Consider the following 115,343-nt stretch of genomic DNA (forward strand, 5'->3'; position numbering starts at 1 on the left):
TGAACGTGGCGACGGGCCTCAACAAAGCGCCGATTCAACCCCTCATGGACCTGCTGCCTGACACGCCGGTCATCGACCGCACGACGGTGAATGCGTGGGAAGATGTGGAATTCAAGCAAGCCGTCCTCGCCACGGGCCGCAAGAAGCTGATCATGACCGCGCTGTGGACCGAGGTCTGCCTTGCCTTCCCCGCACTCGACGCACTGCGCGAAGGGTTCGACGTCTACGTCGTGGCCGACGCGATCGGCGGCACCTCCGTGGCGGCGCATGAGCTCGGGCTGCGCCGCGTCGAGCAGGCCGGCGGCAAGCTCATCAGCAAAACTCAGCTGTGGTGCGAGCTCCAGCGCGACTGGTCCCGCAAGGATACGGTCCCGGGCTTCATGGACGTGTTCGAGAGTTGGGACGGGTTCAACCCCGAAAAGAACGCCCACGTCTAAGAGTTCTACCGCTCCCGCGCCCTTCCGAGGGCGCGGGCGCGACGCCTTGGTCTCTCTTCCCGCCGGTCGGCGAGAAGAGAGGTGGGCGCGCATGCAGGCCGTCATCAGGACCTTCACCTGCAGGATGTCGCCATGGACGACGATCGGATTGCGGCAATATTCTTCACACGGGTGTTCCCATCTCCACGTGGTTGGGGGCCGAACCCAACGGCGCGACCGTGAAATGCGCCGAACATGTTTTCACAAAATCCGGGACGGTCGGTTCTACGAGCAGAACTTCCTGCTCGACGGAGCGGCGATACACAGGCAGCTCGTGGTGAACTTGGCGCTGTACAGTCGGTCGCCCGGGCCGACCGGCCAGCGTCGAACCTGAGTTATGGCTGAGCGCCTTGAGCGCCAGTCGGCAAGGGAGAATCGACGCTTCAGACGATGTTGAGGAGTGGCTCGGGCGCCGCGATCTAGCCCTGCGATGATAGTCGCTTGGCTGGAGTTGCAATGGTTTTCGTGACGTCGGAAAGGCCGGTCACCCGCCCGGTTGTCAGCTATAGGGGGCCGGTCGGACTCGATCCTGGAGGATCGCGCCTAGGCCGAGCGAACGCGCCGTCGGTCCTAGTTGCCGCCTTCGCGGCCGCCGGCTTCCCGCAGCAGGTCGCCAATCCCTCGCCCGTTCAGGCGACAGGCGGCGACGACGCGATCGTAGACGACGACCCGGCCGCTTCTGCCCCTGACCGCGACGCAGGTTAGCCTGCGCCCCCGCACCAGACTGGCCAGACGATCCCGGGCGCCGCGACCGGCCGGGCTGTTGAGTTCCGGGGCGTCAAAGTCCGACAGCCGCACCTCGATCCAGGTCGCCGGGTCCGCCGTGGAGCCAAGGCACAGGCCGTCGCCGTCCCCGACATAGCGGACCACCCCGGAGAAGGTTTCGCCGGCCCGGTCAGGCAGGCGGCCCTCGCACGGGTCGGCGCGGGCAGCGGCGGGGGTGAGGAGGAGGCCGGCGACAACGAGGAGCCATTTCATGGGCACAGGGTGAAGCGTGTCCGCCGCTTCGCCAAGACGCCGTCGATCGAAAGGGAAAGCGAGGGCGGCGGCGGGCGCTCCGATCAGGGAGCGCAGACCAGGAGGTCGCCATGAGATCGCTTCCCGACCGCGCGCCGGCATATCCGGCCCTTGCGGCTACACCCTCCTTCGCCGCCGAGCCGTCAACTCTCTCAAGTCTGGACGACCTGGCCCTGCTCGGCCTGCTGCTTGGGCGATGCCTGTCGGCGCCTATGGTCGGCGCCACCGCTGAGGCCCTCGTCGATCGGTTCGGGTCGCTCGGCGATATCGCCGCCGCCGAGGTCGCCGAACTCGGCCGGCTGCCCGGGATGGGTCCGGCGGCCATTCTGGATCTCAAGCTGTTGCGCGAACTGAGCGTGCGGCTGTCGCGGACCACGGCGTGCGCCCGCCCGGTCCTGTCATCCTGGAACGCGCTCACAGCCTATGCCCGGACGACCCTGGCCCATCTGCCCCGGGAACAGTTCCGAACCCTCTTTCTCGACCGCCGCAATCACCTCTTGCGCGACGAACTGGTCGCCGACGGCACGGTGGACCACGCGCCCGTCTATCCGCGGGAAATCATCCGGCGGGCGCTCGAACTGTCCGCCTCGTCCCTGATCCTGGTGCACAACCACCCTTCCGGCGATCCGACCCCGTCCCAGGCGGACATCGTCGTCACCCGCCAGATCATCGACGCTGCGAAACTGTTCGGCATCCAGGTCCACGACCATCTGGTCCTGGGGCGTCAGGGGACGGCGAGCTTCAAGCAACTCGGCCTGATCTGAGGCCGTCATGACCCTTCACCCCATCGTCGCCGCCCTGGGCGGCGACCTCTACCAGAGCGGGCTGCGCGCCAATGTGCCCGCGCCGGGCCACAGCCAGGCCGATCGATCGGTCTCGCTCCTCCTTTCCCAGGGTCGGGTCATCATCCACGGGTTCGGCGCGGCGGACTGGAGGGCCATCCGCGACCACCTGCGTAGTTCGGGTTTCATCGACGATACCGGGCGTCTCACGGGGGCGGGGCGCGCCCCGGTGTCGGCCCCGGCGCCGGACCGCCGGCGGCGCATCGAGACCGCCTCTCGTCTGTGGCATGACGCTCGACCGTTAAGCCCCTCCGATCCCGCGTCCCTCTACCTGCGACGCCGCGCCGTCCACGGCGGCGATGGGGCGCTCGACCTGCGCTTCCATCCCGCCGTCCCCGTCTCCATCTACCGGCCCGGCGGGCGTACGCGACCGGCCCTCGTCGCGCGAATCGTCGCGGCGGACGGGGGCCTGACGGCCGTCGAGGTGACCTATCTCGAGCCGAACGGCCTGGGCGTCGTCGGCCTCGCCGTGCCGCGCAAGACGGTGGGGGTCGTGCCGCCTAGCGCGGCGGTTCGCCTGTCGCCGGCGGCCGAGGAGATGCTGGTCGGCGAAGGGGTGGTCACCACCCTGTCCGCCATCGACCGCTTCCGCCTTCCCGGCTGGGCCCTGATGTCGGCGAACAATCTCGCGGCCTGGACCCCGCCCCCGGACGTCCGTCGCGTGCTGGTCGCCGCAGACCGGGGCATGGTCGGCGAGGACGCCGCCGCCCGCCTTAGCCATCGCCTCAGGACGCTGGGAATCCAGGTTCGGGTCTGGTGCCCCAACCCGCCGTTTGAGGACTGGAACGCGATCGCCCGCGGCGTCGCGAAAGGAGGAGCGAGGGCGCTCGGGGGCGCCGGAGCGGCGGGGATGGGCCCCGTCGCCCTGCGGAGATGATCCCATGACCGACCTCGCTCCCGTTATCACCCCTGTCGTTGTCGTCGAGCGCGACCGACGCACAGTCCGTCTCGGCGATCTGGGCATCGCCCGGGAAAACCTTCGTCACGACGAGCCGCCTGACGACGACATCCCCACGCTCGCCGCGACGATGCGGGCCGCCGGCCAGCTTCAGCCCCTGACCGTCCGCCCGGGTCGCGGCAGGAAGGAAGAGCCGTGGATGGCGCTCGACGGGCGCCGGCGCCGGCTCGCGCTCGGCCTCCTCCTCGAGGCCGGCGAGATCGGCGACGACCATCCCGTCGATGTCTTCGTCGAGACCGACCCGGCCCGTCAGGCCGCGGCGGTGCTTCTCACCAACACTGCGGTTCCCGTCCATGTCGCCGACATCATCGCGGCGATCGGCCGGATGCTGAAGTCGAAGCTGACGGTCGCGGTGATCGCCAGGGCGTTGGGCTATGCCGAGATCGAGATCAAGCGTCTGGCGGCGCTCGCCGGCCTGCCGTCCGCAGCGCTCGTCGCCCTGAAGAGCGGCCGCATGAGCCTGAAGCAGGCGCGGCTGCTGGCGCGGTTGCCGGACAAGGCCGAGCAGGAGGAACTCGCCGAGGCGGCCTTGGACGGTCACGGCTTCCAGGACTGGCGCGTTCTCGAGCGGCTCGACGACGCTCGCGTCACCGCCCGCGACCGCCGTTGCGCCCTCGTCCATCCGACCACCTACGGCGAGGCCGGGGGCCGCACCGAGACCGATCTCTTCGGCGAACTCGTCCCCGTCCTGCTCGACCCTGACATCCTGACCGATCTCTGGCTGAGGCGCGCCCGTGGCATCGCAGCCGTGTTCGAGGCGGAAGGCGTCGCCGTCCACGTCACCGCTGGCCCGGAGCCGGACCTGCCCGAGGACCTGGAGGCGCTCGGCTATGTCTATGGCGGATCCCTCCCGGCCGAGGAGATGGCGCGATATCGCGCCCAGCGCGAGGTCTTCAACGATCGTGTCGAGGCTGCGCGCCTGGCCTTGGCCGACCCGGCCCGACCGGACATCGCCGATCTCGCCATCATGGACATGATCCGCGCGCGGATCGCCTCCGACCAGACCGGCTGCGGCGGCCGCGTCGTGACGACGATGGTGATGTGGCCGGCGGCGGACACGGGCGTGGAGGTGCGCTGCTACACGCCGGAGGAGCCCGAGACCGACGACGATGAGAGAGGCGGGGGCGATCCGGTCCCGCGTGCGGCCGCCCCGCCGGCCTACATCTCGCCCGAGGTCGAGGCGCCCGAACCTGAGACCGAAGGGGTCAACCACGCCCTCCATGCGGCGCGCACCGACGTCGCCACGCGAGGCCTGATCCGGGCCCTGGCCGATGATCCGTCCGCCGCCCTGACGGCGCTGATCTCGCGCCTGTTCACGGTGATCGTCCTGCGCAGCCGCGTGGCCCGGTCGGAGTCGGCCCTGGCGATCGTGGCCACGGGGTTCAACCCTTCGGCCGGGAGGGTCATCGAGGCCCTCGACGGCGACGTCCGCCAGCGCCTCGACGATCGTCGCGCCGACTGGCAGGCCTCGGGCGAGACCGTGATCGCCTGGATCCATGGGCTGCCGCATGGCGAAAAGATGGGACTGCTGGCCGAACTCACCGCCGTCAGCCTCGACGTCCGGGAGGAGAAGACTTTCCAGATCCGCCGGGCAGCCCGGGCCGAGGCGGCGGAACTCGCCGCGCTGTGCGATGCGGACATCAGCCTGCACTGGACGCCCGATGCGCCCTTCCTGCAGTCCCATTCCAAGGGCTTCCTGCTGGGCATGCTCGAGACCATGGGCTCCGAGGACGAGCGCGCCCGGACCCTGAAGAAGACGGAACTGGTCGATTGGGTGGTCGAACAGGCGGCCACGCGGACCTGGGCCCCCGCGAGCCTGTCCTGGCGGTCCTCCGTCGATGATGGAGGCGCGGTCGCGGAGGATAGTCAGGGGGCGGAGGACGGTCCTTCCGATGCGCTGAACGACGAGGCCGATGACGATGACGATGGCGTCGGCGCCTTCGCCGTCACCGCCGCTGGCGAAGCCGCGCTCGACCCCGCCGCAGCCTAAACCTTCGCACACGACGAACGCGCCGCCTCGACCTCGGTCGGGGCGGCGTTGTCGTGCGGACCCGGAAAGGCGGGGGAAGGGCGGGGCGAGGCGAGCCTGGAGGACCGTGAGGGAGGCGCCCTCCGCTCCAGGTGATCCGGATGCCCGCCATGCCTGCCGCCTCGACCACCCCGTCCCTGTTCGCCACGCCTTCGCGGTCCGACCGATCGGCCAATGTCCTCGCCGCGGCGCGGGCGCTCGCCATCGCCCTTGCGCGGTCCCGGCCGCTCGACCGGCGTCTCGTCGCCGATGTCATGACCACCGCATTCGGCGCGTCGGACGCGGACGGGGCCTGGACCTGGCGCGACGCCTACGACGCCATCGAGGCCGGGACCGTGATGCAGATCCGGCGCCTGGCCCCCCAGGTCGCGAGGCTGGAAGACGCACCGGCCGAGATCGCCGCCCTCCTTGCCGGCGTATCCGCACTGGGCCTCACCCACAGCCGTCGCAGCGAGGAACAGGTCGCGCTGGACCAGTTCTCGACCCCGCCGCCGCTCGCGGCCATGGCGGTCCTGGCCGCCCAGGTGCGGCCCGGCGACCGTGTGCTGGAGCCCTCGGCGGGCACAGGGCTGCTCGCGGTGTTGGCCGAGGTCTGCGGAGGCGCACTGACCTTGAACGAGAGGGCGCCGGGCCGCGCCGGCCTCCTCGACGGCCTGTTCCCCCAGGCCGCGCGGACGCGGCATGATGGTCGCCACCTCGCCGACGTGCTGCCCGAGGCCGGCCGGTTCGACGTGGTTCTCGTCAACCCACCCTTCTCCGACCTGGAGGCTCACCTCGTCACCGGTCTCAAGGCTCTGGCGGACGGGGGGAGGATGGCGGCCATCGTGCCCCTGACGGCCCTGGCGGACACGGTGATGCGCCGCGCGCTCGAGGCGCATGGCGCCGTCGTCGGGGCGATCGCCTTTCCGGGCCGCGCCTTCGCCAAACATGGCACATCCGTCGAAACCGGATTGTTGGTCGTTGATCGCACGCCGGTGCGGACCTGGGATGGGCTCTTGCACCAGCCGGACGACTGGGACGCGATGACGGGCCTGATCCGCGGCCTGTCTCCGCGCGCCTCAGCCAGGCCGCGCGTCCGGATCGAGCTCGCCGCGACCTCCCTCCTCACGCCCAGGGACCGTGGCCTGGCTCTGCCCTCCGGCCGGCTTGGCTTCCTCGCGGGCGCGGCGCCGCTCGCCTATGCGGTCAAGGCGTGGAGCGGGGAGGGCCGCGACGTCGGCCTCTACCAGGCCCACGCCCTGGCGCGGATCGACCTGCCGGACCCGAGGCCGCATCCGTCCCCTCTGGTGGAGTCCGGGCCAATGGCCTCGGTCGCGCCCCCGGCGCCGACCTATCGTCCGGTCTTGCCGCCGGCGATGCGGGTCGAGGCTCGCCTCTCGGACGCCCAGACAGAGAGCGTCATCTACGCCGGCGAGGCCCACGGCGGGCATCTGCCTGGGCGATTCCGCCCGGCCGAGGCGCCGCACGAGGTCGTGCTCGTCCGGGACGATGCGGAGGACGCGATCCGGTTTCGCCGCGGCTTCTTCCTCGGCGACGGAACGGGCTGCGGCAAGGGCCGCCAGATCGCGGCCGTCATCGCCGACAACATGGGCCAGGGCCGCATGCGGGCCGTCTGGCTGTCGCGGAACGACGCCCTTCTGGAGGACGCTCGCCGCGACTGGGGCGCGATCGGCGGCGGGGCCCATGACATCGTGCCGCTTTCGAGCTGGAAACAGGGCGACGGGATCCGGCTGGATCGCGGGATCCTGTTCACGACCTATGCGACCCTTCGCCAGCCCGCGCGGGCCGCGCGCCCGTCGCGTCTGGACCAGATCGTCGCCTGGCTAGGGGAGGACTTTGACGGCGTCATCGCGTTCGACGAGGCGCACGCCATGGCCAACGCCGCCGGGGGTGGCAAGGGCGCGCGTGGGGCGAAGAAGGCTTCGCTGCAGGGCATGGCGGGTCTCGCCCTGCAGAACCGTCTGCCGAACGCCCGGATCCTCTACGTCTCGGCGACCGGGGCCACCACGGCCGAGAACCTCGCCTATGCGGGGCGTCTCGGCCTGTGGGGCGGGCCGGAGGCGCCGTTCATGACCCGCGCCGACTTCCTCGACGCCATGGACCGAGGCGGTGTCGCGGCGATGGAATTGGTGGCGCGCGAGCTCAAGGCGCTCGGCCTCTATGTGGCGCGATCGCTTTCGTTCGAGGGCGTCGAATACGAGCCGCTCGCCCATCCGCTGACGCCCGACGACATCGCCATCTGGGACGCCTGGGCCGACGCGTTCCAAGTCATCCACGCCAACCTGGCCGAGGCGCTGAAGGCCACCGGTTTGAATGACCCGGAGGGCAAGCCCAGGAGCGGACAGGCGGCCTCCGCCGTCCATTCCGCCTTCGAGGGCGCCAAGTTGCGCTTCTTCGGCCATCTCCTCGCCGGGCTGAAGGCCCCCAGCCTGATCGCCTCCATCCGTGACGACCTCGCTGCCAACCGCTCGGCCGTGGTCCAGATCGTCTCGACCAATGAGGCGGTGATGGAACGCCGGCTCTCCTCCATCCCGCCCGAAGAGTGGAACAATCTGTCGATCGACCTGACCCCCCGCGAATACGTCCTCGACTATCTGCGCGAGGCCTTCCCGATCCATCTGATGGAAGCGATTGAGGACGACAGGGGCGGGGTCACCATGGTCCCGGTCATGGTCGACGGACGACCGGCCGTCAGCCGGGAAGCCGTCGAACGCCGACAGGTCCTTATCACGCGTATGGCCTGCCTGCCCGCGGTGCCCGGCGTGCTCGACGCCCTCCTGGAAGCCTTCGGCACGGACGCCGTCGCCGAGATCACCGGCCGCTCGCGCCGGGTGGTGGTGCGGGACGGCCGACGCGTGGTGGAACGGCGCGGCGCCTCCGCCGCCCGCGCCGAGACGGACGCCTTCATGTCCGGACGCAAGCGGGTGCTGATCTTCTCGGACGCGGGCGGGACGGGCCGCAGCTACCATGCCGACCTGTCGGCGGAGAACCGCCAGCGTCGCGTCCACTACCTGGTCGAGCCCGGCTGGCGGGCGGACGCCGCCATCCAGGGGCTGGGCCGCAGCCACCGGACCCACCAGGCCTCGGCGCCCCTGTTTCGGCCCGTGACCACCGACATCCAGGGCGAAAAGCGTTTCACCTCCACGATCGCCCGGCGCCTCGATTCCCTGGGCGCGTTGACGCGCGGAGAGCGCCGGACCGCCGGGGCTGGTCTTTTCCGGGCCGAGGACAACCTCGAAAGCCCCTGGGCGCGCCGCGCCCTGCTGGTCTTCTACGGAGCTCTGGCCTTCGGCGAGCTGTCGTCCATGACGCTGGAGACCTTTATGGCCAAGACGAGCCTGAAGCTCCTGGACGAGGACGGCGGCCTCAAACCTTCCGACGACCTGCCTCCCATCCACACCTTCCTGAACCGGCTGCTGGCCCTGCGCATCGCCGATCAAAACGCCCTCTTCGACGATTTCGACCGCATCCTCTCCGGCATCCTGGAGCGAGCGGCCGCCTCGGGGGACCTGGATCGCGGCCTGGAGGACATCGAGGCCGAGGAGCTGGAAGTCGTCGATCAGGAGAGGATCCGCACCGATGTCGCCACCGGCGCCGAGACGGCCCTGGTCACCTTCGCACTGAAGGTGCGGCGCGAGATCCTCAACGCCGACGACGCCCTGAACCTGGCGGGTGACATCGCTCACCGGCTGGTGGTCAACGAGAGGTCGGGCCGGGCGGCGATAGCCGAGCTCGGCCTGACGACGGCCACGGACGACGATCGCCTGGTCACGGCAGTGCGGCTCATTCGTCCCGACGACCGCCAGACCCTGGCCGAGAAGGCCTTCGAGGAGTCGTCCTGGAAGCCTGCGATCGTCGAGGACTGGCGGCGGGCGTGGGACGAGGAGGTCGCCGGTACGGACCCGTGGCGTCGGCGCGAGCTGACCCTGGCGACCGGCCTGCTTCTGCCAATCTGGGGCCGGCTGCCAGCCAGGGGCTGTTCCGTTCGTCGCGTCCGCGCGCCCGATGGGCGGCGCTGGCTCGGCCGTGTCCTCAACGCCGTCCAGGCCCGCGCTCTGAAGGCCGCTCTCGGCCTGACGGACGTGAGCGAAGCCTGGGCCGACGGCTCGACGACCGGGGCAGCAGTGCTCGACCGAGGCGTCCAGCTCTCGCTGGAAGGCGGCCTCTGGCTAAAGCGGGCTCGCGTCATGGACCGCTGGCGCCTGGAGATCGTCGGGGCGCGCGCCGATCGCGACGCCCTGGTCTCGTTGGGCTGCTTCGTCGAAATCATCGCCTTCACGCCGCGAGTGTTCGTGCCCGTAGATCGGCCGCGGGTGGTCGAGGCGGTGCTCCGGCGTCACCCCGTGCAGACCATGCTCGACGGCGCCGCAGCCTGAGCGCCGGCCTGAGCTAGCCTTCGGCGTCTCGCAGGGGCTGTCGGCGACGCACGGTCTTCATCAGGTCTTCGTTCAACTTGGGCGGATCCCAGGCGCGGCCGCCCGGGATCGTGGCCAGGGCTTCGGGGAAACGCATGTAGGTGAAGACCCTGTCGACGATCTCGATCATCAGGGCCTTCATTTCCGGATCGGAAATCCGGCTGAGCTCGGCCCATGGAATCTCGCCGTCCGGCGTGATGACCACGACGTCGCTGAAGTCGCCCGTGCGCGAGACCGGAAACCGTCCGGCGTGGAGCGTCTCGAGTTCGGTGTTCCGGACGCAGATCTCCACGATCGCCTTGGACATCCGCGCCAGGTCGCGCGCGTCCTTGGCCGACAAAGGCTCCCGATCCATGCCGTCCCTCCTGGGTCGATCCCAAAGCGTCAGTCTAGCACGGGGGGGCTTGGCACGGGCATCACCTGACAGAGCAGACCGTCCGGGCGGAGGCCCGAACCGGAAAGTAACGGAGGAAGGGAGGCCATGGGTGAAGCGGGATGAGGGAGATCGGCTCCCCGGCGCTTCGGATCGACAGGAGACTGACATGCAATCCATGATGTTCACCGGGCGTCTCGCAGCGGATCCCCAGATCAGCGACGACTTCGGCAAGGCCGTGTTCCGGCTGCTCGAGAAGCGTGGCGTCGACGCAGCCGGCAAGGACCGGCTGGTCGGGGTCAACTGCGTCAGCTGGTCCAAGGGTCTGAACGAGAAGGTCATCGCTCGCGGACTGGCCCAGGGCTGCGAGGCCGTGGTCATCGGCGCCTTCATCGACACCACCTACACGGCCCGGGACGGCAAGGAGCGGGCGGCCAAGGAGTTGGTGATCAACCGGCTGACCGTCCTCGACTGGGCCGAAGGCCGCGACGCCTCGGTCGGCTCGCCCGACCGCGCCGCCGCCTGATCCTTTCAACCCCCTACATTCAACAGGAGACTGACCATGCAGACCCTCGTCATCGAAGGCTATCTGGCCGCCGACCCCTCCATCCTCTCCGCCCAGGGCTCGGGCAAGAAGCGCGCGAGCTTCCGCGTGCTGGAGACCACCCGCTTCCGGCGCGGCGACGGCACGCCGGGCGAACGCACCACCGGCTTCAACTGCGTCTGCTTCAACGAAGCGACCGCCGAACGCTACATCGAGCAGTACGCCAGGAAGGGCAGCCGGGTCGTGATCCAGGGCCATGTCGAGAACGACACCTGGACCGGCAAGGACGGGGTCGAACACTACGACCTTCGCCTGATCGTCGGCGACATTCGCCTCAAGAATCGGCGGGAGCGCGACGGCGAGGACGACGCGGCGGAAAGCCGCCAGGTCCAGGAACCGGCCGGCGGCTACGATTTGAACGACGACATCCCGTTCTGATCGGAGCGGCTCCCTCCCTGAACGGCCCGGCGCGCAAGCGTCGGGCCGTTCTTCGTCTGCCGGAGAAAAAGGAAGGGTGGGAGGGGCGAGCCGATCGGGCTCGTCGCATCGGGAGTCCCCCCAATGACCGCCTCCGCCTGGACCCAGGACCGTATCGAACGCTTGAAGATCCTTTGGAGAGAAGGAAAGACCGCCGAGTACATTGCTCACGAGCTTGCGCACGGCATCAGTCGAAGCGCCGTGCTGGGCAAGGTCTATCGCATGGGCCTGTCGGCCGGACGCGCCGCCGCGCCGCCGACGATGAAACCGCAGCCCGCCCGGGCTTTGACCTCCCGCGCTCCGACCCTGCCGGCCCCTTCGCCACAGGAGGGCCCGGCCGATGATTGTCCGGAGCCCCCGGAGACCGGCCGGGCGTCCCTCCTGACCGTCCGCCGCCACGACTGTCGCTGGCCTCTGGGAGATCCGGGCTCTCGCAGCTTCAGTCTCTGCGGACGGCCCGCCGTCCGCGGGGCCTATTGCGCGCCGCACGCCCAGATCGCGTATCGGCCTGCGCTTGAGACGACCCGCAGCCTTGAGCGGCTGGCGGGTCTGGTCTGACTGCCGTCCTGGCCATGTGGCCGCTGCAATCCACGTCTACACAAGCCCGAACGGCGGCCTCGACGAGGTCGCCGTTTGTCATTTGTCCGGCCGACCCCATCAAGCCGCCCGCTTTTCGGCCCCGGCCGCACAAGGTACATCATGGCGTCCCCCTCCGCTGAACTGAAGGTCGCCCGCCAGATCCTGGGCTGGGATGCGCTGACGATGGCGCGCGCACTACGTCTGGTCGGCACGCCGGAGAAGCTGGAGGCGCGCATCCAGGACATGGAGGCCGGAAAGCGCGACATCAGCGGGCCGGTCAAGGTCGCGATCGAGGCCTTCCTCAGCGGCTGGCGGCCGGCCGGATGGGTAGAGCCCGTTTAGGACAAGCAGACCGGCGGACGGTCTGCGGCGCTAGGCTGACGGACATGCCGATGTCGTAGGCATCGAGGAAGCTGATTGCGTTCCGGTCGACCGGGCAGCGTCGTCGGCTCGCCGACGTCGACGGGCAGGAAGATCGATGTCCATTCGTCCGCATCGGCGCGACGGCGCCGAGTTGTGTCGTCGTCGCGAAGAGCGACGACGACTTGCCCCCACACAACGCCCTCCGATCTTGTCACAGCACCCCGGAAGTCAACGGCTTCGCCTTATTCCCTCCACGGAGGGCAAGCGGCCCTCCGCTCCGGTGACTGTCGGGGACCCCGCTGTGGCCAAGACCGGGGTCGTTGCGCATGGGGCGCACGGCATTCTCAAGGAATGTTCCAATGACCTTCTACAACCATCCCTTCATCGCCTCCGCTGCCCAGAAGTCCGACTCCGCCTTCGACGACCTGACCGCGTCCCTGGGTGAGGATCGTCCGCACCCGACGGAGGATGCCCTGGTCCAGCTCGGGCGAGCGCTCATGACCGAGCTGGTGGACGTGATTTCTGACACCGCGCTGGAAGACTATCAGACCATTCTGGGGGAGGCGTTGATCGGAGCCTTCCATTCGGCGGCCGGACGGATCGAACGCGATGCGGATCGGGCGCGCGACACGATGAGAACGCTCGACCGACACTTCGACGGATCGGAGGCGGCCGACACCGAGCTTCAGGAAGCGACGGCGAAGGCCAAGGCGGGCGATGCCGCGACGCAGGCCTGCGAACTGATCCGGGACGCGGCCTCCGAAACCTGGACAGTCGCGACCGGCGAGGTCTGGACGGCCTGGCGGGGTTCGCGCCGCGGCACCCATCTGACGGCGGCGCAGCTCGAGGCCAAACAGGCGATCCGGGCGATCCGCAACCGGAAGTCCGGAGAGGCCGATCCAGGCGGTCCGGTGATCGCCTTCCGGGGCGCGCCGACGGCCGACACGGCGGAGGATGCGGGGCGGATCTTCGACGCTCTCAACTGGGCGAAGCAGGAGTGGCCCGACATGGCCCTGGCGACGACTGGGGCGAAGGGGTCCGAGAAATTGGCGATCAGATGGGCCCAGCAGAAGGGGGTGAAACTCATCCTGGCTCGGGCGGATTTCGATGCGCACGGCAAGGCGGCTCCCTTCCGGGCGAACGAAGAGCTGATCGCGCTCGAGCCGGAAGTTTGCCTGACCCTGGTCCATTCGGTGGCGGGGATGCGGGAGGATCAGCGGCCGTTCGGACCGGCGCTCAACCTCGGGCAGAAGGCGATGGAGAACGGGCTGCGACACGTCTCCATCAAGGCGCGTGCAGCCTGACAGATCCGGACTGAGATCAACGACCCGCTCGGCTTCGGCCGGGCGGATTTTTGTTTGTCATCCGGTGGCGTCCGACTTCCGGAGCGGTCTCGACGAGAACATCCCGGCGCAGGAGCGAACCAAGCGGTTTCTATTGATCGGGCATGTCGAGAGATGATCGGAATGTATGACAATCTGCAAAAGAGGTCGGAGGGCAAGATAAAAGGGTGTTTTTGGCGCTGCGCTTTTCTTCTATTCTGACCGTGACTTAGTCGATACGCGCGGACCTCTTGGCGAGTTGCGTTGAGTTGCCGCCGGGGAACTCGGGGATATCTGAGGAGCGGTCTAAATGCTGATCCGCGACGCCATTGGAGAGAGGATGGCCGCCGCCTCCCGCGAGGATCCGGAAGGCGTCCGCGTCAGCCTTCCAATCCGGCTAAAGAAGGACCGGCCCTGCGTTCGCAAGGGCATGATGCAACGGCTGGCGAGTTCCAGGGCGTTCGCGCTCGGCGACCGATCCGGCGTCCTGAAGGCGGCGCAGAACCGGTCGGGCCGGGCCTTCCGTCTCGACGTTCGCCAGAAGGTCATCGTCAAGGCGCTGGTCTCGCGTCATGTCGGCCGAGGCGCCGATCGGGCTGCCGCCCTGGGCAAGCATGTCGCCTACCTCGGCCGGTCCGGCGCCGGTGTCGAAGGCGAGCGTCCGGAGTTCTTCGATCGCGAGGTCGACGGGATCCGGCCGGCCGCGGAGACCGACGGCTGGAGCGATGACCGTCACCATTTCCGGTTCATCATCTCGCCCGAGCATGGCGAGCGGCTCGACATGAAATCCTATGTCCGCGAGGTCATGGCGCGCGTCTCTGCGGACCTGGGAGAGGCCAATCTGAAATGGGTCGCGACCTGCCACTACGACACCGATCAACCGCATGGGCATGTCCTGGTTCGGGGGCGGCGGGAGGACGGCCGGGACCTCGTCATCCCTCGCGACTACATCGGCTACGGCTTCAGGGCGCGGGCGCAGGAGGTCGCCCAGGAGCGCCTCGGAGACCTGTCGCGGGTGGAGGCCGAGCGACGGATCTGGAAGGAGACTGAGGCGAACCGGTTCACCGGCTTCGATCGGCGCCTGATCGCCGAGGCGGACGGCAGCCGGATGGTGGACGACGGCGTCGGCGCGACGGACGCCTGGGCGGCGCTAACCCGGGGAAGGCTGAAGCATCTGGAACGCCTCGGCCTGGCGACGCCCGTGGGGCGTCGGTACCGTCTCGACGACGACATGGAGGCGAAGCTGCGGACGCTCCAGGCGCGCAGGGACATCATCCGCACCCTAAATCAGCGACGACTTGAGGGCGCGAAGGAGGTTCGGCCTTTGGGTCAGGACGGGGTCAGGGGCGTGGTGGTGAAGACGGGGTTTCACGATGAGGCGGGGGCGGCCCCATGGGCGATCGTGAGGGACGGTGACGGTGTGGAGCACTACGCCCGGCTGCGGTCAGGTAGCGCGGCTTTGCAGGTCGGCAAGCCAGCCACGCTTCAACTCGTTTCGCACGGGCTGGCCCAGGTGATCACCGGACGCGGCGCGGATCTCTCCAGATAGGGTTGTGTGACTTGTCCGGAAGCTAGACTGTCGGCGCCCGGATGGCTGTTGCGCATGTCCAAGCCGAGAGGGCAAAGGCGGCGGTGCGTGTTTTCAAGCATGTTCCTCAACGCCCGGCGCCAGAGACCTCTGGGGAGGGCCAGGCGCTGGCCGGTCGTCGCCTGTCATGCCGAAGCGACGGGCTGTGTCGCGGACCATTCGTCGATGGCCCGGAGGATGCTCAAGGCGCCTCGACCTGCGGCAAAGACCAAGTCTCCCCCGCCGAGATTCGCTCGTATGAAATCCGTCGCCGCGTGCGTCGCCGACGCCGCGACGACGACGAAAAGGTCTGCGTTCTCGGCAAGCGACTTCAGCGCCTTCGTCCCGACGTGCTCGCTGCTGACCCGCACATCCGCGCCCGGGGCGTGCAGGTGCAGTCGCTGGACTGCCTGTGCGGCGGCTGACTCGGTCAGGGTGTAGATCGCGATCAGCTTGCCCGAGAGGCGGGACGCGAGTTCCTGATCGGCCTGGGAGGACGTTGCGGTTTCGAACGTCTCGGGCGAGGTGTTCTCCGCCCAGCCCAAGGCCGAGCCGAGATGTCCCAGGCCTGCGCGCTGAAGGGCCGTCAGTTGCGAGGCGACGGGCGTGAGGCGGCCGATCGCCTCGTGCCAGAACTGCTCCCGCGCTGACTGGTCCGGGGCGTCGGCGACGATCGTCTCGTCGATGATCTCGAGCAGCCAAGAGGCAGCACGAACGCCGGCGCCTTCGCCCACCAACGACAGGCAATCGGCCAGCAAGCGTCTGTAGGCTTCGGCCGACGGCGCGAGAGAGAGCAACGCGCGGAAAAGAACGGCCGCTGAATCCATCAGCGGCGCGATCCGCCCGGCCAGCACGAGGCGCTCGAGCGCGCGTTCGTAAATCGCTTGAGCTGCGGGCCGCGCGAAATCGGGGTCGCGAACGAGCCAGGCGACGAGGTAGGGCAAGCCGTCCACGAAGCGCTCGAAGGCCAAGCCGTCCAGCGGCAGGTCCTCGATCCCATCGGCCAGTCGCGCGGTGAAGACAGGGTCGTCGAATCCCGCACGCCACTCTCGCGCGCCCTGCCTGGCGATGGCCCCGGCCGCTGTGAAGTTCGGATCTTCCAACCGTTCAAGCCATTCGCTCCACCCGGTGGGGGGAAGAACGTCGCCGTACTCCGCCTCGATATCCTCGAAGGCCAATCGGACGGCATCGTTGCGGAATAGCTGCGCGCGCTCGCTGTCGCTCAGCTGGTTGACCAACGCCGCTGCCTGCTCAAACGCTGACAGTCCGCCGTTGATGTCGGCGATCTCGATCGCCTCCGCAGCTTCGACCGGCGCCGGGAGGGCCGGCGGGATCGGTTCGTCCGGCGCTTCGCGGGCGAGAGCGACGACGGCGCTCATGAGGTCTGCCAGATCGTGGCCGGAAGCTACAGCGGCCTCGGCCAGCGATTTTGCGCGGGGCGAGCCGGAGAGAGCCTCCAGCGCGTAGAGCCGCCATCCGCCCTGGTCGAGTGTCGCAGGCGCCGGCAGCCGGATGAGATCCTGGGCCCTGTGCCGAACGGCCGATCGATAGGCGTCCAGGGTCAGATCGCCGGCAGAGGATGCGGTGCGGTAAAGAGCCTCGAGCAGCGCTGCTGTGACGGCGGGTGGGCGTCGGGTAAGCAGCAGGCTGTCGAAGTAAGGGGCCGATGCGATTTTCGTCCAGTCCCGCGCCGTCGCGAGGATCTCGATCTCGAGGAAGCGAAGATTGAGCGCATCCAAACGGTGTTCGCGACGGCACTGGTCGAGGATTTCCAGCGCAGCATCGATCGCCAGATTGTTCAGGTGATCGCGAACCAGAGCGAGCATCCGCCCCGTGGAGTCCGGGGCCGCTTCGCCGTGGGCTGGAGCCCTTGCCAGGGTGGCGCGAAGCCGGGCCAGGGCGCGAAGAGCGGAAGGCGCCGTTCCCGGATGAGGCACGAGACGGGCCACGGCCGCCGGGTTGTGGGCGGCGAGATGGGCTTCGTGAGGCAGCGCCCGGTTGAGCAGGCGCGGGGCTCCCGAAAAGTCCGTCAGCGTCGGACCCGCGAAGGCCAGCAATAGGGGGCGCAGTTGGCGCCATTGCCGATGGTTCGAGGCCACGGCGTAGAAGACCGGCACGCGATCAGCTCCTCGGTCCCAGACGAGCAGGGCGCCAGGGAAGGCGTCGTCCAGGGCCGTGGATTCGAGGACCAGATGATCCGGCGCCAGGTTGGGACGGCCGGTCGCATCCCGAAATGCGTCAAGTGAGGCCTGCGAGGCTTCGAGCGTTTCAGCCAGCAACGACGTCGCTCCATTTTTCCTCGAGCTGCAGGCGTCTCTCCGCGACCGAAGCCGGATCGGTCCTCAGCAGAATGTGCTCGTCGTTCACGGTGATGCCGTTCCACGTGAGGTTCATCGAGCCCGACAGGACGTAGTCGGTCGACAAAAGGCCCTTCTCATGGAAGTCCGGAGCCACCTTGATCCGAACCGAGTTCCCGAGGTCGAGCTTTTGCATTTTCTCGATGAAGCTGACGTTGTGAGGATGATCTCTGATCAGGATAACGATCTCGCAACCGCGTTCCGCGAGCGTGGCCAGGATCGTGGACAACCGGATCATCGAGACGGGCCAATCCGGACAAAGGGCCGCGAACTGCCGAGCCTCGTTGTCCAGGATTTCGATGTCCGTGATCCACCCGAACCCGATCCAGAGCCGCTTGCTCGGCTTGATCAGTTCGACTGCGAACAGCGACTGCAAAAGGTCTCGGATGGCACGGGTCTGGCCGGGTCCAGTCAGGTCGCGCGAGGTCATACCTGCTCCTGAATGACGAGGGTGACGATCAGTGTATCGCCCTGGCGTTCCGTGCGCTCGAGCTTCGGGAAGAACTGCAGATAACCGATGTCGACAGGTGTGATGAGAAGTTCGACCAGCGCCGTGCGGAGTTGGTCAGCGCCGGCGATCGGCATGGAAACCTCGACGGCTCCGTCCTCGGCGAGAACGCGGGCGGCCGTGGCCTGCCAGTTCGGTTGATCGAGGGGCACCCGTTGTCCGGTCCGGTCGAGAAGGGCGCGGGCCATTCTGGGATCGGTGCTGCGGCGCTGGGTGAACCGATTGTAGGACTGCAAGGCCTGCTGAGAGATCTGGACGCCTCGGGGCCACAGGAGATTGCTGAGGATCTGCGCTGCGTCGGCGGGTTGCAGTTGTCCCGCCACTCCGGTCGCCGCGGCGACCCGAGTGCGCAGGTCTTCGGACAGGGCGAAGACGAACGAGATCTCCCGAACGCTGATCGCGACGCCAGTCGCGCGCTCTAGATCAATCCAGCGCACCAACAGGTCGGCGAGCAGCGGGTCGAGTTCCGGCCGCGCTCCTGGCGTGAGCAGTCGTGCGTTCAGAGACACGCTCAGCGCATGACCGACGGTCAGCCCCCTGTCGTCCAGAAGGCTGTAGAGGATCCTCCGCTGCGCCTCACGGGGTGCATAGGTCGTCTCCGACCTGAGACCTTGCGTCGCCGCAGCTACTTCGGGATCGTCCCGCAGAAGCCCGACGAAGGTCTCCAGGCCGCTCGCCGCGAGTTCGAGGTCGGTCGGCGCCAGCGCCGCTTCGAGCGCCCGTGAAAGAGCTCTCGGCTCCTGGACGATCCGATCCACGATCGCTTGCAGGACGCCGGCGCCCCCAAGGGTCGTCTCGGTCACCCAGAGACGCGCCGCGTCCCCGATCTCGACATCGACGACAAGCGCATCGGTCGAGACGTGGCGCGGCGCCAGGCTGGCGCAGGCCTGAAGGAGAGCTTCCCCCATGGTGCTGACGAAGGTGTCGCGGATCCATCGGCCGAACAGGGTCGGGTCAGGCGCATCGAACTCCTGCGCCAGATCCCTCAGGCGAGCCAGAACCTCCGGACGGCGAAGGACGTCGGTCAGGGTCTGCGCCTGGGCGCTCGCATGCCCTCCATCCGCGGCTGTCGCCATGGCGGCCTCGTCATCTCCGGCGCTGGCTGGATCGTCCGCGACCCCAGGCGTCTGGAAGATCGCATCGACCGTTCTCGAGAGATGCTGCGCCGCGTCGTGCCCGCCCAACAGAGCGGCGGCAGCGCCGGCGAGGCTCTCCCCTGTCGCAGCAGCGCGGGCGATGGCGGCTCCGATGACGATCTGCTGCAGCCAGTCCCTCTGAAAGGCGTCGATATCATCCGGAAGCAGATCGTCCGCAAGGAGACGGTGCCGGAAGTAAGCCAGCCTGCATCCCGACAGGACGCTTTCGGGCAGATGGCGCCAACGCGTCTCGATCAGGCCGAAATTGAGGTCAAGCGCGAGCGCGTCCACATCGATCTCAAAGCCCACAGCCGCCGGATTTCCCTCGTCGTCCGTGAAGCGGTAGCGGATGCGGCGATCGCTGCCGACGCGACGGAGGAGCGCCTCGCCCGAAGGCGCATAGCGCCGCACGGCGACGTGACTTCGGAACCTGTGCAGGTAGGCCGACACCCCGGTGATCTGGTCCCGCCACGGATTGCGATATCCGAGATCGATCGCGACCGGCTCGCCGAACGGGATGAACTCGCTCGCCCAGTTAAGCCTTGCATTCGATGTCGGACCCGCCACGTGTCGCGGCGCGTGGTGCAGCGGAATGCTCCACGGCCGGTAGACCCGAACGCTCGCGCCTGGCGGACCGAACAGTCCGACTTCCTCGGAAGCGCCAGTGAACTGGCCGATCGGCACATCCTGCTCGGGCAGGTCGGGATCCAGGGGGGACCAATGGTGTAGGTGGCCGTGTTCTGTGGCGAAGCGACGGGTGACCCGTCCTGGGGCGAGTTCCGTCAGGGCCTGAGCGATGAGCATGTTGCTCTGCTTGGCCGCGTCTCGCCGGGTCGCGGCGGGAATGTCCACGATCACTTCCGGAAGGTTCAGATCGCTGAAGAGGGTCCGGGCGACGAAATCGGGCAGCGGATGATAGTCCGACTGGATGTCGAGAAGGCTCGGCGGGACAGGGTGAGCCTTCGCCCAATCTCGATGAAGCCGTCGGAGAAGCGTTGGCGCGGCCTCGAGAAGGATTGACCGGGGAGGAGACCAGAGCAGGCTCCGCAGAGCGGCCTCGTCGATCTGCAGCGCGCCTTTGAGGTAGGCGCCGAGATCGGCCAGGGTCGCGGCGTGGCCTTCGACCACCTTAAGCAGCAGGGTCTTGGCGGCCTCGCGCAGAGGCGTCGTCTTCGAGCCTGAGGGGCGGCTCAGCACGTCCCAGGACCAGCCCCACGGCGCCCGGCTTCGATCCGCGATCCAGTCGAACAGGGCGTAGGTCGCCTGCATCCGAAGCACGTAGTCGTTTTCGACGGGGAGGCGTTGCGGCGGCAGGGCGGGATCGAAGAGATGCTCGTAGGCTTCGAAAGCCACGCGATCCCGTCCGTAATCGCTCAGCACGGTCACCGTGAGGGGCCGCATCCCGCGGCGGCGTCCGGCACGTCCTTTCCTCTGCAGGAAGGAGGCTGCGTCCTTCGGAGCCTTGTGCTGAAGGACGGCGCCGACACGGTCGTCATTGTAGCCGACCTCAAGGGCGGCGGTGGCGATGATCACGTCCGCATCGGCCTGTACGCCGCTGTCGGCTGAGGTTGTGCGTCCGATGACGAGCGGCGCGGTAACGCCCCGACCGATCGCATCCGCCGCCGCCCAGACCTGGCCGTCCCGATCTCGGCGCCGGCGTGTCGTGAAGTCCGCGGTCGGTGCACGCAGGGCCGCCAGGGGGAGGTCGCCCGGGCGAGGGCGCCCGAAGGGGTCGAGGCTTTCCGCATCGCGGAAACTGTCGAAGAGCCGATTGATGACGTCGAGGTTGTCGGTGAACGCGAACAGGCGACTGCCGAAGGCCCCGCCCGAGCGACCGCCTTCGAGCGGGTCCAGCATCCGGGCGAGCAGCATTAGGCTCTGGATGGAGGTCGACAGAAGTGATGTCTGGGACGCCGGATCGCCTCGCAGAAGGATCTGATACTCGCCGCCCTCCTGGACCAAGTCGCCGGGCGTGATCTCGTCGACCGCTCCCGGCGGCAATCCTACGAGATCGGCGAAGAACCGCGGGGCCTCTCGAAGCGTGGCGGAAAGTCCCGCGTACACGATCGGCGCGTTCAAGGCATGCTTCCAGCGCCTCAGGGTGAGGGCCGCCTGAGCGCCGGCCACCCCGGTATAGGTGTGAACCTCATCCAGCAGGGCGAAGAACGGTCGCTGCTGGAAGGGGCGGCCCACGCCGAACAGGCGGCGAGCCTTCAGGTCGGAGAGCCGCTGGTTGAGCATCTCCGTGGTCGTGAACAGGACGTCGGGCGCGGCGTCCATCAGCCGATTGCGTGTCAGGACGATCTGGGTTTCGGGTATCGACGCATGGCAGGAGACCGAAGCGCAGACCAACCTCTCGCGCTTCTCCGTGATGTCCTCGCCGCGCCAGATCAACCTGTCGCCACAGGCAGGGCAGGGCAGCCAGGGGCAGACGTACGCATCGCCCAGCTTGCGCCATTTCGCATCGGCGACGTCCTTCATCGTCGCCTGGCGAGGGGTCGAGGCGAAGAAGGCGCCGATGGAGACCGGACGGCTTTGGGCCAGAGCCCCGTCAGCCTTGCGCAGCAGGCGGAACGCCTCCGAGAACTGGTCTTTCAGAAGCTCGGTACGAGGATAGACGGCGAGGACCTTGACCCAGAACTCTCCCGGGCGAACCGCCTCTGCGACGCGCGTCATGGCCGGAAGGTAGAAGGCCAGGGTCTTCCCGGAGCCTGTGCCGGCCGTCACGATGACGCCCGCGTCGCCGCGAGCCTTGAGCAACCGCTCGGTGGCCGCTTCCTGGAAATCAGCGAGATCCATGTCGGTCGGACCCGTGAACGCGCTCCAGATCGCCCGTCTCTGGAGAGAGGCCGCCGGGTCGATCCGCGTCAGGACGTCCGACGCGGTCCGGTCGCGTCGAGGATAGCGCCGCTGCCTATAGTCGACGCGAAAGTCCGACACGAGACGGGGCGCCGTCGTCCAGGCCCGCCCATCGAACTGCTGCCGGAGGCGGCTGAGCAGGCGAACCGTCTCCGCGAAGCGGGACCGATACGCGATCTCGTCACCCACGCCTCGCACTTCCAGGATCAGGCGTCGATCAAGGAGGTCCTCGATCGCATCGTCGCCGACAGGGCCGCCACCGAGGATCTCGGCGGCCAGGGCCGTCGCCTCGTCTTCTGTCAGGTTTCCGTCGACGAAACCCCACCGCAGGGCTTCCATTTCGAGGCGCTCGATCGCGTCGAGAAGGTCGAGAGAGCTCACTACGACGCCGACCTTTGTGGAACGATCCGGAATCCCGCAAGGAGGTTTCTCGCAACCAGCCAGTCCCTGACGTCCACGGTGAAGTCGTCCAGGCCGGCGCCGCCTTGTGCGACCTTGCGCAAGAAGGCGAGCACAGTGGGTGGGACATCTCCGCCTTCAATGGCGCCGATCGCTTCGGATCGGGCCTTCACGGCAGCGTTGAGGGCGTCGAGCCTTTCCTTGACGGCGCCGGCCTCAGGGATCGTGTCACGGATGCCGATCAAGATCGCATCGAGTTGGCGAATGCGGGCGACTGCTCCGGCGTAGGCGGAAAGGTTTTCGAGGGCGCTCAGAACCTGGTCGAGGGCCGCGATGTCCGCCTTGGCGACGACCATCGCGCGCCAAGCCTCGGAAGAGGTCTTTCCTGACTCTGCGATGGCCGACTTCAACGCGCCGGTGAACGCGTGACGGATGGCGGGGTCTGCGTCGGACAGACTGTCGCGGTCGTCGCGGAACTTCGCCAGCAAGGTTTGGGCCTGTTGTCGGGCCTGGGGCAGGGGGCTTGGGGCCCGGACCTCCACGCCCTCCGCCAGCAGGGCGCGACGGACGTCTTCGGCCTTGGTCAGATCGGTCGCGAGCGGGCCGAACTGGACTGCGCGGGAGCGAAAGACCGATGCCTTGCCGCTCGCCTTCTTGAGTTCGCGATGCCGGTCGAGCGCGGTGCGCAACTGCTGTGCCTGGTCAAGCAGCATCGGACGCCTCCCACTCCAGAAGGGCGTCCGAAATGGTCTCGAGCGCACCTTCGATCGTCTGGATGTCGCGCAGGACGCCCTCATCCTCGGCATTGATGCGGTTGGCCTGTTCCGCGAGGTAGCCTTGCCCCTGGTTCAGGAACGCGGTCGCAGCGGTTATCAGATCACGCCCGCCGACGAGGGCTCCCGACCGTGCTCTGGCGTATGTCGGCAAGCTCGCGACCGGGTCCTCCACCGTCCGCAAGGAGCGGGCTGATTGGACGGCATCGTCGTAAAGGACGGTCTGGAACGTGTTCAAGGCTTCGTCCAATTTCGCCGTCGTCCGTCCGGCCAACCCCTCGTCGGCGAACGCATCGCGGGTTTGCCTGAGAGACGTGATGATGGCCGCCCGCTTTGCGTCGACTCCGAACGCCGCCTCCATTTCGTCGAGCCACTGGAGCCGCGCAGCACGTTCCTCGTCGCAGGCAGCCTCGAGGGCGTCCTTGGCCTTCTGATAGGCAACCGAGATCCTCGGGAACTGATCCGCCTTCGTTTGCGCCGGGGGTGTCTGCTTCAGGCGCCAGCCATCGCTTCTAAGACGACGGAGCGTCGATGCGATGCGCGTCGGACTGATCAGCGTGCCGACCTCGCCGCCCTTGCTTCCGGAGTTCAGCGCACGGACGACACCGCGGAGATCGCTATGACGGTGATTGATCCCGTCGTTCAGTTGGCTGAGGGGCTGGGTCATCGCCGAAGCGTCGCCTGGCTTTTCGGCGAGTATCGCGCTGACGTCAGACACCGTATCCGCCTCGGCTTTCACGCGGCCGCTCAATACGGCCTGGACGGCCAGCAGCTCGATGGCTGCTGTCACGAGATCCCAACCCGGTTGCGGGGCCGTGAACGCCCTTAGTTGCCCTTCGACGTCAGCCTTCCAACTCGAGAGAATTTCCAGGTAAGCGGCGAGCGCCTCGGAACCCCCAACGAAGTCCCAGCTGCCGTGTTGCTTCGCACGGACAAGGCCGGAAAGCCCCACCACCGTGCGGTCCAGTTCTGAGGCATCTGCACCAGCATGCGGGATACGCAGGGTGAGGGGCAGCGCAAGTTCGGTCGTGCCTTGACGGTCGAACACGATCGAGCGTCTACGGAACATTCGGTCGGCCTCGTTTCCGCAGAACCGCGACTTCTCCAATCCCAGGTCATCCCAATCGATCGCGTCGGCAACGGCCTCGAAAATCATCGGGCGCAGCGTGTCGGGCGCCTTGTCCAGAAACTCGCCCCTGGCCCAGGCCTCCAGTTCGACCTCCTCTCTCGTGAGCTTGCGGCCGCTCGCGGGCGGCGCAAGGACCGGCTTCGCCGCGATGTCGTCGGTCTCGTCTCCTGGGGCGTCCGCCACATCGCCCAGGGTGGGAATGCCGAACGCCTCTCGCAGGTCCTGTGGCAGGTTCAACGGACGACCGGAGCCATCCCATAGTTCGAGGAAGGCGCCGACACGTCCTTCCTCCGCTCCAGCACGACGCCTGAGCTCGCTCCGGGCCGCCGCGTCGAAGGCTCTGAAGCCGCCCAGGCGTTCGAGCAGGGCCGGAGGCGGGAACTCGCCTGCCGGCAGACTCGGACCGTAGTCGTCAAGCACCGGCGTGAGAACGCCGGTTTGGAGCGTTCGCGGATTGAACGCCTCCACGAGTTGATCGTCGGCCCGCTGCGCCATGTTCCAAAGCGCTTTGGGCGTGAAGGGGAAGAGCCCGTGTCCCGCGGGCGTATGTCCGAACGTCTGGTGGCACCCCGTCTTTAACGGACACTCCTCGCAGGCATTCGGAAGTCGCGCGCCGACGCCCTGCGCTTCCCACGCCTGAAGTCCGTTCGGTCCCAGCCTCACCGCATTAAGGTAGGGGCCTGCGAACGCCGCGAGCCCCGCTTGGTCCAGCAGATCGACGTCAGCGCGAGCCGTCGAACGGTCCATGTTCACGAAATGGGTGATGCGCGTGTAGACGGTGTCGACAACCTGCTCGAAAAAGCCTGTCGTGACGGCGATCGCCCATCTCAGCTTGCAGAGGCTGCTGTCTTGTCCCTGGTCGATCATGGCCTGAAGCAGCGCCCGATCGAGGCCTTGGACCCGCGCGAAATCCTCGATCAGCAGGACGAGTTCGCGTCCGTCCTCCTTGAGGTGTCGTCGCAATGTGACCATCAGTTCGACGAGGCGGTCGCCGGAGAAACTCAATGTTCGACTGATCGCAAGCTCGAGGCAGCGGTTGAGCATGTCCACGGCCATTTCGGGCGCGCCTGGGATCGAATAGAGATACTGCAGCGCCGTCTGCGCCAAGGCTGCGGCGTCCTTGAAGTCAATCGGATCGATCGGCAGGTCGGCGAGGGTGAACATGCGCCGCTGCTCCGCCGGCCTGTAGGCGGACGGGGCGGCGAAGACGTGATCGACCAGATCGGCGATGAGGTTGCCGTCGGCGTAGAAATGCTTCTGCCGGAAATGGACGTCCTGGAAGAGGTAAGGCACGTTCTTGATCAGTTCGGCCTCCAGATCTCGGTCGAGACTGTGCTCGGACGGCTCGAGTTCGCCGATGGCGTATGCGATCTCGTTGAGGAGCCGTTCCTTCTGTCCTTGCCGGGTCGCGACCGCTTCGCCCGTACGCGACAGCGCGTCCCGGAACGACTCCTGTCGGTCTACGGGAAGCTCGCCGATCAACATTTCCAGGATGGCGCGCAAGCTGGTGCCAGCCTTGGGCACGACGACGACGAGGCGGTCGGATGTCGTCGGGATGTTGAGCTTCAGCCAGTGGATCAGGTGCGACTTTCCCGAACCTGACCGGCCGTAGACCACCAAGCGGGAATAGGGCGCCTCTGGGCGAAGAAACTCCGCGAGCAATCCATCCTGGCTTATCGGTCTGAAGTGGTTCGGTTGCAGTTCATGAAAGTTCGTGCCGATGAAGCCGCTCACCCGCAGTTCGCGGGCAGAGTGGACGGCCCGGAAAACCACAGACGGGATCGCCTCGGCTTCGGTATTGATGATCTGAAGGACCTCTCTTGGGGTCCAGCAAAGCGGCATCGTCATGCCTGGCCTCCCACAAGACCAATATGGCTGACGCGGCGCGTCGGGTCGGCTCCGAGGTCAAGGGTCACGGCCTCGGCGTCCGACGGATTGCGCAGCCGGATCAGTCCCTCACGCTCGAGGCGCAGAAGCGCGAAACTCGTCGACTTGGAAAGTCGCTGGGGCTCGCGCTCGAACCCCGGCTTGGCTTCAGACTCGATGACACGACGTACGCGCCCCTGCTCGAATACGACGACCGCGGATGCGAGGTTCGCCAGGAAGGCGCCAATCGGCAGGTCCGGCGCCCCACCCATCGCGGAGGTCAGGTGGCGGCGCACAGCATCGGTGGGATCCGGAACGACCGCCCGGTTGGCCAGAACCTGCCCGTATCCGAGATAGCGGATCCAATAGGTGAACGTGTTCCAGCGATCGCCACTGGTCAGGTCGAAGGGCGCGCCGGAGTCCGAATGGAGTTGCTGCTCGAGTTTCGGCTTGTAGTTTGTGGCGAAGGGCAAGGGGTGTCGGGGCGATTGCATCAGAAACCAGGCCATGGCCTTTGCGAAGGCTTCTTCGTCTTCCAGACCATCGTCTGTCGATAACAGCGCGGCTTCGATTTGACTGAAGACGGCGGCCTCAGTGTTGGAGGACTTGCCGGCGGTCTTGAGATTGGCCTGCAGCCTCCCTTCCGCTTCGACGACGAGGCCAAGATCCTTGGCGGTCAAGAGCGTGGTTCTGAAGACAGAAGTGGGGTCCTTCACCTCGCGCCTGAGGGACTGCGGAGAGCACAGTCCCAACAGACGCTCCTCAGTCTCGCCAGATGGCCGTTCCGCGAGCACGGACACGAGAAGGCGGACGCGAGTGGGCATGGCTTCAAGGCGGCTGATCACACTCATACGGTCAGCCTTGAATAGAAGGTGTTAAAGTCATACTGCCTACCCGCATAGGTGGCGCTTAGGTAGACGCCCGGCCTGTCCGGGTCGAGCGTGTCGCGCGGCATGAAAATGACCCGCTCGAGGCCGAGGGCGCGGGGTTCCAGGATCGTCCGATCCAGCGTTTCACCCGAGCCGAGGATCAGCACTTCAGGGCCGCGAGGTAGACGCCGGCGCGTGTGCCGATCCACCCGACTGACGAAGAGAACGCGATCGACTCCGACGGTCGTCACGGCGTCGTCAATGGTCGCGCTTGTCGCCACCAGCCCGAAGCTCTGAACGCCGCAGTCGTGAAGGGCTTCGAAGCACCCTCGCAAACGTCTCCGGAAACCGCGATCTGCGGCAAGCGGGTCGTACCAGACCACGGCTCTGCGGTTGTGATCCAAAAGCCCCGAAAGCGTCTCTGACAGCAGGGAGGATGTGGGCCAGGGATTGAGAGGCTCGAGGCGGGGCTGGGACGGCGCCCGAGCATTTGGTTGCGGACGACATTTGGCGCAGCGGGCGCAGGCTTGTGCTTCGGGGCCGCAGTCGTAAAGATTCAGCAGGGCGGGTGACGGGCAGTCCTGCTGGCGTACGAAATCCTTCATCCGCTGCAAGTCGCCCGCACCCGCCCTGTGGAGTGAAAGCCGGACGGGTTCCACGCGGTCACGCCAAGTCTCTTCCCGGCTGTGTTCGAAATCCAGGATCCTGACGCGCTCGTGCGGGCCGACCCGATTGCCGTCCCAGACCGGCGGGCCGAGCAGTTCGACCAGGCCGGCCCGCGCCATCAAGGCCAGCACGCGGGCATTCCAGTCACTGTTGCGCTCACCCTGCATGTCGATGTCGTCGGCCTCCTGGCTCGGTGCGACGTCGAGCGGCAACAGATAGGTGTCAGGCGCGTCGAGGCCAAGGCGGCGATCGAACATGGACGTCCAGCGCTGCAGGCCCCGCTTCACGCTGATGACGATGACGTCGCTGAGCTTCTGGGCGACGCTCTCGTCTCCGAGGGCAGGCAACATCAGCGCCAGGGCAGCGCGTCCATCCCGGCCGGCGCGCCCGACCTCTTGGTAGTATCGGTCCAGCGTTTCGGGAATGCAGGCGTGCAGGACTGTTCTGACGTGCTGATAGTCGATGCCGACGCCGAAGGCGGAGGTGCCGACGACGAGGTCCAGGTCTCCGGCGCGCCACCTTTTGAGCACCTGTTCCCGCGCCGTGGCGGCCGTGCCGCCGTGGACCATGGCGATGTTCGAGAACCCTTCGGCCTTGAGCCGCACTCGCCAGGCTTCGGCATCCGCGACCCGGGTGACGTAAAGGATCGCCGGGCGTGGCGCATGCCTCAGCGCCTCGACCACCCGGTCGTCTCGAAGGCTCGCCGGCGTTGGTGGCACGACCCGATAGTCCAGTTCGCTGCGCAGTCTCAGCGCGCTCAGAACCTCGAACGGGCCAGGGCCGGAGAAGAGAGCTTCAAGCGTTTGTAGCGAGGGTGGCGTCAGCGTGGCGGACAGGAGGAGCGTACGCATCGCTCGGTGAGACGGTGCACGCGCGATCCAGTCCCGCCGGACGCCCGACAGCGACTGGAACTCCGTGCGGAACCCCGTGCCCCACGCATCGACCAGGTGCGCCTCGTCGATCACCAGGGCGCTCAGATCGCCTCGGTCGGCGACCTCGCCGAGACAGGCCCTGAGAGGACCGCAGATGGCCTCTGGAGAGGCGACGCACAGTGTCTGACGACCGTCGCGGATCAACTGAATCAACTGGGCGTTGCTCGTGTCGTCGCCTCCGCGGTACGCAATCGGCCCGGAGAAGCCCTTCTCGATCGCTGCGTTCTCGTGGTCGATGGCCAGCGCGACCGTGGGCGTCACGACGACGACGAGACCGCGAATGCCGTCGGAGAAGCCAAGGCGGGCGGCGAGTTGGAAGATGAGGCTTTTGCCTTCGCCGGTCGCCAGGCTCACGGTCAGGCTGGCGCCAGGTGGCGTGGTCAAGGCGGCTCTGACCGCCGCCCGCTGTCCGACGCTCTGGTACGCGGAGTGACCGACCTGACCGAGGAAGGGATCCCCCTCGGCGACTGAGCCGAAGTCGGTCCGCTTCCAGGCTTCCGACGAGGCGTAAGCCTCTAGCCCGTCATCGGTATCGTCGGCAGTCCAATCCGGACGCCAGGCGCGCGCGGACAGGAGCTGGCCGCCGCTGAGCGGCGAGGCTTCGAGGCCGACCCGACCGAGGTCGAAACCGTCAAGGGGGGAACCCGACGGCATGAGCAGCCGCGCCGAGCCGCTTTGTCGTTGGCTGGCCTCGCGCACGAGCACCTGGCGAAGAAGCACGGCGAGTTCGAGTTGCGAGCGATCGGCACCCAGACGCCAGGCCTGCCGCAGACGGTCGATGGCCGGGCTCGCGGCGCTCCACGGTTCCTCGGAAGGCTTGGCGATGTGCGCTTGCAGGGCCTGGAAGGCCTCATGGTCGGTCAATCGCGTCACAGCGACTCCGGCGTCGAACCAGAGAGTGCGATAAAACCAACAGAATCAATGCGAAGTCGCGGTGCTTCGACAGCCCGCTGAAGGGTTCGTGAGAGCGTGGCGTCTTCGCCGGCCTCAAGACGCTCGCGGCGCTGCTGATCCTGGCGTGCCTGAACAATGGCGAGGGACACTCGGCTCGTGAAACCCGGGTCGGACCGGAGCTTGTCCTCCGCAAGCCCTCTTACGAATTGCAACCGGTCTCTGAGCAGCGACATCGGCGCGATGCGTTCGAACAGATCAGGTCGACTCGTCAGATTGATGTCCCGGGCGCCGGCGGCGTCTGGGGATTTCGAGTAGGGCCGCGCCAGGATCGTCTCGTGGGCATCAGATGCGACGGCACCGTCGACGTCGATGTGGAACCGGTGCGACCAGGGCGGAAGGAAGCCTTGAGCCCTGCGGGAGACGCCAAATCGATCCACGCTGCCGAAGACCTCCGTGTCGGCGTCAAGCGCAGGCTCGACGACGAAGCAAAAGCGGAATCCCGCCCATGCGACGCCCGAGCGAGACAACGAGGGATCGATGCGCCAGGTCGCGAACGCCGATCCGCGATCGTCCCACCGGAGGTGCCTCTCCATAGCGTCCAGCATCTGGGACCCGGGGCGAAGCAGACCGACCGTCTGCCGCATGGCGATCCGACGACGCCAAGTCATGGCCGTCTGAGAGGTGAGGCCGAACTCGTTCTCCCAGGGCTCTCGAGGCACGAGGGTGCTCGGCGTCCAGCAGTAGCGAAGCTGATCCGCGGTCTTGCCGACCTGACGGAACTGCAGAGCGGAGAGAAGCCAGTGCTCGGTTCGCGCCTGCAGATCGGCCTCGTCGCCTTCTGCATCCTCGATGGACTGCGACATTGCCTCGGCGCCATCCGCGAGAGCGAACGCGTCGAGCGCGTACTGTTCGTCAGCCTCGGAGCGGGCGGCGGCGATCTGCTCGCGAACCCAGGGAATACGCTCGCGAAGACCTTCAGCGCCGCGCTCCAGGAAGGCCTGAGCGAGGTCCCCTTCAAGGCGATCCAGAGCGAACTGGATGTCGCTCGTCGAATGCTCGAACAGGCCGAAACCATCGGCGAGGACATCCAGCCACGCAGCCCAGGGACTGGCGTCGTCGTCCGTCGCCAAGACCACCCTCTGCTGGATCGCGCCCTTGGTCCGCCCGAAGCGGTCGAGGCGGCCGATCCGTTGCTCCATGCGCGTGACCGAGAACGGCAGGTCGAGGTGCACGATGCCGTCAGCGAAATTGAGGTTCAGTCCTTCTTCTCCCGACCGGTCGCAAATCAGGATCTCGGCGTCAGGGCTTTCCCGGAACGCGGTGACCCGGTCCTTGGCGTCGGAGGGCTGGGTGTCGCGCGTGAGGAGGAGGGCGGACGTCTGGTGCGGGCCGAACAAGGTGTGCACCTCGACCGCACGCTCCTGTTCGGTGGCGAATGCGACGATCTTGGGCGTCTTCTGGCCGGCGGCCTTGAGTTGCCTGACGGCGGACTGAAGCACTTCGATCGCAACGACGCTGAGGGGCCGTGCGCCGGGGTCGCTGTCGAGCGTGTGGGCAAAACGGACGGCGGTCGCCTCGGAGGGAATGCGACGTCCCGACGACAGGCCATCGAGAACTGTGATCAACTCTCGTCCTGCGGCCTGTCTCTGGATCACTTCGGACAGGTCGGATTTGAGCTCGTCGCGCCAGTCCTCGATCGCGTGGAGGATATCAGGCCACCGTTGGTCCTCATCGACCTCGACGCGAAGATGCCTGCGAACAGTTCCGTCTACAGCGCCGCGATCGTGGAAATAGATGGCGGCGTCACGTCGTCTCGCGCGGATCAGGCGATGGTGAACCCGATATGTATCGGCGAGGTGCTGACGCAAGCCGCCGATGGCGTCCCGAAACTGGTCCTCATGCTCCGAGATTTGGCGAACCGTGTCGATCACCGCATCGTCGGGCAGACGGTCCGCCAACTGCTGAACGGTTCTCCTGAGCAAGAAAACGGGCGCGCCTTCGTCGAGCGACATCAGCAGCCGACCGAGTTCCCGGCTGAGACCCAGCCGATCGCGGAGTTTGGACCCGTCCGTCGGCGCGTAGGCTCTGGGATCGAGAATGTGCAGGAGCGACAGCAAATGACGCGCGTCACCGAGCGCCGGTGTCGCCGAGAGCAGCAAGAGGCGGGGGGCGCTGTGCGCAAGGCCTACGAACTCTGCAAGGCGGTTCGGATCCTCGACCAGGTGGTGAGCCTCGTCGACGATCAGGAGATCCGGCTTCGCCATCGGCAAGGCTTCGCCGTGCGCAAAGATCCTGACCTGCGGCGAACCGAGGCCGAAGCGAAGAGAGAGTTCGTCCGACCACTGCTCCACCAGAGCGGAGGGCGCTAGCACCCAGACATTGCGGTTTGGGTCGTCGATCAGACACTGCCTTGCGACGGCGCCTGCCTCGATGGTTTTGCCCATGCCGACCTCGTCGGCGAGGAGGTAGCGTTGCACCGGGTCGGTCAGGATCCGTCGGACCGCCGAAACCTGGTGGGGAACGATCTCGATGCTGGCGGAGAGCAGGCCGGTAAGCCCTTGAGCGGCCGCCTTGAGTGAGACGCCGGTTTCGACGGCGCCCCAACGACGGTCATGCAGGAACTGGCTCTCGCCGCCGCCACTGGTCAGGACCTCGCAGGGATCTCCAAAAGCCTCGAACACCCGGACCCTGAGCCGGTCCTCGGTCAGTTCTGCGACACGGCCGTTGGGGAACCTGACCGTATAGGTGACCCAGGGCGCCGTGGCGTAATCGTAGGCCTTTACGCGACCCACGCGCCATCCCGCTTCGGTTTCGACATAGACCCTCGTTTCCGGACCCAGGGCGACGCGATCCAATCCGGAGATCGAGCCGGTCTCGACCCTTACGTCAGCAATCGAATGAAAGACTGCAAGATCGCATCGCGCGCCGTCCGTCGAGACGACGGTCGCTGCTCCGCGCCGCCCAGGTAGGGCGACGAGCATTCCGACTTTAATCCGCGAATCGACCAATGATACTTCCACCCCGAGCGCAGTTTTCGTCGCACAAGCCGGAGAGGAAAAGGGAAATCGGACGGGTAGCCTAGATTGTGAGGGAAAGCCTCATCAGGGTCTGTGCTGGGCTGACCACCGCTCGAAGCCGGTGCGGCGCAGGTCGCAGGCGGGGCACTCGCCGCAGCCTCGGCCCCAGGCGTTCATCGTCTCGGCTTCGCCCTTGTAGCAGGTGAGGGTTTCGGCGCGGATCAACTCGACGAGTTCAGCGCCGCCGAGCGCGTCGGCTAGCGCCCAGGTCTGCGCCTTGTCGATCCACATCAGCGGCGTCTCGAGCACGTGCCGGGATTCCATGCCGAGGTTGATGGCGACCTGCAGCGCCTTGATCGTGTCGTCCCGGCAGTCCGGATATCCAGAGTAGTCGGTTTCGCAAACCCCCGTCACGACATGCTTCAGACCACGCCGGTAGGCGATGGCGGCGGCGAAAGTGAGGAACAACAGATTGCGGCCGGGCACGAAGGTGTTCGGCAGGCCCGAGGCTGAAGTGAAGATCTCCACGTCCTGGGTCAGGGCGGTGTCGCTGATCTCGCCCAGGACGCTGAGACTAAGGATCCGGTCCTCGCCGAGTTTTCTACCCCAGTCCTTGAAGGTCCGGATGCGATCGAGGACGACCGACCGCGCGTCGAGCTCGACGCGATGTCGCTGGCCGTAGTCGAAACCGATAGTCTCGACGCGTTCGAACCGGTCGAGCGCCCACGCCAGGCAGGTGGCCGAGTCCTGTCCGCCCGAGAAAAGCACCAGGGCGCCGCTCATGCCGCTTCGCCGAAGTAGGTGACCTGATCTTCGGTGGAGTCCCGCAGCACTGTCACGCTGAAGAGGGTCGGGATGTCGTCCTCGAGCTTGCGCCAGATGTAGGCGCACAGGTTCTCCATCGTCCCGGGGCCGAGATCATTGATCTCGTCGAGGAAGCGATGGTCGAGGGCGTCGCGCGCCTGGCCCAGCTTCATGGCCAGTAGGGAGGTGTCGATGATCATGCCGCTCACCGGATCCGGCCTGCCGCGCAGCGTCACCTGGGCGCGGTAGGAATGACCATGAATGCGCCGGCTGCCCTCGGTCTCGACGACACGTTCGAGGGTGTGGGCGCAGTCGAAGCGGAATTGTTTGGTCAGTTCATACATGGCGTCAGCTAGACAAGATCATGAGTCGAGGGTTTTGAGCAGATCAGGTTGAGCGTCAGCAGCCTGTGCCGCAGCGACTTTGCGTGCCCGGATATCGCGCCGCACGATGCTCTCCACATGTTTGGTGAGCAGGGCTACGTCGCTGGAGGTGACGTTGACCGCCTTCCAATGCCGAGCGTCGCCGTTGCCGAAATCCCAGGAGCCCGAGGTCCAGGCTGTGCGGCCTTCGAGTGCGGCGAGGCCCTTGGCGAATTCGCTCCAGGTGCGGGCGTTGTCGAGCGTAGCCAGCGTCTCCATCACAAACCCCATGGCCTGGATACCAGCCCCGTGGACCAGACGCGACGAGGCGGGCTTATGGCCCCACCAGTCCTGCGGGAAGACACTCTGGACGGCCTTGAAGAACTCGCTGATCAGATCGAAGCATTTTCTGGGGCCGTTCGGCTCCGTCACCATCAGCCGCATGATCCCGTCGCTGAGGGAGTTCATCAGAACCTTCTGGATGGCGGTGTCCTTGATCACGCCGGATGGATTGGTGTGCTGGTAGATCTGCCCTTTGAGCGAAGAGGCGTTGCTGTAGTTGAGACGAGCGGTGAGATCGGCCGCCAAGGCGCGGCTCTGCATCCGGTCGGGGAGCCCATCGACCTCGGGCAGCAGTTCATAGATGAGCGACTTGGGCAGCGGCCGGGTATTGTTGACCAGGACGAACTGACGCCGCAGTTCAGCCTCGTCCCGGCAAATCATCAGGGACACAAACATCTGGAAGTCCTGGCGCGAGGACAGGCTGAGAGCGGTCAGTCGTTGCTGGCCATCGACGACCAGGCCGCGCGGTCCGTTCGAAAGATCGATCGTGACCCGGCAGATTCCGTCGCCGACCTCCTCCACCGCGACGCCCTCGATGAAGGCGACCACGATAGCGTTGGGCAGGATGGCTGCGGGAGTCTCAAGATAGTCGCGGATCTCGCGGATGTGGCCGGCGATCTGGGGGCGTTGGAAGCCGCTGAGCGCGCCGGCGTCGTCGCGCCCGACCCGGTCGATCTCGGCGAACCTCTGAACCTGTTCTGCCGTAGCGGCGAACGTGAGGACGTCATGGTCCGCACTCTGCCGGGCGCGTGCGGCGAGAAAGCTCAGTGTCATCATGGGGCCTTGTCTTTCGGCGGGGTGAGGGCGTCGACCACGGTCTTGAAGGCCCCCAGATTATGGATGCCGCGTCGTTTGTTGCGGTTGCTCGCGCGGAAGATCATCACCTCGATGCCGACGTCGCGGCAGATTCGGCAATCGCACCTGCGCCAGGGCTTGTCGGCTAGGGTTGTGCGATAGCGACCTCGCAGCTTCTCCATCGTCGGGCTGGTGCGGACGTGTTCGTACGCTTGGCCCGTCGCGAGGACGGCGTTGTATTCCAGGATAGTTTCAAGCACCCCTTCGAGATCAAGATCGTCGTGGTCGTAGGCGCGCAGGGCCGCCAGTGCGCTCGTCTCCATCTGCGTCAGCCGTTCCGCCTTGAAGTCCCCCTGACGCACATGGCGCTGAAGGCGCGGGTTTTCGATCGCCTGGGGGACGCGGATCGCCGTGTAGTAGGTCAGGCTAGGACCGTCCCCGAGCCAGTAGTTCTGCTTGTCGTCCTTGAAGGCGCGCAACAGGGGCGAGGTGGTGTCGATGCTGGTTACGTTGAAGGGCGCGAACTCGTGGATCTCGTTGGCCTTGGCGAAACCCAGGATGTGAAGGCGGGTCGAGGGCGGGACGGCATCCCGGATCGCTACGAGGCAGCGCTTGATCTGTTCAGCCTTGAGCGGAACCATGCCGCCGATGGCTAGGTAGTCGTAGCCCATAGCTACGAGGCGGCGAGCGGCCTCGGCCATGCTGCCGGGAGACCATCCTTGGATCACGCCCAGGGGCGTAAATCGTTTGAACGCCCGAGCCTCTTTGTGAAAGACAGCGGCGTTCTCAAGGGTGATCTCGAACCGGCGATGCGCTTCGGCGCTGCCGCCCTCCATGCCGGCGACCGTTTCGTCGAAGTCGAAGATAATATGGTCGACCGAGCAGCCGTGAGTGAAGCCGCAGTCGTCGTAGAACTCCATAGTGTCGGCCGGGGTATAAGGCGGCACGTCTTCAGCGACATAGGTGAAGGCGCCGCAGTCGCCGAACAGCGCCAGGTCGGCGAAGGCCGGAGTGTTCAATCGAAGGAATTCGCGCGCGCCCACGCGGCGGAACCGCATCGCCTGGGCCTCCGTGTACTTTCCCTTTACCGGACCGTCGCCGACGATTCCGCGTGACACCAACATGCCGTGATAAGGCGCATAGCCCATGATCTCGTGCGGATAGGCGTCGTCCCAATAGGGCTTGCGGCCCGGAGCGTTTCGGTCGTTGAGGAAATCGTATCCTGGATCCACGAAGTCGAGGCTGTCAGCGAATATGAACTTCATCGCGCCGGCCTCGAAAGCTCTCGGTCGAGTTTCAGCAGATGCTCGGTCAATCCTTTGATGTGCTTGCTGGTGGCCTGGATGTCGCCCCAGCCCCAACCGAGGCCATCCCACTGCCCTTCAGTCCAGGCGCAGCGGGGAGCGATGCGGGCTAAAGCCTCCGCGACCGCCGTGTCCGGGTCCGCACTGGCGTCGGCGCGAGTCCAGATCGGATCCATCAAGGCGCCCATCGCCTGGATGCCCGCCGTATGCATCAGCCGGCTATCCTCGGAGGACTTGCCCCATGCGTCCGGGAAGGCGTCGCGGACAGCTCCCCAATAGGTGCAAAGGGCTTGAAATGCAGCGTCCATGCCGCCCTGAGGATCATAGGCGCCGAGGGCGCCGGCGGGACGAAGGTTCGCCGCGATCGCCTTGGTTAGACCTGAGTCTGTGATAACGCCGACCGGACCCTCGCTCTGGGATTCCCGTTTGATCATCCCCTTCAGCGGTGAACCTGGCGTATCGGCGAGAGCGGCGCAGAGCGCGCTGGGCAGCTGTCGCGCCTTCAGGGATTTGGGTAGCACCATCGCCATAGATGGCAGCAATTCGTCGATCAGGCGCGGCGACAGCGGCTTGGCCTTGTTGACGAGAATGAACTGGGCGCGCTGGGTCTCGGTGTCGTCCGACAAGAAAGCTACAATAGGGACAGGCAGGTCCGCCTGTTTCGCGCGCGCCAAGGCCAGCGAACGCTGCTGACCATCGACAATCCAAGCCGCGCGCTGACCTTCCGGTCGGATGGGGATGTGCAACTCGCCACTGCGCACGGCCTCGTCCTCACCCGCCGGTCCGCGGGCGGATTTGAAGCGAACTTGCGGAGACAGGGCGAGGATGATCGCGTTGGGGAAGAGTACTGGGCCCTGACTTAGGAACTCGGCGATCTCAGAAACGTGCGCGCGGATTTCCTTCCGTTGGAAACCCTCGAGCTGGCCTTCACCGCGACGTAAACGCGTGATGTCGGCGATCTGCGCGACTTGATCGCCGGGGAGGAAGAAAGCGAAGACATCGACGTCGACGCCCTGGCGTGTCCGCAGCGCCCGGACCGTAATCTTGGGGCCCTTCATTGGTCACCTCCCTTGCGCTCTGCGGCGACGGTCGTGAACAGTGTCCGAAATCGACCTTGCTCACAGGCGATGCCGAGGTCATCGCGCAGGTGGCGCAACATCGCGCCGGAGCGTCCCTGAACGGCATCCCAATGGGCGCGAATAGCGGACTGAACGTCGGCATCAGATGCGCGCTTTCGGACTGGGACCTGGCGAGCGCTAAATCCGTCAAGGGCGTGACGGACGGCGGCGCGATCCTCATCAAGTGAACCCCTCTTCCGCAGGACCACCGCAAAATGGCGCAGCGCGCGTTGGGCAAAGTCGCTCTGGGTCCCGGCGAGGCCGTCCGCAGCCGCGTCCAACCGGTCGTCATAGGGCATCCACGCTTGGCGAAGCCCCTCAGGGAGAGCGGCGGGCTCCTCCTTGGTGAACAGTCTCAAGCGGGCCTGCCGCTCGACAGGCCACTGACCCCAGTCATTCGCGAGCAGAGCGAGATAGGAAGATGAAAGGGCCGCGAGAATGGGTCCGGTTTCCGTCTCCAACGCATCACAGTGAAATGGAGACAGGGCCGTCAGGGCTGTCCACCAGTCCGCAGCGCCGCGGGTTGTCTTCCTAAGGATGTCGTCTGGGTCACGGCGCGCAGTCGTCAGGCTGTAGGAGGGTACAGCCGTCTCGCCATCGACTAGGCCAAGGCCGGCCGACACGACGGCGAGCGAAGCCCCAAGGTCGAGGGCGGTTCGGCGGGCCTCAAAGAATGCGCGGCCGGCATAGAGTGCTGACGCTGACATCGAAGGCGTTGTAGCCTTTAGACGGGCGACCCAAGCCTCGGCCACGGCATTGGGTGCCCCGTTTTCCAGATCGCGAGCGTGGAGCGCCGGATCGGCCGGAACGCGCTTTCGCTTGCTGCAGTTTGAGATAATCAGGGTCACAGTTTCCGCACCGATTGAAGCGCGACTCTATGCAGTTTCTGCAGGCAAATCACGATTTCGATGTGCAGTTTCTCACTTGATTTGCCGAGGCGCCAGCGACAAGCGCCGTTCGGAGCGCTTGGACATGCGCGAGCTTGACCATGAGAACGGTCTCTACCTCATGAGTTTGGGGGCTCGTTGCCACAAGTGGCACTTGATCCCGTGATCCCGAAGTCAGTCAGTCGAACAACTGCCCCGGGGCAATGTCCAACGCTATGGCGATCGCGAGCAGCGTCTCGAGGCTAGGATTCTCCTCACCGCGCTCGACACCAGCGAGGAAGCGCAGTGAAAGGTCGGCTTCGCCAGCCAGCACTTGTTGCGACCAGCCCTTACCGCTTCTGGCGCTCAAGATATTTCTGCCGACGCGTAGCTTCCAATCCATGCCGCATGGGTCGTCGGTGAAGCGGCTTTGGAAAAGGTGCTATACAGCTAGCAATATGTTGCTCATGCTTGTTTTTATGATTTGACCTTCGAGGCGGCTCTAAAGTGTCTACTAATCCGCGCCTTACTCGTACCCCCTCCAACATCGCGGCGGGCCTTCACGACAGGCTGCCTAACCGAGGTCGCGGTCATCTAGACCGCCTCTACCGTCTCTATTCGCCATGGCTGACGGCGCGCATCCGGCGGCGCTTCGGCTGGGATGCCGAAGACGTCGTGCAGGAAGCTTGGCTCTGGATCATTCCGATGAGCGACACGACCGACATCCGCCATCCGAAGGCGTTGCTGCTCAAAGTCGCCTCCAATATCGCGATCACCCGGGCGCGGCTGACGAGGCGTCGGACGGAGCTGCTTATCGAAGCGACGCCAGGGTTTGCGCACTCGCATGCGGCGGATCAGGCGCACGTTCTTATGATGCAGGAGGTGGTGCTGAGCTTGCCACAACCGTTGCGAGATGTATTTGTGCTGTCCAGGGTCGGGGGTCTGTCGAACAGCCAGATCGCCGAACAACTCGGGCTCAGCCCAAAGACCGTCGAGTGGCGCATGACCAAGGCTTTGGCGATGTGCGCCGCGCAGCTCAGGCGCTAGAGGTGGGACGCATCATGGCCGGCCCGAAACAGCGGGTTACGAACGCCGAGACCGAGGCCGCGGCATGGCATTCGCGCCTGGGCGAACGCAGCGTATCGACCCAAACGATCAAGGACTTCTTCTCTTGGCGTGAGTTGCCGGAAAATGCGGACGCATATCGTCGGTGCGAGCAGGCTTGGGGAGAAAGTCGCAAGCTTGCCACCCAACCCGCCATGCAGGATGCCCTGAACGATGTGCTCTCGCGCGGTTCGCGGCCGCCGGCGACCCGGCGCAGACGCCTGGTGGCGGGTGGTCTGATCGGCATTACCGCCGCCGCCGCCCTGGCTTTCTGCGGTTGGTCCTGGCTTCACACCCGGACAATGTTCTCGACGTCTGTTGGCGAACAGCGCCTCGTTCAGCTCTCCGACGGGTCTTCTGTTCGTCTCGACACAGCATCCCGGATCAGAGTTCGGTTCGACGGAGACCAGCGCCTTATTGATCTCGAATCTGGACAGGCCTTGTTCGATGTTTCGCACGACGGCGAACGGCCCTTCATCGTGCAGGCGGGTTCCGCCCGTGTGACGGCGGTGGGAACGGTCTTCGACGTGCGGCGGGATGGAGAGGATGCCCGGGTCACCCTCGTCTCAGGAATCGTCGAAGTCGCGGGCGGACGGACCACTCAGCGCATCGAGCCCGGCCAGCAAGCCCGTGTCACACCTACACGCTCACAGGCTCGCCACGTGGACACGCAGGCCGAAATCAGCTGGACGGACGGCCGGATCGTGTTCCGGGACACGCCGCTGAGCGTCGCAGTGGCCGAAGTGAACCGGTACTTGACGGCAAAGGTGGAACTGGACGCTGCTGCCCGGCAGGATGAACGGGTCAACGGCGTGTTCAAAACCGGCGACCGGGACGCGTTCGTCTCCACGGCGTCCGAAGTCTTCGGTCTTCGGGCGTCGGCAGGCCCCGACGGCTCGATCCGATTGTCGGAACGCGGAAAATAAATCGGATCGGCCTCCGGGGCCGCAGTGGGGCTGAGTCGCCTCTTCCCCGACGCAACGTGGCGTCGAGGGGAAGTTTGAAATGAATCGCGTGCATCGTCTGTCCGCCATGGCGCTTGTCGCCGGTGCGGTTTCCATCAGTGTCGCCGCCAGCGCTCAGGATGCGCGGGAATTCGCCATTCCGCCCGGATCGCTGGGCGACGCCCTGAACCTCTTCGCCGCCCAGTCCGATCAGCAAATCATGTTCTCGGGCGATCTGGTCGCCGGTCTGCGAACCGATGGATTGCGGGGCCGCCATATTCCCAGTGACGCGCTGGGACACCTGCTTCGCGGATCAGGCCTGATGTGGTCCGAGACCCGGCCAGGCGTCATCTATCTGCGACGTGGCTCGCCTCGCGCGCAGGCGGCCGGGGAGGCGGTCACGGCGCTGGAGGACGTGATCGTCACAGGCACCCTGTTGCGAACGTCTGGACAACTCGCCTCTCCACTGGTCACGCTCAGCCGTGATGATCTCGATCGCCGGGCTGCGGGCACCGTGGCGGAGGCCCTCATCGCCCTGCCGCAGAACTACGCCGGCGCGTCGACACCGATCAGCCAGGCCGCCCTGTCCGACACCGGCGGGTCGAACAATGTCTTTGCGACAGGCGTCAACCTGCGCGGCCTGGGACCGGCGTCGACCCTCGTTCTGGTCAACGGCAGGCGGCTGGCCGGGACGGGATCCCGCGCGGAGTTCGCCGACATCTCCGCCCTGCCGTCTGCTGCCGTGGAGCGGGTGGATGTTCTGCTCGACGGGGCATCGGCCCTGTATGGCGCGGACGCTGTCGCCGGCGTTGTAAACGTCATCATGCGCCGCAGCTTCGATGGCCATGAAAGCCGGGTGCGGGCCTCCGCGGCGAAGGGCGGCGCCGAGGACGTGCAGGCCTCCCACATTGTCGGCGGCGGATGGTCGTCGGGTGCAGCCTATCTGTCCTACGAATACCAGAGCGCCAAGGCCTTCAGCACCTCCGACCGTCCCTACACGGCGAACGGCGACCTGCGTCCGTTCGGTGGAACGGATCACCGGGGCTTTTACAGCGCGCCGGGCAACATCGTCGCGTTCAATCCTGCGACCTCAAGCTATGGCGTGCAGTACGCGATCCGCCCCAACGCCAGCGGCTCGGTTCAGGGGCCAGCCGACTTCGTGGCCGGGGAGACAAACCGCCAGTCGGGCATGCTCGGCGTGGATCTGCTCCCCGAACTGCAGCGGCACAGCGCCTATGGTCGGGTCAGCCAGTCGCTCGGCGACCGGGTCGAGCTCACCGCGGATGTTCGCTACAGCCTTCGCACGACCGACCTCGCGACGGCGCCGTCCGCCGGCATTTTCACCGTCACGCGCGCCAATCCCTGGTTCGTTTCACCAACCGGCGCGGCGTCTCACACCGTCGCCTATTCTTTCGTTCGGGATATCGGGCCGGCGCGGAGCCATACGGAATCGGAAAGCCTTGGCGCGACCCTCGGCGTGCGGGTCGATCTGTCGGCGGACTGGTCGGCGGAGGCCTACCTCGCCGAAGCGACGGAAAAGGCCGACTTCGGCAACAGCAACCGCGTGAACAGCCGCTATCTGGCGGAGGCCCTGGGCGCCATCCCGGACGATCCCGCCACGCCGTACCGGGCCGCCGTGGATGGGTACTTCAATCTGTTCAGCCAAGGTGGCGCGAACAGTCGCGCCGTACTCGACTTCATCGCCAGCGGCTACGGCGAAGTGCATAACCGGAGCCGTTCGCGGTCGGCCAATATCCTGGTTCAGGGGCCTCTGACGCGGTTGCCCGGCGGCGATCTTTCGGTCGCGATCGGCGCTCAACTCAGGGATGAGAGGTTCGACACCCGCGGGCTGACCTTCCTGTCGGGAGCCGCGCCGCTGCCCTTCTCAAGCCCGAGGGCGGAGCGATCAATCTCGGCGGCGTTCGTCGAGGCCCGGATTCCGATCGTGGGCCCGGACAATGCCCGGCCAGGGATCCGTCGACTCGACCTGTCGGTAGCGGGCCGGATCGAGGACTACGACGATTTCGGAACAACCACGAACCCCAAGATCGGCCTGGTCTGGTCGCCGCTTGAGGCCATCGTCGTGCGGTCCTCCTGGGGCACCTCGTTTCGCGCCGGCGCCCTGGCCCAGTTGTTCGACGCGCCGGGCGTCTCCCCGACCTTTCTCGACCGCGCTGATGGCTCCGAAGCCCTGATCCTGATGGTCTATGGAGGCAACGCCGACCTGAAACCCGAGACTTCGGAGACCTTCACCGCCGGGATCGATTTCAGGCCGCGAGATGGAACATCGCTAAGCCTCAACTACTTCGACACCCGCTTTGAAGACCGGATTGCGCAACCTGTGAACGCCAACTTCCGCGGGGCCCTCGTCGATCCGACCCTGAGACCGTTCGTAACCTTTGTCGATCCGGCCAACCGGCCCGCCGACCGCGCCCTGATCGAGGCCTATGCCGGGGTTCCGGGATACTCCACGCTGTTTCCTGTCGAGGCCTACGGCGCCCTGGTCGACACGCGCTGGGTGAATACCGGCTCCGTCAGGATCCGCGGCCTGGATGTCACGGCCCGCTCCGGCTGGTCGGTGGGTGATGGCCGAGTAATGGCGGAGACCAACCTCTCCTGGATCCTGGACTACGAGAACCAGACCACGCCAACCGCTATCGTCGAAGAGGTGGCGGGCCTGATCGGATATCCGGCGGAGCTACGCGCTCGAACCGGTCTGACCTGGTCTCGCGGCGGCGTTCAGGCGGGGGCATACTGGAACCATGTCGCCGGACAGAAGGATCGGCTCGGCGCGCAGATCGACGCCTGGGATACGGTTGACGCCCGTCTGGCCTGGTCGCCCGGCCGCGATGGCGACGGCCTCCAGATCGAACTGGCCGTGCAGAATCTCACCGACGAAGACCCGCCCTTCTATGACGCCTCGACAGGCCTCGGCTTTGATCCCGGCCAGGCCAATCCGTTGGGCCGGGTGGTCTCGCTTCAGCTCACGCGTCGCTGGTGAGCCGGTTCGATGTGGACATGCATAAGACGCTTCACCGCAGGGCTCGTGGCGGCGGGCTGGATCGCGATGGCCGCCGCCGCCGGGGCCGAGGACACGGCCCGGCGGTTGACCGTGGACGACCTTCTCGGCCTTGAGGCCTTCGGTCACGCCGACATCTCACCCGACGGCCGATATGCGATCTACGAAAGGCGGGCAGGCTACGACACCCTGGCGGAGGTCCGTCTGGGTGGACGCTCGACCCGAACCCTCATGGACCTTTGGCTGGCGGATTCCCAGCAGCCGTCCGCGCCGCCCCGGCGTCTTCTCAACGGCGCCGGTCTGGGGCTGCAGCACGTGGCCTGGTCTCCGGCCGGCGACCGCCTGCTGATCACGCGTCTTCGCGGCCAGAGCTTCGAATATGGAATCGTCACCCTGTCTGACGGCTCCGTCACGTGGACGGGGCTGACGCCGGATCTCCCGCTCAATGGCGCTGCAGCGGCCTGGGCGTCCGATACGGTCGTCGTTCTTGTCGTTCGGCCCGACGGCAGTCTGCCGCTTCTGCTGGGCTACGACCAGACCGCAACGACAAGGCGCAGCGAAGCGTGGGAGCGGACGGCGCTCGGTGTTGAGCCGTCTCGCACGGTGATCGAGGCCCACGACGGCGTCCTGTCGACGGAAACGCCTGAGCCGATCCAGCGGCTCGTCCGCCTCGACGTCATGACAGGCGCGCTTCGGACACTGGCCGACGGTCGTATCGGCGACTTCGCCCTGTCGCCCGACGGCGCCAAGGCGGCGCTGATCCGAAGGGCAGAGCAGATTCCGCTGGCCCGGCCAGAACTGCTTCATATGGAGGACGACCGTCGACACAGACTGTCGCTCATCGATCTCGATACTGGAACGGAAACCCGGCCGACCGGCGACATGGATGTCGCTTTCCATCTCCTGCGGTGGTCGCCCGATTCCCGCAGCGTTCTGATCTGGGCGCGTCATGACGCCAATCGCTGGAGAGAGGGGCGTCTGGGTCAGGTCTCGGCCGCCGGCGCCGTCTGGTTCGAAACGCGCGGCCTCGATGTCGGCACGTCCGCCGAAGTCGTGTTGAACGGCGTCAAGGCGGACTGGATCGGCGCGGCTCCGGTTCTCTACGCCAAGGGCGCCGGGACCGAGCGCCGGGACTGGCATCTGCTGTCCGCGAACGAACCGCCCCAGGTTCTGACGCACGACATGGCCACGGCGCCTACGCGGATTGCAGCGGCGGGTCCAGACCGCCTCTATGTCTTCGCCGACGGCGGCTACTGGGCCCTGACGGCGGAGGGGATGCGCCGGTTGACGGAGGAGACGTCCACAGTCCGGGAAGCCGTCGTCTTCAACCCCGACCTCGGTCGCCGTTTGAAGGGGAATGAGGCGCCGCGCCGCGACTGGTCTTCGGCCCTCGGCGCCCGTGGGGAAAGCCTCGTCCTCACCGAGGTCGGCGCTGCGCGTTTCCAGGGTCTGGGCGGCAAGGAGGAGAGGGTGGTCGCCGTGTCGGCGCAGGGCGTTCTCACCCTCCGTCCCGAGGGTTTGTCGGAAACCCTGGTGCGGCGCAGCTCCGCTCCGCCGCAAGACCTCGACCGGGTCAACGAAACTCTTGAAGACATCGTCCTGACCGAAGCCGTGCCGATCCGGCATCCGGATGTGAACGGGAGCGAGACCACCAGCTGGCTGTTCCTGCCCCCGGGGCCCGCTCGGGACATTCGGGGCGTGATCGTCAAGGTCTATCCGGGCTGGGCCGACAACCAGGCTCGGGTCGATCCGCTCGCAATGACCTACGGCACCCGCCCGGAAGTCTTCGTCTCGGCGGGATATGCGATCCTCAGTCCCTCGATGCCGGGAGACGCCCTGGTCCAGGACCGGGGTGAGGCCTATGTCCGCAGCGCCGACCTGGCCGTTGACGCCGCTCACGCCGCCTATCCTGAGGCGCCCTTCGACCGCATGGTCCTCTGGGGCCACAGCTTCGGCGGTTACGCCACCCTGGAGATCGCCACGCGCTCGGATCGATACCGGTCCTATATCGCCTCCGCCCCCTTCAGCGACATGGCGGGAATGTGGGGCGAGTTCGACGGCCAGGGTCGTATCCAGCCGGAAAACGGCATCTTCTTTCGGTTCAATCAGGGTTGGACGGAGGTGGGGCAGGGGGCTTTGTCCACGCCGCCCTGGCGCGACCCCGAACTCTATGCGGCCTCCAGTCCATTCGGGCGGGCCGACCGCATCACGCGGCCTGTCCTCTTCCTCACGGCCGACATGGATTTCACCCCGATGAGCCAATCGGAGCGGATGTTCAGCGCCATCCTAAGGAACGGTGGCGACGCCCGGATGGTGACCTACTGGGGGGAGAAGCACCTGATCTGGAGCCCCGCCAACATTCGGGACTACTACGCTCAGATCTTCGACTGGCTCGATCGCAGCCTGTCCGAGCCGAGCCGGCTCACGCGGCGCGCCCCAGGCGATCCTCCCACAGACGTGTCCATCCCTCGAATGCCGCCAGCGCCAGGATGAACGCATGCCGCCCCCGCCAGATGAGGGCTTCGGGCGTGAGCTCGACCTCGGTGGCGGCTCGATCGATGAGGCCCAACGCCGCCAGCCGGCCGTCGATGAGCCAGGGCCTCAGGATGTCGAGGTTGTCGACGATCAGCCGGCCATAGAGGCGGGTCATCTCCCCCTTGGACCGCCGGTCGGCGATGACGGCTGGCAGCCGATCCCTGAAGGCGAGCCGCGCCAATCCCCGGTCGCGCCCTCGGGCCGTCAGCAAGGCGGTGGGAAGGCCGAGACAGGCCTCGACAACCGGCTGGGCGCATAGAGGATGGCGGACGTCGACGGTCTGGGACAGGACAGAAGGGCCATGATGGGAAACGCTGTCGGCCACCCCGGCGACATGAAAAGCCTTGGCGGGGCCAAAGTCCCCCAGGTCCCGGAGCCAGGGATGGGGAGCGAAGGGTCGACGAAGGGGAGAGAGGATCGGATGGGCCTGTTGCAGCGGTTCGTGTCCCGCGTTCTGGTGACCCAGCGCGGCCCGGATCATCGTCCAGATCGAAATTTCGTTGGCGGCGGCCAGTTCGGCCAGGTCCGGATGCTCGAGCGCGCGCCAGCCGCGAGCTTTCCAGAGATCGATGAAGACGTCAGTGGTGGCGGCCTGAAACAGAATGCTGTCGCCGCCCTTGCCGGTCATCAGAGCCCGGGCGCCCGCATCGATCACATGCCCTGACCAGGCGATATCCTGCCGATAATCGAGCCCGTTCAACCCCGGCCGGAAATCGCCGGAGATGGCCGCCAGCCAATCCGGATCCATCCGGCCCGCCACATGGGGCACGGACAGGGGGGTGAAGCCGAGCCTGCCGCCAAGTGCGGCGACGAAGACGCGTTCATCCGACTCCGCGTTAGCGCCATAGGCGTTGATCCAGAGGCGGGCCGGGTCAGGCCTTTGCCGAACAAGGCTGGAGGCGATGATGCTGGAGTCGAGCCCTCCAGACACCTCCGCGGCAAGCGGCCCGGGAAGGCTCGCCAGGCCGGCCACGGCCTCGTCGATCGCGGACCGGACCTCCTCCATCGCGGTATCCCGATCCGGCGCGGCGGCGAGACTTCGCCGGGCAATGTCCGCAGGCGTCCATAGGGGGTGGGCCGGCTCGTCTGGCGGAAGAGCCTGCAGGGTTCCGGGTTCGAGGGCCGTGGGACCGTCGATCAGAAGCTGACCGGTCGGAGCGACGACGGCGTGCAGGGCCTCAGCCAGACGATCAATGTTGATACGCCAGGCGGGACGAAGGACGTCGATCAGCCAGCGGGGGGCGGCGGAGGTTACGATCGTCAGTCCGTCCTGTGACCAGACCACGCATTCCAAGGCGCCCGACGGGTCGCGAAGAAGACTGGAGATCTGACCGCGGGCGCCGAAGAGGACCCCGACATATCGGCCCCAGAACCTCGCCATCAACTTGCGTTCATAGTCCCACGGATCATCGGGGGCCGTCCGGGGCAGCGCGGGCGAGCGCCGATCAAAGACATCGCCGATCAGGGTCCAGGCGCCGACGCGAACGGGCGTGGCGGGAACCGATCCCTTGACCGCGAGCCAGGCGGTCGGATTGAGCCTTCTGACAGTCAGGCCATGGACGGCTGCGGTCTGGACCAGTTGGTCCGAGCGAGCCTCGGCCGTCGGGTCGTCAGGCGCGCGACAGACGAGGACATAGTCGCCCACCGTCAGGCTCGCAGTATCGGCGTGTAGCGTCTCACCCGGGCGAGCCGGTCGCCGACCACGAGGTCGCCGATCTGCAGCCAGCAGTGGGCGCTGAAGGGCCAGGTCCTGACGCCGAAGATCCAGTCAGAGGCGACGCCGCGCGATGCCAGGTAGCAGCGCAGCTGGAAAGACCTCTGCAGGCATTCTCCCTCGAACGGAATCCAGGGCCGTACGCGACGGGCGGCCCCAGCCAAGTGGGCCAGCCGGACTTCGTCCTGGTCGATCGCGCGGCCCCGCAGGGCCCTATGAAACTCGGCCAGCACGGACAACGGCTTGCCGCGGAACAGGGCGGTGGCGACGATCCAGGCAAGGGCGGCGCGGGCGATCTCCAGGCGGGGCGGTTCGGGCGCCGGGGTGAGTTCGCGCATCGGAGGGATAGGGGGTCGGCGTCCCGCACCCAGGGGGGCGTCGCCGGCGAGCCCCGCGTCGCGAAGCCCCTCGGCGACCAGATCGCTGACCGGGAGGATACTGCCGTCCGGCTTAAGCTTAAGGAGCGCCGCGGCGCCCAACAGGCAGTCGTAACGGTCGCCCGCGACGTCGAGGATGACCACATCCTCGTCCACCACGGCCAGAAAGATGTCGGGATGACACCAGAGGTCAACAGTCATGGCGCTTCAAGGTCCGGGGATTGATCGGCGGCGCATGGGCGATTGAAGCGGCAAGCGGACGACCGCCTAGACGTCGGTCGTCCGCCCCGCGCTCAGCCCTCGGTCGGACGGATGCCGTTCTTGACGCCGGCTTCCTCGAACAGGGCTCCCATGCCGTCACGGGTCAGGGCCTTGGCGCTGCCGAAGCTGACGAGGCGGAGTGTGATCGTCTTCATTTCAGTCTCCCTTGGTTGATCGCCACGGATGTGGCCTGCTCAGGGAGCGCGCGACCGGCGCAGAAGCAAAGCTATATCCGGCGTATATCTGGATCAGCGTCCGGGCTTGGGCCGCCTGGAGGAGAGGTCATGCTTGCCTTCCTCGAGGAAGGTCGCCGCCTCTTGCGCACGCTGGTCACAGATCTCGGTCAGCTTGTCGAAAAAGTCGCCGAACGCCTCAATGAAGGCGCGGGCGTCGAGATCGTGAATACGATCTCCCATCTTCAGGTCGTAGGCCTGAAGCAGGATGGTGAAGGTGGTCATGAACTGGTTGTCCGCCGTGCGCACGGCGAACTCCGGGGACCCGATCGCGATCGCATGGAGCAGGCCATAGAAGTCGCTTCGCGTGACTTCGCTGAAGCGGTGCAGGTAGTCGAGATTCAGCCGACCGTGTCCGGCTTCGAAATGCTCATAGGTGCGCAGTCTCATGTGAAGTCCGTCCGCGACCTCCTGGGCTGACATATTCCGTGCCTTGCGGACCCGTTTGAGGGCGGCCGAGCGAAGGGCACCGTCATCCTGGGGGCTTAGCGAAACACGACTCATCAACCACACGCCCTTCCGCATCGATCGGTAGGGGATCGTGCGTCGAGAATGGCTCGCGATCAACGCCCGCGTGTGGAGAGCAGCGCCGGGCTTCGTCTCACCCGCCAATTATTTGCGGGTCGGTCCGCAATTTCTTGTGGGTGAGCCGACTTTAACTTGCGGATCGCGTGTTCCGGCTTCGCAACCCATTGGCGAGGCCGCATGACCTGTTGATAAGAGAAACTCTCCTTGTTCGGAGCAGTAATGGCGCGTCCCCGAGACCCATTCAGCCTGGCGCTCGAAAGCCTTCGGGATCGCGCGATGCAGGGCGTCTACCTGCCCGGCAGGTCGGTGGTCATCATCGAGGAAGCTCGCCGGCTGGGTCTGTCGACCACGCCGGTACGCGAGGCGCTCGCCTGGCTGTGTGGCGAGGGGTTGATGGAGCGGGCGCCGCGGGTGGGTTATGTCGCCCCGCGCGTCGATACGTCGCTGCTGCGGGATCGCTTCTGGGTCCGGTGCCGATGTCTTGAGACGAGCCTGGAGCTGACCGTCGGCCTGACCACAGCCTCCGTCCCCGCTTCGGACGTCTCCGGGGAAGTCGCGGTTCGAGACCTCTTCGATCGGCTCGTTCGCGCCACCGGAAACCGCGCGCTGATCGAGGCCTTCCGTCTCGTCGACGCCCAACTCCGAATGCTTGCCGAAACCGAGGCGCGCGTGTTCGGCGACGTCGCGGAGGAAGCGAACGAGTTGCTGCGCATCGAGACGGTGGGATCACAGACCCAGTTGCTGGCGGCGATCGTCGCCTATCATCGGCGACGGATCGACAGCGCCGCGGTCCTCGTTCTGGAGGTCGAACGCCGACGACAGCCCCCGGCGGCCGGGTAGATGCGGACGCGCCTCATCTTCCTCGCACTCGGCCTGCTGCTCGGGTGCCAGGGCGCGACCCAGGCCTTTGCCTGGCTCTATGATGACGCGCCTGCCCTCGGCGGCGCGCTACGCCTCGGCCCGGACGTCTCACTCTACCCGCCATGGTCGATCCTCGCCTGGAGGCTCCGGTTCGCCACTGAGGCGCAACAGGCCTTCACCTCCTGCTCGCCCCTGATCCTGCTCGGCGCCGTCGGCGGCCTTGGTCTTGGCGCGATGGCCGACGGCGGCTCCGCGATCCGCCGCGTGAGGGGCTGGGGCGGCCTGGACGACGCCAGGAAGGCCGGGTTGACGGCGACCGGCGGATGCGTCCTCGGCCTCCTGGGACGGCGATTGCTTGCTACGACCGACCTGCGGCCGAGCCTGGTCACCGGCGGCACGCGATCCGGCAAGGGACGCGGGCACGTGATGCCGACCCTTCTTTCGTGGAACGCGAGCGTGCTCGTCCATGACCCGAAGCGGGAGCTGTGGCGGCTGAGCGCGGGGTGGCGGTCGCGCTTCAGCCACGCCCTCTACTTCGATCCGCGCGATCCGGCCTCGGCCTGCTGGAATCCGCTCGCCGAAATCCTGCCGGGCCCGGGGGAACTGGCCCACGTCCAGCGCCTCGTCGCCATTCTCTCCGACCCCGGCGGCGCGCGTGACGACGAGGCGATCTGGGACAAGGCGGCTTCGGAGATCCTGGAAGCCGTGATCCTGCACGTCCTCTACACGGCGGAGGACGCCGACAAGACACTGCTGACCGTGCGCGGCATGCTCGCCGACCTCGACGACGCGGCCGACGTCATGGCGCGGGCCCTGCATCGGCCGGGGCAGGACGGAGAGCCCGAGACGCACCCGTTCATCGCCACTGCCGTCAAAGGCTATGCGGCGATGCACGATCGCTTCCGCACCTCCGTTCAGGGCACGGCGCGCTCCTACCTCAAGTGGCTGGCCGGGGAGGACATCGAGCGCTGCCTCTCGCGGTCCGACTTCGCCATGGGCGACCTGATGTGCGCGCCGGTTCCCCTGTCCCTCTACGTCCAGGTCGCGCCGGCCGATGCGGCGGCGCTGCGTCCGCTCGTCCGCCTGTTCTTCTATGCTGCGGCCCAGTCCCTGACGGTGCGGGAGGGCGAGGCCTCCGACGGTCGAAACAAACAGCACAATCTTCTGATGCTGATGGACGAGTTTCCCCTGCTCGGGCGCGTCACCTTCTTCGAGAAGTCCTTGCGGCTGCTGAGCGGTTACGGGGTCAAGGTCATGTTTGTCGCCCAGTCGCTGAACGACATCGTGGAGACCTATGGGTCAAACAACACCATCCTCGACAACTGCGCGGTCTACACCGCCTTCTCGGCCCTCGATCCCCTGACGCAGGACAAGGTCTCCAAGCTCACGGGGTCGGTTCTCGAGACACGGACGAGCCGAAGTTCCCCGGCCGGGCTGGGCGCAGGAAGGAGCTCGGTTTCGCGATCCCAGATCGAACGACCGCTGCTGGAGCCCGGCGAAGTCCGGTCCCTGCCGGACGACGACCAGCTGATCTTCGCCGCCGGCACTCGGCCCCTGAGGACACGAAAGCTCCTTTATGACCGGCGCGAGCCGTTCCGGACCCGGGCCCGTGACGCCGCACCCGACCAGGGCGAGCGGTTGGACGCGCCGCCGGCCTCCCCGCATCCCTGGTTGGGTCGCCGTGGCCTCGGCGAGGATCCGAAGGGCAGCCTGCCTCTGTTCAAGGAGGTGGCGGCGGCCATGGACGACCGGAAGGTCGCCGCGCGCGTGGCCGACATCTACGGGCGGGTGGCGCAGGAAATGGCCGCGCAGGACGCGGCGCTCGATCACCTGAAAGGACTGGGCGATGGCTAGACGAGACGCGGCGACCTGCAGGGTCCAGGTCTATCTCAACGACCCCAAGATTCTGGCGGGCCTCAACCGGGAGGCGCGCAGTGGCAGGATGCCGCTCAGCCAGGCGGCCGGCCGCGCCATCGCCCGGGGCCTGCAGAAGAGCCCCCAGGCCGATCCGGAGGACCGGTTGCTCCACCTTGAACGCTCCCTGCGCGACCATATGAAATCCACCGCCCGGGACATGCAGATCGTCCAGGAACTCCTGATCGAGGTCGCGAGGGCCTTCTTCCTGCGGCTTCCGGATGCCGTGGTCGACCAGGACCCCACGGTCCAGGCCGCCGTCGACCGCCGCATCGAGCGCCTGCTCGACGCGACGGCGGCACGGATCGTCGCTGGTCGCACGGACCGCCAGCCGGACTTTGCGTCCGACGATCGGTCGTTCGGCCAGGCCAACTGATGGCCAGCCATCCGATCATCGCCAGCCGCAAGCTGGAGGCGCTCCGGCATGCGCTCGGCGAGACCATCCTGGCAGCCCTGGTCGAGCCCGAGGTGGTCGAGATCCTCGCCAATCCCGATGGCCGGCTTGTCCTGGACCGGAGCGGCGAGGGGCGGCGGGACACAGGCGAGACCCTTTCAGCCGAGGCGCGGGAGCGGGTGGTCCGCCTGATCGCGGACTATGTCGGGGAGACCGTCACCCGCGACGATCCGAGACTGTCGGGCGTGCTCCCGGGCTCTGGCGAGCGGTTCCATGGCCTGCTCCCGCCGGTGACCCCGGCCCCCGCCTTCTCGATCCGCAAGCGCCCGGCCGTGATCTGGACCCTGGACGACTATGTGGTCGGGGGAATGATGACGCAGGGCCAGGCTCACGTGCTTCGGACGGCCGCCGCCGATCGGCTCAACATCCTCATCTCGGGAGGGACAGGCTCGGGCAAGACGACCCTGGCCAATGCCGTGCTCGCCGAGCCGGCCTTCGCCGGTGACCGTGTCTTTATGGTGGAGGATACGCCCGAGCTGCAATGCTCGGCCTGGGACGTCGTCTCTGTCCTCACCCGGCGGCAACCGGTCATGATCGGCGTCGTGGATTTGGTCCGCGACGCCCTGCGCATGCGACCCGACCGGATCGTGGTCGGCGAGATGCGAGATGGCGCTGCGGCGCTCGAGACCCTGAAGAGCTGGAACACCGGACATCCCGGCGGCCTGTCGACCATCCATGCGAACTCTGCCGACGATGTGCTTCGCCGTGTCGAGGACCTGATCACGGAGGTATCGACCCGGACGCCGCGCCGCGCCATCGCACAGGCGGTCGATCGCATCGTCCATATCCGCCGGACGGCGACCGGGCGGAAGGTCGAGGCCGTACTCGGCGTCGAGCCGTCGGGCGAGGACGCCTATGCGATCAGCCTTCTGGCCTGAGTCCTCCATCGATCTACATTAGTTGACAATCCTTCCGTCACCTACAATCTTGTCCGCAGTCCTAGGACAGCGGACAAATGCAATGAGCGGTATCAAGAGCCAGGACATCGTCGTCCTCCTGAAACTGGTGAGCCTCGAGCAGGAGCGCCTCCGGCTGCGCGACACAGGCGTCGAGCACAGGGAGGGGCCTCACACGGTGCGCGACCTGGAGATGCAGCTCGGCATCAGCAAGTCCGAGGTGAACAGCTCGATACGGCGAAGCCTTGCCTCCGGCCTCGCTCTCCGTGACCGCGTGGACAGACGCCCACGGGCCAATGCGCGCAGCCTGCTGGACTTCATCAGCCATGGTTTGAAGTTCGTCTTCCCGGCCACGCCGGGCGCCATGACGCGGGGCATGGCCACGGCCTTCGCTGCACCGATGCTGCAGGGCCTTCTGGTGAGCGCCGGCGAGTATATCTACGTCTGGCCGTCGCCCGACGGCGAGGTGGTGGGACAGGGCGTGAAGCCGCTGTTCAAGAGCGTCCCGGTCGCCGCTCGCCAGGACGACAGGCTCTACGAGTACCTGGCTCTCGTCGATGCGGTTCGCCTCGGCGGTCGCCGTGAATCCGACCTCGCCGGCGAGCGCCTGGCCGCGGCGATCCTCGCGCCATGAGCGTCCGGGGGCAGCTTCTCGCCATGCTTGAGCAGGTGGCCGAGGCCCTTGGCGAGGACCTGCGGGCGCGGATGGTCTTCGTCGGGGGATGCACCACGGCCTTCTTCGTCACCGACATCGCGACCCTGGAAGGGGTCCGGGCGACCGACGATGTCGACCTGGTCGTGGACCTCGCCGGCTATGGGGAGTGGGCGCGGCTGCAGGACGAGCTCATGGATCGAGGGTTCCGCGTCTCCGCCGAGGACGACGTGATCTGCCGCATGCGCCTGGGTGCGCTCAAGGTCGACGTCATGCCCGACGACCCGGAGATCCTGGGCTTCAGCAACCGATGGTACAGGCTCGGTATGGAGACGGCCGTCGAGCAGCCGTTGACCGACCGGCTCATGATCCGCCTGTTCACGCCGCCCCTCTTCCTCGCGACCAAGCTCGAGGCCTGGCTCGGCCGCGGCGCCGGGGACATGGTGATGAGCCGGGATCTGGAAGACGTCCTGCTGGTCGTCGACGGCCGCCCGGCCCTCGTCGATGAGGTGCGGGCCGCGGAGGCGCAGGTCCGCGTCTTCATCGCCGAACAGATCGCGGCGCTCATGCAGGGCAGGGATTTCAACCACCTCCTGGAAGACAATATCCGTGGCCCGGAGGGACGGACCGACATCGTCTACCGCCGCCTCGCCGACCTGGCTGCAAGCGGCGGCGGCCATGGGGTTTGACGTCGCCTGGCGGACCCGGACCGGACGACGCACCGCGGACAACCGCGACTGCGCCGGCCTGGGCGTGCGCGGCGACGAAGCGCTCTGCATTGTCCTGGACGGATCGACCCGGGGGCCCGACAGCGGCGCCCTGGCCCGCGACATCGCCCGGGGCCTGATCGACTGGTTTGTCGAACTCGAGAGCGCCGTCACCGCTGGAGCGTTGAAGGCAAAGCTCCGCGACCTGCACCAGGCGCTTGCTTCGCGCCGGCCGCGCGCCTCGGCGAGCTACGCGCTCGTTCACCTGAATGGCTCCGGCGACGGGCTGGCGCTGCATGCGGGCGACTGTCTGCTGGGACGGGTCCGCGCAGGGCGCGCCGAATGGCTCTTGCGCCCCGACACCCTCGCCAACGCCTTCGTCGACCTCGATATCGCGGCGATCGCGGCCGATCCGGCCCGGCATCGTCTGACGCGCAGCTTCAGACCCAGGGAGTTCATGCCGCCCTCCGCCCTCCCGCTTGAGGACGAGCGGGACCTGATCCTGGCGACCGACGGCTTCTGGGCCGATCTTCCCAATCCCGAACAGACCCGCTTCCTGGCGGGAGAGGACATTCCCCCTGGAGACCAGGCCGACGACCGGAGCGTCCTGCGCCTCCGCATACGCCCGGGCGACGGCGGTCTGACCCGGCTTGCGGAGGGGGGCAACGAGGGCTTTCACGTCCGCGTAGCGACGTCTTCGCGCTCCGCCTGACCGATAACGGCGCCGCCCGGCCCGACCGGCCAATCCGCCTCTCCGCCAATGAATATGGCGCCCGCGTTTTCTTCCAGAGAAACGGGTGAGCGCTACGCAAAACCGCGCGCGGACCGCACGGGGCCAAAGCCCCGCCACGACTGGACATGATTGGAAGTCGTCGCAAGTCGACCGGGGAGTTTCCGAGACTTCGCGAATAAGTCGCCACAAGTCGTCAGATGAGTTGTAGGGACTCGAATGTAAGTCAAAATACAGTCGCTCAAAATAATCGATCCACAGAGTTGACAGCCTGTGGATATATTTGCTTGCAATGTGTTGAGGCGCGGTGAGACGCGCTGAAAACAAAGGAAGCAGACATGCGACGGATACTGGGGCGCCGGCTTCTCGGCGCGATGACAACGTGCGGCCTGTTGTTGGCCGGACCCGCCCTGGCCGGGGGATCCGGGATGCCGTGGGAGGGGCCGCTGCAGCAGGTGGTCGAGTCGATCACCGGACCGGTGGTTCAGGCCGCGGCCGTCGTGGCGGTGGTCGTCTTCGGCGCCGGCATCGCCATGAGCGAGAACGGATCCTCGATGCGCAGGGGCCTCGGCATCATGTTCGGTCTGTCGATCGCCTTCGCCGCCTCGACCTTCTTCCTCGACTTCTTCGGCTTCGCCGGCGGGGCGGAGATCGGGTGATGGCCGGCTTCGCTCACGACGGCCGTCCGGACGGCTGGGATCTTCCGGTCGCCCAGGCCCTGGCTGAACCCGTGCTGATGGCCGGGATGCCGAGGGACTATGCGATCGCCATGGGCACGATCGCCATGGTTCTCGGCCTGGCGCTGCGTATCTGGTGGCTGGGCCTGCTGTGGTGGGCGGCGGCCCACGCCATTGGCCTGTGGGCCGCCAAGGCGGATCGCCGCTTCTTCGATGTCCTGCGCCGGCACCTGGCCATGCCGGGCCATCTGGACGCGTGAGGCCGGAATGCGTTTTCTCGACGAGCATCGCAGACGACCGGCGGCCCTCGCCGATCACCTGCCCTGGGCGGCCCTGGTCGCCCCCGGCGTCATCCTGAACAAGGACGGCTCCTTCACCACCGGCTTCCGCTTTCGGGGGCCTGACCTCGAGTCCTCGACGGAGGACGAACTGATGGCGGTCCGGGCCCGGCTGAACAACGCGCTGAAGCGGCTCGGCACCGGCTGGTGCCTCCACATGGAAGCCCGTCGGCGCGAGGCGGCGCCCTATCCGGAAAGCGCCTTCGACCTCGACGTCGCCTGGCTCCTGGACGAGGAGCGCCGCAGCCGCTTTGAGGCCGGCGACCTGGCCTTCGAGACCGACTTCCGACTGGCCCTGACCTGGTTGCCGCCGGCCGACGAGACGCGTCGGATCGAACGCTGGCTGTTCGACGGTCTGGCCCGCAGCGGCGCCGACTGGAGCCAGGCCCTCGCCCTGTTCGCCCGTGAGGCGGAGACCACGCTCGACCTTCTGTCCGATGCCTTGCCCGAGATCGCAGTCCTGGACGACGCGTCCCTGCTGACTTGGCTACACGACTGCGTCTCCACGCGCCCCTTCCAGATCGCCGTCCCCGAGCAGCCGATGTTCCTGGACGCCTGGCTGGCGGACACCGATCTCTCCGGCGGCATCGCGCCGAAGCTCGGGACGCGCTGGCTCAAGGTCGTCTCCGTGCGCGGCCTGCCCTCCGTCACCCGGCCGGGGCTGCTCGATGCCTTGGGCGCCTTGCCGTTCCCCTACCGCTGGACCGCGCGCTGGATCGGCCTCGACAAGCCGGAAGCCGAGCGCGAGATCGTTAAGCTGAGGAAGCGCTGGTTCGCCAAGCGCAAGGGCGTCGGCGTCCTGCTTCGCGAAGCCATCACCAAGGAGGAGGTCCCGCTCCTCGACACCGACGCCGCCTCCAAGACCGAGGAATGCGACGGGGCCCTGGCGGCCCTCGGGGCCGAGGCCTGCGCCTTCGGCTATCTGACCATGACCGTGACGGTGCTGGATGCCACGGAGGAGGGGGCTGCCGCCAAGGCCCGCGCCATCGAAGCGGCGCTCAACGCACAGGGGCTCGTCGCCCGCATCGAGGATCTCAACGCGGTCGAGGCCTGGCTCGGCTCCCTCCCGGGCGAGCCCTATGCCGATGTCCGCCGGCCGATGGTCTCGACCCTGAACTTGGCCGATCTGCTGCCGGTCTCCGCAGTCTGGGCGGGCCCGGCCCTGGACGCCCACCTGGACGGTCCGCCCCTGGCGACGGCGCGAACGACGGGGTCGACGCCGTTTCGTCTCGTGCTGCACGTCGGGGACGTCGGGCACGCCATGGTCGTCGGACCGACGGGCTCGGGCAAGAGCGCCCTCCTGTCCTTTCTGGCCCTGCAGTGGTTCCGCTACCCGGACGCCCGCGTCGTCTTCTTCGACAAGGGCCGCTCGGCCCGCGCCGCCACCCTGGCGGCGGGCGGGCGGTGGCGCGCCCTCGAACCCGGGGCGAAGTTTTCGCTCCAGCCCCTGGCCCGGATCGACGAGGAGACCGAGCGGGCCTGGGCCTCGGAATGGATCGCCGAGACCGTCCGCCTGGCCGGTCTGGAGCCCGTACCCCGGATTCGCGAGGAGATCTGGGCGGCGCTGGGCGCGCTCGCCGATGCGCCCGTCAGCCAGCGCACCCTCACCCTGTTCTGCGCCCTGGTCCAGGACCGCGCCGTGGCGGCGGCCCTGGAGCCCCTGACGCTCAAGGGGCCTCACGGCGCCCTGCTGGACGGGGAGGGCGAAGCCCCCGCGCCCGGACGGTTCGACACCTTCGAGTTGGAGAGCCTGATGGCGACGCCGTCCGCGGTGGCTCCGGTCCTCTCGGCCCTCTTTCACCATCTGGAGAGGAGCTTCGACGGGCGGCCGACCCTGCTGATCCTCGACGAGGCCTGGCTCTTCCTCGGCGAGACCGCCTTCGCCGCCAAGATTCGTGAGTGGCTCAAGACTTTGCGCAAGAAACGGGTGGCGGTGATCTTCGCGACCCAGAGCCTGGACGATGTCGCGGCCTCGCCGATCGCCTCCACCCTCATCGAGAGCTGTCCGACCCAGGTCTTCCTGCCCAACCCGCGCGCGCTCGAGCCGTCATCCGCCCGGCTCTACGAGGGGTTCGGGCTCAACCGGCGGCAGCTGGAGCTGATCGCCTTCGCCACCCCCAAGAGGGCCTACTACTGGCGCCAGCCTCGCGGCCGCCGGCTATTTGATCTTCGTCTGACCGGCGTCGCCCTGGCCCTTTGCGGCTCCGGCGCGCCGGAAGACCAGACCCTCATCGACGACATCCTCGCGCGCTCCGGAGAGGCCGGATTCGCGCGCCAGTTCCTCACAGCCAAGGGAGTCCATCATGTCGACGCCGTCCTCGACGCCTTCGCCCCGCCGCTCGCGGCCGAGTAGTTCTCTTCGCGTCCTCGCCTCCGGGCTGGTCGCGGCCAGTTTCCTGGGCGCCGCGCCGGCCCCGGCCCCGGCCCAGCAGGTGGTGTTCGATCCCCGCAATCACATCGAGAACGCGCTGCAGGCGGCGCGTCAGCTGGAGAGCCTGGCCAATGAGGCCCGGACCCTGGCGGCATCCCCCTACAGCCACCTGACCCGGAACAGCCAGAGCCTGCGCGACATGGCGGAATTGGCCCGGACCGCCCGAGGGCTCGCGACCTCAGTCGAAGGCCTGGAACAGCAGTTCGCGGAGCTCTACCCGGACGACCTGTTCGGCGCCGACCTGGCCCGCCTGGTGGCGCAGGGCGAAGCGCGCACAGCCGCTGCCCGGCGAACGGCCGAGGATGTGGCTCGCACCGCGGCCGAACTCGAACGGCTCGGTCAGGGGCGCAACGGCCGGCTCACAGGCGCCCTGTCGGCGAGCGAGGCCGCCGTTGGGCAGACGGCGGCGATCCAGTCGTCGAACCAGATGCTGGCCGTCCTGGCCGAGGACCTCGCCGCGCTCCGGACCGTCATGCTGGCCCAATCCCGCTTGCTGGCCGAGACGACCGCCCGGGAGGCCGCCGACCGGGCCGCCGGAGACGAGGCCCGTCGCCGCCGCTGGTCCGCGCCGGTGACCACGCCGACCGCCCCGGTCTTCGATCCGCTGTCGCACGCACGGGACTGAGGAGCCCTCGAATGTCGGTCGGAACGGAAACCCCAAACGAGCTGATGGTGGTGTTCTCCAACACCATCTCGGCCGGGTTCGACGCCCTGCAGGGTTCGGTCAACGGCGTCTTCGGCCTGCTGATCGCCCTGGTCGTGGCCCTGACGGGCATCCAGTGGGCGATGTCGCCCAACCGGGAGGTGCTGGCGTCTGGGTTCGGCAAGGTCCTTCTGATCGGCGCCTTCGCCTGGCTGATCAACGACTGGCAGCGACTGTCGGAGACGATCTACGCCGGCTTCATCGAGCTCGGCCTCACCGCGGGCGGCGGCTCGCTCAGCCGTGCTGACTTCCTCAACCCCGGAGCCATCCTCGCACAGGGCTGGGAGATCGTGAAAGCGCTCGGCGAGACGCCCGCGCCCGTCGACAATCCGCTCGACGTCGTCGGCAACATGACCGACGCCCTGATCCTGGGCCTGGCCATGATCGGCATCATGCTGGCCTTCGCCGTGCTGGCCCTGCAGATCGTCGTCACCCTGCTGGAGTTCAAGATCGTCACCCTGGGCGGCTTCGTGCTCCTGCCCTTCGGCATCTGGAACAAGTCCGCCTTCCTGGCCGAACGGCCCCTCGGCTACGTCGTCTCCTCGGGTCTGAAGGTCCTGGCCCTGGCCATCGTGGTCTCGGGCGCGCGGACGATCTTCGATCAGCTACAGCCTTCGGCCAACCCCGACATCTACGAGGCCCTGAGCATCCTCGTGGCCGCCATCCTCCTGGCCATGCTGGCGCTGTTCATCCCCAACCTCGCCTCGGCCCTCGTGACCGGCGGCCCCGCGCTTGGAGCCGGCGCTGCCCTGGCCGGGACCCTGGCGGTCAGCGGCGCAGGCGCCCTGGCGGCCGGGGCCGTGGCCGGCGCCGGAGCCGCAGTCTCCGGCGGGGCGGCGCGGATGGCTGGGCCTGCGCGGGCGGCGGCGGGGGCGGGTTCCGGTCGGTCGCCGACGTCGCCGTCGGGACCCTGGTCGCCAGGTTCGGGCCCATCCGGTTCCGGGCCTTCCGGATCGGGGTCGCCGCGTCCGTCTAACGACAATCCCGCCCCCTCGGGCCCGCGCTCCGGCGGGCGAGGCCCTGGCGTCGCCGAGCCGGCGCGAGCCTGGGAGGGCGAGGTCGCATCGGCCGAGCCAGACCCTGCTGTCACCCAGGCTTCCATGTCGGGGGCGGGCGGGTCGGCCGCTGGACCCGATGGCGCGTCGTCCGGCCGGCCCTCGGCGACGATCGGACGCGAGGCCGAGGCCGCGCGCCGCGCCTTCCATCGCGCCGCGTCCGGATCCGCCCAGGCCGCACCGCGTCCGCCGGGGCGGGCTGCCGCTCTGCAGGCTTTCTTCGTCGCCAATGCCGGACGGGGCTTGCTCCCCGCCGGCGAGACCAGCGGCGTCCTGTCTCCCAACCTCCGGACAGAGGACCAGTGACCATGCATCCCTTCTTCCGCCCTCGACGCGTCCAGCCGTCCGCCCCCGAAGCGACGCCCTACCAGCGCGCGGGCCAGGTCTGGGACGACCGCATGGGTCTGTCGCTCGCCCATGCCCGCAACTGGCGGCGGATCGCGCTGGCCAACCTTGTCCTCGCCGGCTTTCTCGGCGCGGGCTGGTGGGTCCAGGCCGACCGGGCCGTGGTCAAGCCGTTCGTGGTGGAGGTCTCCGACTGGGGCGAGACCCAGAGGATCACGGCCATCGGCGGCCGCTACGATCCGACCGAGGCCCAGATCGGCCATGCCCTCGCGCGCTGGATTCGCGACGTCCGCTCCAAGTCCATCGATCCGATCGTGATCCGGCAGAACTGGCTGGCAGCCTACGATTTGCTGACGCCCCGGGCGGCGAGTTTCCTCAACGCCTGGGCCCAGTCGCATGACCCGTTCGCCGATGTCGGGCGCGAGGCGGTCAACGTCGAGATCCTCAATGTCGTGCGCCGCACCGAGCGGACCTACGACCTGCAATGGCGCGAGACCCGGTTCGTCAACGGCCAGCAGGCCGGGGTCGAGCGATGGCGCGCTCTGATCACGACCGGGCGCCAGGCGCCGCGGACCGAGGCTGAACTGATGAAAAACCCCCTTGGCATCAAAATCGAGGACATCTCATGGACCCCCGACGCCTCCTGATCCTGACCATCGCCGGGCTCGGCCTGACCGGCTGCGCCGTGCTTCGCGACCCGGCCCCGGCCCTCGGTCCCGCCATCGTCCTGTCGCCGTATCCCGTACCTCCGGCGGAGGCGCCCCACTCTCTGGAGACTGCGGCTTCCGCTGTGAGCGAGGGAGCTTTCGAGGAGACGCGCGCCGTGGATGGGGCGGAAGCCGAGCCGGCGAACAGCGGTCCTGTTCCTTATGAGACGGTCGCCGCGATCTCCTCCTCAGCGCCTGCTGCGCGTGCGGAAACCGCAACGCCGGCCGCTTCCGGACGACGCGCCATCGCGGCCGCCAACGTGGAGGCTCGGACGGCGTCGCAGTCCGACGCCTTTGTCGGCGGGGTGCAGGTGTTCGGCTGGTCCCCGGGTCGGGTCTATGAGGTCTGGACCGCGCCCCTGCGCGTCACCACCCTGACGCTCGGCGCCGGGGAGACCCTGGTCTCGAAAGCGGCGGGAGACACCGTTCGCTGGCAGATCGGCGAGACCACCTCGGGCGAGGGCGCAGGCCGGCGCATCCATGTTCTGCTCAAGCCGCTGCAACGCGGGCTGGAGACCAACCTGGTCCTCACCACCAACCGGCGTGTCTACCTGCTGGACCTGCGAAGCGGCGCGGCGGACGGGTTCAATGCGGCGATCGCCTGGGACGTCGGGGCGATGGACGAACCGGCGTCGCCCTTGGTCGAGGATGGTGTGGACCTACGCGTTCCCGACCCGGTCGCGACCCCGGAGGGCCCGCTCGACGCCCGCTACCGGATCGAGCCCCAGGGACGGCGAGCGCGGTGGACGCCGGTCTCGGTGTTCAACGACGGTCTGCGCACCTTCATCGCCTTTGATCCCGATCTGCACATCGATGAGGCGCCGGCCCTGTTCGTGATCGCGCCGGACGGCGAGGCGCAGATGGTCAACTACCGCCAGGCCGGGGGCCTCTTCATTGTCGACCGCGTGTTCGACCGCGCCGAGCTGAGACTTGGCGACCGGCGGCCCCAGGTCGTGCGCATCCGCCGTCTTCAGGGAGCCGCCCGATGACCCTTCCTCCTGACCCTCGCCCTGAGTCCGACACGGCCGAGGCCGATCAACCGGCCGCCAAGACGCCGCCGCCGGGCCTGTCGATGCGGGCGCCGCGTCCGCCAGCGACCCGCCTGCGAAAGTCCGTCGTCCAGGCGATCATGATCGGCGGGGCTGTGCTGGTCTCCGGCTCGCTGGCCTGGGCTTTCGTGATCCAGCCCGAACTGCGCGACAGCGCCCGCGCGCGGGCGGCGGAGGCCCGGGAGGACGAGGCGCGCGGCGTGGTGCGGCCGGCCGAGGCCGTGACCGAACAGCCGGCGACCTATGATCGTCTGCCCGAGCCGCGCACCGCCGCCGAGCCGGAGGCGGAACCGGGAGCGGTTGCGTCGTCCCGGACCGAGCCTGTGCGATCCTATGGCGGCGGGTCTGCGCCACGATCCGCGCCGCGAGACCAGGGGCCGGGACCGCAGGAACTGGCGGCGCGATCGGGGCTGTTCTTTGAAACGGCGCAAGGCTCGGCGACGCCGGGGGAGCGAGCGCCGGCTGGCGGGTCCCCCCGGGCCGGTGGCGCCGACGCCGCCGGCATCGGCGCCACCTACAACGGCCATGTGCTGACCGCGCCCCTCTCGCCCTACGAGTTGAAGGCGGGCGCCATCATCCCCGCCGTGCTTCTGACCGGCGTGGACACCTCGCGGGCGGGACCCGTCGTGGCGACGGTGTCCCAAAACGTCTTCGACTCGGTGAGCGGCCGCCACCTGGTTCTGCCCCAGGGAACGCGGCTGATCGGCCGGCATGAGGGTGAGAGCGCCTATGGCGACCGCCGCGCCTTCCTGGCCTGGGACCGATTGATCCTGCCCAACGGCAAGAGCCTGGTCCTGACGGAGGAGCCCGGGGTGGACGCCCAGGGCGCCGTCGGCGTGCGGGGATCGGTCGATCGTCGGCTGTTGCCGCTTTTTGTCGGGACCCTGTTCGCCGGCGCCATCACGACCCTTGGCCAGATTGCGCGGGACGGCGATGACCGCAGCTCCGGCGGCCTGCTCGGCGACGCCGGCGACGCGGCCGCCATCGAGGGGTCGCAGGTCGGCGGGCGATTGGTCGATCGCGAGCTCCAGGTCCGACCCTCGATCCGGCTCCGGCCCGGCGCCTCCGTTCGGGTGATGATCACCCGGGACCTGATCCTGGAGCCCTACCAGCCATGACTTCGCCCCTGGACAATGGAAATCGCTGGGCGGCCCTTGGAGTCACCGTCTTCGTTCTTGGCTGCGTCGCCGCGGTCGCAGACCGGACCCCGGCCCTGGCGCTCGTCAACGAAAGCCCGAGCCTGCCCAAGGGGCTCTATCTCCGTGAGATCGGCGCCGCACCCGGTCGCGGCGCCACCGTCGCCCTGCCGCAGCCGCCGGAGGCCCAGCGCTATCTCGGCGCCCTCGGGATGCCGGTCGACGTCCTGCTGATCAAGCGGGTGGCGGCGGTCGGGGGGGACCTCGTCTGCCGGGGCGAGGCCGGGGTGACGGCCGCCGGTCGGACCGCGCCAGTCCTGGAGCGCGACGGCCGTGGCGAGCCGCTGCCGCAGTGGCGAGGGTGCCGGCGGCTCGGCCCGGGCGAGCTGTTCGTCCTGGGAGACACGCCGGGCAGTTTCGACAGCCGGTATTTTGGACCCGTTGCCCTTGGCGATGTCGACGGGGTGTTCCGGGAGACCCTGACATGGTGAAGATCTGTTTGGTGGCGGCGACGGCTTTGCTCTGGCCTGCGGCGTCCCAGGCCCAGTCGATCGACTGGCGTGAGGCGGGCGGCGACCTGTTCGGACGGCCGGCGGCGGTCGAAACGGTCGAGGTCGCCGACGCCGCGGGCTTCGCGGCTCGGCTTCCGCCCCTGTCTCAGCCGTTCATGGAGGCGATCGACCGGGCGGCGGATCGGCACGGGTTCGACCCCAAGCTCCTCCACGCGCTGGTGATCACGGAGTCTGCCTATCGCGCCGACGCATGCTCGTCCGCGGGCGCCTGCGGCCTGACCCAGTTGATGCCAGGGACCGCAGCCGAATTGGGGGTAAACGATCGATTCGACGTGGAGCAGAACCTCTCCGGCGGAGCCGACTATCTGGCCCGTCAGCTGATGCGCTTCGGGGACGTCCGCCTGGCGCTCGCGGCGTACAATTCCGGGCCCGGTCGCGTCGCCCGGCTCGGCCGCATCCCCGAGATCGCCGCGACCCGCGCCTATGTCGTCAGCGTTGTAGAATGCTACCTGGCGCTCTCCGCCGGACGCGGGGCTCGGAACTCCCGGGAGTGTCGGCCGCCGGAGGGCGGGCTGTGATCGCCGGGATGCAAGCCGGGCACACGGAACCGGAGGCCGGCGATCACGACCTGCTGACACGCAAGGAAGCCTCAGCCTTCCTCGTCCAGTTCGGCATTCGCATGAAGCCCGAGACGCTCGCCCGATTGTGGTCGACGGGGGGCAATGGTCCGCCCTGCCGGCACGTTCGGCACAAGCCCTACTATCCGAGGGGCGTGCTCAGGACCTGGGCCCTGGCCCAGGTCAGCGACCTGCGCGCATCAGCCCCGCCCGCAGCACGGGGGCGTCGCCATGGCTGATCCGCAATCACAGCCGGTGTCTGATCGCAGCATGCTGACGGTGGCGGACTTGCTGGTGGATCCGGCGGTCAGCTTCGCCCTGAAGGAGGTGCTGCGCGCCTGGGAGATGCGCGACCCGGTCGACGCGGCGCTGGACGCCCGGATCCTCGCCGATCTTCTCGAGCGCCGGGCGGACGAGGCTGTGTCATGGGCGTCGTGACCGACGGGCGTCCGGGCGGCGCTGACGATCGCCTGCTCGCATGGCCGGCTGTTCACGCCGTGACTGGCCTCAGCCGCACCACCGCCTGGCGAATGCAGAAGGCGGGGGATTTTCCACTGCCGGTCCTGGTGTCGCGGGGCCGGGTGGGATGGTGGGAGAGCGAATTGGCCGCATGGAAGCTGGCGCGGGCCCCGCGTCGTCCGGCCGAGCCCCGGCTGTTCGAGGCTTCAGCCGACCCGGAACGGCAAGGCGGCAGCCGCCCCGTCGCCCCCGCGAGTAAGGCTCCTGCGACGACGACCCCTGCCGGTGAGCCGGTGCAGGAGAGCGCGGCATCCGTCGGACGCCGGGGCTCCAAGACCTCGCCTGGCCAGATCGCCTTCGACTTCGGAAGCTAGGAAATCGGCTCTTTGGACGGAAGGCGTCGGAAGCGCACGCGATCTGCGCCGACGATCAGAAAGGCGTCGAAGCCGGCGTCGCCCCAGGCCCTGCGCTGGACGTGGGTCGTATCCGGGTCGGTAACGTTGGCCCACCACTGGGGCCGCGCCGCGCTCTTGGGCAGCATATAGCCGATCTTGCGCTCCATCTCGGCGAAGGTGAGTTCGAACTCGTCGAGTTTCTGTTTGCGTAGGTAGTCGCGGAGAGGATCGTATTTGGCCATCCCTGACAGTCTATCCGGCGGGCGCTGGCCTTGAAAGGCGCGGTTGTGCTCGACGCCGCCGGACTGGCGACGCGTCTGCGATCGGCGTCCTGCTCGGCTTCGTGGCGCCGCCGGTCCCGTCGTCGCCCCAGTTGCGGACGGCAGCGACCGCCGATTTTTCGGACCGCGATCCGCCCAGGTCCTGCGCCGACGGCCACGCCGCGGCGGCTAGAACCGGGACGGAAGGCGGCGCAGACCCCATGTGCGATCCTTTCGCGGGAGCGTTCCAGGAGCGGACCGCAGACGGGCCTGCGAAACGAGGACGCGGACTAGGGCGCCGGCTTCACTGTCGTCAACCTTGGCGCTCGAGTCGCGCCTGGACGCTCCGCTCGGCGACATCGCCGGGCAGGACATAGCCGTTGAACAGGGCGAGCAGCGGAGCGACGAGCTTGGCCGCGAACGGGGCGACGGCATTCGACGCCGTCTCCAGAGGAAGCGTCGTGAAGCTCTCCACCGCGTCGTCACGTGCGCGGTTCTCACCGAAGATCATAGGCGATCCGGTGAAGGATATGAGGTTCCGGCCCTGCACTCCGGTCCACCGGCACCGTACACCCAAGGTTGTCGTGCTGGGGTCCCACCCGAGGGCCGTCATATAGATCAGAGCGGCGGCCAGGCTTTCTCCCACGCCTTGGATCGTCAGGCGCGGCTCCATGGTTGCCTGGGTCTTCGCCTTGCGCTGTCGAGCGCTCGCGTCCGTGTCGAGCAGACGGTTCTGGTAGAAGACGCCAGCTGGCTCGAATCGCATGAAGTCAAGAATGTCGAACCAGCTGTCCACGATGACACGGCATTCCAGGCCGCCGTCCTCGAAGACCGGACGCTGATCGAGGGTGCCATCGTACCACAAGGCCATGCCGCCGAAGTTCGGGTCGCTGCCTGCGAGTGCGCGTCTGTCGGTCTGATCGGCCGGTCTGGCCGTCTGGGGAGGATCGGCGACGACCGCGATCTCGAACCGACCCCAGTCAAGTCCGGCGGCAGGGACCGGCTCCTGCGCCATAGCCTTTTCGTAGCGCTTCCGGCCGCGGGCCATGGCCTTGACGGTGATTTCAGCCAGGTCGTCTGCCCGGGGCGCGGACGGAAGTAGCGCCGTCAGGGCTCCCAGGTCCGAGGAGGCGAGATGCCGCCTGATGAAGCCCGCGATGTCGGCTTCGCGGTTGTCGAAGCAGATTTGCATCAGGACCGGCCAGTCCGCAGCGCAGGCCGGGGCGGTGCTGACGACGCCGCTGCCGTGAAGGGTGCGGACGTAGACGGTGTCCTTGGGAGCAGTGCCAATGGCTTTCTTTAGAACGGCGGGCGTTCTGACCCCGGTCGGAATGATAAGGACTGGGTGGTCGATCTCGCCGTTGCGGACGAACCGGACCTCGACCGGAATGGCGGGGGTGAGATGTCGGGAAACAAGGCCCTGGATCACGTCGTCGTTGAACAGGCTGCGCGGATCACTGGGCGGGCTGTCAGCCGGCTGGCGGGTCTTGTCGTCAATCCCGATCACTAGGTAGCCGCCGCCGTGATTGTAGAGGGCGGCGACGGCGCAGATGATTTTCTGCTTTCCTGCCTCAGCCGTCGGGTCGATCCAGCGCTTAAGTTCCAGCGACAGCGATTCCGTCGGTTCCGCTATCAGCCGGGACAGGTCATCGATTCGCGTCGGGGTCATCTCGACAATCCTGAGCGGAGTGTGGTGGCAGTCCGACCATCACGCGAGGTCGTTCGGCTGGTCTCCAATCGCCGGGTCAATCGCGTCGCCTTCTTCGATTCCGGCACCGGCGCGAACCCGGATCCGGTCCGCCACGAATGCATAGGCGTCGGTGAAGCTCACGCCGTCGTGCCGCAACTGAACCGGCCCGAGCGCGATCTGAGCGCGGATCGCGTCTCTGAGCGCCGGTGTGACGACGAACTGGGTCGGCTCAATCCAGCCGAAAATTTCCGGCACGACTACAGAGTCGCCCCGAAGCTCTATCGTCTCATTGCGCTTCACGCCGATGAAGCAGTCATGCTTGTAGGGGAGGCCCTCGGCGAGACTATCGAAACTGAGGATTTTAAAGTCATCTCGCTCCTCCGCCGCGATGATGGCCCGGCGAAGGTCGTTGTCGCCATATTCTCCGCGCCGGCCGTGGACGAGAACAAACTTCGGACGGACCGGATTTCGTCGCATGACGAGGGGCAGATGGAGGGGAGCGACGGTTGTCGCCATGAAGGCGGCCACGTTTTCCGGCGATGATAACCAGGCGCGCCAGCGGTTGATCTGCTGCAGTCCGGCCTGGAAATCCGGATGCAGGGCGTTGGAGTTGTCGCGGAAGAACCGGCTTCCCGGCTTTTCGATTTCGACGAAGACGATGTTCCAGTCGTCCGAACTCTTCGACATGTAGAAGAAATCGCACGCGTACTCGGCTCGAACCGGAGTTTGCGCAGCACAGTTCCGAAATGGAGCCCGTGGTTCTGAATGAACTCTCGGGGGATCAATCGGGTGTGGCGCTCCAGAAAGGCTTGATAGACCTGCTCGCGTTCTTGAGCGTCGAGGAGCGCGAGATACTCCTCCTTCAGCCCCGGTTGTGGAACACTGGTTTGGCTATCGGTCATGACGGCGGCATAGCGGCTGTGTCTCGTCGCCGCCATAGGCAAGGTTGCGACCGGTCCTTCAGGCTTGGGCGTCCCGCTCAAGGGCGGCCGCCAGTGCCGCCTCGTAGTCCCCGATCTCGTAGCGGTCGAAGCTGTCTTCCTGGTCGAACAGGTCTGCGAGCCGCATCCTGTAGAACCTGTCCCCGCGCCCATGGTCCCCACGGAGAAGGGCCGCAATGAACCATGACCGGAAGGATTGCGCCTCGCCCGCTTCTTCGGGAAGCGCGCGCAGGGTGCGGAGTGCAACGCGGTGCAGCAGGCCGGCAACCTCCGGGTCTATTCGGGTCGAGGTGACAACGAGCTGCAACACTTCGACCAGCGCAAGGGCGGCAGTGGGGGGAATCTCGCCGGGCTCGAACTTCGTCGGGAGGCTGCGCGTCCGGGAGTCGGCAGGGAGGTGATCGAAGAGGGCCACCCATCCCGAAAGGAAGTTGACGATTTCATAGAGGAGTCGCGCACCGCGGGTCGGAAACTCCCTATCTCGATCCACGTCGTCAGAGTCGTAACCGGCCTCTAGACTACGGGCGAAAAGCGGGAGGTAGAGGAGCCACATGTGGTAGCCCACGTCCTGACGCGCCGCCGAGGTCACCATCAGGTCGAAGAAGAATAGCCCCATCCACGTCGGATCCTGCATCTTCTCGCCGTCGAAGTCAGAGCCGGGTTCGTTCAGCCAGGCAGGATAGTCGGGGCGTTCGTCTCCCTTCAGCAGGCGGTTCACATAGTCCCCCACGGGCTTCCAGACCGAAAGCCGTTCCGCCACGCGCGCGTCCGAGAAGAAGAAATACAGGAGCCGGTTTCTCGCCTCCAGCCGGTAGCCAATCAGACCGTCCGAGGCGTCGTTGGTGGAGAGTTCGTGGTAGAGAGCGCTAGACGGGTCGGCGATCATCCGCGTCAGGACCCGCGAGGTGAACTCGGTGTCGCCGAACACCGGCTCCACGACCAGACAGGCGGCGAAGTGCGGACGCCGCTCAACGACATGGTCGAGCACCCGGGGCGACGTCAGCAGGAGTCGCATCAGATCCTCGGCGGACTGTTCTGCGCGCCGGTCGGCGGGAACGAGGGCCGCCAGGGCCCGGACGGGCGTCGCGGCCCACCGGGGCCAGGTCTCGCCCAGGAACCGGCGTCGACCGTGCCGACCTGGCCGACGTACGAAGGCCTCGAACGACCCCGGCCTGGGCGGACCGAACTGCTCAAGCCAGCGGCGAAGACGCTGACGGCGGGTCGCGCGGCGGCTCGCTCGGGCGACAAGCGCGATGTTGGGCTCGAGCAGCTTGAAGGCGTCGCCGTACTGCTCGTCGTCGATCAAGGCTGTGGCGAGGCGGACGAAGGCCGGCAGCGTCCCAAGCGAAGGCCGGGTCCTCTGATGGATGATCACGGACGCGACGAGCCAGGCGAACGCCAGGAGGAAGGCGAACTTTCGGGCCGGCCCCGGGTCATCGCCGCCCAGAACCAAGGGGCCGCACAGGCCTTCGAGGCCGGGTAGGCAGGCTGGCGGGCGCCAGTCGAACAGCTCGAAGCCGAGGATCAGGCCGCAGGCCGGAAGAGCGAGCAAGACCTGGGCGCGCCACGACAGGGTCGCCCGCATGCGCTGCACCGGAGAAAGTACGGCGTAGACGGCCGCGAGCAGCGCAAGGACGGTAAGGAAACCGTCGAGCGTCACGAGGCTGCGCCCTCTGCGGCGCGGCGGCGGCCTCGGAAGCTTTCGCTCTGCTGAAGCGAGGCGGCGCGCCGGTCTCCCGCATCGACGAGAACATCGAGGATTCGCAACAGCTTGTCCTGGGTCTCAGGCGCAGGCGCTTCGTCCCTGTCGATGATGAACTGGATCAGGGAGCCGATACGAGGGTGCAGACCGGCCGCACTCAACGGGTTGCGCGGGGACTCGCGAGCGAACGCCTCGGTCAACTGGTCGGCGAACAGATCGATCGGGTAGGTGGTGCGGGCCGCTTCGACGAACCGCAGCCAGATTGCGACGAAGCCGGGAAGCTCAGCCAGGCCGTCGAACAAAGTCGTCGATACTGGCAGGACCATGGGCAGGTCGCGCCAGTCGCCATTGGCGAACCTGCGGCTGGCTGGCGCGTCAGTGACCCCGATGCACAGCAGATCCTGGATCAGGAGGTGGGCCTCGTCCGGCAGATCCCCGCGTCGGGTCTTCGTCAAACCGGCCAGCCGCGTCGCGACCGCGGACATGATCTCGATGGCGCGGGGGTCTAGGGTCTTGGCGTCGCAGACCCGGTTCCCTACGACGACGCTGACGAACGGCATCATCAACGCGCAGAAGGGCGCGTCGTTGAGGGCCGCCGCCGGCGCGACGATGTCGCCGACCGGGTCGATGTCGGGATCGCCGGCCGCGACGCGGGCCATCCAGTTCATGACGTCGAATCGCCACCGGTGCAGTCGCGAGGCATCCCGATCGCCGCGGGACAGGGTCCGTAGCTTCGCGACCGTCCAGGCGAGCAGATTCAGGGCCACGGGGCGAAGGATCGCCGCGCCCTCCGGCGTCCGGCCCAGGATCAACAGCGGCGGCAGGTGCGCCGACAGGAAGCCGGTGTCGAGCATCGTCTCCGAGGTAAGGGCTTCCTCGCCCTCGTCTCCCCAATCTTCATCTTCGGCGTCCTCAGACGCCAGCGGGATCGGAAGAACGGGGAGGGTCGGCTCCGCGTCCTCGAAGGCTACGGCGAACGCGTGCACGGTCGCGGCCTGGAGCGCCTGCTGACGGACGGCTCGCGCACCGTCGCGGTCGCCCCAATAGCGACGAGAAAGATCGGAGCGGATGGAGAGGGAGAGCGCCAGGCAGAGGGCGGCTTTGGCGAGCGCGGGATGGTGGTCGCCAAGGGCGTAAATCTCGCCGGCAGCGCTCGCCGATGCCTCGATCAGGGGATGGGTGACCAGGCCCAGCAAGTCGCGCAGGGCAGCCGGTTGATCCAGGTCCCTGCGGATCATCCCCGCCAGCGCGGCGGGCACATAGTTCAGCGGATGGAAAGAGAGGGTCGTCTCGGGAACTGTCATGCCGTCGTTTGGAAGCGGCGTGGCCGCCGCCCGGAACGTCACATCGGCGGCCCAGGCAAGAACCTCCGCCGCCTCGAAAGCGTCATCGGCCAGGACGGCGGCGGCGACGCCGGCCACCCCCGCGCGGCGGATCTCCTCCAGCGAGCCCGTTTCCCAACGGACCTCGAACAGGTCAGGGGCGTCCAGGGCGCGCGCCTCAGAGATGGCCTCGTCCAGCGTCATGTCCGGGCCGGCGGGGCGGACGCCCATGCGATCGGCCGCCCAGGTCTCAAGCCGCATCCACCGGAACATGGATCCCCGGGCCGCCTCCTGCTCAATGACGGTCTCGTCTTCGATGGGCGGCGGCTCGAACGCAATCTCGATCCCGTCCTCCGCCTCGCGCATCCTGTAGTGTGCGGGATCGCCCATCCTCGCCCAGATTTCCGCAGTGCGACGGCGATCGTCCATGAGGGCGTCGTCCTGGCGTTCCTCTTCCAGATCGAGTCCACCCTCCGCCGAGAAGGTGCTTGCGGCGGCGAGGAAGGGCCGGCGCAGGGTGTCATCGGACGACAGGGCGAACAGGATCGCGATCTGCCGGATGTCGGTCTTGCGGCAGGGTCGCTGGTTTGCCCGCTGGAGGGCTATCGCGGCTGGCGTCCCCGGCCGGGAACCCAGGATGTTGAACGAGCTGTCATGGTCGATCTTCACGAGCCGCCGCACATCCCAGTTCCAGAGCCGCTGGCTGCTGATCAGGGGCAGGGTCGTGGCCGAGGCCCGGTTCGTCGTGACCGCCAGCGCAGCCGCGATTCCGAGGAAGGCGTTATGGCGCGTCCCCTTAAGGACGTCGGACAGGATCTCGTCGACGTCGCGCCCGCCTTCCTGCTCCCGGAACGCCCAGTCCTCGAGGGCCATCAGCGCGGCCTCGAGCATCGGCGGCGCGAAGGCAGCCCGGAAGGCGACGTATTCTCGCTCGCCGCCCCAGAAGGTCTCCAAGCCCCAGGGGAACGCGAGAACGAGGGGGACGGGCGTGCCCCCGTCCTCGGGATCCAGGTCATGCAGTTCGAGCCAGGACGAAACGGCGTGATCGGCGATCGACTTGACCAGGCGGAGCGCCTCGCCCGGGGCATGTCTGAAGAGAGCATTGAAGGGCTCGGTCTGGGGCGAGGGCGGGTAGAACAGGTCTGCCCGCCGATCGAGCGACAGCTTGTCCCAGTCGTGGTGATCGACCATCCCGCCGAGGAACGAGGGCATCAGCAGGCTCCTCTCGCGCGAACCCGCCGGATGCTTCAAGGCTTCGTCCCGGCGCTGGCGGTCGCTTTCCAGCTCCAGTCGCAGTTTCTCCTTGGGCAGGGTCTCCAGCATTTCCGCGAGGAAGGCGTCGACGAGCAGGGCTGGCGCGGCCTTTGCCACCCAGGCGGCCGATTCCATGACGGACCGCCAGACATGGCGGCCGCCCCGGCGCGAGCCATCCAGCGCTCGGAGATAGCGGATCGTGGGATCGGGATAAGCCAGCGCGGCCCTGAAGATCTGGGTCCGGAGCCGATCGGCGAACTGGTCCTGCGCGTTGTGATCCATGCCGCCGAACCGTCCCGGCAAGGTGCGCGGCTCTGTCGGATTCTGGTGGGCCTCCAGCGCAAGGAGCCAATGCTCCTCAAGCGCCACAAGGCCTTCGGTGGTCGTGTTTGGAATCCTGGTAAGGGCTGACTGCCAGATCTCCGCGAGGGTAAGGACGGTTGGCCAGAGGGACACCGGAACCTGGCCCTGTTGCGCCAGCAGCCAGTCGAGCAACCGTCTCCACGCCCGATAGTCTGCGGGCTCGGCCATCATGTCGGCCAGGCGGATCCGGTCGGTCGAGGACAGGGCGTCGTAGGGCGGCAGTCCGTCGAGCCCCTTGCCGGGGCGGGTCCTCACCGCCTGGAACCACGTCAGCAGTTGTCGCAATCGGCTGGAATCGCCCAGAACGAAAAATGCTGCGGTGAAGGTCGAGGCTCTCTCCTCGAAGCGCGGCGATGACAGCGGCGCCATCATCCATGAGCGGCGCCATTGCGATCGGCTATGCGCGGCTTCCAGCCGATCGAGCTGGGCGGCCCAAGCCCGGTCGGCGTCGAAGCGGAGCTGCGAGAGCAGTTCGACCGGTCGTCCGAGCGCGGGTGGCTCGCCCGCCTCGACGACCGCCTGGAGCCAGTCGGCGCCCGCGCTGACGAGGCGATGGGTGAACGCCCATTCGAAGAAGATGTCGTGCCGGAAGGAGACGGTGTGGCCTGGCTCGGCATCCTTGAGAATATCGTCCGCCTTCAGGCTTTCGATGGCGTCATGGTCAAGCCCCCGGACCGGGGCGTCGCGACCGAGATTCGCGGCGCTGGCCGAGGCCAGGGCCAGCAGGACCTCCTGGCGGCGCGCGCGGACGGCGCCCTCCGCATCATAGCCGCCTCCACGCCACCAGGCAGACAGCAGTTCGGCTTCGCTGGACGGGATCGGGTCTCCGCCGTCCCCGATGGCAGTGGCCAGCACGTCCAGGAAGAAGGGCCGTCGCGAAATCTCCTGCACGGCGGGGGCGCCGAAGAGGAGCGGGGCAAGGCCCGGCCTGACCTCCGACAGATCGGTCGCTTCCTGATCGGTCAGGGGCGTCACCTCGACGCGGCTTGTTGCCAGAGCCCCGAGGGCGGTCGCCCATCGGCCGACGTCGCTCCAGGCGCCATCGCGCAGGGTCACCAGCACCCGCCAGGTCCTGAGCGTCGGCTCCGTCAAGACGGCGTCGAGCACCTCCTGGACGATCTGCCGATCTTCGCGACGCACGCGGTCGATGGCGTCGATCACCAGAACGCAGTCGCCTGCCGCGGCGATCTCCCGGAGGATCGGTCTGGGATCGACGCCCGTGAGACCCAGGGCCCGCGCATACGCCGGCCACCCTCCGGGGCTGAGACGGTCGGCCCGCAGGGCGAGGACTGAGCCGCGGTCCGCCGCCATTGTCGCGTAGCGCGCGAGCAGGGCGGACTTGCCCGAGCCCGGGGCGCCGACGATCTGGACCACGCGATCGGCTTGCAAACGGCGATTGATCTCGTCGACGAGATCGTCGCGATCGAGGGTGACGCCGTCGACCGTCCGGCGAATGGTCGAGAGGGCGAGCCGGGCTTCCGCGCGGACATGGTCGAGCTCTGCCGCCCAGAACCGGCCGGGCGTGAATCGGTCCCCGCGGCCGACCCTTTCGACGAGGTTGCTCCGGACGAAGCTTCCGGCCTCACCCGCGGCCTCGCGCGCGATCACCCGCAGCCCGGTCCAGACGTCGCCGCCGTCGCCGACGGCATCGGTTCTCAGGACGCCCCGAATGCGGTCCAGCACTAGGTCCGCGTCGGCCGCGCCCTCGCCCAGGAGTTCGAATCTCATGACCACGAGGTGTCGGAAGACCTGGAACACCTCCTCGTCCCCCGCAGGGGCGCCCGACGCCCTGGCGAGGGCGGATCGGATCGCGGCGACCAGCGCCCGCTTGGTCTCGGCGGCGAAACCGGGTTTGGCGACCCGGACGTGGAAATCGCGCGCGGTCGCGCTGTCCCGCGCCCAGTCGCAGAGCGTGCGGATGTGGCGGTAGGCGCCCAGATCGACCTCGTCTGTCGCGATCCCGACCCGGTCGCGTCCGTGGCGAAAGCTCGCCTTCGCGATCGTTTCAAGGATACGCGCCACGACGTCCTGAAAGACGGCGTTGGACTCCCGGTCGGCGAAGATGAAGCTTCGCTTGACCTGAATGCTCAGGGTCGAGCCCTCGCCCCCGTCCTCGCTCTCGACGATGACGTCGTCGAGCGGCTCGCCCAAGGCGCCACGCTGGACACGAACCTCCTTGACCGTAGCGGCTCCAGTTCCACGCGCGGTGTGCTCCCCGAGAAGGGAAGCGAGATAGTAGGCGACGACGGTGTCTTCGAAGGTGAAGCCGGCGCCGCCGGTGAGTTCAGGACTGGCAGGCATGGGGGGCGAGACTCAGATGAAGGCTCGACAAGCTAGGGCTGTGCGGTGCCCGGAGCCATAACCGCTGCGAGGGTTGCGCGGCGATTTCAGTGGGCAATCGCCGGTCTTTGTCGAGACCCTGGTCCTGGAAGCTTGCCACAGTCTGAAACGGCGGGGACGCGCATCGCCGTCAACATGCAAACGACCCTCCGGCCGTCTTGATTCGCCGGAGATGCGAGCCCTTCGGCGAGAGCCCCCGAAACCGGCTGAAATCCCCGGCAGCCCAGTGAAAACGACTAGGCTGAGAAGTTTTTCACGTAACGCGGTTTGCTACCCATGTGCTACCCGGAAAGCAAAAGGGGTTAGCAGTTTCCTGCTAACCCCTTGAAAAATTGGTGGAGCTTAGCGGAGTCGAACCGCTGACCTCTTGCATGCCATGCAAGCGCTCTACCAACTGAGCTAAAGCCCCGGACCTTGCGGTCTGGTTCGCCCGGTTCATCTTGCGATGGCCCCCGGCGAGGCGGCGGAAACTATGTCAGGCTTTTTCTGCGATCAAGCCCGTTTCGAGATTTATTTTCACCGCGTTCCCAAAGGTGAAAATGCGCAGGTTTTTCAAACCAAAAGGCTCGAAAGTCCTGCTGTCCCGCCGCGCTTCTCTAGCGACAAATGCGGCGGGCGCAACAAGAATCTGGTCCCGGTCGCCGAGCGCGACCGGCCCAGCCGAACCTAGTCGTCGTCGCGCGACGGCTTGGCGATTTCGTCGTCGATGGAGTCGTCGTCCTCGTCCTCGATGAAGGGGACGGAATCGTCATCGTCGTCGGCCATCAGGTCGTCGTCGTCGCCGTCCGTCGAACCCATGCCGGGCTCTTCCGAGGCGTCGGCGGGGGAATCGTCGTCGTCGTCGGGCGTCAGGATCGGCTCATGACCTTCCTCGTCGATTTCCGGCGTGGAGGTTTCGTTGTCATCCTCGTCGTCATCGCCGTCGGCCGACTTGGTCTTGACCTGATCTTCCGTGTCCTCGTCGTCGGCCGGATAGCCGGGACGGGCGCGACGGCTGCGCAGCTTCATCGCCTCTTCGGGATCGAAGTCCGTTCCGCACTTGGGGCAGTGGGCGGGGCGGCGGTTCAGGTCGTAGAATTTCGCCTGACAGTTGGGGCAGACCTGTTTGGCGCCCAGTTCGGGATTGGCCACGGGGGACACTTTCAACGGGTTGAATTCGGGGCGGTCCCTTGCCACCCCTTAAGGCCGCTGTCAAAAGCTGTCTTTTCGCGCCGCCCGCGCGACCCTTCCGACATCGCAGCCTGAAGCGGGTGACCATGCCTTCTCAACTGACCGCAAGACGCGCCGCCGCACTGGCTGGAAAGGTCCGTGCGCCGGGCGACAAGTCCATGTCGCACCGGGCGATGATCTTCGGCGGAATGGCCGCGGGCGTGACCACAGTCGAGGGCCTGCTGGAGGGCGATGACGTTCTGGCGACCGGCCGCGCCGTCGAAGCCTTCGGCGCGAAGGTCGAGCGGACCGGCGAGGGCGAATGGCGCATCGAGGGCGCGGGCGGGTTCACCACGCCGTCTTCGGTGATCGACTGCGGCAACGCCGGAACGGGCGTGCGTCTGCTGATGGGGGCGGCGGCGGGCTATCCGCTGACGGCGACCTTCGATGGCGATGCGTCCCTGCGCAAGCGGCCGATGAAGCGGGTGACGGGACCGCTGGCCGAGATGGGCGCGGGGTTCGACTGGCTGGCGGCTGAGGATCGGGTTCCGGTCGCCCTGACCGGCGGGACGCTGACGGGCGTCGACTATGTGCAGACGGTGGCCTCGGCCCAGATCAAGTCGGCCATCCTGCTGGCGGGACTGAACGCTCAGGGCGTCACCACGGTCACCGAGCCGGAAAAGAGCCGCGACCACACCGAGCGTATGCTGCGGGCCTTCGGCGCCGAGGTGATGGTCGAAGAGCAGGGCGAGGGCTGGAAGATCACGCTGAAGGGCGGGCAGCCGCTGAAGGCCGCCCATGTGGCGGTGCCGGGCGATCCGTCGTCCGCCGCCTTCCCCCTGGCGGCCGGGCTGATCGTGCCGGGTTCGGAGGTGACGGTCGAAGGCGTGATGCTGAATCCCCTGCGCACCGGCCTGTTCGACACCTGGATCGAAATGGGCGCGGACCTGACCATCGCTAACCGACGTCAGGCCGGGGGCGAGGACGTCGGCGACATCACCGCCCGCTATTCCCAGTTGAAGGGCGTCGTCGTGCCGCAAGAGCGCGCGGCCTCGATGATTGACGAGTATCCGATCCTGGCGGCGACGGCGGCCTTTGCGGATGGCGTCACCGTCATGCGCGGCGTCGGCGAGATGCGGGTCAAGGAAAGCGACCGGATCTCGCTGATGGTCGAGGGCCTGCGTGCCTGTGGCGTTCAGGTCGAGGAAGAGCCGGAAGGCTTCCTGGTCACAGGCGGCGATGTGCGCGGCGGCGCCACGGTCGCCACCGCCCACGATCACCGCATCGCCATGAGCCATCTGATCCTGGGCCTGGCCGCCGAACAGCCGGTGTCGGTGCTGGACCCCGAAATGATCGCCACCAGCTTCCCCGGCTTCGTCGAGATGATGAACGGGCTGGGCGGCCGGATCGACTGATGCGGTTGCGCGAGGCCTTCCATCGCGGCCTTGCGGTTCTGGGGCTTCTGACCTGCCTTGGCGGGGCGGCATGGACGGGCTGGACAGCCTGGCGGGCGGCTTCAACCGGCGTGGTCCGTGGCAGGCATGGCGTCGTTCATCTGCGGGCGGATGGCGATGTCTTCTATTACTCGACCGCGATCCTGAATGTGGCGGCGTCCGTCATCTGGCTGGGCCTTGTGGCGTTTGCGGTGCTGGTCTTGGCGCGCTGGAAGGATTGGACGTGAGCAAACCTGGCTGGCTCAGTCCCCTCGTGACCCTGGCGATCGCGGGGCTGATCGGCTGGGGCTGCGTGATCGGCGCGCGCGAGGTTCTGCATGGCCTCGATGTGGGCATGCTGAACAACCGCAAGGGGCCAGACGTCTATCTGGTCGAGCACCCCATGATCTTCTGGGCCCTGATCGTTTTCTACACGACGGCCATCGTGGTCAGTGCGGGCATGGCGGTTCTGCTGGCGGCCATCGCCCTGCGCAGTCTGTTTAAGCGGCGCGCCTGAAGGTCTGTTGGGCCGGGCGGCTGGATTGCGGGCCTGATCCTCGCTATCTGGTGCGCCCTCTCGTGCGTTCGGGATGAAGTTTGATTGCGCCACGCGCTGCGGAGACCTGTTTGACCCTGATCATCGCCGTCGACGGCCCGGCCGCCTCGGGCAAGGGCACCATCGCCGCCCGTCTGGCCCAGACCTATGGCCTGCCGCACCTGGACACGGGCTTGCTTTACCGGGCCGTGGGGGCGCGTCTGCTGGCTGAGTGCAGGTCGCTGGACGACGAGGCGGCGGCGACCGAAGCGGCGCGCGGGCTGGATGCGTCCGGTCTGTCGGAAGACGACAGGCTGACGACCGGCGAGGCGGGAGAGGCGGCCAGCCGCGTCGCCAGCTTCCCCGGCGTGCGAGCGGCCCTACTGGAGCTGCAGCGGGCGTTTTCGGCCCAGGCGGGCGGGGCGGTGCTGGACGGGCGCGACATCGGCACGGTGATCGCCCCCGATGCTCAGGCCAAGCTGTTCGTCACGGCCACGCCGCAGGTGCGCGCGACCCGCCGCTGGAAACAGCTGGCCGCGCGCGGATCGGACATCGGTTTCGAGGCCATGCTGGCCGATATTCAGCGCCGCGACGAACGCGACGCCGGGCGTGGCGCGGCGCCGATGGTGCAGGCCGAAGACGCGGTCTTGCTGGACACGACCGACATGGGTATAGAGGCCGCCTTCGATGCGGCCCGCCGTATCGTCGAGGCGGCGCGCGCGAAACATGGCCTTTAGGCCGGGTTTGCAAATCCAACGCGCCACCCTCGGCTTCCGCGGGCGTCCTGATCGTTTCTGAACGGCCTCGCATCCTGACGACCTGACTAAATCCTTTTCCCATCGTTTCACGCGCGGCGCTTCGCCGTTCGAGAAGCGTTCACCTGCGTGAGGCCCTCCGGTCGCGCGCCTTCAGCCCCCAGGATGCTTTTCAGCTCCATGACTGACACCCTTACCCCCACCCGCGACGACTTCGCCGCCCTGCTCGACGAACAACTGTCGGGCCGCGACTTCGGCGAAGGCCAGGTCGTTCACGGCCGCGTCGTCGGCATCGAAAAAGACATCGTCATCATCGACGTCGGTCTGAAGACCGAAGGCCGTATCGCCATGCGCGAATTCGGCCAGGGCGAAGACGGCAAGCTGCCCAAGGTCGGCGACAACGTCGAGGTTTACCTGGAGCGCGTCGAGAACGCCCTGGGCGAAGCCGTCATCAGCCGTGACAAGGCCCGTCGCGAAGAAGCCTGGACCCGTCTGGAAGTCGTGTTCGCCGAAGGCCAGCCGGTCAACGGCGCCATCGTCGGCCGCGTCAAGGGCGGCTTCACCGTCGACCTGGGCGGCGCCTCGGCCTTCCTGCCTGGTTCGCAAGTCGACATCCGTCCTGTCCGCGACGTCGGTCCGCTGATGGGCAAGGAACAGCCCTTCGCCATCCTGAAGATGGATCGTCCGCGCGGCAACATCGTCGTCTCGCGTCGCGCCATCCTGGAAGAAGCCCGCGCCGAACAGCGCACCGAGCTGGTCGGCCAGCTGCAAGAGGGTGAAATCCGCGAAGGCGTGGTCAAGAACATCACCGACTACGGCGCCTTCGTCGACCTGGGCGGCATCGACGGCCTGCTGCACGTCACCGACATGTCGTGGAAGCGCGTCTCGCATCCATCGCAGGTCCTGGCCGTCGGCGACACCGTCAAGGTCCAGATCGTCAAGATCAACCCGGACACCCAGCGTATCTCGCTGGGCATGAAGCAACTGCAGTCGGACCCCTGGGACGGCGTGGAAGCCAAGTATCCGGTCGGCGCCAAGTACACGGGCCGCATCACCAACATCACCGATTACGGCGCCTTCGTGGAGCTGGAAGCCGGTGTCGAGGGCCTGGTGCACGTCTCGGAAATGTCCTGGACCAAGAAGAACGTCCACCCCGGCAAGATCGTCTCGACCTCGCAGGAAGTCGACGTCGTGGTTCTGGATGTCGACGCCTCCAAGCGCCGCATCTCGCTGGGCCTGAAGCAGGCTCAGGACAATCCGTGGGACGCCTTCGTCGCCAACCACCCGATCGGCTCGACCGTCGAGGGCGAAGTCAAGAACGCCACCGAGTTCGGTCTGTTCATCGGCCTGGACAACGACATCGACGGCATGGTGCACCTGTCCGACCTGGACTGGTCGGTGTCGGGCGAAGAAGCTATCCAGCGTTACCGCAAGGGCGAAATGGTCAAGGCCAAGGTCCTGGACGTCGACGTCGAGAAGGAACGCGTCTCGCTGGGCATCAAGCAGCTGGGCGGCGATCCGATCGGCGAGGGCGACACCTATCGTCGCGGCCAGCAGGTCACCGTCACCGTGACGGCGATCGAGTCGGGCGGCATCGAGGTCAAGTTCGGTGAAGACGACGCGCCGGTCACCTCGTTCGTGCGCAAGTCCGACCTGTCGCGCGACCGCAACGAGCAGCGCCCCGAGCGTTTCTCGGTCGGCGACCGCGTGGACGCCATGATCACCGCCGTGGACAAGGCCTCGCGCCGCATCTCGGTGTCGATCAAGGCGCTGGAAATGAAGGACGAACAGGAAGCCATCGAACAGTTCGGATCGTCCGATTCGGGCGCTTCGCTGGGCGACATCCTGGGTGCCGCGCTGAAGAACGCCGGCTCCAAGGAGTAAACGTTCGTCCCAAGAGCGTCAGGCGCTTCGCCACAGTCGCGAAGCGCCGCGCGCTTGCCGGCAGCGACAAAGACTGAAGGGCGGCGGGCGCGATCCCGCCGCCCTTTTTCTTTCCGGCCCTGGTTTGTGTGCGATAGCGGACGTATTTCTGACCCCGACGCCCCATCCTTGTCCGATAAGGGCTTTTTCGAACGTCAGTCGGGCGTTAGGGTGCTTCATCTGGACCGAGGCGGGCGAGACGGCCCGTCCTCACGACCTGACCGGGGACGCCGATGATCAAGTCCGAGCTGATCGAAAAGCTGGCCATGGAGAACACCCACCTGACCCATGCGGAGGTGGAGCGGCTGGTCAACGCCATCCTGAACACCATGACCACGGCCCTGTCCGACGGCGGGCGGGTCGAATTGCGCGGTTTCGGCGCCCTGTCGGTGCGCTCGCGACCGGCGCGCGCGGGCCGCAATCCCCGCACTGGGGAGGCCGTCGAGGTGCCCGCCAAGGCTGTGCCCTTCTTCAAGAGCGGCAAGGAGCTGCGCGAGCGTTTGAACGCCTCGGGCGACGCCTGAACCCGTCCCATCCCAAGCGCGAGGAGCGTCCATGAGCCTTCTGTCTGAGTTCCGCGAGTTTGCGGTCAAGGGCAATGTCGTCGATCTGGCCGTCGGCGTGATCATCGGCGCGGCCTTCAACGGCATCGTCAAGAGCCTGGTCGATCAGGTCGTCATGCCGCCCATCGGCCTGCTGACGGGGGGGATCGACTTTTCCGAGCTGGAATGGGTGCTGCGGGCCGAGAACCCGGCGACCGAGGCGGTCGAAAAGGTCTCCATCCAGTATGGCGCCTTCCTGAACACCGTGATCCAGTTCCTGATCGTGGCCTGGGTGGTGTTCCTGGTGGTCAAGGGCATCAACGCCCTGCGTCGTCAGGAAGCGGCCAAGCCCGATCCGGCGCCTGCCGCCCCGACGGCGACCGAGGCCCTGCTGACCGAGATCCGCGACGAGTTGAAGGCCCGGCCGAACGGCTGATCAGGCCTTGGCCGCCCGGCCGCGTGACGCGGCCGTGACGGCTGAACGTCGACGCACGACCGGCGACGGCGGATTGCGCGAACAGATGCCGTAGTCCCCGTCGAACGGCGTCGGAGCCCAGGCGTCGGCCAGCGCCGGATCGTCCACAATGGCGTGACAATGACCCCAGCCGCCCTCGCGGCGCCCGGTCTGCGCCAGATCGCCCAAGGCCGTCAGCAGGCGCGGCGTCGTCATCGGCAAGCGCACCTTCGCCGCCCCCAGGCCGCGCGCATTGACGATCAGGGCTCGCGTCAGAAGCGGCAGAGCGTCCTGGTCCGTCTCCAGCGCGATCAGATCGACGATGTCCAGACACGGCGGTTCGATCAGACTGGTCTTGGTGATCTGCGCCATGGCCAGGGCGACCACGGCGCCGCCACGCACGCAGGTCAGCATGATCGGCGGCAGGGTCAGGTCGGGATCCGAAAGACGCCAGCGCAAGGTCTCCGGGCTGCGATCCGCCAGAAGGCGATCCTCTTTGGCCAGCCGTGACCAGAAGTCGCCGTAGGCCGAGGCGTCGGACAGGTCGCGCAGCACCGTGACGCCCGCCGGCAGGTCCAGAATACGGCGACCGAACACCCGGGGGTTCATCAGCCGCTCGCCCAGCCGAGCCGCCGTCTCGGCCGAGACGCGGCCGAGGAGCGCCCGCAACACACGTCCCTGGACGCAAGCCGGTCGGTCGGTGGTCCACGACAGCTTCAGGGCGTGGGTCTGTTCGGGCCAGGGCTTGAGGCCGAACAGTCCATACAGCGGCGCCGAACGCGCATTGGCGTTGAAGGTGTAGCGAGCGAACAGGCCCGGCTGTTTCAGGAACGCCCGGATCAGCGGCCGGCTGGCGCCCTTGCGGCTGGGCGGCACGATGATCGAAAAGCCCGTCGCGCCGTAAAGGCTGCGCGCTCCATGCTGGAACCGCTGGATGAAGTTCCCCAGCATGGCCGCCGGCTGGTCGTCGTCGTCCGCCACCACCCAACCTGCAGGCGCGTCGAGGTCTTGGCGCGCCGGATTGCTTTCCAGCCAGCGCCAGCCCGCAGGCGACCGCTCGGGCCAGCCCACCTCGCGGTGCAGCCGGTTCAGGGCCTCGTGATCGGATCTCATGATCGGCCGCACAGCCATGGGACGGTCCTTCCCAAAATGAAACCGTGGTCTTCTTCGCCTCCGTCCAATGCAGACACGGCGCCAGAAGACATCACTTTGGGTTGTGCGCCTGGAAGACGGCTCGCGGCACGCTGTCCCATAACGGCCTTAACACTTGTTCGGATTTCCCGGCCGTGCTGCTTATGCGCCTTTCGTGCGTCGGTGAGGGCGCAGCAGTCAGGAGTAAGCCGTTGACACAAACGGACATGGGGGGCGCGCGACTTACGCGCTGCGTTAACGGTCTTCGATGCGGGGTGGCGGTATGAATATCGTCGTCGCCCTCGGGCTGATCATCACCTTCGCGACCGGGGTGCCGGTCATGATGCAGATCTTCAAGAACCACCCGCGCGGACTGATCATCCTGTTCTTCGCCGAGATGTGGGAGCGCTTCTCCTACTACGGCATGCGCGGGATTCTGATCTTCTTCCTGACGCAACACTTCCTGTTCGACGACGCCATGGCGGGGTCGACCTACGGCTCCTACACCTCGCTGGTCTATCTGCTGCCGCTGCTGGGCGGCATCATGGCCGACCGCTTCATCGGCACGCGCAAGGCCGTGGCCTTCGGCGCCCTGTTGCTGGTCGCCGGTCACGGCATGATGGCCTTCGAGGGACGTCCGGCGACGGAAACCCTGACCTATGCGGGCCAGACCTATCAGATCGACGCCGAAGGGCGCGGGGCGGCGCGTGACGTCGCCATCGTCGTCGACGGCCAGAAGTACAAGTTCGAGCCCGCCGAGAACGGCCTGGCCATCCAGGGCCTGCCCGCGACCTCGACCCTGCCGGCCGTCATCCCGACCGCCGACTACAAGATCGAGACGACCCGCGACATGGCGGGTGTGAATGTCTTCTATCTGGCGGTGTCGCTGATCATCATGGGGGTCGGCTTCCTGAAGCCCAACATCTCCACCATCGTCGGCCAACTGTATCCGCAGGGCGATCCGCGACGCGATTCCGGCTTCACCCTTTATTACTACGGCATCAACCTGGGCGCCTTCTGGGCCGCCGTCCTGTGCGGCCTGCTGGGTCAGACAGTCGGCTGGTGGGCGGGCTTCGGCCTGGCGGGCGTCGGCATGGCGCTGGGTTGGGTCGTCTTCATGCTGGGCAAGCCGTTGCTGCAAGGCAAGGGCGAGCCGCCGGCGGAGGCCAATCTGAAAAAGCCCGTGCTGGGTCCGATCAACCGCGAATGGTCGATCTATCTGGCCAGCATCCTGGGTGTCGGCGTCGTCTGGTTCATGGTCCAGCGCAACGCCCTGGTGGGCTGGGTGCTGGGCGCCGCGACCGTCGCCTCGCTGCTGTTCATCCTCTACGTCATCGTCAAGGTGTGCGAGAGCAAGGCGCAGCGCGAGCGGATGATGTTGGCCCTCGTGCTGATCTTTGGTTCGGTGGTCTTCTTCACCCTGTTCGAACAGGCCGGCACCTCGCTGAACCTGTTCGCCGACCGTAACGTGGACCTCAGCATTACGCCCCAGGCCTTCCAGTTCCTGGGCATCACCGTCGGCACGCCGGCGCAACTGGCCGCGGCCGGCATCACGCCCAGCGGCATGTGGATCGACGCGACCATCACGGCCGCCCAGACCCAGTCGTTCAACGCCGGCTTCATCCTGATCTTCGCGCCGATCATGGCGGCGCTGTGGGCCTTCCTGGCCAAGCGCAACCTGGACCCCAATCCTACGATGAAGTTCGGCCTCGGCCTGCTGCAGGTCGGTCTGGGCTTCATGGTGGTGGTGTGGGGCGCCGGCATGGCCAACTCGGCCTTCCAGATGCCGTTGCTGCTGCTGGGCCTGCTCTATCTGTTCCACACGACGGGCGAGCTGTTCCTGTCGCCTGTGGGCCTGTCGGAGATCACCAAACTGTCGATGGCCAAGGTGGTCAGCTTCATGATGGCGGTCTGGTTCCTGGCCAGCTCAATCGCCCAGTACGTCGGCGGCTGGATCGCCGGACTGGCGGGGACCGAGACGGTGGGCGGTCAGGTGCTGAACCCCGGTCTGGCGCTTCAGACCTCGCTTGACGTCTTCGGCATGCTGGGGATGTGGGGCATGGGCATCGGCGTCGCCTTCATCGTGATCAGCTTCTTCATCAAGGGCTGGTCGCATGGGGCCAACAGCGGCGGCGACCATCCGGGTCCGGCGCTGAGCGACCGCGGTCAGGAAGACGGCAACGTCGCCGCCCCGCGCGCCTCCACCGTCGGCTGATCCCTTAAGCGGATCACCAAAGGAGAAGGGCGGCGTCCATGCGGACGCCGCCCTTTTTTCGCCCGGCGGGCGGAATCAGAAGGTCTTGCGGACCCGGATCGAGACGAAGGTGCGCGGGTCGACGGTGCGGTCCTCAATGAAGGCGACGGTGCGAGGATTGCGCGACTCGAACACCGTGCGGCGGGTGGTGAAATCGTCCCACAGGTTCAGCTGGGCGCGTATCGCCAGGGTCGGGGTCGGCTTGTATTCGGCGAAGGCCTCGATGTAGTCCGACCCGCGCCAGACGCTGATCTGGTCCGGGCCATAGGTGCCTTGGCCCAGACGCGGCAGCCAGTTGACCCCCCACTGCGTCTTCCAGCTGGCGATGTCCTGCTCGAAGCCGACATTGGCCTGACTGGCGCGCACGCCGGAGATGGGCCGCTCCTCGCCCGTGGTCGGGTCGGTGACCCGGGTCTTGTTCCAGTCGTTCCTGAAGGTGAAGCGGGCGCCCGAGATGCCGAACTTGTCCAGCGGCAGGGTGACGTTCAGCGACAGCCGATCCAGCGTGCCGTCGCCGATATTGCCCACGGCCGACAGGCCTTCGGGAAGGGGCAGGCGGTCGATGACGTCGATGATTTCGTCATGGCGCAGACCGATGGAGACCACGCCCTGACCCCAGAAGCGACGCTCGTAGCTGAGTTCCGAAATCCAGCGCTGCTCCGGCTCCAGATTGACGTTGCCGCCATAGACGTTGTTGTCGCCCAGGTCGGCCGAGGCCGCGAAGTCGCCGAAGTCCAGCTGGCCCAACTCGCGTTCGAACCGCAGCCGCACCTGATTGTCCGCCATGGGCGTCCAGGTCGCCAGGAAGCGCGGCTTGGCGAAGAAGAAGCTCTTCTCCTGGTCCGCATCGCCAGATTGTTTGATCGTGGAGGCCTCCAGCCGCACACCGCCTTCCAGCGTCAGCTTGGGGTTCAGCCGCCATGTGGCCTTGGAGAAGGCCTCGCCGCGCGTCTCCTCGACCTTGACCGAGGCGCTGGGCAGGTCGATGGCCGCGCCCCCGATTGTGAAGCCCTGATGGACGTCCAGCATATTGTAGGCGACCTCGCCGCCCGCTTCGAGCGTTAGGGCGGGCGAGCGCTCGTGACGGATCAGGCCGCGCAGGATGGTCTCGGATGAATCGCCGTCAGAGGTGAACTGCTGCTCCGGCGCGGTCACGCCGTCCAGCCGCTCATTGCTGTTGGAGGCGTTTTCGAAAGAGCTGAACTCGTGGATGAAGCGGGTCTCGACCTGCCAGCGGGGCCGCAATTGGCGAGTCCAGGTCACGCCCAGTTCGCCGGAATGGCTGCTTTCCTCGTAGTCGTTGCGACGAAGCGATGTGTCCGAACTCAGCTCGGACCAGCTTTGCCAGTCGTTGACGCCGAACCGGGCGGTGCTCTCCACCTTGCCGCCGAAGAGGGGACCGGAATAGTTGCCGCGGATCGAGTTTCCGCCGCCCCAGCCGTCGTTCTCGAACCGTTCGTCGCGGATGACCACACCCGCCGCATTCGTGCGAACCGAACGTCCGACGCCGTTGGAATCGCTGGACCCCATGCCGTCGGACAGGGTGACGCCCCAGCTGCGGTCGCCTTTGCGCGCCGTGAACTGGTAGCTGCCGCCGTAGATGTCATGGCCCCCTTCGAACAGCATGGCGTTCCAGGTCAGGATAGACTGGCGGCTGGCTGTGGATTTCAGGATGACGTTCACGACGACGGCATAGCCCTGCATGTCCACGCCGGCGGCGCCGCCCCGTATCAGCTCGATACGCTCGACCTGATCGGCCAGGGTTCGACCCAGGACGTTCGAGCCGGAATCGTTCTTGGACGCCGGGCGGTTGTTGTTGATCAGGACATTGCCGACCGCGCCTTCGAAGCCGCGCGCGCCCGAGCCGTTATCGATGGAGAAGCCGGGCACCCGGTTCACCATGTCCAGCGCGGTGTTCGGGCGCTGGGCCGCGAAGAAGTCGGGCGTGAAGACCAGCACGCCGCGCTGGGCGCCGTCGGTCAGCGGCGCCTGGCTGGTCGGGCCGGTGGGCGCCGGCGCCTCGGCCACCTGCGGCGCGTCGCCGGCGAAGGCGGAGGTGGCGGTCAGAAGCAGGGCGGTGCTGGCCAGCAGCAGGGTCTTTGTCATCGTTTTTCCCCTCGGTTTGTTGGCGAGAGGTGTGCCGGTCCGCCTGCTTCATCTCCAGTTACAAGGCGGCAAGGTGGATTAAATCGACGACATCATTACAGGGATTTCATTACAATATTGACAGTAGATGGGCCTATATCGCCGTAATGAACTCGCGATCTTCTTCCTTGTTATTGTCTATTCTCGCAGCGATCGCCCTGTCTGCGGGTGCGGCGGCGGCGCAGGAGCCGTCGGCGTCCGACGTGGTGGAAGATATCGTGGTGACCGCCCGGCGTGTCGAGGCCCCGATCTGGGAGGTGCGGCGCGGCGACAGCGTGCTGATCCTGGTCGGCGCCATCGAGGGGCTGTCGCGCGACATGGAATGGCGAACCGACGCCCTGGTCTCGGCGGTCGAGCGGGCGGATCGGGTGCTGTTCCCGGTCCAGGGCCAGGCGTCGCTGGCGGACTTGGGGCGGGTGATCTGGCGGATCCGCACCCTGACCCGATTGCCCAATGATCGCACCAGCGCCGACTATTTGTCCCCTGATCTGGAGGCGCGGGTCGAACGGATCACGGGCGAGGGCCCCAGCCGCAAGAGCTTTCTGATGCTGTCGGCGGACCTGATGGCGCGCGGCGGCTCTGCACAGCGCGCGCGCTCCGTGTCCGAGGTCGTCCGTCGCGCGGCGCGCGCCAATAAGACGCCGGCCGAGCCGGTGGGCGTCTATCGCGGAGACGAGCTGATCGACAATGTGCTGACAACGCCGCCTGAAGCCTATCTGACCTGTATGGAGGCGGCGGCGACGGCGGCCGAGGCCGGGCCTGAAAGCGGCGCCCAGCGGGCGGAGAACTGGCGGCTGCGCCGCATACCGGCCGTGCTGGCCTCGCCGCTCGAACAGGCGTCGAACGCCTGTTCTCTTTGGACGGTGATGGGGGAGGGGCAGCGGCTGCGCGCAATCTGGAACACAGCCGCCGACAAGGCCCTGTCCGAGCCGGGCGTCACCGTCGCCATCGCGCCGCTGAGATTGCTGGCCGAGCCGAACGGGGTGCTGGATCGGCTGGCGGCGGACGGGCTGGAGCCTTTGGGCCCCGAGTGGCGCCCGCTCCAGCCCTGATTCCTTGAGGTCAGGCGATCAGTTGGCCGGCGCGCGTTCAGGAACCGCGTCGCGGGCGGCGTTGCCGATGTTGTCGGCCGCATTGCCGACGCTCTCGGCCGCACCGGCGATGGCGTTGTCCTTCACCGCGTCGCTGCGGTTCATGTTCATCAGGAAGTAGCCGATCACCAGAATGGCCAGGAGGCCGATGATCAGGGCGACGATGGCGCCCATGCCGCTGCCGCCGCGACGTTCGACGACGGTGGTGGGGGCGGCGTTGGTCTCGGTGATGCGTTCGATCCGGCCATCAGGATGTTCGACGGTGCGTTCGGTAGGCATGGTTGTGCTCCTCTCCAGTATGGCGGGGAAACACACGGTCGCGCATTAGGGTTCCGCTGGCTCAGACCGCCGTGCCGCCGACCGTCAGGCCGCCGATCTTGAGCGAAGGCTGGCCGATGCCGACCGGCACGCCCTGACCCGCCTTGCCGCAGACGCCGACGCCTGGGTCGAAGGCGAAGTCGTCGCCGATCATCTGAATCTTCGTCAGGGCTGTCGCCCCATCCCCGATCAGGGTGGCCCCGCGCACCGGGGCGGTGATGACCCCGTCCTCGATCAGATAGGCCTCGTTGCACTGGAAGACGAACTTGCCGTTGGTGATGTCCACCTGGCCGCCCGAGAAGTTGGCGGCGTAGAGGCCGCGCTTCGTACTGGCGATCATGTCGGCCTTGGAATCCTTGCCCGCCTCCATGAAGGTGTTGGTCATGCGCGGCATCGGCATATGGGCGAAGGACTGGCGGCGTCCGTTGCCTGTGGCGGCCACGCCCAGCTGACGCGCCGACAGCCGGTCATGCATTAGCCCGACCATGATGCCGTCCTCGATCAGGACGGTGCGCGAGGTGGGGGTGCCTTCGTCGTCCACCGACAGGGAACCGCGTCGTCCCGCGATGGAGCCGTCGTCCACCACGGTCACGCCGGGGGCGGCGACGCGCTGCCCCATCATGCCGTTGAAGACGGACGAGCCTTTGCGGTGGAAGTCGCCCTCGAAACCGTGGCCGATGGCTTCGTGCAGCAGGACGCCGGGCCAACCCGCGCCCAGCACCACGTCCATCTCGCCCGCCGGACAGTCGATGGCGTCCAGATTGACCAGGGCCTGACGCAGGGCCTCGTCCACCTGGGCCTGCCAGCGTTGGGGGGCGACCCATTCCTCGAAGCCCGCGCGGCCGCCCGCGCCGGACGAGGCGCTTTCGCGCTTGCCGTTCTGCTCTACGGTGACGGAGACGTTCAGGCGCACCAGCGGACGTATGTCACGCACCGCCCGGTCGTCGGCCCGCAGGATCTCGATGGCGCGACGCTCTCCGACCAAGGAGGCGGACACCTGCACCACGCGCGGATCACGCGCCCGCGCCCAGGCGTCGATCTCGGCGAGAAGCGCGATCTTGTCGGAAAAGGCGGGAGAGGCGAGGGGATCGACCTCGCCATACAGTTTCTGATTGGTGGCGCGCGGGGCCTCGGCGACGCGGGCTTCATGACCCTGTTTCGCCAGGGCGGCGCTATCGGCCGCGCGGCGCAGGGCGGCGGCGGAAATCTCGTTGGCGTGGGCGTATCCCGCCGTCTCGCCCGCCACGACCCGCAGGCCGAAGCCCTCGGTGGCGTCATAGGCGGCGGACTTCAGCCGCCCGTCGTCGAAGACCAGGCTCTCGCTCTCGGACCGTTCCAGAAACAGTTCGCCGTCGTCCGCCCCCGTCAGGGCCGCCTTCAGGATGGACAGGGCTTCGTCGGCGTGGACGCCGGCGGCGTCGAGGATGGGCGGCGGGGAGGCAGGAACGGTCATGGCCCCTAGGTAGGGGCTCGGGGCCGCTTCGTCACCTGTCCCGGATCGCGAAACCTGGGGTCAGTCCAGCGGCTGGGGCCGCGTGACGACCGGACCGTCGGGATCTGTGGCGGTCGGGCGCGCGGCCGTCGGCGCGGGCGTCGAAGGCACGACGACGAGCGGTTCGGTCTGCACGGTCGGCGCCGGGGTCGAGGCGGCGGCGGGCGCCGGGCGGGACGCGGCGGGGACCTGGGGCGTCGTCGGGGGCGTCGGGCGGGTGGATGCCGTGGAGGACGGCGTGGTCGCTGGTCGGGCGGCGGCGGTCGACGCCGGCGCCGGGGTGCTGGTCGCCGTCGTCGGGGGCGCGGTCGGGGCGGGTGCGGTCACGACCGGCGTAGCCGCCGACGGCGTGGCGGCCGGCAGGGTCTCGGCGGGCGGCGCGGTCAGGGGCGTGTTCACGGACGCAGGCGCGGGCTGGGCCGGCGTCGCAGCCGGGCGCTGGGCGAACCACAGGCCGCCGCCCAGGGCCAACACGGCGACGACCCCGGCCCCGACATAGAGCGGCAGGCGAGAGGCCTTGGCGGGCGTGAGCGCGTAGCTGGGCGCCGCCTGGGGCGCTGGGGACATTGCGCGGGGCGCCATCACCGGCGTCGGTTCAGCCGCAGGCTCCAAGACCGGCAGGGGCGCGGCGACGGGCGTCGGCAGGGGGCGCACCGTCAGATCGGCCGGCGCCGCCCCTTGTTCAGGCGCTGGCTCGGGCTGGGCCAGACGCTCCGGCGTCGGGCCAGCCGGCCGGGCGGTCGGGATCAGCGACCCGCCCAGGATGCTGCCGCGCGCCGGCGCCTGACGGGGGGCTTGCGGGCGGGGCGCGGCGGGGGATTGCGCCTGGCGGGGCGGCGTGGGCGCGAGGCCCGAGGCCAGGCTCTGATCGCGAATGTCGCGCGGCTGCGGCGGCGCGGCCTTTCGCGGCGGATCGGGGATTCGGTCCAGCGGATTGGGCGCGACCGGCACCGGCCCGACGTGGAATGTCGTCGCGGGCATGCGTCCCCACTGCGCCGGCTTGCGGGCGAAGGGCTCGGGCGGGGTCTTCTGGTCGTCGGACATGGTCTCTCAATCGCTGGCGATCTGGCCCGTTTCGTGACGGGTCAGTTCTTGAGCCGGTAGCCGGTCTGGAACATCCACATGACGATGGCCAGGCAGACGGCGAAGAAACCCAGGGTCGCCGCCACGCTGATCCCGACCGCCACGTCCCCCTGACCGTAGAAGGCCCAGCGGAATCCCGAGATCAGATAGACCACCGGATTGAACAGGGTCACGGTGCGCCACCCCTCCGGCAGCATGTCGATGGAATAGAAGGCGCCGCCCAGGAAGGTCAGGGGCGTCACGATCAGCATGGGGATCATCTGCAACTGCTCGAACCCGTCGGCCCACACCCCGATGATGAAGCCGAACAGGCTGAAGGTCACCGAGATCAGAATCAGGAAGGTCATCATCCAGACCGGGTGCAGGATCTGCAGCGGCACGAAGAAGGCCGCCGTGGCCAGGATGATCAGGCCCAGCACCGCCGACTTGGTCGCCGCCGCCCCGACATAGGCCAGCACGATCTCCAGCGACGACACCGGCGCGGACAGGATTTCATAGATCGTCCCGGTGAACTTCGGGAAATAGATGCCGAACGAGGCGTTGAAGATCGACTGGGTGAACAGGCTGAGCATGATCAGGCCCGGCACGATGAAGGCGCCGTAGGGCACGCCGCCGACCTCCTGCATCCGGCTGCCGATGGCGCCCCCGAAGACGACGAAATACAGCGCCGTGGTGATGACCGGCGTGACCACGCTCTGCCACAGGGTGCGAAGCGCGCGCGCCATCTCGAAGCGATAGATGGCCCACACACCGTATCCATTGAAGGTCATGCGGCGGCTCCGTTCGTGTGGACCAGGCTGACGAAGATGTCTTCCAGCGAGCTCTGGCGGGTGTTCAGGTCCTTGAAGCCGATGTTCAGCCCTTCCAGCCGGCGGATCAGCGAGGGAACGCCGGTGTCGTCGGCGTTGGCGTCGAAACTGTATTCCAGCTCGCCGCCGTCGTTCTTCAGCGTCAGGTCCCAGTCGGACAGTTCGGCGGGCAGGGCGTCCAGCGCATCGACCAGGTTCAGCGTCAGGGTCTTCTTGCCCAGCTTCTTCATCAGGGCCGTCTTTTCCTCGACCAGGATCAACTCGCCCTTCAGGATCACCCCGATCCGGTCGGCCATCTCCTCGGCTTCCTCGATATAGTGGGTGGTCAGGATGATGGTGACGCCGCGTTCGCGCAGGCGTCGGACCATGGCCCACATGTCGCGGCGCAGCTCCACGTCCACCCCCGCCGTCGGTTCGTCCAGGAACAGGATGTCCGGTTCGTGGCTGAGGGCCTTGGCGATCATGACGCGCCGCTTCATGCCGCCCGACAGGGTTCGCAACTTGGCGTCGCGCTTGTCCCACAGCGACAGGTCGCGCAGCAGCCGTTCGATGAAGCCCGGGTTCGGCGCCTTGCCGAACAGACCCCGGCTGAAGGTGACCGTGGCCAAGACCGTCTCGAAGGCGTCGGTGGTCAACTCCTGCGGCACCAGGCCGATCTTGGTGCGGGCGGCGCGAAAATCGGTCTGGATGTCGTGACCGTCCGCGACCACCTTGCCCGTCGATGGTGTGACGATGCCGCAGATGATGGAGATCAGGGTGGTCTTGCCCGCCCCGTTCGGCCCCAGAAGCGCGAATATCTCCCCCTTTTTGATGCTCAGGTCGATACGTTTCAACGCCTGAAGCCCCGACTTGTAGGTCTTGGTCAGGCTGTCGATCTGGATAACGGGCATGCAGCCTCCTGGCGCGGCGGGCGCAGGGGCGCATCGCCGGATGTGGCGGCAATATGGCGTGCCGTCGCCCGCACTCAAGAGGGGGGCGCCCGCCAAGTCGTTGTTAACCCGATTGGCCTACCTTGGCGGCCGTGCCATGGTCTCGACGGGAGCTTGCGTGTCGTCCCTGTCCCCCGCCCACCGCGCCGCCCTGACGGCGGTCGTCGAGGCCTGTCCCGATGCGTCGCTGGCGCAACTGGGCGTGGCGGTCGCGGCCATGCCCGGCGACAGGGCGGCGGAACTGGCCGTCATCGTGGGCGAAGAGGCGCGCGACCGCGCCCGGCGCGCCACCGCCTTCGCGCCGCTGCTGCCCCTGTTCCAGGCCCGCGCCGACGGCGTGCCGGCCCTGATCTTTCCCCCCGCAGTCCTGGCGCGGGTCTGGCGTGCGGCGGTGGTGGGCGAAGAAGCCTTTCTGCCCTTGCTGGACGGAGCGGCGACCGTCGATGGGGAATGGACCCTGGCGGCGGATCGGCTGTGCGCGCGGGCGGCGGCGGTGCTGCGCGACCGGTCGAGCGAGGTCTGGCCGGATTTTCAGCGCCCGGCGGCCGGGGCGCCGCCGTCCACCCCGTCCGAACTGGCGGGCTGTTTCGACCTGACCCCGCTGGTCCGAACGGCCCTGCCGCGCCTGTCGGTCTGGCTGGAGCGGCCCGACGACAACCAGTTGGCGGGGCTGCGTCTGCTGATCCAGGATTGCCTGGCCGTGGCCCCCGATGGCGGGCGAAGGATGATCGACATCCTGTTCGCCCATGTGGCGGACGCGGAGCGGATGCTGCGGGTGGTGACGCGCACCAGCCGCCTAGCCGACCGCGAGGTGACGCTGAGCCATTCGGACATGGGCGTCTTCGTCGAGCGGCTGCTGGCTTCGGTCCAGGCCCGGGTCCAGGGTGTGGCGGCGCTGCGATCCGCCTTGACCGCCGACGCCATGCAAGCCGTGGTGGATCAGGTCGGCTGGTGCGCCGGCGTCCTGGCCGAGATGGACATCTCCCTGCAGATCCGCCCTGATTCCAGCTGGGGCAAGACGGCGCGGATGGCGCGGGTGCAGGTGTCGGGCCAATTGTCGGGGCTGATGAAGTCGACGGCGGCGGCGGTGCACGCCGCCCTGCCGATGAAGCGCCGCCCCATCGCCGGACGCATGACCCGGATGTCTCCCTGGCTGGAGGCCCCGGCGGACGGCGAGCCGATCGAGGCGGCGGCGGCGCTGCTTACGGCGGTGGCGGCGCTCCGTGGGGCGGCCGTCACCTTCGGCTGCGAGGCCGACCGAGCGGCGCTGAAGACCGAGATGACCGACTATCTGTCCGCCTGGGCCAATGAGGCGCTGGACGGGGTGGCGGACGGCGAGGTCGACAACCCTGACCAGGCGCTGCGACTGATCGGGATCGCCGCGCGGTTCCTGACGCTGATCGAGGCGCTGGAGGCGGCGCGCGCGGTGCGACGACGCGCGGCGACGGCGGAGACCGCGCGTCTGCCCCAGGGCGCGTGAAAGGCGGCTCGCCCGACGGCCATTGTTCGTCTAGACCCTTGAACCATGATCGCCTTCTGGATGATGACGGGACTGGCGGCGGCCCTGGCCGCCCTGTTGGTGCTGGCAGGCGCGCGGCGCGGCGCCGAACCGGCGGCGGACGTCGAGACGCAGTTCGGATCACGTGAGATCGAGGAACTGGACCGGCTGAAGGCGCGCGGCCTTCTGGACGAGACCGCCCATTCAGCGGCGCGGGCCGAGGCGGGACGTCGGCTTCTGGCCATGACGGCGACGACGGCCCCGGTCGCGGGCGCCAAGGACAGATTGTGGGTGCTGGTCGGGATCGGCGTGATGGTGGCGGGGGCGTTGGGCCTCTATGTCGTCACCGGCGCGCCTGGCCTGCCCGACCAGGGCTATGAGCGGCGGGTGGACGCCTGGTCGGCCGATCTGAATGGGCTGGAGCCGGCGCAACTGGCGGCCGTGACCGCCCGCGTCGCCAGGGAAAGGCCGGGTGATCGCCAGGCCCTGGCCATGCTGGGCGCCGCGCGTTTCGCCGCCGACGATCCGCTGGGGGCGGCCTCGGCCTTTCGCCGGCTGATCGACCTGGACCCCAAGGACGCCCAGGCCTGGGCGCGGTTGGGCGAAAGCCTGGTGATGGCCAATGACAATCAGATCGGCGGCGACGCCGAGGCGGCCTTCCGCCAGTCGCTGAACCTCGACGCCGATCAGCCGGGCGCGCGTTTCTTCCTGGGCGAGGCGGCGCTCAGGCGGGGTGACCGGACGGCGGCGCGCGACCTGTGGGCGCCCCTGATCGCAGCCCTCGATCCGGCCGATCCCCGTCGCCAGGATCTGGAGCGCCGCCTGCCCGAGGCAAGGCCGCAATGACACATTGGTCGCGCCCGGCGCCGGGGCTATACGGCGTCGAATCGAAAAGGTCCGTTGCATGAGCTGGCTGCCCAGATCGCCAAAGGCCCGTCGTCGTCTGTGGGTCGTCGCCGCCGTGGCGCCGATCCTGGCGCTGGCGGTCGGCCTGTCGCTGTGGGCCATGCAGGACAGCGTGACCTTCTTCTACTCCCCGTCCGAAGCCACCGCCGACAAGGCGCCGGAAGGGCGCAACATCCGCCTGGGCGGCCTGGTCGAGGTCGGCAGCGTGAAGACGTCCGGCGACGGCGTGGTTGCCTTTTCCGTCACCGACAATGTGGGGGTGACCCGCGTCGTCTATCACGGCGACCTGCCCGACCTGTTCCGCGAAGGACAGGGCATCGTGGCCCAGGGATCGTTCGGGGCCGACCGCACCTTCCACGCCAGCCAGGTTCTGGCCAAGCACGACGAGAACTACATGCCGCGCGAGGTCGCGGACCGCCTGAAGGAAAAGGGCGAATGGCGACCTGATGCGACGCCCACGGCGGGCCTCGAGACGGGCGCCGAGACGAAGACCGTTCCCCTATGATCGCTGAGTTCGGGGCCTTCGCCCTGGCGCTGGCCTTGGCGCTGTCGATCCTTCAGACGGGCCTGTCGGCGGCGGGGCGCGTGCAACGCAGCCCGGTGCTGGCCGGAGCGGCGCAAGGGGCGGCCCTGGCGGCGGCGGCGGCGGTCGCGCTCAGTTTCGCCGCCCTGGTCTACGCCTTCGTCGTGTCGGACTTCTCGGTCTCGAACGTGGCGGCCAACAGCCACACCGACAAGCCGATGCTGTACAAGGTGGCGGGCGCCTGGGGCAGCCACGAAGGCTCGCTGCTGCTGTGGTGCCTGGTGCTGACCGTCTTCGGCGGGGCCTTGGCGCGGGCGCGCGGCCTGCCGTTCGGGCTTAAGGCCTCGGCCGTGGCGGTGGAGGGCGCGCTGGGGGCGCTGTTCCTGGCCTTCGCCGTCTTCACCTCCAGCCCCTTCACCCGTCTGGACCCCGCGCCGTTCCAGGGCGCGTCGCTGAACCCCCTGCTGCAGGACCCGGCTCTGGCCGTGCATCCACCGCTGCTCTACGCGGGCTATGTCGGGTTTTCGGTCTGTTTCTCCCTGGCCGTCGCGGCCTTGATCGAGGGGCGGGCGCAGACGGCCTTCTGGCCGGCATGGGGGCGCTGGGTCCGGCCGTGGGCGCTGGCCAGCTGGGCCTTTCTGACCGTCGGGATCACCCTGGGGTCGTTCTGGGCCTATTACGAACTGGGCTGGGGCGGCTGGTGGTTCTGGGACCCGGTGGAGAACGCCTCCTTCATGCCATGGCTGGCGGGCGCGGCTCTGTTGCACAGCGCGGTCGTGACCGAGCGGCGCGGGGCGCTGGCGGGCTGGACGGTGTTTCTGGCGCTTCTGGCCTTCACCTTCTCCATGCTGGGCGCCTTCCTGGTGCGCTCAGGCGTGCTGACCTCGGTACACGCCTTCGCCGTCGATCCTCAGCGCGGCATGATGCTGCTGGCCATATTGGGGATCACGGCGGGCGCCGCCTTCGCCCTGTTCGCCTGGCGCGCGCCACAGCTGAAGGGCGGGGGCCTGTTCGCGCCGATCAGTCGCGAGGGCGCGCTGGTGTTGAACAATCTATTCCTGACGGCGGCGGCGGCGACTGTGCTCATGGGCACCCTGTATCCTCTGATCCTTGAGGCGGCGTCCGGGGCGACCATCTCGGTCGGCCCGCCCTATTTCGCCGCCACCTTCACGCCGCTGATGATGGTCGCCTTCCTGATCCTGCCGGCCGGTCCGCTGCTGGCCTGGAAGCGCGGCGATCTGCCCGGCGCCCTGCAACGGCTGGCCGTGGCGGGAGGGATCGCCATTCTATCGGGCCTGGCGGCATACGCCCTGTGGGAGCCCAGAAAGGCTTTGGCCGCCGTCGGCATCGGCGTCGGGGCCTGGTTGATCGCCGGATCGCTGGCCGAGGTCGCCGAGCGCATCCGCCTGTTCCGCGCAGCCGGCGCCGAGACCTGGCGCCGGATGAGGGGCCTGCCGCTGGGCGCCTGGGGCATGACCCTGGCGCATCTGGGGGTGGGGGTCTTCATCCTGGGCGCAGTGGTCGAGACGGGGTTCAAGGCCGAGGCGGCGCGGTTGCTGGCCCTGGGCCAAAGCGTGTCGGCCGGCCCATGGACGGTGACGCTGGACGACGTGCGGGTGGTCGAGGGGCCGAACTACCTGGCCGAACAGGGGCGGCTGACCGTGCGATCCGCCGATGACCGGGGGCGGGCCACGACCGTCACGGCCGAACGCCGCTTCTTCCCCGCCGGCGGCCAGACCACCACCGAGGTGGGCCTGGATTTCCGGGGGCTGGACGACGTCTATGTGGTGATCGGCGAACGGGCGGGCAGTCCCCAGCAACCGGCCTGGGTCGTGCGCCTGTATTGGAACCCGTGGGCGCGGCTGATCTTCCTGGGGCCGGCGATCATGGCCCTGGGCGGCGTGCTGTCGCTGATGGATCGACGCCTGCGCCTGGGCGTGGGCCAAAGACGGCGGAGGGCGGCGTGAGGCGGCTGGCCGTCCTCCTGGCCGCGCCCGTCTTGGCGCTGATGCTGACGGCGGCCGAGCCGCCCGCTGCGCCTGACAGCCCCCTGGCCGACGCGGCGCTGGAGGCGCGCGCCCAGGCCCTGTTCAAGGATGTGCGCTGCGTCGTCTGCCAGCACGAGGCCATCGCCGACAGCCCGGCGGGCGTCGCCGGCGACATGCGCCGTCTGATCCGCGAAGAGATCGCGGCCAGCGCGACAGACCAGGCGGTGCGCGACGATCTGGTGCGCCGGTTCGGCGACTATGTGCTGTTCACCCCGCCGATGAGGGCGGGAACCTGGCTGTTGTGGTTCGGGCCGTTCGTGCTGGTGATGCTGGCCGGGGCCGCCCTGCTGCTGCGGGCCCGTCGCAAGCCCGCCGAGACCCCCGGCCTGACGCCCGAAGAGGAACGGCGGCTGGACGAAGTTCTACGAAATGAGAAGCTTCGCCGCGATCCTGACGCAACCTCGCCTCACGACGGGCTTTAGTCGAGATCAACCATCGAACGTCAGGATTGGCGCAAACGCCTTCCGGCCTATATCAATCGCGAAACCGGCGCCCGTCTGGCGCCGGACAGAGGATCGCAAGGACCACGATGCTGAAGCGCAAGGAGTTCATTCTCGGGGCCGCGGCCGGCCTGACCCTGGCGGCGGCGGCGACCGCCGGCGGCGTGATTAACTGGCCCGGCGCGCACGCCGAACCCCAGGCGGTCAACCGCATCACCCCGGTCCCGGCCAACGGCGACAGCTTCACCCCGCCGCCGGGCGCGCCTAACAGTTTCGCGACCATCTTCGAACAGGTGGCCCCGGCCGTCGTTCAGATCGACGTGACGGTCAAGGTCGACCAGCCCCAAGGCGGCGCCTTCACCATTCCGGGTCTGCCGTTCCAGTTCGTGCCCCCGCAAGGGCGCGGCGGCCAGGGCGGCGACGAGCCGCAGACGACCCAGGGCGCCGGCTCGGGCTTCTTCATCTCGCAGGACGGCTTCATCGTCACCAACAACCACGTCGTCGCCGACGCGACCGAGATCAAGGTCAAGATGTCGGACGGCCGCGAACTGCCGGCCCGCCTGATCGGCCGCGACCCCGGCACGGACCTGGCGGTGATCAAGGTCGAGGGCGCCGACTTCAAATACGTCAGCTTCGAAGAGACGGCCCAACCCCGCGTGGGTGACTGGGTCATCGCCATCGGCAACCCGTTCGGTCTGGGCGGCACCGCCACGGCGGGCATCGTCTCGGCCAAGGCGCGCGACATCGATCCGTCGGGCTACAACGACTACATCCAGATCGACGCAGCCATCAACCGGGGCAACTCGGGCGGCCCCACCTTCGACATCTATGGCCGCGTCATCGGCGTGAACTCGGCCATCTATTCCCCCACCGGCGGATCGGTCGGCATCGGCTTCGCCATCCCGGCCGAGACGGCCAAGGCGATCACCGAGCGGCTGATGCGCGGTGAGTCGATCGAGCGGGGCTATCTGGGTGTCCAGATCGGCAACCTGACTGACGAGTACAAGGAAAGCCTGGGACTGCCGGCGACCACGAAGGGGGCCTACGTCGTCGAAGTCACCCCCGACGCCCCGGCGGCGCGCGCAGGACTTCAGCCGGGCGACGTCGTGGTGAACCTGAACGGTCGCGCGATCGAAGGCTCCAGCGAACTGACCCGTGCCGTCGGATCGGCCAAGCCGGGCGATACCTTGCGTCTCGAACTGTTGCGAGAGGGGCGCCGCCAGACGGTCAACGTCCGTGCCGGCACTCGTCCTGCCAACCTCGAAGTTGCCGGAACGGAACCAGGCGACGGCTCCAAAGCGCCATCTAACCCCGGCGCCGCCACAGGCGAGGTCGTCGAAGGAATGACCGTCGCGCCCGTCACGGGTGCGCTGCGAGGCCGTTTCGACATTCCCGACGGCGTTCAGGGGCTGGTGGTGACGAACGTGAATCCGCAATCGCGCGCCGGTCGGCTGGGCTTCCAGCCTGGCATGGTCATCATCCAAGCCAATGGGCGCAGCGTTGGATCGACGGCCGACCTGAAGGGCGCCGTTGAAGCGGTGAAGGGCGCGGGACGTCCCGGCATCCTGTTGCTGGTCCGCACTCCGCGTGGGAACAGCCCCATCGTTCTGCCGCTGCAAGACAAAAACTGATCTTCATTCTGACCAAGCCTTAACTCGTCAATCGCCGCCGATGCGCTAACATCGGCGGCGATTTTGATTCCGGGAGGGGTTCATGCGGATTCTGGTGGTCGAGGATGACGCCGAGGCGGCGACCGCCATGGTGCGGGGCCTGTCCGAGGCGGGGCACGAGGTGACCCATGCGGTGGACGGCGCCTTCGGCCTGCTGGAATCGCAGAAAGGCGGCTACGACGTCTATGTCGTGGACCGGATGATGCCGCGCCTGGACGGCGTCGGCATGGTCGAGACGGTCAGGAAGGGCGGCGACCAGACGCCGGTTTTGTTCCTTTCGGCCCTGGGCGAGGTCGAGGATCGGGTCACGGGGCTGAAGGCCGGCGCCGACGACTATCTGGTCAAACCCTACGCCTTCGCCGAACTGATCGCGCGGGTCGAGGCCCTGGCGCGGCGCCGCGAGACGGGCGGGGTGCAGACCGTTCTGAAGGTCGGCGACCTGGAGATGAACCTGATCGGCCGCACCGTGCATCGCGGAACCACCGAGATCGACCTGCAGCCGCGCGAGTTCCAGTTGCTGGAGTTCCTGATGCGCCACGCCGGCCAGTCGGTGACGCGCACCATGCTGCTGGAGAAGGTGTGGGAATACCATTTCGACCCCCAGACCAACGTCATCGACGTCCACATCAGCCGCCTGCGCTCCAAGATCGACAAGGGGTTCGACAAGGCCATGCTTCAGACCGTGCGCGGCGCGGGGTATCGGTTGGAGGCGTGAGCAGGGACGGGTGAAAAGTGCTAGTGAGCGAGGGGGTGAGCGAGAAATCTCAATACGGCGACGCTTCGGCTCACCTCTTGCTCACTGGCACTTTTCACTGAACCCGAGCCGCCGCCCACCACCCCCTCATCCCATGCGCCTCCCTTCCGTCCTTCGTCGCACGCCGTTTCGGCTGACGCTGCTGTTCCTGGCGCTGTTCGTGGCGGCGGCGGGGGCGATCCTGGCCTATGTCTATTTCGCCTCGGCGTCGGAGGCGCAGGGGCGGGCGAGGGCGGATGTAGAGGGCGAACTGGGCGCCCTGACCGCCATTCACCGCACGCGCGGGATCGACGCCCTGAACCAAGCCTTGGTCGAACGCACCATTCGCGGCGGGCCGTACCTGTATCTGCTAACCGGACCGGACGGAAGGATCGTCACCGGCAATCTGTCGGTCATGCCCTTCGACCTGAAGGGGCCGCCGCAGGTCGGTCAGGGCGAATGGAGCACCTTTCGCCTGACCAGCGCCGACGCCGAGGGACGGGTGCAGAACCGGCGCTCCATCGGCGTGGTGATGCCTTTGGCGGGGGGCGACACCCTGTTCGTGGGCGAGGACATCGGCGGGATCGAGGCCTATTTGGCGCGCCTGACCCAGGCGCTGTGGGGCGCCATGGCCCTGGTCATGCTGCTGGGCCTGGCGGGCGGGCTCTACATCAGCCGGCGGGTGGAGCGGTCGATGGCCGGGCTGAACCAGGTCGTGCAGGCGGTGCAGGAAGGCGACCTGAAGGTCCGCGCGCCCGTGCGCCACACCGGTGACGAACTGGACGAACTGGGCCAGGGGCTGAACACCATGCTGGATCGGCTGGAGGCGTCAATGGCCTCGATCCGGCACGCGGGCGACGCCATCGCCCACGACCTGCGCTCGCCCCTGACGCGGATGCGGGCCAAGCTGGAGGTGGCCCTGATCGACGCAGAGGCGGGCAAGATCGACGGGGTGGACGCCCTGGGCATCGCCCTGGACGAGGCGGATCACCTGCTGAAAACCTTCAACACCGTGCTGGCCATCGCCCGTCTGCAGGCGGGCGGCGCGCCTGATCCGAAAGTGATGGACGCCGCCGAGCTGGCCGCCGACATGGCCGAGCTTTACGAACCGGCGGCCGAGGACAAGTCCATCGACTTCTCCGCTGAGATCGACCGAGGGCTGATGATCGAGGGCAACCAACCCTTCCTGGCCCAGGCCCTGGCCAATCTGATCGACAACGCCATCAAATACACCCCGGCCGGCGGGGCGGTGAAGCTGAGGGTGCGGCGGCGCTCGTCGGGCGAGATCGAATACTCCGTCACCGACACCGGGCCGGGCGTGCCGCAGGAGGACCGCGAGCGGGTGGTCCAGCGGTTCGTGCGCCTGGACAACAGCCGCACCGAGCCGGGCTCGGGCTTGGGCCTGTCGCTGGTGACGGCGGTGGCCGAGGCCCATGGCGGTCGGGTCGTGCTGGACGAAGGCCCCGGCGCCTATGGCGACTTCGGCCCGGGCCTGCGCGTGGCGCTGGTGTTGCCGGCCGCCTTGGCCACCCAGTAAATCCGCTCATCCCCGCGAAAGCGGGGACCCAGTTCTTTGGGCATGCGGACTTGTGGGCCGTGTCGGGATCGTGGTCCAACACCCTGCCGAGCGACAGCACTGGGTCCCCGCTTTCGCGGGGATGAGCGGAGGATTTGAATGCCTGAACTCAAGTCCAAACCCCTGTTTCAATCCCTCGCCCCCGCCGGCCCCGTCGCCAACCCCGCCGCCGCCGACCGCTTGCAGGAAGCCCTGACCGAGGCGGCCGCAGCAGACGGCTGGTCCGACACCCTGACCGCCGCCTGGCCCGCCCTAGCTCCCGTCTCGGGCGCCTCGCCTTATCTGACGGGCCTGATGCGCCGCCGCCCTGCCCATCTCCGCCGCCTGCTGGAGGGCGATCCGGCCGAGAGCCTGGCCCGGATCCTCGCCGAGGCCGACGCTTTGGACGGCGAACCCGACGATGTGCGCGCGCCGTTGCGGGTGTTGAAGGCCGATCTGCATCTGCTGACGGCGCTGGCCGATCTGGGGGGCGTGTGGAATCTGGATCAGGTCACGGACGCCCTGTCGAGATTCGCGGACGCCGCCTGCCGCGCGGCCCTGTGCGCCGTCGCCGCCGAGCAACGGGCGCGGGGTCGGCTGATCTCCCCGCCCGACGATTCGCGCGGTCCGGTGCCCGGCCTGTTCGGCGTAGCCATGGGCAAGCACGGCGCCAATGAGCTGAACTACTCCTCCGACATCGACATCTCGCTCTTCTTCGAACCGCGCCTGACCACCCTGGCTCTGGCCGAGGGGGTGGAGATGCAGGACTTCGCCAATCGCCTCGGCAAGGGGATCGCCACCCTGCTCAGCGAGCGGACGGCCGATGGCTATGTCTTCCGGGTCGATCTGCGGCTGCGGCCCGATCCGTCATCGACGCCGCCGGTGGTCGCCGCGCCCATGGCCCTGGCCTATTACGAGAGCGTCGGCCAGAACTGGGAGCGGGCGGCCTTCATCAAGGCGCGGCCGGTTCTGGGCGACCTGCGCGCGGCGGGGCGCTTCCTGAAGGCGCTGACGCCCTTCGTCTGGCGGCGCAGCCTGGACTATGCCGCCGTCCTCGACATCCAGGCGATCAAGCGCCAGATCCACGTCCACAAGACCGGCGAGGGGCTGGCCGCGGCGGGCGCCAATCTGAAACTTGGGCGGGGCGGCATCCGCGAGATCGAATTCTACGCCCAGACGCAGCAGCTGATCCTGGCCGGCCGCGATCCAGCGCTCAGGACGCCGCGCACTATCGAGGCGCTCTTCGCCCTGGCCGACGCCGGCCATATTCCCCGCGCCGTCGCCGACGAACTGTCGACCGCCTATGTCGAACTGCGTGGTCTGGAGCATCGGGTGCAGATGCTGGACGACGAACAAACCCACCGTCTGCCCGAGGACGCCGAACGCCGCGCCGCCGTGGCCGCCCTGGCCGGCGGCTCGGACCTGTCGGTCTTCGAGGCCCATGTCGAGGCGCTGCTGGCGAGGGTCAACGCGCGGTATGGCGAACTGTTCGAGGGCGGGGAGGATCTGGATTCCAGCTACGGCAGCCTGGTCTTCACCGGCGTTGAAAACGATCCCGAGACGCTGGAGACCCTGAAGCGGATGGGGTTTTCGGAGGCGGCCTCGGTCGCCGACACCATCCGCGCCTGGCACCACGGCCGCATTCCTGCGACCCGCACCGAACGGGGGCGCGAACTGTTCACCCGCCTGGCGCCGCGCCTGCTGGAGGCGGTGGCGCGGTCCGGCGCGCCCGACGACGCCTTTCGCCGGTTCGCCGTCTTCTTCTCCGGTCTGACGGCCGGGGTTCAGGTTCAGGCCCTGTTCCTGAACCAGCCGAAGCTGTTCGAGATGGTGGTCGGCGTCATGGCCTTCGCCCCGCGCCTTGCCCGCACCCTGGGGCGTCAGCCGGCGGCGTTGGACGGGGTGCTGGATGCGCGGTTCCTGGCCGACCTGGCCGACGACACCGGCCTGACCGAACAAATCCTGCGCGAGGCGGGCGAGACCGAGGATTTCGAGGGGGCCATGAATGCGGTGCGCCGCCTGCACCGCGAGCAGATGTTCCGCATCGGCATCCACGCCCTGACCGGGCGGGCGGGCGCCGAGGCGGCGGGCCGGGCCTACGCCGCCCTGGCCGACGCGGCGATGCGGACCCTGTCGCCGGCGGCTTTGGCCGAGACGGTGCGGTTGGGCGGGGCGTTTCCGGGCGCGGTCGCGGTGGTGGCGCTGGGCAAGGCCGGCTCTCGCGAGATGACGGCCGGGTCCGACCTGGACCTGATGACGCTTTACGAGGCGCCGCCCGAGGCGGCCTCGACCCTCAAGGACTGGACGGCCGACGTCTTCTACGCCCGCTTCACCCAGCGGCTGATCGCGGCCTTGTCGGCGCATACGGCGGAAGGGGGGCTGTATGAGGTCGACATGCGTCTGCGGCCCACGGGGTCGAAGGGGCCGGTTTCGGTGCGCCTGTCGGCCTTCGACGCCTATTACGCGAAGGAGGCGGAGACATGGGAGTTCATGGTCCTGACCCGCGCTCGGGTGGTCTGGGCCAGCGACCCGGTCTTTGGCGACCGTGTCGCGGCGGCCATCGAGGGAGCCTTGCGCCGTCCGCGCCCCGGCGTCGATGTCGCCGCCGATGTGCGCAAGATGCGGGGTCTTATGGACCGCGAGCGCCGTCCGCATGGATTCTGGGATTTGAAACTGTCGCCCGGCGGACAGGTGGACGCCGAGTTCGCGGCCCAGTTCCGCCAGCTTCAAGCCGCCGCCATCGGCGCACCGCTGACCCTTTCCACGTTGGAGGCCCTGCACGATGATCCGGTCCTGGCAGAGGCGTGGCGGGTTCAGCAGCGGCTGGCTCATCTGCTGGCCGCCGCCTTCGAGGGTCGGGTCGACCCAGAGGCCGAGCCGTCGGTGTTCCAGCTGCGTCTGGCCGAGGCGGCGGGGGCGCCCGATTTCGACACGCTGAAGACCGAATTGACGGACCTGCGCGTGCGCGCCCGCAAGGCCTTCGAACGGGCGTTTCCGGCGGGTCGCGACGGAGATTCGGGGACGTCGCGTTCAATCTCCTGACAGGGCTATGTCCGGCCGCCGTGTGCGGCCCAAGGAGATGATCGAGATGAGAATGACCCTTCTGACCGGCCTGGGCGCCGTCGCCCTGGCGGCCAGCGCTGGCGTTGCGACCGCCCAGACCCCGCCCGCGCCGCATCATGCGCGCGGCGAGCCGAACCGCCAGATCACCCGCGCGGAGTTCGTCGATGCGCCTATCGCCCGCCTGACGGCGATGGATGCGAACCGCGACGGCGTGATCAGCGTCGACGAGCGGCAGGCGGCCGTGCAGGCCCGACGCGCCGAACACGCCGACGCCCGCTTCGCCAAGCTGGACGCCAACGGCGACGGCTCCATCAGCCGCGCCGAGCTTGACGCCGCTCACGCCGCCCGTCCCGAACGCGGCGCCCATGAGGGTCGTCGCGGCGGTCCGCGTCACGCCCCGCGCGGTCCGGGCCGCGAGGGTCGCGAACGCGGTCCGGTGGTGATTTCGGAAGTCGCCGCCAAACTGGGCGAACGGTTCGACAAGATGGACGCCAACCGCGACGGCGTGATTTCGACCGACGAGCGTCGCGCCGCCATGACCGCCCACCGCGCCGACCGTCAAGCCCGTCGGGCGGAGCGCCAGGCCGCGCGTCCGGCGCCACAAGCCGCTTCCCCGGCTCCGGCTTCGGAGTAAGAACGGTGTCGGGGTCGGCCGTCGTGGACGAATCGGTCCCTTTCGTCCGCAGCGGAAGAGGCAGGCTTGGTCGCCATCGTCGACCCCGACGAGGATCTGGTGCGCCGCGTGGGTCAGGGCGACCCGGCGGCGTCGCAGGCGTTAGTCGCCAGAAAGCTGCCGCGCATCCTGGCCCTGGCGCAACGGATGCTGGGCGACGCGGCCGAGGCCGAGGACGTGGCGCAGGAGGCCATGCTCAGGGCCTGGCGACAGGCCCCGAAGTGGCGGACGGGCCAGGCGCGGTTCGACACCTGGCTGCACCGGGTGGCGCTGAATCTCTGTTACGACCGGCTGAGGCGTCGGCGCGAAATCCCGACCGACGCGCCGCCGGATCGGCCGGACGAGGGACCGGGACCGGATCGGGGGCTTCTGGCCGCAGAGACCGGCGCACGGGTGACGGCGGCCTTGAAGCGGCTGCCCGACCGCCAGCGCGAGGCCATCGTGCTGTGCCATTATCAGGAGCTCTCCAATATCGAGGCGGCCGCCCTGATGGCGATCAGCGTCGAGGCGCTGGAGAGTTTATTGTCGCGCGGTCGTCGCGCATTGCGTCAGGCGCTGTCGGATATTGCCCCGTTTGGGGCTCCGATCGCAGCCTCTAAGGGAGATGGACGATGAAGGAGGAACGGTTGCAGGCCCTGGCGGACGCCTATGGCGCGGACCTGCGTCGCTGGCCTGCGGACCAGCGCGCCTTCGCCGAAAGCCTGCTGGCCGCCGATCCGTCATTGCGGGAGGTGCTGGATCAGGCGGCGGCGCTGGACGCCCTGCTGGACACGGCGCCGGCGCCGGCGCCATCGGCGGCCCTGACGGCGCGCGTCCTGGCGGCGGCGCCTCGACCGAAGGCGAGGGCGGGGTGGCGTCAAGCGGTCTGGTATCTGGGCGCAGGCTGGGCGGCGGCGACCTGCGCCGGCGTGGTGGCGGGCGTCGGCCTGACCAGCCATCTGACCGCCGACGCGCGTGCGGATGCGGTGCTCTATCAATCAGCCCTGACCGGGGTGGACGACACCGAGGTTCTGGGATGACGACCAAGACGCTGAAGCTCGCCCTGGCCGTATCGGTGGCGCTGAACCTGTTCGCCGTGGCGGGGGGCGTGACCTATGTCGTCGGTCGCGACAAGATCGAACGGCGGATCGAGGAACAGCGCCGTGGCGGCCGCGAAGGGCCGCTGGCCGAGGTGCTGGCCGGGCTGGATCCCGCCGTGCGCCAGCGGGTGCGCGTTTCCTTGCGCGAAACCGCCCTGTCGGCCCGTCCCGATTTCGAGGCGGCGCGGGCGGCGCGGCGCGAGGCCATCGCCGTCGCGGGTCAGCCGACGCTGGACGCCCCGCGTGTCCAGGCCCTGCTGGAACAGTCGCGCGCGGCGGAGATGCGCGGTCGTCAGCGGCTGGAGACCGGGGCCGTGGCGCTGCTGGCCACCCTGACCCCCGAAGAGCGCAAGGCCATGACGCCCCTGCTGCAGCGCAAGGGCGCCGCCCGTCGCAACGCAGCGCGTCACGACGGCCCCGAGACGCAAAGGCCGGAAACAAAAGGGCCGGGCGGCGCAGGCCAGGACCGTCCCGGCCGCTGAACGTCCTAGGCGGCCTTCGAGGCGCGGAAGGCCGCGACGGCGTCCACCGCCGCGCGCACGGAGGTCTCTATGGCGGCCCAGTCTCCGGCCTTGACCGCCGCGTCCGTCACCAGTTTGGAGCCCATGCCCGCCGCCACGATGCCGGCGCCGAACCATTTGGCGATGGAGGCTTCGTCGGGATCGACGCCGCCGGTCGGCATGATCTTGACCCAGGGCATCGGCCCCTTGACCGCCTTGACGAAGTCCGGGCCGCCGACCGACGAACCGGGAAACAGTTTGACGATGTCGCAGCCCAGTTCGTGGGCCTCGCCGATGTCCGTCACCGAACCGCAGCCGGGGAAATAGGCGACCATGCGCCGGTTGCACACCTTGGCCACGTCGGGAACGAGGCAGGGGCTGACCACGAAGCGCGCGCCCCGGTTCAGATAGAGCGCCGCCGTGCCGCTATCGACCACCGAACCGATGCCCAGCACGATGTGCGGATCGGTCTTGATCAGTTCGCGATTGATCTCGCCGAACAGGTCGCAGGCGAAGTCGCCGCGGTTGGTGAACTCCACCACCGGCGCGCCGCCGCGCGCGCAGGCGCGGATCACATTCAGGCTGACCTCGGGATCGGGATGATAGAAGACGGGGCAGACGCCCTGGGTTTCCAGCGCCTGAAGCACGCTGACGCGATCATGGGCCATGGTCTGTCTCCTGAGGGGCCCGTGCGGCGGGATCGGGTGGGCCGTTAGGCGTTCTGCTTATCCCACGCCCGTCCCAGACCAAAGCCCGGGGCGCCAGCTTCGCCCTGGAGGCGACGGAACATATTGTTTCATCCCCCGGCCTTGATCGAGGTCAAGGCGCGGCGGCGACGAAGGGGCGAGGGTCGGGGTCAAAGGAGAAGCCCATGACCCTGCTCGATCACGAACGGCTCGTCACCCGTACTGGCCTGCGTCTGGAAGTCCGCGCGGCGCGCGGCGAGGACGAACGCGCCCTGGCCGCCTTCTTCGCCAGGGTGACGCCGGAGGATATGCGGTTCCGCTTCCTGTCCACCCTGGGAACGCCCGGTCACGACCAGCTGCTGGCCCTGATAGAAAAGCCTGCGTCGGACGGCGAGAGCTTGATCGCATGGGGCGAGGACGGGGCTGTGGCGGCGACCGCCGTTCTGGCCGGCGACGCGGCGGGCGAACGGGCCGAGGCCGCCATCCTGTTGCGCGGCGATCTGAAGGGGCGGGGGATCGGCTGGACCCTGCTGGAACGTCTGGTGGCCGAGGCCCGGGCGCGCGGCTATGCGGTCGTGGAATCGCTGGAGGACCGGGCCAACCACGCCGCCCTGCAGGTCGAGAACGACATGGGCTTCGACGTTGCTCCGGTCGAGGACGACCCCACCCTGGTCTGGGTCAGCAAGCGGCTGCGCTGATCGGCGTCCTGGGGCGTTTCGGCGGCGGTCGCCATGGGCTAGAAGGCGTCCAAACTTCAGGAAGGCCAAGCCCATGATGACCGCCATCTTCGTCTTCATCAAATGCGAGCTGGGTTACGCCAACGACGTGGCGGCCGACATCGTGGACAATGTGGAGAATGTGTCCGAGGTCTATTCCACCTCGGGCCAGCACGACCTGTTGGCCAAGTTCAACCTGCCGCGCGAGGCCGACATCGGCACCTTCGTCACGAAGCAGGTCCAGACGCGCCCGCACGTACGCGACACCTTCACCGTCATCACCTTCTCGCCCTTCCTGCCGTCCAAGGTCTGACCGCCGTCCGCGCGACGGCGAGGTCACGGCGGACACAACGAAGACTGGCTCCGTTCCGGCAAGTCCTGCGGACCTGCGGCGGCGAAGCCCGGATTGACGGCTGCTGGCAGAAACCTTGAGCCGACGCGCGTTCGGCCTCGTCGTGGTCCGTATGACCTCGCCGTGCCCGTTGGGACGAAAGCCTTTTCGAGCCGCACCAACTCCAGCGCGGAAGGCTCTAATGGATGGCTTCGCCGTGCTGGGTGTAGTCCAGCCCCTCGACCTCCTGGTCCCTGGTGACGCGCAGGCCCGTGGTGAACTTGCAGATCATCAGGACGACGAAGGTGCCGGCCGCGCTCCAGGCGATGACGCCAACCAGGCCGACGGCCTGTTTCCACACCGTGGCGCCATCGGACAGGGCGTTGACGGTCGTGGTGGCGAACAGGCCGGTCAGCAAGGCGCCGACGATGCCGCCGACGCCGTGCACGCCGAACGCATCCAGGCTGTCGTCGTATTTCAGCGCGTGCTTCAGCCAGACCGCGCCGGCATAGCAGGCGGGGCCGCCGATCAGGCCGATGAAGAAGGCGCCCTTGGGATCGACGAAGCCGGCGGCGGGGGTGATGGCGACCAGCCCGCCGACGATCCCCGACAACAGGCCAAGCAGGGTCGGACGCTTGCGGTCGAACCATTCGATGGTCATCCAGCCCAGGGCGGCGGCTCCGGCGGCCAGGATGGTGTTGAAGGCGGCGGTGGCGGCCAAGGCGTCCGCCGCGCCGGCCGAACCGGCGTTGAAGCCGAGCCAGCCGACCAGCAGCAGGCCCGTGCCGATGGCGCTATAGACCAGATTGGCGGGGGCCATGTTGTCGCGCCCGAAGCCGTGGCGCGGTCCCACCACCAGGGCGCAGACCAGGCCGGCGACGCCCGCATTGACGTGGACCACCGCCCCGCCGGCGAAGTCCAGCACGCCCAGTCCGCCCAGCCAGCCGCCGCCCCAGACCTGGTGACAGATCGGCGCATAGACGATCAGGTGCCACAGGCCGAAGAACAGCAGGCTGGCCGAGAACTTCATCCGCTCGGCGAAGGCGCCGGCGATCAGGGCCGGGGCGATGATGGCGAAGGTCATCTGGAAGCTGACGAAAAGCAGTTCCGGCAGGCCGGGCAGCAGGCTGTGGGCCGTTTGGGTCGTCACGCCGTTCAGGAAGGCGGCCTGAACCCCGCCGATGAAGCCGTTGACCGGGTCCGGTCCCTTGCCGAACGACAGGCTGTAGCCGACCAGGAACCACAGCACCGAGACGATGGCGAAGGCCGCCGCCGACTGGGCGACCACGCTGATGATGTTCTTCTTCCTGACCATGCCGCCGTAGAAGAGCGCCAGGCCCGGCAGGGTCATCAGCAGGACCAGGGCGGTGGACGTCAGGATCCAGGCGGTGGCCGCCGCATCCAGCACCAGCGGCGCCTGATGGGCCAGAAGGGCGGGGGCCGCAAAGGCGGGCGACGCCGCTGACGCCGCCCCCGCTGCAAGAGTGGCGGCGAAGGCGGCGTAGCGTTTCATTTGTTCGTCTCGGGGAGGAGAGGAGGGGTTGGAGGTCAGGCGCTGGTCTTCAGCCGTTCCGTCTTGGCGACGATGTGCGTCAGCGGGACGATGCGGACGAACCTTTTCAGGCTGTGCTCCCAGTCGTTCAGCAGACGGCGGGCCAGCGGAGAGCCGGTCGCCGCCAGGTGCGCCTCGATCAGGTCGTGCAGACGTTCGGCCGCCGCCGCGTCGATGTCGGTCACGCCCGCCAGGTCGCCGTTCAGGGCGCGCTCGGCATGGCCCGGCTGGTCCAGCACGAACAGCTCGCCGCCGCTCATGCCCGCCGCCAGGTTCCAGCCGACCGGACCCAGAACGACCACGCGGCCGCCGGTCATATATTCGCAGCCGTGCGCGCCCAGGCCCTCGACCACGGCCTCGGCGCCCGAGTTCCTGACCGCGAAACGCTCGCCCGCCGCGCCGGCCACGAACAGCCGGCCGGAGGTCGCGCCATACAGGGTGGTGTTGCCGCAGATCAGCTGATCCTCGCGCCATTCGGGCGTGCGGACCGAAATCTCGGCGCCCGACAGCCCCTTGCCGACATAGTCGTTGGCCTCGCCCGTCAGGTGCAGTTCCAGACCCTTGGCGGCGAAGGCGCCGAAGCTCTGGCCCGCAATGCCTTCCAGCCGCAGCTTCAGACGACCGGCGGGCCCCTGCGCGCCGAAGCGGCGCACGATGGCCGATGAGACGGCGGCGCCGACCGTGCGCTGGGTGTTGTTCAGCGGATAGGAGAGCTCCAGCGTCTGGCCGCGATCCAGGAAGCGCACGGCGTCCTTCAGCACGCGCGCGTCCAGACTTTCAGCGATGGGCTTCCTCGCCGCCTTGTCGGCCCATTTGCCGGCCGCGCCCTCGTCCACCTGAACCAGCAGCGGGTTAAGGTCCAGGTCGTCCAGATGCGAGCCGCCGCGACGCACCTGACGCAGAAGGTCGGTGCGGCCGATGATCTCGTCCATCGTGCGCGCGCCGATGGAGGCCAGGATTTCGCGCGTCTCCTCGGCGATGAAGGTGAACAGATTGACCACCTTGTCCGGGGTGCCGGTGAACTTCTCGCGCAGGCGGTCGTCCTGAGAGCAGACGCCGACCGGGCAGGTGTTGGAATGGCACTGGCGCACCATCAGACAGCCCATGGCGATCAGGGCGGCGGTGCCGACGCCGTATTCCTCGGCGCCCAGCATGGCGGCGATGACCACGTCGCGGCCCGTGCGGACCCCGCCGTCGGTCCTTAGCGTGACCGAGCCGCGCAGATTGTTCAGCGTCAGCACCTGATGGGCCTCGGCCAGGCCGATCTCCCATGGCAGGCCCGCGTGCTTGATCGAGGTCTGGGGCGAGGCGCCGGTGCCGCCGTTGTGGCCGGCGATCAGGATGGCGTCGGCGTTGGCCTTGGCCACACCGGACGCAATGGCGCCGATGCCCGAGGCGGACACCAGTTTCACCGTCACCCGCGCATCGGGGTTGATGGCCTTCAGGTCATAGATGAGCTGGGCCAGGTCCTCGATTGAATAGATGTCGTGGTGCGGCGGCGGCGAGATCAGGGTCGTGCCGGGCACGGCGTGGCGCATCCGGGCGATGAACTCGGTGACCTTGAAGCCGGGCAACTGGCCGCCCTCGCCGGGCTTGGCGCCTTGGGCGACCTTGATCTCGATCTCGCGACACTGGTTCAGATATTCGGCGGTGACGCCGAACCGGCCCGACGCCACCTGCTTGACCGCAGAGTTGGCGTCGTCGCCGTTCGGGCGCGGGTGATAGCGTTCGGGATCCTCGCCGCCCTCGCCGGACACCGAGCGGGCGCCGATGCGGTTCATGGCGATGTTCAGCGTCTCGTGCGCCTCTGGCCCCAGGGCGCCCAGCGACATGGCCTGGGTCAGGAAGCGGCGGCGGATGTCCGACACGCTCTCGACCTGGTCCAGCGGGATGGCCGTGCCTTCGCGGAAGTCCAAGAGATCGCGCAGGGACAGGTCGGCCTGGGCGCGGACGACCTCGGAGAACTGCTTGAAGCGGCGATAGTCGCCCCGGTTGCAGGCGTCCTGCAGCAGGTGGATGGTCCTGGCCTCATGGGCGTGGGCCTCGCCGCCCGCGCGGATCTTGAAGAAGCCGCCGATGGCGGGCGACGGGACGGCTTCGCCCCAGGCCACCTTGTGCCGCTTCATCGCCGCCTGCTCCAGACCGGCTAAACCGATGCCGGAGATGCGCGACGGGGCGCCGGGGAAGAACTCGGCCGTCAGGGCGCGCGACAGGCCCAGAACCTCGAACTCACAGCCGCCGCGATAGGCCGAGATGACGCTGATCCCCTTGCGGGCCAGGGTCTTCAGCAGCCCCGCCTCGATTCCGGCCTTATAGTTCAGACAGGCGTCGCGCAGCGTCAGGCCGGGATACAGGCCCCGGTCCAGACGCTCCTGGAACAGGTCCTGGGCCAGCCAGGCGTTGACGGTGGTGGCGCCGACACCGACCAGGACCGCGAACCCATGCGGGTCCAGCGTCTCGGCCGTGCGAACGACGATGGAGCAATAGGTGCGCAGGCCCGCCTTGGTCAGGCGGCCGTGAACCCCGGCGGTGGCCAGGATCATCGGCGCGGCCAGACGGTCCGCCGATCCGGCCTGATCCGTCAGCACGATCAGGGCGGCGCCGTCGCGGGCGGCGGCCTCGGCCTCGTCCATGATCCGGTCCAGCGCCGCGCGCAGGGCGGCGCCAGGGCGGGCGTCGTCGGACGGCACGTCATAGCTGCAGTCGATGACCACGGTCGAACCGGCGCCGACCGTCTCGATCATCCGCTCGTACATGCCGTTGGTCAGGACCGGGCTGTCCAGCACGAAGACGTCGGTCTGGGCCTCCTCCTCGGCCAGGATGTTGCCCAGGTTCTTGAACCGAGTCTTCAGGCTCATGGCCCCCGCTTCGCGCAGCGGGTCGATGGGCGGGTTGGTGACCTGGCTGAAGTTCTGGCGGAAGTAGTGCGACAGCGGGCGCGGCAGGGCCGACAGGACTGCGGGCGGAGCGTCGTCGCCCATCGAGCCGACCGCCTCCTTGCCGTCGCGCACCAGGGCGTCCAGCAGCAGGTCCAGGTCTTCGCGGCTATAGCCGGCGGCGATCTGGCGCCGCGTCAGGGCCTCGCCCGAGACCGAGCGCGGCTCGGGTCCGGGGCCGATGATCGGCTCCAGATCGACCATATTGTCCAGCCACGCCTCATAGGGGTGGGCGGCCGACAGGGCGTCGATGGCCTCATGCTCGTCATAGACGCGGCCATGCTTCAGATCGACGGCGATCAGCTTGCCGGGGCCGATGTGCAGGCGGCGCTTCACCCGGCTCTCGGGGATCGGCACCAGACCGGCTTCCGAGCCCGCCATCAGCAGGCCGTCGACGGTTTCGACGGCGCGCAGGGGGCGCAGGCCGTTCCGGTCCTTGCCCGCCACGATCCAGCGGCCGTCGGCGGCGCAGATGGCGGCCGGGCCGTCCCAAGGCTCCATCACCGCATTGCAATAGGCGTAGAAGGCCCGGTGTTCGGCGGGCATGACCACATCGTCCTTGGCCCAGGCCTCGGGGATCAGCAGGGCCTTGGCCATCGGCGCGGGGCGACCGGCGTGGACCAGCACCTCCATGACGTTATCGAGCGCGGCCGAGTCCGATCCGCCCGGCTGGACCACCGGCTTGACCTCGCGGTCGCGGTCGCCGAAGGCGCCGGCCGCCATGCGGATCTCGTGCGACTTCATCCAGTTCAGATTGCCCTTCAGCGTGTTGATCTCGCCGTTGTGGGCCATCATGCGGAAGGGCTGGGCCAGCTTCCATTCCGGGAAGGTGTTGGTCGAATAGCGCTGGTGGAAGACGGCGTAGGCCGAGACGAAACGCGGGTCCTCCAGGTCGGGATACAGGTCGCCCAGCAGTTCGGCGCGGACCATCCCCTTGTAGGCGATGGAGCGGGCGGACAGGGTGCAGATATAGACGCCCGCCAGGTTCTCGGTCTTGACCGTCTTCTCGATGCGGCGGCGGCACAGATACAGTTCGCGCTCCAGCGCCTCGCCGTCCAGCGGCTGGCCCGCGTCGTCCAGCGGCGGGGCCAGCATGATCTGCTCGATCTCGGGCCGGGTCGCCCCGGCCTTGGTTCCCACCACTGACAGGTCGATGGGCGTCTGGCGCCAGCCATAGATCCAGAAGCCGCCGCGCAGGGCCTCGGTCT

Annotated in this window: 96 protein-coding genes and 1 tRNA gene (2 of these 97 cut by a window edge); 60 read left to right on the forward strand and 37 right to left on the reverse strand. The window is 67.8% G+C overall.

All coding sequences use genetic code 11. The annotated features are described in order from the left end of the window. On the forward strand, window positions 1-437 hold the 3' portion of the coding sequence (locus ACYX4P_RS05440) for a hydrolase (protein WP_191554971.1). Its footprint begins 196 nt before the window's first position; only the last 437 of its 633 coding nucleotides appear in the window; its start codon lies off the left edge, out of view; the stop codon is at window positions 435-437. Between the two features lie 609 nt (window positions 438-1,046). Here the strand turns inward: ACYX4P_RS05440 and ACYX4P_RS05445 are convergent. Then, window positions 1,047-1,454, reverse strand: coding sequence for a thermonuclease family protein (locus tag ACYX4P_RS05445; protein ID WP_314524912.1), 408 nt, complete (start codon window positions 1,452-1,454; stop codon window positions 1,047-1,049). Window positions 1,455-1,564: 110 nt separating this feature from the next. Here ACYX4P_RS05445 and radC point away from each other — a divergent pair, with 110 nt between their 5' ends. The 4 genes from radC (at window position 1,565) to ACYX4P_RS05465 (ending at window position 9,698) form a co-directional block, all read left to right on the forward strand. After that, complete coding sequence (radC, locus tag ACYX4P_RS05450) at window positions 1,565-2,257, forward strand: RadC family protein (protein WP_354040116.1); 693 nt, start codon at window positions 1,565-1,567, stop codon at window positions 2,255-2,257. A gap of 7 nt (window positions 2,258-2,264) precedes the next feature. Then, the gene (locus ACYX4P_RS05455) at window positions 2,265-3,212 is read left to right on the forward strand and encodes a DUF7146 domain-containing protein (protein ID WP_291537380.1); all 948 of its coding nucleotides are present in this window, start codon (window positions 2,265-2,267) and stop codon (window positions 3,210-3,212) included. A gap of 4 nt (window positions 3,213-3,216) precedes the next feature. After that, the gene (locus tag ACYX4P_RS05460; protein WP_291537379.1) at window positions 3,217-5,283 is read left to right on the forward strand and encodes a ParB/RepB/Spo0J family partition protein; all 2,067 of its coding nucleotides are present in this window, start codon (window positions 3,217-3,219) and stop codon (window positions 5,281-5,283) included. Between the two features lie 140 nt (window positions 5,284-5,423). Further along, the gene (locus ACYX4P_RS05465) at window positions 5,424-9,698 is read left to right on the forward strand and encodes a strawberry notch-like NTP hydrolase domain-containing protein (RefSeq protein WP_291537378.1); all 4,275 of its coding nucleotides are present in this window, start codon (window positions 5,424-5,426) and stop codon (window positions 9,696-9,698) included. 13 nt (window positions 9,699-9,711) lie between these two features. Here ACYX4P_RS05465 and ACYX4P_RS05470 read toward each other — a convergent pair whose 3' ends face one another. Further along, window positions 9,712-10,092 (reverse strand): hypothetical protein, encoded by a 381-nt coding sequence (locus tag ACYX4P_RS05470; protein WP_291537377.1) that lies wholly within the window; start codon window positions 10,090-10,092, stop codon window positions 9,712-9,714. A gap of 187 nt (window positions 10,093-10,279) precedes the next feature. On the opposite strand from ACYX4P_RS05470, the gene ACYX4P_RS05475 reads away from it, so the two are divergent. The 6 genes from ACYX4P_RS05475 to ACYX4P_RS05500 all read left to right on the forward strand — a co-directional run bounded on the left by ACYX4P_RS05475 (window position 10,280) and on the right by ACYX4P_RS05500 (window position 14,944). Then, complete coding sequence (locus ACYX4P_RS05475) at window positions 10,280-10,636, forward strand: single-stranded DNA-binding protein (protein WP_066629722.1); 357 nt, start codon at window positions 10,280-10,282, stop codon at window positions 10,634-10,636. Window positions 10,637-10,672: 36 nt separating this feature from the next. After that, entirely contained in the window at window positions 10,673-11,092 is a 420-nt protein-coding gene (locus ACYX4P_RS05480; RefSeq protein WP_291537376.1) for a single-stranded DNA-binding protein, read from the forward strand. A 123-nt stretch (window positions 11,093-11,215) separates the two neighbouring features. Beyond that, entirely contained in the window at window positions 11,216-11,689 is a 474-nt protein-coding gene (locus ACYX4P_RS05485; RefSeq protein WP_291537375.1) for a GcrA family cell cycle regulator, read from the forward strand. A 141-nt stretch (window positions 11,690-11,830) separates the two neighbouring features. Beyond that, on the forward strand, window positions 11,831-12,052 hold the full coding sequence (locus tag ACYX4P_RS05490) for a hypothetical protein (protein WP_291537374.1): 222 nt from the start codon (window positions 11,831-11,833) through the stop codon (window positions 12,050-12,052). A gap of 380 nt (window positions 12,053-12,432) precedes the next feature. Next, window positions 12,433-13,377, forward strand: a complete 945-nt coding sequence (locus ACYX4P_RS05495; protein WP_354040105.1) for a DUF2493 domain-containing protein — start codon at window positions 12,433-12,435, stop codon at window positions 13,375-13,377. Between the two features lie 328 nt (window positions 13,378-13,705). Then, the gene (locus tag ACYX4P_RS05500; protein ID WP_476070218.1) at window positions 13,706-14,944 is read left to right on the forward strand and encodes a DUF3363 domain-containing protein; all 1,239 of its coding nucleotides are present in this window, start codon (window positions 13,706-13,708) and stop codon (window positions 14,942-14,944) included. Between the two features lie 164 nt (window positions 14,945-15,108). Here ACYX4P_RS05500 and dpdD read toward each other — a convergent pair whose 3' ends face one another. The 13 genes from dpdD to dbpB (ACYX4P_RS05565) all read right to left on the reverse strand — a co-directional run bounded on the left by dpdD (window position 15,109) and on the right by dbpB (ACYX4P_RS05565) (window position 37,032). Beyond that, the gene (gene dpdD / locus ACYX4P_RS05505; RefSeq protein ID WP_476070219.1) at window positions 15,109-17,241 is read right to left on the reverse strand and encodes a protein DpdD; all 2,133 of its coding nucleotides are present in this window, start codon (window positions 17,239-17,241) and stop codon (window positions 15,109-15,111) included. Beyond that, complete coding sequence (gene dpdK / locus ACYX4P_RS05510; protein WP_354040098.1) at window positions 17,231-17,749, reverse strand: phospholipase D-like domain-containing protein DpdK; 519 nt, start codon at window positions 17,747-17,749, stop codon at window positions 17,231-17,233. Before dpdK ends, dpdD begins: the two co-directional genes overlap by 11 nt. Then, entirely contained in the window at window positions 17,746-22,203 is a 4,458-nt protein-coding gene (gene dpdJ / locus ACYX4P_RS05515) for a protein DpdJ (RefSeq protein WP_354040096.1), read from the reverse strand. Before dpdJ ends, dpdK begins: the two co-directional genes overlap by 4 nt. After that, window positions 22,203-22,934, reverse strand: a complete 732-nt coding sequence (locus tag ACYX4P_RS05520) for a hypothetical protein (protein ID WP_354040094.1) — start codon at window positions 22,932-22,934, stop codon at window positions 22,203-22,205. Before ACYX4P_RS05520 ends, dpdJ begins: the two co-directional genes overlap by 1 nt. Next, window positions 22,924-25,971, reverse strand: a complete 3,048-nt coding sequence (gene dpdH, locus ACYX4P_RS05525; protein ID WP_354040092.1) for a protein DpdH — start codon at window positions 25,969-25,971, stop codon at window positions 22,924-22,926. Before dpdH ends, ACYX4P_RS05520 begins: the two co-directional genes overlap by 11 nt. Continuing rightward, complete coding sequence (gene dpdG / locus ACYX4P_RS05530; RefSeq protein ID WP_404418727.1) at window positions 25,968-26,840, reverse strand: protein DpdG; 873 nt, start codon at window positions 26,838-26,840, stop codon at window positions 25,968-25,970. The genes dpdH and dpdG overlap by 4 nt, the downstream gene beginning before the upstream one ends. Beyond that, window positions 26,837-29,320, reverse strand: coding sequence for a protein DpdF (dpdF, locus tag ACYX4P_RS05535; RefSeq protein WP_354040090.1), 2,484 nt, complete (start codon window positions 29,318-29,320; stop codon window positions 26,837-26,839). The genes dpdG and dpdF overlap by 4 nt, the downstream gene beginning before the upstream one ends. A 5-nt stretch (window positions 29,321-29,325) precedes the next feature. Continuing rightward, the gene (gene dpdE, locus ACYX4P_RS05540; protein ID WP_354040088.1) at window positions 29,326-32,358 is read right to left on the reverse strand and encodes a protein DpdE; all 3,033 of its coding nucleotides are present in this window, start codon (window positions 32,356-32,358) and stop codon (window positions 29,326-29,328) included. A 93-nt stretch (window positions 32,359-32,451) separates the two neighbouring features. Further along, complete coding sequence (gene queC, locus ACYX4P_RS05545; protein ID WP_354040086.1) at window positions 32,452-33,150, reverse strand: 7-cyano-7-deazaguanine synthase QueC; 699 nt, start codon at window positions 33,148-33,150, stop codon at window positions 32,452-32,454. Beyond that, window positions 33,147-33,515, reverse strand: coding sequence for a 6-pyruvoyl trahydropterin synthase family protein (locus tag ACYX4P_RS05550; RefSeq protein WP_354040084.1), 369 nt, complete (start codon window positions 33,513-33,515; stop codon window positions 33,147-33,149). The genes queC and ACYX4P_RS05550 overlap by 4 nt, the downstream gene beginning before the upstream one ends. Before the next feature lie 18 nt (window positions 33,516-33,533). Beyond that, window positions 33,534-34,652: a DGQHR domain-containing protein DpdB gene (gene dbpB, locus ACYX4P_RS05555; protein WP_354040082.1), complete on the reverse strand. Its 1,119-nt coding sequence runs from the start codon at window positions 34,650-34,652 to the stop codon at window positions 33,534-33,536. Then, the gene (dpdA, locus tag ACYX4P_RS05560) at window positions 34,649-36,031 is read right to left on the reverse strand and encodes a tRNA-guanine transglycosylase DpdA (protein ID WP_476070220.1); all 1,383 of its coding nucleotides are present in this window, start codon (window positions 36,029-36,031) and stop codon (window positions 34,649-34,651) included. Before dpdA ends, dbpB (ACYX4P_RS05555) begins: the two co-directional genes overlap by 4 nt. Next, the gene (dbpB, locus tag ACYX4P_RS05565; RefSeq protein WP_354040078.1) at window positions 35,932-37,032 is read right to left on the reverse strand and encodes a DGQHR domain-containing protein DpdB; all 1,101 of its coding nucleotides are present in this window, start codon (window positions 37,030-37,032) and stop codon (window positions 35,932-35,934) included. Before dbpB (ACYX4P_RS05565) ends, dpdA begins: the two co-directional genes overlap by 100 nt. Between dbpB (ACYX4P_RS05565) and ACYX4P_RS05570 the strand changes: the two genes are divergently transcribed. Next, complete coding sequence (locus tag ACYX4P_RS05570; RefSeq protein ID WP_354040076.1) at window positions 37,032-37,280, forward strand: hypothetical protein; 249 nt, start codon at window positions 37,032-37,034, stop codon at window positions 37,278-37,280. The two genes, dbpB (ACYX4P_RS05565) and ACYX4P_RS05570, sit on opposite strands and share 1 nt — an antisense overlap. A gap of 877 nt (window positions 37,281-38,157) precedes the next feature. Here the strand turns inward: ACYX4P_RS05570 and ACYX4P_RS05575 are convergent. Further along, a complete protein-coding gene (locus tag ACYX4P_RS05575; protein ID WP_354040074.1) occupies window positions 38,158-38,361 on the reverse strand; it encodes a helix-turn-helix domain-containing protein in 204 nt (67 codons plus the stop codon). 104 nt (window positions 38,362-38,465) lie between these two features. On the opposite strand from ACYX4P_RS05575, the gene ACYX4P_RS05580 reads away from it, so the two are divergent. The 4 genes from ACYX4P_RS05580 (at window position 38,466) to ACYX4P_RS05595 (ending at window position 45,518) form a co-directional block, all read left to right on the forward strand. Next, window positions 38,466-39,005 (forward strand): RNA polymerase sigma factor, encoded by a 540-nt coding sequence (locus ACYX4P_RS05580; protein ID WP_354040072.1) that lies wholly within the window; start codon window positions 38,466-38,468, stop codon window positions 39,003-39,005. 14 nt (window positions 39,006-39,019) lie between these two features. After that, window positions 39,020-39,988: a FecR family protein gene (locus ACYX4P_RS05585; protein WP_476070221.1), complete on the forward strand. Its 969-nt coding sequence runs from the start codon at window positions 39,020-39,022 to the stop codon at window positions 39,986-39,988. A gap of 79 nt (window positions 39,989-40,067) precedes the next feature. Continuing rightward, the gene (locus ACYX4P_RS05590; RefSeq protein ID WP_354040068.1) at window positions 40,068-43,007 is read left to right on the forward strand and encodes a TonB-dependent receptor; all 2,940 of its coding nucleotides are present in this window, start codon (window positions 40,068-40,070) and stop codon (window positions 43,005-43,007) included. A 66-nt stretch (window positions 43,008-43,073) separates the two neighbouring features. Continuing rightward, complete coding sequence (locus ACYX4P_RS05595; protein ID WP_354040066.1) at window positions 43,074-45,518, forward strand: S9 family peptidase; 2,445 nt, start codon at window positions 43,074-43,076, stop codon at window positions 45,516-45,518. On the opposite strand, the gene ACYX4P_RS05600 is transcribed toward ACYX4P_RS05595, so the two are convergent. From ACYX4P_RS05600 to ACYX4P_RS05615, 4 genes are all read right to left on the reverse strand, one after another. Next, window positions 45,448-46,845: an asparagine synthase C-terminal domain-containing protein gene (locus ACYX4P_RS05600; RefSeq protein WP_354040152.1), complete on the reverse strand. Its 1,398-nt coding sequence runs from the start codon at window positions 46,843-46,845 to the stop codon at window positions 45,448-45,450. The genes ACYX4P_RS05595 and ACYX4P_RS05600 overlap by 71 nt on opposite strands. Before the next feature lie 362 nt (window positions 46,846-47,207). Beyond that, the gene (locus ACYX4P_RS05605; protein ID WP_354040064.1) at window positions 47,208-47,852 is read right to left on the reverse strand and encodes a lasso peptide biosynthesis B2 protein; all 645 of its coding nucleotides are present in this window, start codon (window positions 47,850-47,852) and stop codon (window positions 47,208-47,210) included. 92 nt (window positions 47,853-47,944) lie between these two features. Further along, on the reverse strand, window positions 47,945-48,067 hold the full coding sequence (locus ACYX4P_RS05610; RefSeq protein ID WP_354040062.1) for a hypothetical protein: 123 nt from the start codon (window positions 48,065-48,067) through the stop codon (window positions 47,945-47,947). A gap of 93 nt (window positions 48,068-48,160) precedes the next feature. After that, window positions 48,161-48,649 carry a helix-turn-helix domain-containing protein gene (locus ACYX4P_RS05615; protein ID WP_354040150.1) on the reverse strand — a complete coding sequence of 163 codons (489 nt, stop codon included), beginning with the start codon at window positions 48,647-48,649 and terminating at the stop codon, window positions 48,161-48,163. Window positions 48,650-48,949: 300 nt separating this feature from the next. Between ACYX4P_RS05615 and ACYX4P_RS05620 the strand changes: the two genes are divergently transcribed. The 20 genes from ACYX4P_RS05620 to ACYX4P_RS05715 all read left to right on the forward strand — a co-directional run bounded on the left by ACYX4P_RS05620 (window position 48,950) and on the right by ACYX4P_RS05715 (window position 65,290). Continuing rightward, a complete protein-coding gene (locus ACYX4P_RS05620; RefSeq protein WP_404418739.1) occupies window positions 48,950-49,513 on the forward strand; it encodes a GntR family transcriptional regulator in 564 nt (187 codons plus the stop codon). Beyond that, window positions 49,514-51,388, forward strand: coding sequence for a type IV secretory system conjugative DNA transfer family protein (locus tag ACYX4P_RS05625; RefSeq protein ID WP_354040059.1), 1,875 nt, complete (start codon window positions 49,514-49,516; stop codon window positions 51,386-51,388). Beyond that, window positions 51,381-51,824, forward strand: coding sequence for a hypothetical protein (locus ACYX4P_RS05630; protein ID WP_476070222.1), 444 nt, complete (start codon window positions 51,381-51,383; stop codon window positions 51,822-51,824). The genes ACYX4P_RS05625 and ACYX4P_RS05630 overlap by 8 nt, the downstream gene beginning before the upstream one ends. Beyond that, window positions 51,824-52,780 carry a P-type conjugative transfer ATPase TrbB gene (gene trbB / locus ACYX4P_RS05635; protein ID WP_191554982.1) on the forward strand — a complete coding sequence of 319 codons (957 nt, stop codon included), beginning with the start codon at window positions 51,824-51,826 and terminating at the stop codon, window positions 52,778-52,780. Before ACYX4P_RS05630 ends, trbB begins: the two co-directional genes overlap by 1 nt. 82 nt (window positions 52,781-52,862) lie before the next feature. Then, window positions 52,863-53,432, forward strand: coding sequence for a hypothetical protein (locus ACYX4P_RS05640; protein ID WP_224761178.1), 570 nt, complete (start codon window positions 52,863-52,865; stop codon window positions 53,430-53,432). Window positions 53,433-53,455: 23 nt separating this feature from the next. Next, complete coding sequence (locus tag ACYX4P_RS05645; RefSeq protein ID WP_224761179.1) at window positions 53,456-54,139, forward strand: hypothetical protein; 684 nt, start codon at window positions 53,456-53,458, stop codon at window positions 54,137-54,139. After that, window positions 54,129-54,869, forward strand: coding sequence for a hypothetical protein (locus ACYX4P_RS05650; protein ID WP_191554984.1), 741 nt, complete (start codon window positions 54,129-54,131; stop codon window positions 54,867-54,869). The genes ACYX4P_RS05645 and ACYX4P_RS05650 overlap by 11 nt, the downstream gene beginning before the upstream one ends. Before the next feature lie 356 nt (window positions 54,870-55,225). After that, window positions 55,226-55,546 carry a TrbC/VirB2 family type IV secretion system protein gene (locus ACYX4P_RS05655; RefSeq protein WP_191554985.1) on the forward strand — a complete coding sequence of 107 codons (321 nt, stop codon included), beginning with the start codon at window positions 55,226-55,228 and terminating at the stop codon, window positions 55,544-55,546. Then, a complete protein-coding gene (locus ACYX4P_RS05660) occupies window positions 55,546-55,824 on the forward strand; it encodes a VirB3 family type IV secretion system protein (protein ID WP_191554986.1) in 279 nt (92 codons plus the stop codon). The genes ACYX4P_RS05655 and ACYX4P_RS05660 overlap by 1 nt, the downstream gene beginning before the upstream one ends. Window positions 55,825-55,831: 7 nt before the next feature. Further along, window positions 55,832-58,255 (forward strand): conjugal transfer protein TrbE, encoded by a 2,424-nt coding sequence (gene trbE / locus ACYX4P_RS05665; protein WP_191554987.1) that lies wholly within the window; start codon window positions 55,832-55,834, stop codon window positions 58,253-58,255. After that, window positions 58,206-58,958, forward strand: a complete 753-nt coding sequence (locus ACYX4P_RS05670) for a TrbJ/VirB5 family protein (RefSeq protein ID WP_476070223.1) — start codon at window positions 58,206-58,208, stop codon at window positions 58,956-58,958. Before trbE ends, ACYX4P_RS05670 begins: the two co-directional genes overlap by 50 nt. 11 nt (window positions 58,959-58,969) lie before the next feature. After that, window positions 58,970-60,397, forward strand: a complete 1,428-nt coding sequence (trbL, locus tag ACYX4P_RS05675) for a P-type conjugative transfer protein TrbL (RefSeq protein ID WP_354040052.1) — start codon at window positions 58,970-58,972, stop codon at window positions 60,395-60,397. Window positions 60,398-60,399: 2 nt separating this feature from the next. Then, on the forward strand, window positions 60,400-61,083 hold the full coding sequence (gene trbF, locus ACYX4P_RS05680; RefSeq protein WP_354040050.1) for a conjugal transfer protein TrbF: 684 nt from the start codon (window positions 60,400-60,402) through the stop codon (window positions 61,081-61,083). After that, complete coding sequence (locus ACYX4P_RS05685) at window positions 61,062-62,132, forward strand: TrbG/VirB9 family P-type conjugative transfer protein (RefSeq protein ID WP_191554989.1); 1,071 nt, start codon at window positions 61,062-61,064, stop codon at window positions 62,130-62,132. Before trbF ends, ACYX4P_RS05685 begins: the two co-directional genes overlap by 22 nt. Further along, the gene (locus ACYX4P_RS05690) at window positions 62,129-63,310 is read left to right on the forward strand and encodes a TraB/TrbI/VirB10 family type IV secretion system protein (RefSeq protein ID WP_354040047.1); all 1,182 of its coding nucleotides are present in this window, start codon (window positions 62,129-62,131) and stop codon (window positions 63,308-63,310) included. The genes ACYX4P_RS05685 and ACYX4P_RS05690 overlap by 4 nt, the downstream gene beginning before the upstream one ends. Continuing rightward, window positions 63,307-63,819, forward strand: a complete 513-nt coding sequence (locus ACYX4P_RS05695; RefSeq protein ID WP_354040045.1) for a S26 family signal peptidase — start codon at window positions 63,307-63,309, stop codon at window positions 63,817-63,819. The genes ACYX4P_RS05690 and ACYX4P_RS05695 overlap by 4 nt, the downstream gene beginning before the upstream one ends. After that, entirely contained in the window at window positions 63,813-64,418 is a 606-nt protein-coding gene (locus ACYX4P_RS05700; protein ID WP_354040043.1) for a lytic transglycosylase domain-containing protein, read from the forward strand. Before ACYX4P_RS05695 ends, ACYX4P_RS05700 begins: the two co-directional genes overlap by 7 nt. A gap of 8 nt (window positions 64,419-64,426) precedes the next feature. Further along, window positions 64,427-64,696, forward strand: coding sequence for a hypothetical protein (locus ACYX4P_RS05705; RefSeq protein WP_476070224.1), 270 nt, complete (start codon window positions 64,427-64,429; stop codon window positions 64,694-64,696). Then, a complete protein-coding gene (locus ACYX4P_RS05710) occupies window positions 64,689-64,895 on the forward strand; it encodes a hypothetical protein (RefSeq protein ID WP_354040039.1) in 207 nt (68 codons plus the stop codon). The genes ACYX4P_RS05705 and ACYX4P_RS05710 overlap by 8 nt, the downstream gene beginning before the upstream one ends. Continuing rightward, complete coding sequence (locus tag ACYX4P_RS05715) at window positions 64,883-65,290, forward strand: helix-turn-helix transcriptional regulator (RefSeq protein ID WP_354040037.1); 408 nt, start codon at window positions 64,883-64,885, stop codon at window positions 65,288-65,290. The genes ACYX4P_RS05710 and ACYX4P_RS05715 overlap by 13 nt, the downstream gene beginning before the upstream one ends. On the opposite strand, the gene ACYX4P_RS05720 is transcribed toward ACYX4P_RS05715, so the two are convergent. From ACYX4P_RS05720 to ACYX4P_RS05750, 7 genes are all read right to left on the reverse strand, one after another. Further along, window positions 65,287-65,553 (reverse strand): DUF7662 domain-containing protein, encoded by a 267-nt coding sequence (locus ACYX4P_RS05720; RefSeq protein ID WP_354040035.1) that lies wholly within the window; start codon window positions 65,551-65,553, stop codon window positions 65,287-65,289. The two genes, ACYX4P_RS05715 and ACYX4P_RS05720, sit on opposite strands and share 4 nt — an antisense overlap. Before the next feature lie 331 nt (window positions 65,554-65,884). Continuing rightward, window positions 65,885-67,240, reverse strand: a complete 1,356-nt coding sequence (locus ACYX4P_RS05725; RefSeq protein WP_354040033.1) for an AlbA family DNA-binding domain-containing protein — start codon at window positions 67,238-67,240, stop codon at window positions 65,885-65,887. Between the two features lie 39 nt (window positions 67,241-67,279). Further along, window positions 67,280-67,948 carry a Shedu anti-phage system protein SduA domain-containing protein gene (locus tag ACYX4P_RS05730; protein WP_476070225.1) on the reverse strand — a complete coding sequence of 223 codons (669 nt, stop codon included), beginning with the start codon at window positions 67,946-67,948 and terminating at the stop codon, window positions 67,280-67,282. 273 nt (window positions 67,949-68,221) lie between these two features. After that, a complete protein-coding gene (locus ACYX4P_RS05735) occupies window positions 68,222-69,862 on the reverse strand; it encodes a hypothetical protein (RefSeq protein WP_354040031.1) in 1,641 nt (546 codons plus the stop codon). Beyond that, window positions 69,859-75,144: an NACHT domain-containing protein gene (locus tag ACYX4P_RS05740; protein ID WP_404418751.1), complete on the reverse strand. Its 5,286-nt coding sequence runs from the start codon at window positions 75,142-75,144 to the stop codon at window positions 69,859-69,861. The genes ACYX4P_RS05735 and ACYX4P_RS05740 overlap by 4 nt, the downstream gene beginning before the upstream one ends. 372 nt (window positions 75,145-75,516) lie before the next feature. Beyond that, a tRNA-Ala gene (locus ACYX4P_RS05745) sits at window positions 75,517-75,592 on the reverse strand. A gap of 257 nt (window positions 75,593-75,849) precedes the next feature. Further along, window positions 75,850-76,314 (reverse strand): TIGR02300 family protein, encoded by a 465-nt coding sequence (locus ACYX4P_RS05750; protein ID WP_248117945.1) that lies wholly within the window; start codon window positions 76,312-76,314, stop codon window positions 75,850-75,852. 125 nt (window positions 76,315-76,439) lie between these two features. On the opposite strand from ACYX4P_RS05750, the gene aroA reads away from it, so the two are divergent. The 7 genes from aroA to mscL all read left to right on the forward strand — a co-directional run bounded on the left by aroA (window position 76,440) and on the right by mscL (window position 81,956). Continuing rightward, entirely contained in the window at window positions 76,440-77,747 is a 1,308-nt protein-coding gene (gene aroA, locus ACYX4P_RS05755) for a 3-phosphoshikimate 1-carboxyvinyltransferase (RefSeq protein WP_248117944.1), read from the forward strand. Continuing rightward, window positions 77,747-78,013 carry a hypothetical protein gene (locus ACYX4P_RS05760; protein ID WP_248117943.1) on the forward strand — a complete coding sequence of 89 codons (267 nt, stop codon included), beginning with the start codon at window positions 77,747-77,749 and terminating at the stop codon, window positions 78,011-78,013. The genes aroA and ACYX4P_RS05760 overlap by 1 nt, the downstream gene beginning before the upstream one ends. Next, window positions 78,010-78,282 (forward strand): hypothetical protein, encoded by a 273-nt coding sequence (locus tag ACYX4P_RS05765; RefSeq protein WP_248117942.1) that lies wholly within the window; start codon window positions 78,010-78,012, stop codon window positions 78,280-78,282. Before ACYX4P_RS05760 ends, ACYX4P_RS05765 begins: the two co-directional genes overlap by 4 nt. A 110-nt stretch (window positions 78,283-78,392) precedes the next feature. Continuing rightward, on the forward strand, window positions 78,393-79,037 hold the full coding sequence (cmk, locus tag ACYX4P_RS05770) for a (d)CMP kinase (RefSeq protein ID WP_248117939.1): 645 nt from the start codon (window positions 78,393-78,395) through the stop codon (window positions 79,035-79,037). Between the two features lie 198 nt (window positions 79,038-79,235). Continuing rightward, window positions 79,236-80,939 (forward strand): 30S ribosomal protein S1, encoded by a 1,704-nt coding sequence (gene rpsA / locus ACYX4P_RS05775; RefSeq protein ID WP_248117937.1) that lies wholly within the window; start codon window positions 79,236-79,238, stop codon window positions 80,937-80,939. Window positions 80,940-81,211: 272 nt separating this feature from the next. Then, the gene (locus ACYX4P_RS05780; protein WP_248117935.1) at window positions 81,212-81,502 is read left to right on the forward strand and encodes an integration host factor subunit beta; all 291 of its coding nucleotides are present in this window, start codon (window positions 81,212-81,214) and stop codon (window positions 81,500-81,502) included. A gap of 31 nt (window positions 81,503-81,533) precedes the next feature. Continuing rightward, window positions 81,534-81,956 carry a large-conductance mechanosensitive channel protein MscL gene (gene mscL, locus ACYX4P_RS05785; RefSeq protein WP_248117933.1) on the forward strand — a complete coding sequence of 141 codons (423 nt, stop codon included), beginning with the start codon at window positions 81,534-81,536 and terminating at the stop codon, window positions 81,954-81,956. Here the strand turns inward: mscL and ACYX4P_RS05790 are convergent, their stop codons facing one another. Next, the gene (locus ACYX4P_RS05790; protein ID WP_248117930.1) at window positions 81,957-83,105 is read right to left on the reverse strand and encodes an N-acetyltransferase; all 1,149 of its coding nucleotides are present in this window, start codon (window positions 83,103-83,105) and stop codon (window positions 81,957-81,959) included. 283 nt (window positions 83,106-83,388) lie between these two features. On the opposite strand from ACYX4P_RS05790, the gene ACYX4P_RS05795 reads away from it, so the two are divergent. After that, complete coding sequence (locus tag ACYX4P_RS05795) at window positions 83,389-85,320, forward strand: peptide MFS transporter (RefSeq protein ID WP_248117928.1); 1,932 nt, start codon at window positions 83,389-83,391, stop codon at window positions 85,318-85,320. Between the two features lie 75 nt (window positions 85,321-85,395). Here the strand turns inward: ACYX4P_RS05795 and ACYX4P_RS05800 are convergent, their stop codons facing one another. Then, window positions 85,396-87,465, reverse strand: coding sequence for a TonB-dependent receptor plug domain-containing protein (locus ACYX4P_RS05800; RefSeq protein ID WP_248117926.1), 2,070 nt, complete (start codon window positions 87,463-87,465; stop codon window positions 85,396-85,398). 173 nt (window positions 87,466-87,638) lie between these two features. Between ACYX4P_RS05800 and ACYX4P_RS05805 the strand changes: the two genes are divergently transcribed. Beyond that, a complete protein-coding gene (locus ACYX4P_RS05805; protein WP_292048579.1) occupies window positions 87,639-88,556 on the forward strand; it encodes a TraB/GumN family protein in 918 nt (305 codons plus the stop codon). Between the two features lie 18 nt (window positions 88,557-88,574). Here the strand turns inward: ACYX4P_RS05805 and ACYX4P_RS05810 are convergent, their stop codons facing one another. The 5 genes from ACYX4P_RS05810 to ACYX4P_RS05830 form a co-directional block, all read right to left on the reverse strand. Next, window positions 88,575-88,874 (reverse strand): hypothetical protein, encoded by a 300-nt coding sequence (locus ACYX4P_RS05810; RefSeq protein WP_248117922.1) that lies wholly within the window; start codon window positions 88,872-88,874, stop codon window positions 88,575-88,577. 61 nt (window positions 88,875-88,935) lie between these two features. Continuing rightward, a complete protein-coding gene (tldD, locus tag ACYX4P_RS05815; RefSeq protein WP_248117920.1) occupies window positions 88,936-90,366 on the reverse strand; it encodes a metalloprotease TldD in 1,431 nt (476 codons plus the stop codon). Between the two features lie 60 nt (window positions 90,367-90,426). Beyond that, window positions 90,427-91,449, reverse strand: coding sequence for a hypothetical protein (locus ACYX4P_RS05820; protein ID WP_248118079.1), 1,023 nt, complete (start codon window positions 91,447-91,449; stop codon window positions 90,427-90,429). Between the two features lie 41 nt (window positions 91,450-91,490). Next, complete coding sequence (locus tag ACYX4P_RS05825; protein ID WP_248117919.1) at window positions 91,491-92,258, reverse strand: ABC transporter permease; 768 nt, start codon at window positions 92,256-92,258, stop codon at window positions 91,491-91,493. Further along, window positions 92,255-93,187 (reverse strand): ABC transporter ATP-binding protein, encoded by a 933-nt coding sequence (locus tag ACYX4P_RS05830; protein ID WP_292074504.1) that lies wholly within the window; start codon window positions 93,185-93,187, stop codon window positions 92,255-92,257. Before ACYX4P_RS05830 ends, ACYX4P_RS05825 begins: the two co-directional genes overlap by 4 nt. 157 nt (window positions 93,188-93,344) lie before the next feature. Between ACYX4P_RS05830 and ACYX4P_RS05835 the strand changes: the two genes are divergently transcribed. The 13 genes from ACYX4P_RS05835 to ACYX4P_RS05895 all read left to right on the forward strand — a co-directional run bounded on the left by ACYX4P_RS05835 (window position 93,345) and on the right by ACYX4P_RS05895 (window position 107,896). Further along, entirely contained in the window at window positions 93,345-94,706 is a 1,362-nt protein-coding gene (locus tag ACYX4P_RS05835; RefSeq protein ID WP_248117915.1) for a hypothetical protein, read from the forward strand. Window positions 94,707-94,751: 45 nt separating this feature from the next. Continuing rightward, window positions 94,752-95,570, forward strand: a complete 819-nt coding sequence (gene ccmI, locus ACYX4P_RS05840; RefSeq protein WP_248117913.1) for a c-type cytochrome biogenesis protein CcmI — start codon at window positions 94,752-94,754, stop codon at window positions 95,568-95,570. 58 nt (window positions 95,571-95,628) lie between these two features. Beyond that, window positions 95,629-96,135: a cytochrome c maturation protein CcmE gene (gene ccmE / locus ACYX4P_RS05845; protein WP_248117911.1), complete on the forward strand. Its 507-nt coding sequence runs from the start codon at window positions 95,629-95,631 to the stop codon at window positions 96,133-96,135. Continuing rightward, window positions 96,132-98,120, forward strand: a complete 1,989-nt coding sequence (locus tag ACYX4P_RS05850) for a heme lyase CcmF/NrfE family subunit (protein ID WP_476070226.1) — start codon at window positions 96,132-96,134, stop codon at window positions 98,118-98,120. Before ccmE ends, ACYX4P_RS05850 begins: the two co-directional genes overlap by 4 nt. Further along, window positions 98,117-98,623: a cytochrome c-type biogenesis protein gene (locus ACYX4P_RS05855; protein WP_476070227.1), complete on the forward strand. Its 507-nt coding sequence runs from the start codon at window positions 98,117-98,119 to the stop codon at window positions 98,621-98,623. The genes ACYX4P_RS05850 and ACYX4P_RS05855 overlap by 4 nt, the downstream gene beginning before the upstream one ends. A gap of 107 nt (window positions 98,624-98,730) precedes the next feature. Then, window positions 98,731-100,272, forward strand: coding sequence for a Do family serine endopeptidase (locus tag ACYX4P_RS05860; protein ID WP_248117905.1), 1,542 nt, complete (start codon window positions 98,731-98,733; stop codon window positions 100,270-100,272). Window positions 100,273-100,354: 82 nt separating this feature from the next. After that, a complete protein-coding gene (locus ACYX4P_RS05865) occupies window positions 100,355-101,026 on the forward strand; it encodes a response regulator transcription factor (RefSeq protein ID WP_248117903.1) in 672 nt (223 codons plus the stop codon). Window positions 101,027-101,159: 133 nt separating this feature from the next. Continuing rightward, a complete protein-coding gene (locus ACYX4P_RS05870) occupies window positions 101,160-102,581 on the forward strand; it encodes a sensor histidine kinase (RefSeq protein ID WP_248117901.1) in 1,422 nt (473 codons plus the stop codon). A 138-nt stretch (window positions 102,582-102,719) separates the two neighbouring features. Then, window positions 102,720-105,641: a bifunctional [glutamine synthetase] adenylyltransferase/[glutamine synthetase]-adenylyl-L-tyrosine phosphorylase gene (locus ACYX4P_RS05875; protein ID WP_248117898.1), complete on the forward strand. Its 2,922-nt coding sequence runs from the start codon at window positions 102,720-102,722 to the stop codon at window positions 105,639-105,641. A gap of 46 nt (window positions 105,642-105,687) precedes the next feature. Then, window positions 105,688-106,296 carry an EF-hand domain-containing protein gene (locus ACYX4P_RS05880; RefSeq protein ID WP_248117895.1) on the forward strand — a complete coding sequence of 203 codons (609 nt, stop codon included), beginning with the start codon at window positions 105,688-105,690 and terminating at the stop codon, window positions 106,294-106,296. A 66-nt stretch (window positions 106,297-106,362) separates the two neighbouring features. Beyond that, a complete protein-coding gene (locus ACYX4P_RS05885) occupies window positions 106,363-106,950 on the forward strand; it encodes an RNA polymerase sigma factor (protein ID WP_248117893.1) in 588 nt (195 codons plus the stop codon). Then, the gene (locus ACYX4P_RS05890) at window positions 106,947-107,354 is read left to right on the forward strand and encodes a hypothetical protein (protein WP_248117890.1); all 408 of its coding nucleotides are present in this window, start codon (window positions 106,947-106,949) and stop codon (window positions 107,352-107,354) included. Before ACYX4P_RS05885 ends, ACYX4P_RS05890 begins: the two co-directional genes overlap by 4 nt. Beyond that, window positions 107,351-107,896 carry a periplasmic heavy metal sensor gene (locus ACYX4P_RS05895; RefSeq protein ID WP_292074514.1) on the forward strand — a complete coding sequence of 182 codons (546 nt, stop codon included), beginning with the start codon at window positions 107,351-107,353 and terminating at the stop codon, window positions 107,894-107,896. Before ACYX4P_RS05890 ends, ACYX4P_RS05895 begins: the two co-directional genes overlap by 4 nt. Window positions 107,897-107,901: 5 nt before the next feature. On the opposite strand, the gene ACYX4P_RS05900 is transcribed toward ACYX4P_RS05895, so the two are convergent. Continuing rightward, window positions 107,902-108,582 carry a bifunctional 4-hydroxy-2-oxoglutarate aldolase/2-dehydro-3-deoxy-phosphogluconate aldolase gene (locus tag ACYX4P_RS05900; RefSeq protein WP_248117886.1) on the reverse strand — a complete coding sequence of 227 codons (681 nt, stop codon included), beginning with the start codon at window positions 108,580-108,582 and terminating at the stop codon, window positions 107,902-107,904. Between the two features lie 203 nt (window positions 108,583-108,785). On the opposite strand from ACYX4P_RS05900, the gene ACYX4P_RS05905 reads away from it, so the two are divergent. Both ACYX4P_RS05905 and ACYX4P_RS05910 read left to right on the forward strand, forming a co-directional pair. Next, window positions 108,786-109,298: a GNAT family N-acetyltransferase gene (locus ACYX4P_RS05905; protein ID WP_248117884.1), complete on the forward strand. Its 513-nt coding sequence runs from the start codon at window positions 108,786-108,788 to the stop codon at window positions 109,296-109,298. A gap of 73 nt (window positions 109,299-109,371) precedes the next feature. Next, entirely contained in the window at window positions 109,372-109,629 is a 258-nt protein-coding gene (locus ACYX4P_RS05910; RefSeq protein ID WP_248117882.1) for an Lrp/AsnC ligand binding domain-containing protein, read from the forward strand. Between the two features lie 217 nt (window positions 109,630-109,846). Here the strand turns inward: ACYX4P_RS05910 and ACYX4P_RS05915 are convergent, their stop codons facing one another. Next, the gene (locus tag ACYX4P_RS05915; RefSeq protein ID WP_282438809.1) at window positions 109,847-111,160 is read right to left on the reverse strand and encodes an ammonium transporter; all 1,314 of its coding nucleotides are present in this window, start codon (window positions 111,158-111,160) and stop codon (window positions 109,847-109,849) included. A 35-nt stretch (window positions 111,161-111,195) separates the two neighbouring features. Beyond that, a protein-coding gene (gltB, locus tag ACYX4P_RS05920; RefSeq protein WP_248117880.1) for a glutamate synthase large subunit crosses the window boundary here: on the reverse strand, window positions 111,196-115,343 show its 3' portion. Its footprint extends 367 nt past the window's final position; the window shows 4,148 of its 4,515 coding nt (coding positions 368-4,515); the start codon falls outside the window, past its right edge — the gene reads right to left on this strand; the stop codon is at window positions 111,196-111,198.

The organism is Brevundimonas sp. ABV4_179 (assembly GCF_056311945.1).

Coding starts and splice junctions, on each gene's coding strand:
- ACYX4P_RS05445 (WP_314524912.1), bottom strand. CDS start 1,454: ATGAAATGGCTCCTCGTTGTCGCCGGCCTCCTCCTCACCCCCGCCGCT.
- radC (WP_354040116.1), top strand. CDS start 1,565: ATGAGATCGCTTCCCGACCGCGCGCCGGCATATCCGGCCCTTGCGGCT.
- ACYX4P_RS05455 (WP_291537380.1), top strand. CDS start 2,265: ATGACCCTTCACCCCATCGTCGCCGCCCTGGGCGGCGACCTCTACCAG.
- ACYX4P_RS05460 (WP_291537379.1), top strand. CDS start 3,217: ATGACCGACCTCGCTCCCGTTATCACCCCTGTCGTTGTCGTCGAGCGC.
- ACYX4P_RS05465 (WP_291537378.1), top strand. CDS start 5,424: ATGCCCGCCATGCCTGCCGCCTCGACCACCCCGTCCCTGTTCGCCACG.
- ACYX4P_RS05470 (WP_291537377.1), bottom strand. CDS start 10,092: ATGGATCGGGAGCCTTTGTCGGCCAAGGACGCGCGCGACCTGGCGCGG.
- ACYX4P_RS05475 (WP_066629722.1), top strand. CDS start 10,280: ATGCAATCCATGATGTTCACCGGGCGTCTCGCAGCGGATCCCCAGATC.
- ACYX4P_RS05480 (WP_291537376.1), top strand. CDS start 10,673: ATGCAGACCCTCGTCATCGAAGGCTATCTGGCCGCCGACCCCTCCATC.
- ACYX4P_RS05485 (WP_291537375.1), top strand. CDS start 11,216: ATGACCGCCTCCGCCTGGACCCAGGACCGTATCGAACGCTTGAAGATC.
- ACYX4P_RS05490 (WP_291537374.1), top strand. CDS start 11,831: ATGGCGTCCCCCTCCGCTGAACTGAAGGTCGCCCGCCAGATCCTGGGC.
- ACYX4P_RS05495 (WP_354040105.1), top strand. CDS start 12,433: ATGACCTTCTACAACCATCCCTTCATCGCCTCCGCTGCCCAGAAGTCC.
- ACYX4P_RS05500 (WP_476070218.1), top strand. CDS start 13,706: ATGCTGATCCGCGACGCCATTGGAGAGAGGATGGCCGCCGCCTCCCGC.
- dpdK (WP_354040098.1), bottom strand. CDS start 17,749: ATGACCTCGCGCGACCTGACTGGACCCGGCCAGACCCGTGCCATCCGA.
- ACYX4P_RS05520 (WP_354040094.1), bottom strand. CDS start 22,934: ATGCTGCTTGACCAGGCACAGCAGTTGCGCACCGCGCTCGACCGGCAT.
- dpdH (WP_354040092.1), bottom strand. CDS start 25,971: ATGACGATGCCGCTTTGCTGGACCCCAAGAGAGGTCCTTCAGATCATC.
- dpdG (WP_404418727.1), bottom strand. CDS start 26,840: ATGAGTGTGATCAGCCGCCTTGAAGCCATGCCCACTCGCGTCCGCCTT.
- queC (WP_354040086.1), bottom strand. CDS start 33,150: ATGAGCGGCGCCCTGGTGCTTTTCTCGGGCGGACAGGACTCGGCCACC.
- ACYX4P_RS05550 (WP_354040084.1), bottom strand. CDS start 33,515: ATGTATGAACTGACCAAACAATTCCGCTTCGACTGCGCCCACACCCTC.
- dbpB (WP_354040082.1), bottom strand. CDS start 34,652: ATGATGACACTGAGCTTTCTCGCCGCACGCGCCCGGCAGAGTGCGGAC.
- dbpB (WP_354040078.1), bottom strand. CDS start 37,032: ATGAAGGGCCCCAAGATTACGGTCCGGGCGCTGCGGACACGCCAGGGC.
- ACYX4P_RS05575 (WP_354040074.1), bottom strand. CDS start 38,361: ATGGATTGGAAGCTACGCGTCGGCAGAAATATCTTGAGCGCCAGAAGC.
- ACYX4P_RS05585 (WP_476070221.1), top strand. CDS start 39,020: ATGGCCGGCCCGAAACAGCGGGTTACGAACGCCGAGACCGAGGCCGCG.
- ACYX4P_RS05590 (WP_354040068.1), top strand. CDS start 40,068: ATGAATCGCGTGCATCGTCTGTCCGCCATGGCGCTTGTCGCCGGTGCG.
- ACYX4P_RS05595 (WP_354040066.1), top strand. CDS start 43,074: ATGGCCGCCGCCGCCGGGGCCGAGGACACGGCCCGGCGGTTGACCGTG.
- ACYX4P_RS05605 (WP_354040064.1), bottom strand. CDS start 47,852: ATGACTGTTGACCTCTGGTGTCATCCCGACATCTTTCTGGCCGTGGTG.
- ACYX4P_RS05610 (WP_354040062.1), bottom strand. CDS start 48,067: ATGAAGACGATCACACTCCGCCTCGTCAGCTTCGGCAGCGCCAAGGCC.
- ACYX4P_RS05615 (WP_354040150.1), bottom strand. CDS start 48,649: ATGAGTCGTGTTTCGCTAAGCCCCCAGGATGACGGTGCCCTTCGCTCG.
- ACYX4P_RS05620 (WP_404418739.1), top strand. CDS start 48,950: ATGCAGGGCGTCTACCTGCCCGGCAGGTCGGTGGTCATCATCGAGGAA.
- ACYX4P_RS05625 (WP_354040059.1), top strand. CDS start 49,514: ATGCGGACGCGCCTCATCTTCCTCGCACTCGGCCTGCTGCTCGGGTGC.
- ACYX4P_RS05630 (WP_476070222.1), top strand. CDS start 51,381: ATGGCTAGACGAGACGCGGCGACCTGCAGGGTCCAGGTCTATCTCAAC.
- trbB (WP_191554982.1), top strand. CDS start 51,824: ATGGCCAGCCATCCGATCATCGCCAGCCGCAAGCTGGAGGCGCTCCGG.
- ACYX4P_RS05640 (WP_224761178.1), top strand. CDS start 52,863: ATGAGCGGTATCAAGAGCCAGGACATCGTCGTCCTCCTGAAACTGGTG.
- ACYX4P_RS05645 (WP_224761179.1), top strand. CDS start 53,456: ATGCTTGAGCAGGTGGCCGAGGCCCTTGGCGAGGACCTGCGGGCGCGG.
- ACYX4P_RS05650 (WP_191554984.1), top strand. CDS start 54,129: ATGGGGTTTGACGTCGCCTGGCGGACCCGGACCGGACGACGCACCGCG.
- ACYX4P_RS05655 (WP_191554985.1), top strand. CDS start 55,226: ATGCGACGGATACTGGGGCGCCGGCTTCTCGGCGCGATGACAACGTGC.
- ACYX4P_RS05660 (WP_191554986.1), top strand. CDS start 55,546: ATGGCCGGCTTCGCTCACGACGGCCGTCCGGACGGCTGGGATCTTCCG.
- trbE (WP_191554987.1), top strand. CDS start 55,832: ATGCGTTTTCTCGACGAGCATCGCAGACGACCGGCGGCCCTCGCCGAT.
- ACYX4P_RS05670 (WP_476070223.1), top strand. CDS start 58,206: ATGTCGACGCCGTCCTCGACGCCTTCGCCCCGCCGCTCGCGGCCGAGT.
- trbL (WP_354040052.1), top strand. CDS start 58,970: ATGTCGGTCGGAACGGAAACCCCAAACGAGCTGATGGTGGTGTTCTCC.
- trbF (WP_354040050.1), top strand. CDS start 60,400: ATGCATCCCTTCTTCCGCCCTCGACGCGTCCAGCCGTCCGCCCCCGAA.
- ACYX4P_RS05685 (WP_191554989.1), top strand. CDS start 61,062: ATGGACCCCCGACGCCTCCTGATCCTGACCATCGCCGGGCTCGGCCTG.
- ACYX4P_RS05690 (WP_354040047.1), top strand. CDS start 62,129: ATGACCCTTCCTCCTGACCCTCGCCCTGAGTCCGACACGGCCGAGGCC.
- ACYX4P_RS05695 (WP_354040045.1), top strand. CDS start 63,307: ATGACTTCGCCCCTGGACAATGGAAATCGCTGGGCGGCCCTTGGAGTC.
- ACYX4P_RS05700 (WP_354040043.1), top strand. CDS start 63,813: ATGGTGAAGATCTGTTTGGTGGCGGCGACGGCTTTGCTCTGGCCTGCG.
- ACYX4P_RS05705 (WP_476070224.1), top strand. CDS start 64,427: ATGCAAGCCGGGCACACGGAACCGGAGGCCGGCGATCACGACCTGCTG.
- ACYX4P_RS05710 (WP_354040039.1), top strand. CDS start 64,689: ATGGCTGATCCGCAATCACAGCCGGTGTCTGATCGCAGCATGCTGACG.
- ACYX4P_RS05715 (WP_354040037.1), top strand. CDS start 64,883: ATGGGCGTCGTGACCGACGGGCGTCCGGGCGGCGCTGACGATCGCCTG.
- ACYX4P_RS05720 (WP_354040035.1), bottom strand. CDS start 65,553: ATGGCCAAATACGATCCTCTCCGCGACTACCTACGCAAACAGAAACTC.
- ACYX4P_RS05725 (WP_354040033.1), bottom strand. CDS start 67,240: ATGACCCCGACGCGAATCGATGACCTGTCCCGGCTGATAGCGGAACCG.
- ACYX4P_RS05730 (WP_476070225.1), bottom strand. CDS start 67,948: ATGTCGAAGAGTTCGGACGACTGGAACATCGTCTTCGTCGAAATCGAA.
- ACYX4P_RS05740 (WP_404418751.1), bottom strand. CDS start 75,144: ATGCCTGCCAGTCCTGAACTCACCGGCGGCGCCGGCTTCACCTTCGAA.
- aroA (WP_248117944.1), top strand. CDS start 76,440: ATGCCTTCTCAACTGACCGCAAGACGCGCCGCCGCACTGGCTGGAAAG.
- ACYX4P_RS05760 (WP_248117943.1), top strand. CDS start 77,747: ATGCGGTTGCGCGAGGCCTTCCATCGCGGCCTTGCGGTTCTGGGGCTT.
- rpsA (WP_248117937.1), top strand. CDS start 79,236: ATGACTGACACCCTTACCCCCACCCGCGACGACTTCGCCGCCCTGCTC.
- ACYX4P_RS05780 (WP_248117935.1), top strand. CDS start 81,212: ATGATCAAGTCCGAGCTGATCGAAAAGCTGGCCATGGAGAACACCCAC.
- mscL (WP_248117933.1), top strand. CDS start 81,534: ATGAGCCTTCTGTCTGAGTTCCGCGAGTTTGCGGTCAAGGGCAATGTC.
- ACYX4P_RS05790 (WP_248117930.1), bottom strand. CDS start 83,105: ATGGCTGTGCGGCCGATCATGAGATCCGATCACGAGGCCCTGAACCGG.
- ACYX4P_RS05795 (WP_248117928.1), top strand. CDS start 83,389: ATGAATATCGTCGTCGCCCTCGGGCTGATCATCACCTTCGCGACCGGG.
- ACYX4P_RS05800 (WP_248117926.1), bottom strand. CDS start 87,465: ATGACAAAGACCCTGCTGCTGGCCAGCACCGCCCTGCTTCTGACCGCC.
- ACYX4P_RS05810 (WP_248117922.1), bottom strand. CDS start 88,874: ATGCCTACCGAACGCACCGTCGAACATCCTGATGGCCGGATCGAACGC.
- tldD (WP_248117920.1), bottom strand. CDS start 90,366: ATGACCGTTCCTGCCTCCCCGCCGCCCATCCTCGACGCCGCCGGCGTC.
- ACYX4P_RS05820 (WP_248118079.1), bottom strand. CDS start 91,449: ATGTCCGACGACCAGAAGACCCCGCCCGAGCCCTTCGCCCGCAAGCCG.
- ACYX4P_RS05825 (WP_248117919.1), bottom strand. CDS start 92,258: ATGACCTTCAATGGATACGGTGTGTGGGCCATCTATCGCTTCGAGATG.
- ACYX4P_RS05830 (WP_292074504.1), bottom strand. CDS start 93,187: ATGCCCGTTATCCAGATCGACAGCCTGACCAAGACCTACAAGTCGGGG.
- ccmI (WP_248117913.1), top strand. CDS start 94,752: ATGATCGCCTTCTGGATGATGACGGGACTGGCGGCGGCCCTGGCCGCC.
- ccmE (WP_248117911.1), top strand. CDS start 95,629: ATGAGCTGGCTGCCCAGATCGCCAAAGGCCCGTCGTCGTCTGTGGGTC.
- ACYX4P_RS05850 (WP_476070226.1), top strand. CDS start 96,132: ATGATCGCTGAGTTCGGGGCCTTCGCCCTGGCGCTGGCCTTGGCGCTG.
- ACYX4P_RS05860 (WP_248117905.1), top strand. CDS start 98,731: ATGCTGAAGCGCAAGGAGTTCATTCTCGGGGCCGCGGCCGGCCTGACC.
- ACYX4P_RS05865 (WP_248117903.1), top strand. CDS start 100,355: ATGCGGATTCTGGTGGTCGAGGATGACGCCGAGGCGGCGACCGCCATG.
- ACYX4P_RS05870 (WP_248117901.1), top strand. CDS start 101,160: ATGCGCCTCCCTTCCGTCCTTCGTCGCACGCCGTTTCGGCTGACGCTG.
- ACYX4P_RS05875 (WP_248117898.1), top strand. CDS start 102,720: ATGCCTGAACTCAAGTCCAAACCCCTGTTTCAATCCCTCGCCCCCGCC.
- ACYX4P_RS05880 (WP_248117895.1), top strand. CDS start 105,688: ATGAGAATGACCCTTCTGACCGGCCTGGGCGCCGTCGCCCTGGCGGCC.
- ACYX4P_RS05890 (WP_248117890.1), top strand. CDS start 106,947: ATGAAGGAGGAACGGTTGCAGGCCCTGGCGGACGCCTATGGCGCGGAC.
- ACYX4P_RS05895 (WP_292074514.1), top strand. CDS start 107,351: ATGACGACCAAGACGCTGAAGCTCGCCCTGGCCGTATCGGTGGCGCTG.
- ACYX4P_RS05900 (WP_248117886.1), bottom strand. CDS start 108,582: ATGGCCCATGATCGCGTCAGCGTGCTTCAGGCGCTGGAAACCCAGGGC.
- ACYX4P_RS05905 (WP_248117884.1), top strand. CDS start 108,786: ATGACCCTGCTCGATCACGAACGGCTCGTCACCCGTACTGGCCTGCGT.
- ACYX4P_RS05910 (WP_248117882.1), top strand. CDS start 109,372: ATGATGACCGCCATCTTCGTCTTCATCAAATGCGAGCTGGGTTACGCC.
- ACYX4P_RS05915 (WP_282438809.1), bottom strand. CDS start 111,160: ATGAAACGCTACGCCGCCTTCGCCGCCACTCTTGCAGCGGGGGCGGCG.